The 114,365-nt window shown below is 58.0% G+C and carries 105 protein-coding genes, 2 tRNA genes and 1 pseudogene (2 of these 108 only partly in view); 63 read left to right on the forward strand and 45 right to left on the reverse strand.

The features are described 5' to 3' along the window. Positions 1-421: the 5' portion of a GNAT family N-acetyltransferase gene (locus IQ265_RS17030; protein ID WP_194055760.1), read on the reverse strand. 155 nt of this gene lie to the left of the window's left edge; only the first 421 of its 576 coding nucleotides appear in the window; its start codon is at positions 419-421; the stop codon falls past the left edge of the window. Between the two features lie 317 nt (positions 422-738). Here IQ265_RS17030 and purH point away from each other — a divergent pair, with 317 nt between their 5' ends. Continuing rightward, complete coding sequence (purH, locus tag IQ265_RS17035; protein WP_194055762.1) at positions 739-2,286, forward strand: bifunctional phosphoribosylaminoimidazolecarboxamide formyltransferase/IMP cyclohydrolase; 1,548 nt, start codon at positions 739-741, stop codon at positions 2,284-2,286. A 199-nt stretch (positions 2,287-2,485) separates the two neighbouring features. Here purH and yidD read toward each other — a convergent pair whose 3' ends face one another. From yidD to IQ265_RS17055, 4 genes are all read right to left on the reverse strand, one after another. Next, complete coding sequence (yidD, locus tag IQ265_RS17040) at positions 2,486-2,728, reverse strand: membrane protein insertion efficiency factor YidD (protein ID WP_194055764.1); 243 nt, start codon at positions 2,726-2,728, stop codon at positions 2,486-2,488. Between the two features lie 254 nt (positions 2,729-2,982). Further along, positions 2,983-3,288, reverse strand: a complete 306-nt coding sequence (locus tag IQ265_RS17045) for a hypothetical protein (RefSeq protein ID WP_194055766.1) — start codon at positions 3,286-3,288, stop codon at positions 2,983-2,985. A gap of 139 nt (positions 3,289-3,427) precedes the next feature. Beyond that, complete coding sequence (locus tag IQ265_RS17050) at positions 3,428-4,477, reverse strand: serine hydrolase domain-containing protein (protein WP_194055768.1); 1,050 nt, start codon at positions 4,475-4,477, stop codon at positions 3,428-3,430. Next, positions 4,474-5,493 (reverse strand): hypothetical protein, encoded by a 1,020-nt coding sequence (locus IQ265_RS17055; RefSeq protein WP_194055769.1) that lies wholly within the window; start codon positions 5,491-5,493, stop codon positions 4,474-4,476. Before IQ265_RS17055 ends, IQ265_RS17050 begins: the two co-directional genes overlap by 4 nt. Positions 5,494-5,865: 372 nt before the next feature. Between IQ265_RS17055 and IQ265_RS17060 the strand changes: the two genes are divergently transcribed. Next, positions 5,866-6,438, forward strand: coding sequence for a TIGR04376 family protein (locus IQ265_RS17060; RefSeq protein ID WP_194055771.1), 573 nt, complete (start codon positions 5,866-5,868; stop codon positions 6,436-6,438). A gap of 139 nt (positions 6,439-6,577) precedes the next feature. On the opposite strand, the gene IQ265_RS17065 is transcribed toward IQ265_RS17060, so the two are convergent. After that, positions 6,578-6,910: a hypothetical protein gene (locus tag IQ265_RS17065; protein WP_194055773.1), complete on the reverse strand. Its 333-nt coding sequence runs from the start codon at positions 6,908-6,910 to the stop codon at positions 6,578-6,580. A gap of 491 nt (positions 6,911-7,401) precedes the next feature. Between IQ265_RS17065 and IQ265_RS17070 the strand changes: the two genes are divergently transcribed. Beyond that, complete coding sequence (locus IQ265_RS17070; protein ID WP_194055775.1) at positions 7,402-9,483, forward strand: NAD(P)H-quinone oxidoreductase subunit 5; 2,082 nt, start codon at positions 7,402-7,404, stop codon at positions 9,481-9,483. A gap of 200 nt (positions 9,484-9,683) precedes the next feature. Then, on the forward strand, positions 9,684-11,270 hold the full coding sequence (locus tag IQ265_RS17075) for an NAD(P)H-quinone oxidoreductase subunit 4 (protein ID WP_194055777.1): 1,587 nt from the start codon (positions 9,684-9,686) through the stop codon (positions 11,268-11,270). A 392-nt stretch (positions 11,271-11,662) separates the two neighbouring features. Here the strand turns inward: IQ265_RS17075 and IQ265_RS17080 are convergent, their stop codons facing one another. Further along, positions 11,663-12,073, reverse strand: coding sequence for a hypothetical protein (locus tag IQ265_RS17080; protein WP_194055779.1), 411 nt, complete (start codon positions 12,071-12,073; stop codon positions 11,663-11,665). 678 nt (positions 12,074-12,751) lie between these two features. On the opposite strand from IQ265_RS17080, the gene IQ265_RS17085 reads away from it, so the two are divergent. The 3 genes from IQ265_RS17085 (at position 12,752) to IQ265_RS17095 (ending at position 20,143) form a co-directional block, all read left to right on the forward strand. Next, positions 12,752-15,196, forward strand: a complete 2,445-nt coding sequence (locus tag IQ265_RS17085) for a hypothetical protein (protein ID WP_194055781.1) — start codon at positions 12,752-12,754, stop codon at positions 15,194-15,196. Between the two features lie 233 nt (positions 15,197-15,429). Next, positions 15,430-18,606, forward strand: a complete 3,177-nt coding sequence (locus IQ265_RS17090) for a diguanylate cyclase (RefSeq protein ID WP_194055783.1) — start codon at positions 15,430-15,432, stop codon at positions 18,604-18,606. A 166-nt stretch (positions 18,607-18,772) separates the two neighbouring features. Then, positions 18,773-20,143 carry a trypsin-like peptidase domain-containing protein gene (locus IQ265_RS17095; RefSeq protein ID WP_228038028.1) on the forward strand — a complete coding sequence of 457 codons (1,371 nt, stop codon included), beginning with the start codon at positions 18,773-18,775 and terminating at the stop codon, positions 20,141-20,143. A gap of 131 nt (positions 20,144-20,274) precedes the next feature. Here IQ265_RS17095 and IQ265_RS17100 read toward each other — a convergent pair whose 3' ends face one another. Then, entirely contained in the window at positions 20,275-20,691 is a 417-nt protein-coding gene (locus IQ265_RS17100) for a glutamyl-tRNA amidotransferase (RefSeq protein WP_194055787.1), read from the reverse strand. 194 nt (positions 20,692-20,885) lie between these two features. Here IQ265_RS17100 and IQ265_RS17105 point away from each other — a divergent pair, with 194 nt between their 5' ends. Then, positions 20,886-21,512 carry a chorismate lyase gene (locus tag IQ265_RS17105; RefSeq protein ID WP_194055789.1) on the forward strand — a complete coding sequence of 209 codons (627 nt, stop codon included), beginning with the start codon at positions 20,886-20,888 and terminating at the stop codon, positions 21,510-21,512. A 149-nt stretch (positions 21,513-21,661) separates the two neighbouring features. Here the strand turns inward: IQ265_RS17105 and IQ265_RS17110 are convergent, their stop codons facing one another. From IQ265_RS17110 to recA, 5 genes are all read right to left on the reverse strand, one after another. Continuing rightward, positions 21,662-22,624, reverse strand: coding sequence for a cation diffusion facilitator family transporter (locus tag IQ265_RS17110; RefSeq protein ID WP_194055791.1), 963 nt, complete (start codon positions 22,622-22,624; stop codon positions 21,662-21,664). Positions 22,625-22,694: 70 nt separating this feature from the next. Then, positions 22,695-24,005 carry an exonuclease subunit SbcD gene (sbcD, locus tag IQ265_RS17115; protein ID WP_194055793.1) on the reverse strand — a complete coding sequence of 437 codons (1,311 nt, stop codon included), beginning with the start codon at positions 24,003-24,005 and terminating at the stop codon, positions 22,695-22,697. Between the two features lie 131 nt (positions 24,006-24,136). Next, positions 24,137-25,720, reverse strand: coding sequence for a type II CAAX endopeptidase family protein (locus IQ265_RS17120; protein ID WP_194055795.1), 1,584 nt, complete (start codon positions 25,718-25,720; stop codon positions 24,137-24,139). 91 nt (positions 25,721-25,811) lie between these two features. Then, a complete protein-coding gene (locus tag IQ265_RS17125; protein WP_228038030.1) occupies positions 25,812-26,600 on the reverse strand; it encodes a tryptophan-rich sensory protein in 789 nt (262 codons plus the stop codon). Positions 26,601-26,764: 164 nt separating this feature from the next. Beyond that, the gene (recA, locus tag IQ265_RS17130) at positions 26,765-27,829 is read right to left on the reverse strand and encodes a recombinase RecA (RefSeq protein ID WP_194055797.1); all 1,065 of its coding nucleotides are present in this window, start codon (positions 27,827-27,829) and stop codon (positions 26,765-26,767) included. Positions 27,830-28,273: 444 nt separating this feature from the next. Here recA and IQ265_RS17135 point away from each other — a divergent pair, with 444 nt between their 5' ends. From IQ265_RS17135 to IQ265_RS17145, 3 genes are all read left to right on the forward strand, one after another. Continuing rightward, on the forward strand, positions 28,274-28,495 hold the full coding sequence (locus IQ265_RS17135) for a hypothetical protein (RefSeq protein WP_194055799.1): 222 nt from the start codon (positions 28,274-28,276) through the stop codon (positions 28,493-28,495). Positions 28,496-28,538: 43 nt separating this feature from the next. Beyond that, entirely contained in the window at positions 28,539-29,165 is a 627-nt protein-coding gene (locus IQ265_RS17140) for a trimeric intracellular cation channel family protein (protein ID WP_194055801.1), read from the forward strand. A 300-nt stretch (positions 29,166-29,465) separates the two neighbouring features. Next, on the forward strand, positions 29,466-30,881 hold the full coding sequence (locus IQ265_RS17145) for a hypothetical protein (protein WP_194055803.1): 1,416 nt from the start codon (positions 29,466-29,468) through the stop codon (positions 30,879-30,881). Positions 30,882-30,883: 2 nt separating this feature from the next. On the opposite strand, the gene IQ265_RS17150 is transcribed toward IQ265_RS17145, so the two are convergent. Further along, on the reverse strand, positions 30,884-32,737 hold the full coding sequence (locus IQ265_RS17150) for a tetratricopeptide repeat protein (RefSeq protein ID WP_194055805.1): 1,854 nt from the start codon (positions 32,735-32,737) through the stop codon (positions 30,884-30,886). Positions 32,738-32,809: 72 nt separating this feature from the next. After that, positions 32,810-33,373, reverse strand: a complete 564-nt coding sequence (locus IQ265_RS17155; protein WP_194055807.1) for a TetR/AcrR family transcriptional regulator — start codon at positions 33,371-33,373, stop codon at positions 32,810-32,812. A gap of 82 nt (positions 33,374-33,455) precedes the next feature. On the opposite strand from IQ265_RS17155, the gene IQ265_RS17160 reads away from it, so the two are divergent. The 8 genes and pseudogenes from IQ265_RS17160 to IQ265_RS17195 all read left to right on the forward strand — a co-directional run bounded on the left by IQ265_RS17160 (position 33,456) and on the right by IQ265_RS17195 (position 39,503). Further along, the gene (locus IQ265_RS17160) at positions 33,456-33,869 is read left to right on the forward strand and encodes a DUF5367 family protein (RefSeq protein ID WP_194055809.1); all 414 of its coding nucleotides are present in this window, start codon (positions 33,456-33,458) and stop codon (positions 33,867-33,869) included. 95 nt (positions 33,870-33,964) lie between these two features. Further along, complete coding sequence (locus tag IQ265_RS17165; RefSeq protein ID WP_228038031.1) at positions 33,965-34,327, forward strand: hypothetical protein; 363 nt, start codon at positions 33,965-33,967, stop codon at positions 34,325-34,327. Positions 34,328-34,400: 73 nt separating this feature from the next. Next, positions 34,401-34,637 carry a hypothetical protein gene (locus IQ265_RS28825; RefSeq protein ID WP_278002766.1) on the forward strand — a complete coding sequence of 79 codons (237 nt, stop codon included), beginning with the start codon at positions 34,401-34,403 and terminating at the stop codon, positions 34,635-34,637. Between the two features lie 98 nt (positions 34,638-34,735). Beyond that, the gene (locus IQ265_RS17175; RefSeq protein WP_194055811.1) at positions 34,736-35,326 is read left to right on the forward strand and encodes a DUF4129 domain-containing protein; all 591 of its coding nucleotides are present in this window, start codon (positions 34,736-34,738) and stop codon (positions 35,324-35,326) included. Beyond that, positions 35,326-36,516, forward strand: coding sequence for a DUF4350 domain-containing protein (locus tag IQ265_RS17180; protein ID WP_228038049.1), 1,191 nt, complete (start codon positions 35,326-35,328; stop codon positions 36,514-36,516). Before IQ265_RS17175 ends, IQ265_RS17180 begins: the two co-directional genes overlap by 1 nt. Further along, positions 36,513-37,487, forward strand: a complete 975-nt coding sequence (locus tag IQ265_RS17185; protein ID WP_194055815.1) for a MoxR family ATPase — start codon at positions 36,513-36,515, stop codon at positions 37,485-37,487. Before IQ265_RS17180 ends, IQ265_RS17185 begins: the two co-directional genes overlap by 4 nt. Beyond that, a pseudogene (locus IQ265_RS17190) lies at positions 37,487-38,809 on the forward strand (DUF58 domain-containing protein). Before IQ265_RS17185 ends, IQ265_RS17190 begins: the two are co-directional and overlap by 1 nt. Positions 38,810-38,894: 85 nt before the next feature. Next, on the forward strand, positions 38,895-39,503 hold the full coding sequence (locus tag IQ265_RS17195; RefSeq protein ID WP_194055817.1) for a Uma2 family endonuclease: 609 nt from the start codon (positions 38,895-38,897) through the stop codon (positions 39,501-39,503). A 64-nt stretch (positions 39,504-39,567) separates the two neighbouring features. Here IQ265_RS17195 and IQ265_RS17200 read toward each other — a convergent pair whose 3' ends face one another. The 5 genes from IQ265_RS17200 to IQ265_RS17220 form a co-directional block, all read right to left on the reverse strand. Then, complete coding sequence (locus tag IQ265_RS17200; RefSeq protein ID WP_194055818.1) at positions 39,568-40,143, reverse strand: SH3 domain-containing protein; 576 nt, start codon at positions 40,141-40,143, stop codon at positions 39,568-39,570. A gap of 238 nt (positions 40,144-40,381) precedes the next feature. Then, positions 40,382-40,615 carry a metalloregulator ArsR/SmtB family transcription factor gene (locus tag IQ265_RS17205; protein WP_228038033.1) on the reverse strand — a complete coding sequence of 78 codons (234 nt, stop codon included), beginning with the start codon at positions 40,613-40,615 and terminating at the stop codon, positions 40,382-40,384. A gap of 15 nt (positions 40,616-40,630) precedes the next feature. Further along, complete coding sequence (locus IQ265_RS17210; RefSeq protein ID WP_194055819.1) at positions 40,631-41,497, reverse strand: carbohydrate ABC transporter permease; 867 nt, start codon at positions 41,495-41,497, stop codon at positions 40,631-40,633. A 93-nt stretch (positions 41,498-41,590) separates the two neighbouring features. Beyond that, positions 41,591-42,466 carry a Tab2/Atab2 family RNA-binding protein gene (locus tag IQ265_RS17215; protein ID WP_194055820.1) on the reverse strand — a complete coding sequence of 292 codons (876 nt, stop codon included), beginning with the start codon at positions 42,464-42,466 and terminating at the stop codon, positions 41,591-41,593. Positions 42,467-42,471: 5 nt separating this feature from the next. Then, positions 42,472-43,350 (reverse strand): S1 RNA-binding domain-containing protein, encoded by an 879-nt coding sequence (locus tag IQ265_RS17220; RefSeq protein WP_194055821.1) that lies wholly within the window; start codon positions 43,348-43,350, stop codon positions 42,472-42,474. A 147-nt stretch (positions 43,351-43,497) separates the two neighbouring features. On the opposite strand from IQ265_RS17220, the gene IQ265_RS17225 reads away from it, so the two are divergent. The 6 genes from IQ265_RS17225 (at position 43,498) to IQ265_RS17250 (ending at position 49,609) form a co-directional block, all read left to right on the forward strand. Further along, on the forward strand, positions 43,498-44,205 hold the full coding sequence (locus IQ265_RS17225) for a uracil-DNA glycosylase (RefSeq protein WP_194055822.1): 708 nt from the start codon (positions 43,498-43,500) through the stop codon (positions 44,203-44,205). A gap of 224 nt (positions 44,206-44,429) precedes the next feature. Next, complete coding sequence (locus IQ265_RS17230) at positions 44,430-44,753, forward strand: phasin family protein (protein ID WP_035986905.1); 324 nt, start codon at positions 44,430-44,432, stop codon at positions 44,751-44,753. Between the two features lie 140 nt (positions 44,754-44,893). After that, positions 44,894-45,781, forward strand: coding sequence for an AraC family transcriptional regulator (locus tag IQ265_RS17235; RefSeq protein WP_194055824.1), 888 nt, complete (start codon positions 44,894-44,896; stop codon positions 45,779-45,781). Between the two features lie 324 nt (positions 45,782-46,105). Continuing rightward, positions 46,106-47,005, forward strand: a complete 900-nt coding sequence (locus IQ265_RS17240) for an EamA family transporter (protein WP_194055826.1) — start codon at positions 46,106-46,108, stop codon at positions 47,003-47,005. A gap of 162 nt (positions 47,006-47,167) precedes the next feature. After that, entirely contained in the window at positions 47,168-47,875 is a 708-nt protein-coding gene (locus IQ265_RS17245; RefSeq protein WP_194055828.1) for a microbial rhodopsin family protein, read from the forward strand. A gap of 240 nt (positions 47,876-48,115) precedes the next feature. After that, positions 48,116-49,609, forward strand: coding sequence for a glycosyl hydrolase family 57 (locus IQ265_RS17250; protein WP_194055830.1), 1,494 nt, complete (start codon positions 48,116-48,118; stop codon positions 49,607-49,609). A 243-nt stretch (positions 49,610-49,852) separates the two neighbouring features. Here IQ265_RS17250 and IQ265_RS17255 read toward each other — a convergent pair whose 3' ends face one another. After that, positions 49,853-50,170 (reverse strand): hypothetical protein, encoded by a 318-nt coding sequence (locus tag IQ265_RS17255; RefSeq protein ID WP_194055832.1) that lies wholly within the window; start codon positions 50,168-50,170, stop codon positions 49,853-49,855. 309 nt (positions 50,171-50,479) lie between these two features. Here IQ265_RS17255 and IQ265_RS17260 point away from each other — a divergent pair, with 309 nt between their 5' ends. From IQ265_RS17260 to psb29, 3 genes are all read left to right on the forward strand, one after another. Beyond that, positions 50,480-51,385: a LysR family transcriptional regulator gene (locus tag IQ265_RS17260; protein ID WP_194055834.1), complete on the forward strand. Its 906-nt coding sequence runs from the start codon at positions 50,480-50,482 to the stop codon at positions 51,383-51,385. Between the two features lie 32 nt (positions 51,386-51,417). Next, positions 51,418-52,416 (forward strand): glycosyltransferase, encoded by a 999-nt coding sequence (locus tag IQ265_RS17265; protein ID WP_194055835.1) that lies wholly within the window; start codon positions 51,418-51,420, stop codon positions 52,414-52,416. 81 nt (positions 52,417-52,497) lie between these two features. Then, a complete protein-coding gene (gene psb29 / locus IQ265_RS17270) occupies positions 52,498-53,250 on the forward strand; it encodes a photosystem II biogenesis protein Psp29 (protein ID WP_194055836.1) in 753 nt (250 codons plus the stop codon). 49 nt (positions 53,251-53,299) lie between these two features. Here the strand turns inward: psb29 and IQ265_RS17275 are convergent, their stop codons facing one another. Next, positions 53,300-54,280, reverse strand: coding sequence for a putative 2-dehydropantoate 2-reductase (locus IQ265_RS17275; RefSeq protein WP_194055837.1), 981 nt, complete (start codon positions 54,278-54,280; stop codon positions 53,300-53,302). 250 nt (positions 54,281-54,530) lie between these two features. Beyond that, positions 54,531-54,716 (reverse strand): hypothetical protein, encoded by a 186-nt coding sequence (locus tag IQ265_RS17280; protein ID WP_194055838.1) that lies wholly within the window; start codon positions 54,714-54,716, stop codon positions 54,531-54,533. A 617-nt stretch (positions 54,717-55,333) separates the two neighbouring features. Between IQ265_RS17280 and IQ265_RS17285 the strand changes: the two genes are divergently transcribed. From IQ265_RS17285 to gatB, 3 genes are all read left to right on the forward strand, one after another. Continuing rightward, positions 55,334-56,299, forward strand: coding sequence for an RsmB/NOP family class I SAM-dependent RNA methyltransferase (locus IQ265_RS17285; RefSeq protein ID WP_194055839.1), 966 nt, complete (start codon positions 55,334-55,336; stop codon positions 56,297-56,299). A 100-nt stretch (positions 56,300-56,399) separates the two neighbouring features. Beyond that, entirely contained in the window at positions 56,400-57,284 is an 885-nt protein-coding gene (locus IQ265_RS17290; protein WP_194055840.1) for a 4-hydroxybenzoate solanesyltransferase, read from the forward strand. A 169-nt stretch (positions 57,285-57,453) separates the two neighbouring features. Continuing rightward, positions 57,454-58,941 (forward strand): Asp-tRNA(Asn)/Glu-tRNA(Gln) amidotransferase subunit GatB, encoded by a 1,488-nt coding sequence (gene gatB, locus IQ265_RS17295; protein WP_194055842.1) that lies wholly within the window; start codon positions 57,454-57,456, stop codon positions 58,939-58,941. 294 nt (positions 58,942-59,235) lie between these two features. Here the strand turns inward: gatB and IQ265_RS17300 are convergent, their stop codons facing one another. Then, positions 59,236-60,393 carry a DUF58 domain-containing protein gene (locus IQ265_RS17300; protein ID WP_194055844.1) on the reverse strand — a complete coding sequence of 386 codons (1,158 nt, stop codon included), beginning with the start codon at positions 60,391-60,393 and terminating at the stop codon, positions 59,236-59,238. Between the two features lie 82 nt (positions 60,394-60,475). Between IQ265_RS17300 and IQ265_RS17305 the strand changes: the two genes are divergently transcribed. Beyond that, positions 60,476-60,985, forward strand: coding sequence for a hypothetical protein (locus IQ265_RS17305; RefSeq protein ID WP_194055846.1), 510 nt, complete (start codon positions 60,476-60,478; stop codon positions 60,983-60,985). Between the two features lie 68 nt (positions 60,986-61,053). Here the strand turns inward: IQ265_RS17305 and typA are convergent, their stop codons facing one another. The 3 genes from typA to petC form a co-directional block, all read right to left on the reverse strand. Next, a complete protein-coding gene (gene typA, locus IQ265_RS17310) occupies positions 61,054-62,844 on the reverse strand; it encodes a translational GTPase TypA (protein WP_194055848.1) in 1,791 nt (596 codons plus the stop codon). Between the two features lie 272 nt (positions 62,845-63,116). Further along, the gene (gene petA, locus IQ265_RS17315; RefSeq protein ID WP_194055850.1) at positions 63,117-64,082 is read right to left on the reverse strand and encodes a cytochrome f; all 966 of its coding nucleotides are present in this window, start codon (positions 64,080-64,082) and stop codon (positions 63,117-63,119) included. 73 nt (positions 64,083-64,155) lie between these two features. Then, positions 64,156-64,698 (reverse strand): cytochrome b6-f complex iron-sulfur subunit, encoded by a 543-nt coding sequence (gene petC, locus IQ265_RS17320; RefSeq protein WP_194055852.1) that lies wholly within the window; start codon positions 64,696-64,698, stop codon positions 64,156-64,158. A gap of 451 nt (positions 64,699-65,149) precedes the next feature. On the opposite strand from petC, the gene IQ265_RS17325 reads away from it, so the two are divergent. Beyond that, positions 65,150-65,467, forward strand: coding sequence for a DUF3067 family protein (locus IQ265_RS17325; RefSeq protein WP_194055854.1), 318 nt, complete (start codon positions 65,150-65,152; stop codon positions 65,465-65,467). A 74-nt stretch (positions 65,468-65,541) separates the two neighbouring features. On the opposite strand, the gene IQ265_RS17330 is transcribed toward IQ265_RS17325, so the two are convergent. Next, positions 65,542-65,931 (reverse strand): VOC family protein, encoded by a 390-nt coding sequence (locus IQ265_RS17330; RefSeq protein WP_194055856.1) that lies wholly within the window; start codon positions 65,929-65,931, stop codon positions 65,542-65,544. A gap of 216 nt (positions 65,932-66,147) precedes the next feature. On the opposite strand from IQ265_RS17330, the gene IQ265_RS17335 reads away from it, so the two are divergent. Continuing rightward, complete coding sequence (locus tag IQ265_RS17335; RefSeq protein ID WP_194055858.1) at positions 66,148-67,119, forward strand: ribose-phosphate pyrophosphokinase; 972 nt, start codon at positions 66,148-66,150, stop codon at positions 67,117-67,119. A 56-nt stretch (positions 67,120-67,175) separates the two neighbouring features. Here the strand turns inward: IQ265_RS17335 and IQ265_RS17340 are convergent, their stop codons facing one another. Next, the gene (locus tag IQ265_RS17340; RefSeq protein WP_106870528.1) at positions 67,176-67,628 is read right to left on the reverse strand and encodes a DUF3531 family protein; all 453 of its coding nucleotides are present in this window, start codon (positions 67,626-67,628) and stop codon (positions 67,176-67,178) included. Positions 67,629-67,695: 67 nt separating this feature from the next. Further along, entirely contained in the window at positions 67,696-68,631 is a 936-nt protein-coding gene (locus tag IQ265_RS17345; protein WP_194055860.1) for a Sll0314/Alr1548 family TPR repeat-containing protein, read from the reverse strand. A gap of 288 nt (positions 68,632-68,919) precedes the next feature. Between IQ265_RS17345 and IQ265_RS17350 the strand changes: the two genes are divergently transcribed. Beyond that, positions 68,920-69,576: an energy-coupling factor ABC transporter ATP-binding protein gene (locus IQ265_RS17350; RefSeq protein WP_194055862.1), complete on the forward strand. Its 657-nt coding sequence runs from the start codon at positions 68,920-68,922 to the stop codon at positions 69,574-69,576. Positions 69,577-69,585: 9 nt separating this feature from the next. Then, positions 69,586-70,323, forward strand: coding sequence for a 16S rRNA (guanine(527)-N(7))-methyltransferase RsmG (rsmG, locus tag IQ265_RS17355; RefSeq protein WP_194055864.1), 738 nt, complete (start codon positions 69,586-69,588; stop codon positions 70,321-70,323). A gap of 177 nt (positions 70,324-70,500) precedes the next feature. On the opposite strand, the gene hisIE is transcribed toward rsmG, so the two are convergent. Continuing rightward, positions 70,501-71,151, reverse strand: coding sequence for a bifunctional phosphoribosyl-AMP cyclohydrolase/phosphoribosyl-ATP diphosphatase HisIE (gene hisIE / locus IQ265_RS17360; protein WP_194055991.1), 651 nt, complete (start codon positions 71,149-71,151; stop codon positions 70,501-70,503). A gap of 309 nt (positions 71,152-71,460) precedes the next feature. Between hisIE and IQ265_RS17365 the strand changes: the two genes are divergently transcribed. The 4 genes from IQ265_RS17365 (at position 71,461) to secG (ending at position 76,111) form a co-directional block, all read left to right on the forward strand. After that, positions 71,461-71,880: a hypothetical protein gene (locus IQ265_RS17365; protein ID WP_194055866.1), complete on the forward strand. Its 420-nt coding sequence runs from the start codon at positions 71,461-71,463 to the stop codon at positions 71,878-71,880. A 226-nt stretch (positions 71,881-72,106) separates the two neighbouring features. After that, complete coding sequence (locus IQ265_RS17370) at positions 72,107-73,816, forward strand: ATP-binding cassette domain-containing protein (protein ID WP_194055868.1); 1,710 nt, start codon at positions 72,107-72,109, stop codon at positions 73,814-73,816. Between the two features lie 279 nt (positions 73,817-74,095). Continuing rightward, positions 74,096-75,694, forward strand: coding sequence for a 2,3-bisphosphoglycerate-independent phosphoglycerate mutase (gene gpmI / locus IQ265_RS17375; RefSeq protein ID WP_194055870.1), 1,599 nt, complete (start codon positions 74,096-74,098; stop codon positions 75,692-75,694). Between the two features lie 162 nt (positions 75,695-75,856). Beyond that, on the forward strand, positions 75,857-76,111 hold the full coding sequence (gene secG, locus IQ265_RS17380; RefSeq protein ID WP_194055872.1) for a preprotein translocase subunit SecG: 255 nt from the start codon (positions 75,857-75,859) through the stop codon (positions 76,109-76,111). A 190-nt stretch (positions 76,112-76,301) separates the two neighbouring features. Here secG and IQ265_RS17385 read toward each other — a convergent pair whose 3' ends face one another. Together IQ265_RS17385 and IQ265_RS17390 are read right to left on the reverse strand one after the other, a co-directional pair. Further along, complete coding sequence (locus IQ265_RS17385; RefSeq protein WP_194055874.1) at positions 76,302-77,003, reverse strand: hypothetical protein; 702 nt, start codon at positions 77,001-77,003, stop codon at positions 76,302-76,304. A 340-nt stretch (positions 77,004-77,343) separates the two neighbouring features. Next, complete coding sequence (locus IQ265_RS17390) at positions 77,344-78,837, reverse strand: DEAD/DEAH box helicase family protein (protein ID WP_194055876.1); 1,494 nt, start codon at positions 78,835-78,837, stop codon at positions 77,344-77,346. A 98-nt stretch (positions 78,838-78,935) separates the two neighbouring features. Here IQ265_RS17390 and IQ265_RS17395 point away from each other — a divergent pair, with 98 nt between their 5' ends. Beyond that, positions 78,936-79,115 (forward strand): Uma2 family endonuclease, encoded by a 180-nt coding sequence (locus tag IQ265_RS17395; RefSeq protein WP_194055878.1) that lies wholly within the window; start codon positions 78,936-78,938, stop codon positions 79,113-79,115. 98 nt (positions 79,116-79,213) lie between these two features. Here IQ265_RS17395 and IQ265_RS17400 read toward each other — a convergent pair whose 3' ends face one another. The 3 genes from IQ265_RS17400 to IQ265_RS17410 form a co-directional block, all read right to left on the reverse strand. Beyond that, positions 79,214-80,953 (reverse strand): NAD-binding protein, encoded by a 1,740-nt coding sequence (locus IQ265_RS17400; protein WP_194055880.1) that lies wholly within the window; start codon positions 80,951-80,953, stop codon positions 79,214-79,216. Between the two features lie 161 nt (positions 80,954-81,114). Next, positions 81,115-81,327: a hypothetical protein gene (locus IQ265_RS17405; protein ID WP_194055881.1), complete on the reverse strand. Its 213-nt coding sequence runs from the start codon at positions 81,325-81,327 to the stop codon at positions 81,115-81,117. A gap of 9 nt (positions 81,328-81,336) precedes the next feature. Continuing rightward, positions 81,337-82,413 carry a RuBisCO accumulation factor 1 gene (locus tag IQ265_RS17410; protein WP_194055882.1) on the reverse strand — a complete coding sequence of 359 codons (1,077 nt, stop codon included), beginning with the start codon at positions 82,411-82,413 and terminating at the stop codon, positions 81,337-81,339. 173 nt (positions 82,414-82,586) lie between these two features. On the opposite strand from IQ265_RS17410, the gene IQ265_RS17415 reads away from it, so the two are divergent. Further along, positions 82,587-82,659 (forward strand) — tRNA-Ala (locus tag IQ265_RS17415). A gap of 95 nt (positions 82,660-82,754) precedes the next feature. Here IQ265_RS17415 and IQ265_RS17420 read toward each other — a convergent pair. Beyond that, on the reverse strand, positions 82,755-83,231 hold the full coding sequence (locus tag IQ265_RS17420) for a hypothetical protein (protein ID WP_228038034.1): 477 nt from the start codon (positions 83,229-83,231) through the stop codon (positions 82,755-82,757). Between the two features lie 1,183 nt (positions 83,232-84,414). Between IQ265_RS17420 and IQ265_RS17425 the strand changes: the two genes are divergently transcribed. Next, the gene (locus tag IQ265_RS17425) at positions 84,415-85,431 is read left to right on the forward strand and encodes a cache domain-containing protein (RefSeq protein WP_194055884.1); all 1,017 of its coding nucleotides are present in this window, start codon (positions 84,415-84,417) and stop codon (positions 85,429-85,431) included. Positions 85,432-85,467: 36 nt separating this feature from the next. Next, positions 85,468-88,011 carry an EAL domain-containing protein gene (locus IQ265_RS17430; protein WP_228038051.1) on the forward strand — a complete coding sequence of 848 codons (2,544 nt, stop codon included), beginning with the start codon at positions 85,468-85,470 and terminating at the stop codon, positions 88,009-88,011. Positions 88,012-88,131: 120 nt separating this feature from the next. Here the strand turns inward: IQ265_RS17430 and IQ265_RS17435 are convergent, their stop codons facing one another. Beyond that, positions 88,132-88,851: a thioredoxin domain-containing protein gene (locus tag IQ265_RS17435; protein ID WP_228038035.1), complete on the reverse strand. Its 720-nt coding sequence runs from the start codon at positions 88,849-88,851 to the stop codon at positions 88,132-88,134. A 70-nt stretch (positions 88,852-88,921) separates the two neighbouring features. Further along, on the reverse strand, positions 88,922-89,593 hold the full coding sequence (locus tag IQ265_RS17440; protein WP_194055888.1) for a sigma-70 family RNA polymerase sigma factor: 672 nt from the start codon (positions 89,591-89,593) through the stop codon (positions 88,922-88,924). Positions 89,594-89,937: 344 nt separating this feature from the next. Here IQ265_RS17440 and IQ265_RS17445 point away from each other — a divergent pair, with 344 nt between their 5' ends. The 6 genes from IQ265_RS17445 (at position 89,938) to IQ265_RS17470 (ending at position 95,558) form a co-directional block, all read left to right on the forward strand. Then, on the forward strand, positions 89,938-90,522 hold the full coding sequence (locus IQ265_RS17445; protein ID WP_194055890.1) for a peptidoglycan-binding domain-containing protein: 585 nt from the start codon (positions 89,938-89,940) through the stop codon (positions 90,520-90,522). Positions 90,523-90,552: 30 nt separating this feature from the next. Next, positions 90,553-91,026 (forward strand): biphenyl 2,3-dioxygenase, encoded by a 474-nt coding sequence (locus tag IQ265_RS17450; protein WP_194055892.1) that lies wholly within the window; start codon positions 90,553-90,555, stop codon positions 91,024-91,026. A gap of 190 nt (positions 91,027-91,216) precedes the next feature. Next, the gene (locus tag IQ265_RS17455; RefSeq protein WP_194055894.1) at positions 91,217-92,464 is read left to right on the forward strand and encodes an adenylate/guanylate cyclase domain-containing protein; all 1,248 of its coding nucleotides are present in this window, start codon (positions 91,217-91,219) and stop codon (positions 92,462-92,464) included. A 193-nt stretch (positions 92,465-92,657) separates the two neighbouring features. Then, positions 92,658-93,917: a hybrid sensor histidine kinase/response regulator gene (locus tag IQ265_RS17460; protein ID WP_194055896.1), complete on the forward strand. Its 1,260-nt coding sequence runs from the start codon at positions 92,658-92,660 to the stop codon at positions 93,915-93,917. A 130-nt stretch (positions 93,918-94,047) separates the two neighbouring features. Beyond that, complete coding sequence (ald, locus tag IQ265_RS17465) at positions 94,048-95,160, forward strand: alanine dehydrogenase (RefSeq protein ID WP_194055898.1); 1,113 nt, start codon at positions 94,048-94,050, stop codon at positions 95,158-95,160. An 11-nt stretch (positions 95,161-95,171) separates the two neighbouring features. Then, positions 95,172-95,558 carry a nuclear transport factor 2 family protein gene (locus IQ265_RS17470; protein WP_194055900.1) on the forward strand — a complete coding sequence of 129 codons (387 nt, stop codon included), beginning with the start codon at positions 95,172-95,174 and terminating at the stop codon, positions 95,556-95,558. 26 nt (positions 95,559-95,584) lie between these two features. Here the strand turns inward: IQ265_RS17470 and IQ265_RS17475 are convergent, their stop codons facing one another. Further along, entirely contained in the window at positions 95,585-96,166 is a 582-nt protein-coding gene (locus IQ265_RS17475; RefSeq protein ID WP_194055902.1) for a thioredoxin family protein, read from the reverse strand. Positions 96,167-96,306: 140 nt separating this feature from the next. Between IQ265_RS17475 and IQ265_RS17480 the strand changes: the two genes are divergently transcribed. The 3 genes from IQ265_RS17480 to IQ265_RS17490 all read left to right on the forward strand — a co-directional run bounded on the left by IQ265_RS17480 (position 96,307) and on the right by IQ265_RS17490 (position 99,601). Then, complete coding sequence (locus IQ265_RS17480) at positions 96,307-96,711, forward strand: NIL domain-containing protein (RefSeq protein ID WP_106920562.1); 405 nt, start codon at positions 96,307-96,309, stop codon at positions 96,709-96,711. 21 nt (positions 96,712-96,732) lie between these two features. Next, positions 96,733-97,185: a hypothetical protein gene (locus IQ265_RS17485; RefSeq protein ID WP_194055904.1), complete on the forward strand. Its 453-nt coding sequence runs from the start codon at positions 96,733-96,735 to the stop codon at positions 97,183-97,185. A 211-nt stretch (positions 97,186-97,396) separates the two neighbouring features. After that, positions 97,397-99,601, forward strand: coding sequence for a phosphoketolase (locus tag IQ265_RS17490; RefSeq protein WP_194055906.1), 2,205 nt, complete (start codon positions 97,397-97,399; stop codon positions 99,599-99,601). Between the two features lie 127 nt (positions 99,602-99,728). On the opposite strand, the gene IQ265_RS17495 is transcribed toward IQ265_RS17490, so the two are convergent. Together IQ265_RS17495 and IQ265_RS17500 are read right to left on the reverse strand one after the other, a co-directional pair. Continuing rightward, positions 99,729-100,520, reverse strand: a complete 792-nt coding sequence (locus tag IQ265_RS17495) for a Tic22 family protein (RefSeq protein ID WP_194055908.1) — start codon at positions 100,518-100,520, stop codon at positions 99,729-99,731. 106 nt (positions 100,521-100,626) lie between these two features. Then, a tRNA-Pro gene (locus tag IQ265_RS17500) sits at positions 100,627-100,700 on the reverse strand. A 94-nt stretch (positions 100,701-100,794) separates the two neighbouring features. On the opposite strand from IQ265_RS17500, the gene IQ265_RS17505 reads away from it, so the two are divergent. After that, a complete protein-coding gene (locus IQ265_RS17505; RefSeq protein ID WP_194055910.1) occupies positions 100,795-101,208 on the forward strand; it encodes a DUF4332 domain-containing protein in 414 nt (137 codons plus the stop codon). 9 nt (positions 101,209-101,217) lie between these two features. Here IQ265_RS17505 and IQ265_RS17510 read toward each other — a convergent pair whose 3' ends face one another. Next, on the reverse strand, positions 101,218-101,739 hold the full coding sequence (locus IQ265_RS17510) for a GNAT family N-acetyltransferase (RefSeq protein WP_194055912.1): 522 nt from the start codon (positions 101,737-101,739) through the stop codon (positions 101,218-101,220). 410 nt (positions 101,740-102,149) lie between these two features. Between IQ265_RS17510 and IQ265_RS17515 the strand changes: the two genes are divergently transcribed. From IQ265_RS17515 to IQ265_RS17525, 3 genes are all read left to right on the forward strand, one after another. Next, positions 102,150-102,866, forward strand: a complete 717-nt coding sequence (locus IQ265_RS17515; protein WP_194055914.1) for a hypothetical protein — start codon at positions 102,150-102,152, stop codon at positions 102,864-102,866. 33 nt (positions 102,867-102,899) lie between these two features. Beyond that, positions 102,900-103,796 (forward strand): alpha/beta hydrolase, encoded by an 897-nt coding sequence (locus IQ265_RS17520; RefSeq protein WP_194055916.1) that lies wholly within the window; start codon positions 102,900-102,902, stop codon positions 103,794-103,796. A 755-nt stretch (positions 103,797-104,551) separates the two neighbouring features. Next, the gene (locus IQ265_RS17525; RefSeq protein WP_194055919.1) at positions 104,552-105,286 is read left to right on the forward strand and encodes a Crp/Fnr family transcriptional regulator; all 735 of its coding nucleotides are present in this window, start codon (positions 104,552-104,554) and stop codon (positions 105,284-105,286) included. Here IQ265_RS17525 and IQ265_RS17530 read toward each other — a convergent pair. After that, on the reverse strand, positions 105,283-106,305 hold the full coding sequence (locus IQ265_RS17530; RefSeq protein WP_194055921.1) for a LysR family transcriptional regulator: 1,023 nt from the start codon (positions 106,303-106,305) through the stop codon (positions 105,283-105,285). The two genes, IQ265_RS17525 and IQ265_RS17530, sit on opposite strands and share 4 nt — an antisense overlap. A 264-nt stretch (positions 106,306-106,569) precedes the next feature. On the opposite strand from IQ265_RS17530, the gene IQ265_RS17535 reads away from it, so the two are divergent. The 4 genes from IQ265_RS17535 to IQ265_RS17550 all read left to right on the forward strand — a co-directional run bounded on the left by IQ265_RS17535 (position 106,570) and on the right by IQ265_RS17550 (position 109,676). Then, positions 106,570-107,331 carry a hypothetical protein gene (locus tag IQ265_RS17535; protein ID WP_194055923.1) on the forward strand — a complete coding sequence of 254 codons (762 nt, stop codon included), beginning with the start codon at positions 106,570-106,572 and terminating at the stop codon, positions 107,329-107,331. A gap of 80 nt (positions 107,332-107,411) precedes the next feature. Next, a complete protein-coding gene (locus IQ265_RS17540) occupies positions 107,412-107,897 on the forward strand; it encodes a 2Fe-2S iron-sulfur cluster-binding protein (RefSeq protein ID WP_194055925.1) in 486 nt (161 codons plus the stop codon). 80 nt (positions 107,898-107,977) lie between these two features. Further along, a complete protein-coding gene (hrcA, locus tag IQ265_RS17545; RefSeq protein ID WP_194055927.1) occupies positions 107,978-109,072 on the forward strand; it encodes a heat-inducible transcriptional repressor HrcA in 1,095 nt (364 codons plus the stop codon). A gap of 40 nt (positions 109,073-109,112) precedes the next feature. Continuing rightward, on the forward strand, positions 109,113-109,676 hold the full coding sequence (locus IQ265_RS17550; RefSeq protein ID WP_194055930.1) for a DUF4126 domain-containing protein: 564 nt from the start codon (positions 109,113-109,115) through the stop codon (positions 109,674-109,676). Positions 109,677-109,724: 48 nt separating this feature from the next. On the opposite strand, the gene hemH is transcribed toward IQ265_RS17550, so the two are convergent. Next, positions 109,725-110,888: a ferrochelatase gene (hemH, locus tag IQ265_RS17555; protein ID WP_194055932.1), complete on the reverse strand. Its 1,164-nt coding sequence runs from the start codon at positions 110,886-110,888 to the stop codon at positions 109,725-109,727. A 76-nt stretch (positions 110,889-110,964) separates the two neighbouring features. Between hemH and IQ265_RS17560 the strand changes: the two genes are divergently transcribed. Continuing rightward, complete coding sequence (locus IQ265_RS17560) at positions 110,965-112,140, forward strand: site-specific integrase (protein WP_194055934.1); 1,176 nt, start codon at positions 110,965-110,967, stop codon at positions 112,138-112,140. A 187-nt stretch (positions 112,141-112,327) separates the two neighbouring features. After that, a protein-coding gene (locus tag IQ265_RS17565; protein WP_194055936.1) for a response regulator crosses the window boundary here: on the forward strand, positions 112,328-114,365 show its 5' portion. It continues 461 nt past the right edge of the window; the window shows 2,038 of its 2,499 coding nt (coding positions 1-2,038); its start codon is at positions 112,328-112,330; its stop codon lies off the right edge, out of view.

Here is a 114,365-nt window from a genome sequence, read left to right on the forward strand (position 1 = left end):
AGTTGGCCATAATGCGGTGCAGGTTTAGCTCACCAAAGGCGTAGGTGATTAGCCGCTGGCCTGCTTCGGTCATGTAGCCCTGGCCCTGGTACTGGGCCGAGAGGCTGTACCCGAGGGTGGCTCCGTAGAGCGCGCCCCGCACGATGGTGTTGAGGTTGATGGTGCCAATCAATGGTTTGGGCTCCGCTTGCAGAAACATCAGCAGCTTGACCGCAAAGCCATTGCGAAAGTCACTCTCGCGAGAGGCCAGCACAGGTTGCCAAAATTCGTGGGTGTAGAAGTTGGCCGGGCGCTGTGGCTCGAAGGGTTCTAAATAAGCGCGGTTGAGCTGGTAGTACTCCAAAATCGCCGGAATATCGTTTGGCGTGCCCAGGCGTAGCAGCAGGCGCTCAGTCTTTAGCTCTGGCCGTCTTGTGATCATCGCTGCCCATAGTAGTGGCCCACCCAGGTTTGAATTGAGCAAAGCAGATCATCCTGTGGTGAGAAAGGCATTGCTATGGTGCCATGGGAGAGAGTGGATGGGTAGGTGGGTGGATAGGTGATGGTCCCTGAGCGAAGTCGGTCGCACTAGCGTCTCCCGTAGGGAGAAAGGGGGTGGACGGGTGATGGTCCCTGAGCGGAGTCGTTTGTCCTATGGACAGGCTTCACCAACGCGCTAGCGTCTCCCGTCGGGAGAAAGGGAGTGGACGGGTGGTTTCGGGATAGTATAGGGTCTGCAAAATCGAGGACTAGAGAGCTATGGCGCGCCTGGCACTGTTGAGCGTATCCGATAAAACCGGGCTGGTGGAGTTGGCCAAAACCCTGGTCGAAGAGTTTGGCTTTGACCTAATCAGCAGCGGTGGTACGGCAAAGGCGATCGCGGCGGCCAATCTCCCCGTCACCAAAGTATCTGACTACACCGGCTCGCCCGAAATTCTCGGCGGGCGGGTGAAGACGCTGCATCCCAAAATCCACGGCGGCATTTTAGCGCGGCAAGATCTGGCAGAAGATCAAAAAGATTTGGCCGATAACGACATTCGCCCGCTGGATTTGGTGGTGGTAAACCTCTACCCCTTTGAGCAGACGATTGCAAAAGACGGCGTGACGATGGCCGACGCGATCGAAAATATTGACATCGGCGGGCCAACGCTGCTGCGGGCGGCGGCGAAGAACCACGCCTACCTGACGGTGCTGTGCAGCGCTGAGCAGTATGGGCCTTATCTGGAGGCGCTGCGGGCTAGCGATGGTCAGGTGCCGCTGGAGTTTAGGCAGGAGTGTGCGCGGGCGGCATTTTGGCATACGGCCAGCTACGATCAGGCGATCGCCACCTACCTGACCGAAGCCACCAGCGAAGCCGATGCCCTGCCCCAGCAGTGGGCGCTAACGGGTCGCCAGCAGGCCACCCTGCGCTATGGCGAAAACCCGCACCAGACGGCGGCGTGGTACAGAACCGGATCAACCCCCACCGGCTGGGCCGGAGCCGAGCAGTTGCAGGGCAAAGAGTTGAGCTACAACAACCTGGTCGATCTAGAGGCGGCGCGGCGGATTATTGCAGAATTTCCCGCTGACCGTCCGGCGGCGGCGGTGCTCAAGCACACTAACCCCTGCGGCGTGGCGATGGGCGACACGCTTGCCACCGCCTACCGCCGCGCCTACGATGCCGACGATGTCTCAGCCTTTGGCGGCATTGTGGTGCTCAACCGCGCTATTGATGCCGACACCGCTCAGCAGCTGACGGGTACGTTTTTAGAATGTATCGTTGCGCCGGGGTGTGACGAGGCAGCGCTGGACATTCTGGCCAAAAAGCAGAACCTGCGGGTGCTGGTGTTGGAGGACCTGCTGACGGGGCCAAAGCAGGGGGTGACTGCGATCGCGGGCGGATTCCTGCTGCAAGCCCCCGATACCTACCGCGATAACCCCGCTACCTGGCAGATCGTCACCAAGGCGCAGCCCAGCGAGGCCGAGCTAGCCGAAATGCTGTTTGCCTGGCGCGTGGTCAAGCATGTGAAATCGAATGCGATCGTAGTGACTCACCAGCAGCAAACTCTCGGCATTGGTGCTGGGCAAATGAATCGGGTGGGCTCGGTCAGCATTGCTCTGACCCAGGCGGGCGCAAAAGCCCAGGGTGCGGTGCTGGCCAGCGACGGCTTCTTCCCCTTCGACGATTCTGTGCGCACCGCCGCCGCTGCGGGCATTCGCGCCGTGGTGCAGCCCGGTGGCAGTCGCCGCGATGAGGACTCGATCAAAGCCGCCAACGAGCTGGGCCTGATTATGGCGATGACCGGCGTGCGGCATTTCTTGCATTAGGAGATCCTCAAGCGGTGCATCGCTCTGCGGATGCACCCTACCTACTACCTATTGCTCAATCCACCTTGGCTAACCCCAGTCGGGCTGGGCAAACACCGTTTGCTCCTACGCAAGCCGCCTGTTGGGAATCAGGGATTTACGTAGTACCCATCCACCCGCCTACTCATCCACCCGCCTACTTGCCTACCTACCCACGCACCTACTCCCGACTTGTCTCGACCTCAGCGACTCCCTCTGGCACCGGGTCGTAGCCGCCGGGGTGAAAGGGGTGACAGCGCGTGATCCGTCGCGCCGCGAGCCAGCCGCCCTTCACCGGCCCAAACCGCTCGATCGCGGTCAGCGCGTACTGCGAGCAGGTGGGGTTGAACCGGCAGGTGGGCGGAAACAGCGGCGAAATTAGCCGTCGATAGCCATGAATGAGCAGAAGAAGAAGTCGCTTCATAGCTCTATTCTATCGAGTGACTTTTTCGACGGAGACTTGGGGCTTCGGCTCCGCGCTACCGAGTAGCTTTTTCGACGGAGACTTGGGGCTTCGGCTCCGCGCTATCGAGTAGCTTTCTCGACGGAGACCTATGGCTTTGACTTCACGCTATCGAGTAGTTTTCTTGACGGAGACCTATGGCTTCGACTCCGCTCAGCCAGCGGTTGGTGGCTGAGCGGAGTCGAAGCCAAATTCTTTAGTCGAAGCCAAACTCTTTAATAGTCCAGCATCAGGGTGTTGTAGGTGTCGGGCGCAGCTTGAGTCGTGCGTTCTGGCAGGTACACGTTGGCGGTGGGGGCAAAGTTCATTCCCTGCGGTCTAGCGGCAGGTTGAGCAGGCTGGCGCAGCACGGTCGACTTGGCGTCTAGCTCGTCGATGGCCTGGTTGATCTCGGTCAGGCGATCGCACAGCTGCTGGCGGCGCTCGTCGATGTACTCTAGCTCCTGCTGAAGGCGCGTTTTCTCGACGGTGAGCTTGTACATGTCAAGATATTGAGCTGCTGCGGTCTGTGGCCGTGGCATGGTGCTCACTTTAGGAAAAATTCTGCGGGGGGCGCGTTTGCTGGTCATAACAGTCTCCGGGGCGGACCTAGACTTTATAGGGTTAGATTGCCCGCTGGGCCGCGCAAATTCCCACCGGCTGACAAGTTGTAGCAATTGGTTATGCCTCAGCTAGGGCGCGGGCTACCGCGTAAGCCACATCTACTGCAATGTTGTCGCCTTCCTGGTTGGTGGCAGCCGCAATGGTGGTGGGGCAACCCGCCAGCGACGAGAAGTGAAAAGCCGCGATCGAATAACCTGGCCCACCTCCGCTGTGCCCTACCACCTGGCCGTGGGGGGAGTCAGTATCCATAAACAGTCCTAAACCGCAGCCCACGTTTTGTAGGGGTGGATGCGACCCCAAGCTATAAACCGGCTGCGCCATTTGCTCCACCAGCGACGAGTCGAGGATCTGCCCTGCAAATAGCGCATCTATCATAGCGGCCAGCTCTGCGGCGGTAGACACGACCACGCCGTGGGACACCCAACCAGGATGGTAGCGCTGGGCCATATTGACACGTTCATTGCCGCCCAAGGCGCGGGTGTAGCCGGGAGTCAGGTTGACGACATCTGCTAAGGAGGTGGCGACAAAGGTTTGCTTTAGCCCGAGAGGGGTAAAGAACAGCGCGTCTAAAATGTCCTGAAGCGATCGCCCCGTGATTTGCTCTAGCAGCGTTTTTAGCGCCAGATAGCCAATGTTGGAGTACGACCAGCCCGTCCCTGGGTCAAACAGCAGTTCGCGAGTGCGGGCCACATTCAGATAGTCTTGAAACGACCAGGGAAAACCAGGGGAAGCTTTCACGGCTTCGTGATAGTCCGCTACCCCGCCGTAGTCGGGCAGGCCGCTGGTGTGGCTCAAGATCTGGCGCAGGGTAATAGGTGTATCAACCGGAAAATCTGGCCAGTACTGCTGAATTGGGCTCTCCAAATCAAGCCGTCCGGTATTTGCCTGGTGCAGTACCGCCGCTGCAATTAAGGTTTTGGTGACGCTGTAGATGTAGAAGGGCGCATCGACAGGCAGCGGAACGGTGCGCTGTAAATCGCGATCGCCAATGCTGGTTTCGAGGGCAAGCTGCCCATCAATGTAGGCCGCGATCGCCGCTCCCGGCAGCACAGCGTCACGCAGTATTTGGCCAACCGCTGCCCTTAACTGTCCTAAGACGTCCTTCACATTTCTGGAAAAATAGACGGTGAGAACATCTTTAACAAGGCGTTGTAGTGAGGGTCGTAGTATTGAACATTGGTTGACCCCACGCAGGCCGATAGCTCCTGGTCGAGCAGGTTCACCATCAGCCGCACCAAGCCCCAGTTTACCTTTAGCGTGGGGTACAGCATGACGCAAAGCGGGAAGAGTTCCTGGGCGATCGCAGAGATATTATTCTCCAGCATGCAGGTCCACAAATAGATCTGAAACATCTCCACATCGCGGGTGCTGGAGGTGCGTACAGTGTCGTTGCTTAGTGGCCCAGTATAGCTGGTGTAATCAGGGCAAAGTTTGATCACCTGATTCACAATGCTCTTAGCAATGCGGCTGGTGGCCGGCAACGCCAGCCGCACGGTTTCTAGACGAGGATGGTGGTAATCGTATTTAGCGGCGGCAGTGTAGGCCCGGTGTAGGGGCATATACAGCAGATCGTCAACCACTTTAAAGTAGCTTTGCAGCGCTTGTCGCTCGGTTTCTGAGGCCTGTGCCGACAGCATTTGACCACAGTAGTGAAACTGCATGCTGACAAACCCAATCACTCTAGGGTCAACCGCCGTGTGCTTTTGGCGAATAGCCCCCAACTGCTTTGAAGCGGCTACCGAAAAACGCTGAGGCGTAACCCCCTTAGCGTAGGCGGCCAGCGCTTCTTCATAGACCAGATGCACATCTTTAGAAATGGCCCAGGGATCAACTAAATCAGGGTTGATTTGGTGACGCCTGATTTCGTGGGACAACAGTAGTTCTGTTTTGTTCCAGGCTCGGGCGCTAACCGAGCGCAAAATATCGATCAGTTTTTGGGCTACATCCAGTCTGGTTTGGGACTGGTCTAAACTCAGCAGCACCTGATCTTGACGGTGCAGATCCTTGATGTATTTCTTGGCCCAAACTTCTGAAAGCGAGAGAACTTCGGTTTTGTCTGGAGTGCTAACTTTTTCTAGAAGCCCCACTTGCGGGGTGGCCGGTATCGAGAAATTGGACACCATAGGAACACACAACGACGCTAAAGAGTGCTAGAACAACTGTTTAAAACCAGTTTAAAAGCCATAGTAAGCCCAGCGCGGTGAGCTAACTTGATAGAACTCCGAAAAAGCGTGCGTTAAATTCACTAAACTTCACTTTTCGCAACGATCCGAAAAGACAAGCAAGACTTTGTTGGAATGAGAGAAAAATTATCTGCTGGGGCAAGGGTAGCCTAATTAGCCCAGTATCGATGCTCAAGACGTCCTCAACCTATGCCTCTGTCGTTCTTGGCTCTAGCCCGCTTAGCTTGGGGGTTTAAACCTGAGCTAGAGCCGCCCGCAGGCTACTTCACAGAACCGTTATTCTGAATAAAGGCGTTGCGGCAGGAGTAAACCATGGGCCTCTTTGAAGACCTGAGCCGATTTCTCGAAACCCGGCTCGACGAATTTCTCAAGGCTAACCCTCACCTAGAGCTGTGGGGCCTAGAGGATCAGCTGCGAGGCCAGGAGCAAGATGCGATTCGCCTACTAGGCGATCTCAAGCGCCGCGAAAAGCAGCTCGAAGACAGCATTCTCGCCACGGCTCAAGATATTCAGCGCTGGCACGGCCGTATTCAGCACGCCCAGACGGCTAACCGCCCCGACCTAGTAAAAGCGGCCCAAGAGCGTGAGGCCACGCTGCTGCGCCAGGGCAACCAGTACTGGGGCCAGCTCAAGGGGGTGAAAGACCAGATCGAGCAAACCCGCACCCTGCAAAAAGAAATTCACGATCGCCGTCGCGAACTCAAAGCCAAAATTGCCGAAACCCAGGCCCAGCGCACCGCCCAGCGCACCAGCTGGGACACCGGCTGGGCCAAGACCACCTTTGACGGGTTTGGCCGCGACCCGATGGATCCGCTTGAGGAGTCGTTTCAGCGGTGGGAGACGGAGCAGGAGCTGGAGGAGATGAAGCGGGGTATGGGGAGGTAGGGGAGTGGGGAAGTGCAAAATTCAAAATCTTGAACTTTGCACTCTGAATTTTGCACTTTGAATTTATCTATCTTCAGCCTGCGACAAGTCGCTCCATGTCTACACCCCGCATTTTCCCCTACGGGAAGCCGCTTCGCGTCTACATCCCCTCATCCTTCTTCCCCTGTGGTTTCTTAATTTCAAAGGAAATCGAATCTGTGCTGCGGCTGCCCTTGGGCGGCGGGGCGGAAGCGGCAACMGGTGTACTGGGTGGCGGCGGGGCCGTTGGCAGAGGCGGAGACTCAGCTTTTTCAGCGCTTGCGCCCAGGCTGGGCCAGTGGCGGTAGTTGGAGGCGATCGCAAGGCCAATGCCGCCTGCAACTGTCAGCGGCAGCGATAGTTCAGTGCTGCCCACCCAGGGCAACTGCCCCAGCCACTGGGCGGCCTCCGCCCCAAAGAACAGAATTAGAAAGCAAACTAGCCAAAGCTTCATAGCAGCGAAACAGGTTCTTCAGGGGGGCTGGGGCCAGTTCTTGGGATTGACCTACGGCGCTGGCTGAGCGATCGCTTGGAAACAGCTCACTTCAACCACTTCAAGACTATGTGGAGCTGTTCTGGCGATCGCGGCGACAGCTATAGATTATTAAAGGCTCAGCTATTGGACTATCTATATAGATCCTAAGGCAGATTAATTATGGCTTAAGGGCTGAGTTTTGCTGCGATCAATCAATTGTTGCCAGAATTGGACATCTTTCTTAAGAAAAAGGCGTCCCTGACCGTTCGATCGCCAAAATAGCCTTACGGCAAGCCTTTTGAGGCAATCAGGTGCTGCTCTGGCTGGCTCTAGGGGGGGATATTTGACGGGCGATCGCGCTTCTCACACCCCAACTTTGCTACTACGCCGACTTTTCCTTGGGAAACGGTATGTCAGAATGTAAGCGGTTTTTTGCCAACTCACTCAAGCTCTTGGAGTAGGCAGTCAAGATGGATTCTGTAGACACGCTTTATCAATACGCCTGGCTGATACCAGTGCTGCCGCTGATTGGGGCAACCATTGTCGGTGTGGGGTTAATCTCCTACGGCGAGGCCACCAGTAAGCTCAGACAACCTTCAGCGGCGCTCATTGTCTCCCTGACCGGGGCGGCAATGGTGTTGTCATTTTTAATTTTTTGGAGCCAGTGGCAGGGGCATGCCCCCTACCAGGCCATGTTTGAGTGGGCCTCGGCGGGTGATTTTAGTATTCAGATGGGCTATACCATCGATCACCTGGTGGCGCTGATGCTGGTGGTGGTCACCACTGTAGCCTTCCTGGTGATGATCTACACCGATGGCTATATGGCCCACGATCCGGGCTACGTGCGGTTCTACGCCTACCTCAGCCTGTTTAGCTCCTCGATGCTGGGTCTGGTGATTAGCCCCAACCTGCTCCAGGTTTATGTGTTTTGGGAGCTGGTGGGCATGTGCTCGTACCTGCTAATCGGCTTCTGGTACAACCGCAAACCCGCCGCTGATGCCTGCCAAAAGGCGTTTGTCACCAACCGGGTCGGCGACTTTGGCCTGCTGCTCGGCATTTTAGGCCTGTTTTGGGCCACCGGCAGCTTTGACTTTGGCGTCATGGGCGATCGCCTCACCGAGATGGTGAATGTGGGCAGCCTGCCCGCCAGCATTGCCGCTGTGTTCGCCATTCTGGTGTTTATGGGTCCGGTGGCCAAGTCGGCCCAGTTTCCGCTCCACGTGTGGCTGCCTGACGCCATGGAAGGCCCTACCCCCATCTCGGCGCTGATTCACGCGGCGACGATGGTGGCGGCGGGGGTGTTCCTGGTGGCGCGCATGTACCCCGTTTTCGAGCACATCCCTGCGGTGATGACGGTGATTGCCTACACCGGGGCGTTTACCGCCTTTATGGGAGCGACCATCGCCATTACCCAAAACGACATCAAGAAAGGGTTGGCCTTTTCGACTATGTCGCAGCTGGGCTACATGGTGATGGCTATGGGTGTAGGGGCCTACAGCGCCGGTCTGTTTCACCTGATGACCCACGCCTACTTCAAGGCCATGCTCTTTTTGGGTTCTGGCTCTGTGATCCACGGTATGGAGGCGGTGGTGGGCCACGACCCGGCCCTGGCGCAGGATATGCGCCTGATGGGCGGCCTGCGCAAGTACATGCCCGTTACAGCCATCACCTTTTTGATTGGCACCCTGGCCATTTCGGGCATTCCACCCTTTGCGGGCTTCTGGTCGAAGGATGAAATTCTGGGGGCCACCTTTGCCGTCAACCCTGCCCTTTGGGCCGTGGGCTGGCTGACGGCGGGTATTACCGCCTTCTACATGTTCCGCATGTACTTCTCGACCTTCGAGGGCAGCTTTCGAGGCAACGACGAAGGCATTCGCCGCGACCTGAAGCGGGCGCAGCTTCAGAAGATGGGCGCATCCCTCGGCCCTGGGGCCATGAACCCCCAGGAACTTACCCTGGACGCAGACCACGACGATCACGGCGAGCATGGGCACCACGCCCACGAACCCCACGAGTCGCCCCTTTCGATGACCTTTCCGCTGCTGGCGCTGGCGGTGCCCTCAGTGCTGATTGGTCTGGTGGGTACGCCCTTTGCCAACTACTTCGAGGCCTTCATTCATCCCCCTGGGGAAGTTGTAGAAGCCCTGGAGTCGGCAGAGGCCTTTGACTGGAACGAGTTTGTGCTGATGGCGGGTAGCTCGGTTGCGATCGCTGTAGTCGGCATTATCATCTCGCTGCTGATGTACCGCACCAAGGCTATTGACCCGAAGGCGATCGCGGCCAAGATCCCCTTCCTGTACAACCTGTCGCTGAACAAGTGGTACATCGACGACATTTACGAGGTTGTCTTTGTGCAGGGCAGCCGCAAGCTGGCTAAGCAGGTGCTCGAAATCGACATCCGAATTGTCGATGGCCTGGTGAACCTGGCGGGCCTGGTTACCCTGGTCACGGGCGAAGGTCTGAAATACCTAGAGAATGGCCGCGCCCAGTTCTACGCGCTGATCGTATTTGGCGCGGTGCTGGGGCTGGTGCTGCTGTCGGGAGTGACGTAAGGGTGTGAGGGTGGATGGGTTGTGATGCCGTACTGCCTAATGCTTTGAGCTTCACCTACCCCCTTGCCCATCCACCCCCTACCCATCTACTCCTTTAGCTTTTCTTCCTTGTGTATAAAAACTCATTTAATTTTCTCTCAACCTTAGAGTCATAGCCAAGCCCCACTTTTGCCCCTTCTGATACCGCGACGAGAAGCTCTATGGACCTCGCGACTTTTCCCTGGTTGACTACCGTTACGCTGCTGCCGCTGGTGGCCTGCGCGGCGATTCCGTTTTTGCCCGACGACAACGGCAAGACGGTGCGCTGGTACGCCCTCTCGGTAGGCCTGATCGACTTCGTGTTGATTGTGACCGCTTTTTACCTCAACTACGATTTTGGTCAACCCGGCCTACAGCTGGTCGAGAGCTACACCTGGGTACCTCAGCTCGACCTCAAGTGGTCGCTGGGAGTCGACGGTCTCTCGATGCCCCTGGTGCTGCTGACCGGCTTTATCACCACCCTGGCCACCCTGGCGGCCTGGCCGGTAACGCTCAAGCCTAAGTTCTTCTACTTCCTGCTGCTGGCCATGTACAGCGGCCAAATCGGCGTGTTTGCCGTGCAGGATATGCTGCTGTTCTTCCTGTTTTGGGAGCTGGAGCTAATTCCGGTCTATCTGCTGCTGTCGATTTGGGGTGGCAAAAAGCGGCTTTACGCAGCGACCAAGTTCATTCTTTACACAGCCGGTGGGTCGCTGTTTATTCTGGTGGCGGCGCTGGCGATGGCCTTCTACGGCGACACCATTACCTTCGACATGCGGGCGCTGGCGGAGAAGGTCTATCCCCTGCGGCTGCAGCTTTTCCTTTACGCTGCCTTTCTAATTGCCTACGCGGTCAAGCTACCGATTATTCCGCTGCACACCTGGCTGCCCGATGCCCACGGCGAGGCAACGGCCCCGGTGCACATGCTGCTGGCCGGCATTCTACTCAAGATGGGGGGCTACGCCCTGATTCGCATGAACTTGGGTATGCTGCCCGATGCCCACACCTACTTTGCCCCCGTTCTGGTGATTTTGGGCTGCGTGAATATCATCTATGCGGCGCTGACCTCGTTTGCTCAGCGCAACCTGAAGCGCAAGATTGCCTATTCGTCGATTTCGCACATGGGCTTTGTGCTCATCGGGATCGCCTCGTTTACTAACCTGGGCCTGAGCGGCGCGGTGCTGCAAATGGTCTCCCACGGGTTGATTGGGGCCAGCCTGTTCTTCTTGGTGGGGGCTACCTACGATCGCACCCACACCCTGATCTTGGATGAGATGGGCGGCGTGGGCAAAAAGATGCCCAAGATCTTTGCTATGTTCACCACCTGCTCGCTGGCGTCGCTGGCGCTGCCGGGCATGAGCGGCTTTGTGGCAGAGCTAATGGTGTTTGTGGGCTTTGCCACCAGCGATGCCTACAGCTTCACCTTCCGGCTGATTGCCGTCATCTTTATGGCGATCGGGGTAATTCTCACGCCGATCTACCTGCTGTCGATGCTGCGGGAAATCTTCTACGGCCCCGAAAACAAGGAGCTGGTCGAGCACGAGGTGCTGGCCGATGCCGAACCGCGTGAGGTGTTTATCATCGCCTGCCTGCTGGTGCCGATTATCGGCTTTGGTTTTTACCCCAAAATGCTGACCCAAATCTACGACGCCACCACGCAGAAGCTCACGGCGCGCTTAAGTCAGGTATTTGTCAGCAGCGCTGGTACTGAAAGTGCTGTGCCGCTCGCCGCGCTGCCGGTGCTCAAGGCACCCTCGGTGAGCCAGTAGACCCTCCGCCTCAGTACAGCCCCTCCAATCACGACAATCCCTCCTGCTGAATCCAGCGGGAGGGATTGTTGTATAGGCTAAGCGGGTGAGGTTATAGCCATCGCTCCAGAAGCTCTGGCATGTCCTAACCGTCCTGACGATGGCTATATGCCAGTTCGCCGCCCGAGTTTTCGCCAATGGCGGTTACTGATGTCCTAAGCGAACTGGCCAACGCTATATATGGCTACAGTGTTGGCTTTATTAAGACTCCTACAGGGTTGGTAGTGTTCAGGTATTGGGCTGTTCGGCTACCGATATAGGTTTTCGGCTATAGCGATGGCTATCCCAGGCCAGTGCAGTAGGTATGGCTCAACGACGGTTGAGGGGATAACCCATGCGTTTGTGGACAGGGGCTACTTGTCGGGGGGAAGCATGGCGGGCTGACCTACGTTGGGTTCAACGGTGACGTTGGTAGGCCCAGGCGCTACGATTGTGACCGTGGATGGGCCGCCCGTAGCCCCCTCGTAGGAAATGGCGCTGCCGTTGGCAATGCCCTGGGACAGACCTGCGTTGTTGAACTCTAGCTTGGTATTAGACGCAAAGGCTTCGGTGTAAACGCCACCGTTGTTGCTGATGGCAGAGCTAAAGGTGTAGGTATCGCTTAGCGCCGTAGACAGCGTCAGGCTGCTAACCGCGCCGTTAGGAGCCAGAGTAAAGCCAACCGAGGTCGAAATTTGAGAGGGTATCTCTTGCGCCTGGATAGGGTTGGCAAAACCAGCGATCGCAAGGGTTGCAAGTACACTCAAAACTTTGATTTGAGACATTGAAAAAGCTCCTGCTGAGAACTAATAGACAAGGCGGCGTCGCAAAAGATCGACGCATCACCAAACAATTGAATAGATAAAAACCGAAACTGATGGATAGGCCCTGAGCCTATATCCAAGTTTTTGAGTTGCTAGTAGCTGCACTTCCACAGACTAACTTAAGGGCTGTAGGGCAATTTTTTCGTAAAGGAACCAAAAAACATCGGTGAGTTCCGCAAAGATTACCTTTTTGCCATGAAGATAGTGTGAACCGTTAGAATCTTGCGGATTTTTATTTTTTTGGTTTGAAAGACTAAGCGATAGGCCAATTGAATCATTGTTGAAACAACAAAGTTTGGCGTTAAAAAGCATGGTCGTGATTGAATCTTATCTATTGTTGTTCGACAGATTTCTTTTAGTCTTTCTTGTGGGTTCTTGTAGGTTTTAGCGGCAGTATTGCTGTTGTCCTATTGTCAAGATTGATGAGGAGTTTTGGCTCCTGTAGCCAATCTGGCCACAAACCAAGGTTTTTCCTGTTGGCAAAACCTCACGTCTAGCTTTGGGTCTGGTTTAAAGCGATCGCATAAATATAATTTCTTCTAAATGAAAAAGAGTTTGATTACCTCAGGTTTGGTCCCTAAACCAGTTGGGTTTACCTCCACTCCCCTGCTATTAGCACTAGAGGCAGGAGTCTATGCCGTGGGCCTGTCAACGCCAGCCTGGGGCAATGTCGTTGCCCTGCCTGTGGAGAGAAAAGTACCTATTCAAGACCCCCTCGACCAGACGCTGCCTGCGCCTGCCCCTGAAGCAGCGGTAGTGTCATCTACCGCTGCCATGCCCCCAGAACAGACGACCACGGTGGTATTTTCTCGAAGCGCGTCTAGATCCGCCGCTGACAGCAGCGCATTGGTGCTGACGGAGAGCGGGGGGCAAAGCCATGGGCAAACCCAATCGACGGTTGAGCGGGCAGATGCTGCGCAGGTAGGGGGCGAGGCTAGCCCTGAACGTTCCGCCAATCAGGCCGTCTTGGCGTCGGCGATCGCCCCAACCTGCTCCTCGGCAGACTGTGCTGAGGCCCCAATCGCCGCCCCAGAGGTAGATCGCTTGACTGAGGTGAGCACCCAGGCCAGCGATTTGGCCCAGCCCCAACCAGAGCTGGTTGCACAGCCCCGATTCTCGCGATCGCCGTCGATAGGTAGCCGCCCTGATGCTCCGGCCGCCCCCGTGGCCACGCCTGAGAATCAGCGCCAGGGAACCCCTCCTACGGCGATCGCGCCGGATGCGCTTAGCCCGGTGGTGACCAGCATTCCGGTCGATGGCGAGCTAATTGAGGCCGAGCAGACGGGCCGAGCGGCGATCGGGGTACAGCTGGGAAACGATCGCAGCACTAACCTCGGCTTCTCGGGCCGGGTTGTCTTCGATCGCACCCTGGAGAGTAGCACCACGGTGGGCAACGTATCGGTTCTGCGCCAGTCTCAACGCCTGCTGCGGGGCCAAACCGTGCTGCGCCAGCGGCAGCTCAGTATTTCTCGCCAAGATCCGGTTACGGTGCTGGGCCAGCAGATTCAAACCACACTGCTGGCTGACTGCCTAGACGGCAGCGGCGCGGTGTGTACCTTTACCCCCGGCCTGGTCACCGATCGCGATCGCATTGACCCCGACACCCTACAGCCAACCCAGATTGATCAGACCAGCAACGTTGGCGATGTGGTTAGTCCGGCCTCTTTGGCGGCCATTCAAGCGCCTGGGTTTCAGGGCGGGGCCGAAGGGCAGGCCCTGGGGCTCGATCTGTACTTTCCCAACACCACCACCCTGGCGGGCAACAGTCGCGCCGCCGCAGGCACAGCCCAGCGCTACGAGCAGTTCGATACTGTACCTGCGATCGCCTACTCTGAGATATTTCAAACGGTGGTCGCCAACGCCAACCAGGCCGCCCTGGCGAGAACCATTCGCGGCCCCGCCGTGGTTTTAGATGCCGATCAGCCCGTCATCAACCTGGCCCTGGCGGCGATCGCCCTGCTGCTGCCCGAGGTGCAGCCCTTCGTACCCGACAGCGACGCGCCTAGCAACCCTAACCTCAACCAGGGGCTCTTTTTTGCTGCCAACAATACCCGCATTCCAGCCAACAGCCTGACGCTGTACCAGGCGGGCGTGGGGCACTCGGCCACGCCCGCAGAAACCAGCCAAAACGCCCCCTGGGCAAACTTCAACGCCGTCTGGCTAGGGCTATCGCCCGTCACCGAGCGGAGCTACCAGGCCAGCCGTCGCTTTGCCAACGTTGGCCCGCCTAGAACCCTCTTCTCGGCTGGCGGTGAGGGCGGTAGCCTCAATGCGCCGCAGGTGCTCTCGGTGGTCAACGGCGAAACCTTTGCCAGCAGCAGCCTGAGCAATGCTTATACCCAAAACTATTTCACCCTGTTTGCCCAAGAGGGCGATCGCCTCGATCGCTTTGTGCAGAGCGATCGCATCAGTTACCACCCCCACCTCAGCTTGACGGGCAACGTCACGGGCGAGTCAAGCATTTTTCGCTACTACGCGGGCACCCTGGCCGGCCCCACCCTGCAGGCCTACGGCGGAGCCAATGTGCAGGGGCAAACCACCGACGGCTTTGCCTACCAGGCCGGGCTAATTGGCTACATCAACCCCAGCTACGATCGCTACAGCAACCTCTCAGCGGGCGTGAGCCAGCGCTTGCCCCTGGGCGATCGCCAAAACCTGACCCTGGGCACTGGCTTTAACTGGGCGCTCGACCAAAACACGACTCTGCAAGACATCGAGCAGCAGGGTCAGGGCAGCGACGTAACCCTCCAGGCCCGTCTGGAGCTGGGCGATTTTACCCTGGGCGCTACCCAGGTGGTTGGTGACCTGCTGCCTAACTCCCAGGCCAGCCGCACCGTCCTCGACGCGGCCTTTAACCTCGGTCCCGACCTGAGGCTGGCCGGATTTTGGACTCCGTTTAACAACGCCGCCAGCGCTCCCCAGTACGGTCTGGCGGCGGATATTGCCCTGCAAATGGGTAGCCTCAGCCCACACCTGGTGGTGTCCTGGCAAAACACCCTCTACCGCTACGGCGCAGATCTGTTGGGCAATGCCCTATCTACCCGCAGCAACACGGTTGAGGTGCAGCTCAAGCTTGACTGGTAATGGGTTTACCACCGTTCTGGGCGAGCCCTATACCTGTCTAGGCATCACAGACAATCTCGCTAAACCGTTTTTTAGTACCGCATCACCCAGGGTCGTTGTTGGCTCACCTAGTTAGTCAGGAACTGTTGACTGTCGCTGGAGAATTTTTAAGAATTTTTCGCTGAAATAACCTTAGGCTCCGAGGTTGGGAATACAAACAGATAGGCAATAGGGTTTAGAGGTGCGTCTACACTATGGCTGAGGTAGATGATCTAAGGCGGTTGGTGCAGCAGCTACAGGCTGAGAATGCTGATTTGCAAAATCAGGTAGCGACCCTGCGCCAGGCGAGTCACCATCAGATCCAGATGCCACTGCAAAGGGGTGAGAATGGCTCATCGCATCAACCGCAGCCCCTTGCCGCCAAGTTGCCCACAGCAACCGACCCGTTTCAGGCTCAGTTTGAAGCGTTTGTAGCCCATGCGCCGAGTTTGTTCTGGATTACCGATGCCCAGGGCAAGATGACCTATGCCAATTCGGCCTGGCTAGCGGTGGTAAACCTGAGTGAGCAGGAAGCCATCGGTCAATCGATCGAGACCCTGTTTCCTGACGCTTTGGCCCAGGCCTATCTCCAAAACAACCGGTGGGTGCTTGACCACCAGGCGGTTTTAGAAACCATAGAACAGGCTCCATTGCCCGATGGCACCACTCATACCTATCTGGTGCGCAAGTTTCCGGTGCGCTCTTCGGGAGTGGCGATCGCCTCGGTAGGTGGCATCGCCATAGATATCACCGAGCTAAAACAAACTGAGGCGGCCCTGCGGGACAGCGAGGCTCGCTGGCAGTTTGCCATCGAAGGCGCAGGCGATGGCCTGTGGGACTGGAACGCCCAAACCAATGAGGTGTTTTTCTCTCACCAGTGGAAGGCCATGCTGGGCTATGAAGACCACGAAATTGGCACCAGCCTGGATGAGTGGGACAGCCGCGTTCACCCTGGCGATAAAACCGAATGCTACGCCGATTTGCAGCGACACTTTAGCGGCGAGACCGCAATCTACCAAAACGAGCACCGGATGCGCTGTAAAGACGGTAGCTATAAGTGGATTCTCGATCGCGGCAAGGTGGTTCAGTGGGATGAACACGGCAAACCCCTGCGGGTGATTGGCACCCACAAAGACATCAGCGATCGCAAGCAGACCGAAATCCGTCAGCAGCAGATGCAGATCATTCTGCGCCAGAGCGAGGTGACCAACCGGGCCATTCTCAACGCTATACCTGACTTGCTGCTGCGGGTGGGGCGCGATGGCACCTGCCTGAGCTTTTTGCCCCCCGTCGATGCAGCAGCAGGCACCTTTTTGCCGGTTTACAATCATCTGTCAGAGGTCTTGCCCCCCGATTTACTCCATCACCAGCTCCAGCGCATTGAGTGTGCTATGGAAACTGGCGAGCTTCAGGTTTGGGAGCACCAGATCGAAAAGCACGGTCAACTCTGCCACGAAGAAGTTCGTCTGGCTCCCTGTGGCGACCAGGAGTGTCTGGTGATTGTGCGCGATGTGAGCGATCGCAAACATCGCGAAGCCGAACACATGCAGGCTGTACTGGAGCTGCAAAATACTAAAGACCAGCTCGATCTGGTGCTCCAGGCCTCCTCCGAAGGCTACTGGGACTGGAACTTGGAGACAGGTGACATCTACTTTTCGTCTCAGTGGAAAGCGATGCTGGGCTACGCCGACCACGAGCTTGAAAACAGCCTTGCCATGTGGGAATCCGTCATTTTTGCCGAAGATAGAGACGCTGCCCTACGCCTCATTGATGATTACAACAGCGGCAGGGTGAGGGAATTCTCAATTACGCAGCGACTTCACCACAAGAATGGTTCTACTGTCCACGTCCTCTGCCGAGCTATTCACCAAAAAAATGTCGTTGGGAAGGTGATACGTATGGTGGGCAGTCACCTGAACATCACGGCTATGGTGACTGTTCAGGCTGCTCTAGAAACTTCAAAAATGCAGCTCGCCAGCGTACTAAATAGCTCCCTAGACGGCATCATGGCCTTTAGATCAGTGCGGGATAAAACAGGTGCGATTGTAGATTTTGAGTGGCTGCTCAGTAACCCCTCGGCCTGCACCACAGTGGGGCGCACCGCAGATTATTTAATAGGTAAGCGCCTGCTAGATGAAATGCCTGGAAACAAAACCGACGGGCTGTTTGACCTCTATATGCAAGTGGTTGAAACCGGAGAAGCCGTGCAGCGTCAGTTTCACTACAGCCACGACGGCATCGACACCTGGTTTGAAAATATTGCCGTCAAACTGGGGGATGGCTTTGCGGTAACGTTTAGCAATATCACGCCTCTAAAGCAATCTGAGCAAGCGCTACAGCAGGTCAACGAACAGCTAGAAAGTCGCCTGAATGAGCTAAAGCAGCGCAATGAAGACATGCGGCTTTTGGGAAAAATGAGCGATTTTCTCCAGACCTGTCTGTCGGTAGAGGCGGCTCACCAGGCTCTGGCGGCCCTGGTAGCACCGTTGTTTCCGGGCAGCAGTGGCGGAATTTTTATATTCAGCGATGCCCGTTACCGAGTTGAACGAGTTGCCGTGTGGGGCACAGCGCCATCTTCCACGGCAGAGTTCATTCCTTTAGACTGTTGCGCTCTGGGCGAGCGGAACCTGCACCAGGTTGACCTCGGCTGTTTGGGCCTGCAATGCAGCCATGCCGAAAGCAGCCAGGCGATCGCGACCCTGTGCCTGCCCCTGCTGGCTCAAAACGAACCGCTGGGCCTGTTTTACCTCAGCGCCCCCCACATTTCTGAGTCGGTGCGGTATTTGGCCCACACTGTGGCCGAGCAGCTATCGCTGGCGCTGGCCAACCTGCACCTGCGCGAAACCTTAAAGCAGCAGAGCATTCGCGATCCGCTGACCAGGTTGTTCAATCGGCGCTACCTGGAAGAATCCCTGGCGCAAGCCATCCAGGAGGCACAGCGACACCACCACCCGATTGGGGTGATTATGCTCGATATTGACCACTTCAAGTGGTTTAACGACACCTATGGCCACGCGGCAGGCGATCGCGTGCTGCAAGCGGTGGGGCAGCTTTTGCTCGACAGCGTCCGTGGCTCAGACATAGCCTGTCGCTACGGCGGTGAAGAAATGCTTCTGGTGCTGCCCAGGTCGTCCCTTGAGGTAACAGTGGTGCGAGCTGAGGAAATTCGCCAGGCAATTAGCCAACTTCAGATGAGCTACGAGGGGCTCGCTCTGGGGGCGCTAACCACATCCCTGGGCGTCGCCAGCTACCCCGTCCACGGCCTTACCGAGGGAGAGGTCATTCGGGCTGCGGATGCCGCCCTCTACCAGGCCAAAGCTCAGGGCCGCAACCGGGTCGTCGCGGCAACGGTGCCTGCGGCAAAAGTGGCCCCTAGCTCCGGTGCATCCTGAGCTAGAGATATATCCTGACAGTAGGGGAAGGCAAGGTAGATAGTAGGTATCAGGTACTACCTCCCCCCAGCTCGGTAGTGGGTTTTTACAAGAATTATTTAGGGCTTATATGGTACAGGCAACAGTGAAGCGATTGGCATCGGGTTCGTTGGCTCTAGGGGCTCTAATGGCAAGCATTGCGGCGATCGCTCCGCCCAGTAGCCTCAACCCAGGTCTACCCCCAGCCCTGGCTCAGTCGACGGTCGACGAGGCCACCACCATTCGAGTGTACGAGCAGGCTAGCCCGGCTGTGGTAGCCATCAACACCCGCACTGGTGGCGGCAGCGGCAGCATTATTGATGCCAGCGGCCTGATTCTCACCAATGCCCACGTGGTAGGCCGCGATCGCGTCGTTACCGTGCGCCTGTCCGATGGACGCACCTTCGAGGGCGACGTGGTGGGCTACGGCCAAGATCGTCTCGACTTGGCGGCGGTGCGGCTGCGGGGCAACCCCACTGGGCTGCCCACCGTGCCCATTGCGCCGCTCAACTCAGTGCGGGTGGGCCAGAGCGCCTTTGCTATTGGCAGCCCCTTTGGGCTTCAGGGCACCCTCACGGTGGGCATCATCAGCCGCATCGATACCGAGCGCAACGTGATTCAAACCGATGCAGCCATCAACCCCGGTAACTCGGGCGGGCCACTGCTGAACAGCAGCGGCCAGCTAATCGGCGTCAACACCTCAATCTTTACCACCGGCAACAGCGGCGGCAACGTGGGCATTGGCTTTGCCATTCCAACCGATGTGGTGCAGACATTTTTGGCTTCGGTGCGATCGGGTACGGCCACGGCTACGGCTCCCACTAGCCGCACCAACCGCGAGCCCGCCGCGATCGCAGCAGGCGCGGTGGTGCAGGGCCGGCTCGATGACAGCAGCAACGTGCTGCCCGACGGCAGCTTCTATAACCCCTACCGCTTTGAGGGGCAGGCGGGGCAAACCATCACCATCGACATGAGCAGCCAGGATGTAGACTCTTATCTGATTTTGCTGGCCCCCGATCGCGACGACTTTTCCATTCAGGACGACGACAGCGGCGGTAGCCTCAACGCCCGCATTTCCACGCAGTTGCCCTACACCGGGTCATACCTGATTTTGGCCAACACAGTCTCCCAGGGGGAAGCGGGCAGTTACCAGCTGCGTCTGAGCCAGGGCGGCGGTAATGGACAGGCCCCCGCTCGACCCAGCGGTGTGGGCCTCAGGCAGCAGGGGGCTCTAGGACCGGGCGATCGCACCCTGCAGGATGGCTCCTATTACCAAGAATTCACCTTCCAGGGTCGGGCCGGGCAAACGGTGCTGATTCGCCTCGAAAGCCCCGACTTTGACACCTACCTGATTGTGGTAGACGACGCCCGCAACCGCCTGGGCGAAAACGACGACGCCAGCCCCGACACCACCAACTCGCAGCTTGCCGTTCAACTGCCTCGTAACGGCACCTATAGCGTGCTGGTAAACAGCTTTCAGCCGGGCGAGCGCGGGCGCTACCTGCTGACCGTTGAGTAATATCGCATCCCAGTTGGGTGCATTCGACCGCTAGGGGCATTGCACTGTGCAATGCCCCTACAGAATCCGCAGTTTGAATCAGGGTTGCTCAGTGCAGATTTCGTTCGGATAAAAGGCTCAAAACAAGACGTTTACAATCGCTGCGGCTGTGGTTTAGTCTCTCGCTCCAGCGCGGCAGAGTACGATCGCCAGCCGCCATAGGCCGAGATCTCCCGCTGGCCTTCGCACAGCACGGGTTCGCCCAGCACCCCCAGCACCGTTTCGCCCGTGGCCAGGGTTACTTTGCCAATGCTCAGCCCTGGTGGCTCCTGCAGCAGCACCTGCACCAGCCCCGCTGGGGGCACCTGCCACACCTCCAGGGCTACGGCGACCCCGCCATCGCTCACTCGCACCATAGCAGGGTGAATGTCGTCGATCGACCACAGGCGGTAGTCGGGGGTGGTCGCCGTCTCGTAGAGAAACTCAGCCCCTACCGCCAGCAGGTTGATGTTCAGCGCCAGCCCCCGCATCAGGGTGCCGTTGACCGCTAGCTTGATTTTCTCCGCCATGGCGGCGCACTCCCCTAGGTGATAACCTGCCCGAGAACTTATCCGAAAACCAAGTTTCTGAGGCCACAGTTCAAAGGTTACAGGGCGTTGTCGGATAGGTTCTAATGTAGCCCAGGCCGATTCTTTAGATTCGGCTGGAAAGGGTAATGCCGTCGCGATAGCATAGGGGTAAGACGTGAATTTTTGTAACACCCTTGGCCTCTGCCCTACAGCCCCTTATCGATCCAGCGGTGCCCTGCGGTTGGCACGCCCTTCGCCCGCGTTGGCAGGCCGGACAGCCCACCGTGCAAAAAGGGCTGCCCCACGATCAGCTAGCCCCCGCCTGGCAAATACTGCTGCTGGGGGATGGCTCGCCCACCCGCCATCTACAGCTGCTAACGCGCGATCGCACCGAAGTTGACGTGATCGATATGTCGCTGGTGGGTATGGATCTCGACGGTGCCCCCGATATTATTCGGGTGGTGCCTGGCCCCCGGCTGCGTCGTCAGGTATGGCTGCGCACCGCCTCAGGTCAGCGCCTCGCCTACGCCTCCTCCTGGTGGGAGGCCAGCCATGTCGATGAGTACCTGCAAAATAAGTCGCTGCCGATTTGGGCCAGCCTGGCCCGCCTGCGCACCGAGCTGTACCGCGATATTCAGGGCATCTACTACGGCGATTCTGAGGCACTAGAAGAGGCCTTTGGCCTACCTGGGCCGTTTTGGGGCCGCCACTACCTGTTTTGGCACCGGGGCAAACCCCTGACGCTGATTTACGAAGTCTTTTCGCCCTACTTAACCCGCTACCTGGGGCCAATGCAGAGTGGGCCGACGGTGGGTGAGTAGGTGTATAAGTGAGTGGATGGGTAGGTGAGGGAGATGAGGGGGTAGGGTGCATAACGCTAAAGCGAGGCTCCGCCAGCGCGCTAGCAATGCACCACATAGGACTTACTCGTAAAGTCAGTCGTGTCAGCAATGCACCTCAAGAAAATTTGTTAGGCCCAATCCTCGCCGCCGTTGGAGGAGGGCGGCAGGTAATTCGGCATCCCCGGTTCAAAATAGGCGTCTCGGCTGGTGCGGGCGGGCTCGACCCAAACCTGGGTGCGCAGGGGGCCGTAGCGCTGGCGCAGCAGGGCGTCGATCTGTTCGCCGATCGCCTCGGCCGATTCTACAAGCTCAGGGTGCAGCACCAGGTGAATTTCAATCCACACCTGGCGGCCCACCATGCCCCGCGATCGAATGCGGGTGCAGCGAGTAACGCCTTCTACCTGGGTGGCAATGTGGGCGATCGCCTCGGGGGCGATCGCGGTCGGGCGCAGCAGCATAGGCAACTGGTCGTTGAGCACCCGCCACAGGCTGCGGCCCACCAGGGGTAGCAGCACCAGGGCAAAGGCCGGGTCGAGCCAGCGCTGGTTCTGCCAGATCGCCAGCAGCACCCCCACCATCACAATGCTCAGCCAGGCGTCAGCTAAAAAGTGCCGTGAATTCAGCTTGAGGGCCTGACTGCTGAGGCCGCGAGCCTGGTAGCTGGCGTAAATACCCAGGGCCACGTTGAGAATGACCATCGCCGCCGTAAACCGCAGCACCTGAGAGTCAATCGCCACCGGAAACGGGTTCTCGGCCCCTGTCAGGGCGCTAACTATTTGCCCTAGAGCAATAAACAGCAGGCTAACCCCGGTAAACCCTAAGAAGGCGCAGAGCATGAGGGTGCCCGCCACTTCGGCCCGTCCGTGGCCCCACACCTCGCGGCCCATCTGCCGCTGGGGCGATGTCACCGCCACCAGGCTGAGCACGGTGCTAAAGCCATCGACCAGGGTGTGCAACGACTCGGCCAGCAGAGTCAGCGACTGGTTGGCCCATCCTCCAATGGCCTGCACGGCCAGCAGCAGCAGGGTAGCCCACAGGGTTGTCAGCAGCAGGCGATAGCTAATGCGGCGTTGATACTCGCCCTCGTTCATGGGCAGTCAGGGTTCCACTGGGCTCAAGGTCTGGGCTCAATGGTACTGCACGGGGTGATTCTGCAGGCAGTTACAGCAAACGTAGCTGCTGAGCCGTTTCTTCGAGGGCGAGGCTATCGAGATCGTCGAGGGATAGATCGACGTCTTCGAAGGGTAGCTCGGCGTCGCCCTCGTCGGCCATCAGAGCGGCAGCGGCGGTCAGCATGCCCTCGGCAATATCGCCGAGGTCGTCGCGGTTGGCTAGGTAGGCACTCAGGGCGGTTAGGGGGTCGAGGGTGCTGTCGGTGCCCAGCTCAGGCAGGCGGCTGCGGCTGGTTTGAGCCTTGATCTCGGGCTGAAGGCTGTAGGTGTGGGCGGCGGCCAGGGTGGTTTCGAGGGCGGTTTGGTCGATCTGGTCGACCTGGTCAGTGCGCAGGGTGTAGAGGCAGCGCACCACGGCATCGGCAATGTCGGCCCTGGCAATGGCCTGCTCTAGGCGAGGCTGGGGGGTGTCGGTGTTGGTGAGGTCAACCTCAATGGTTTTGAAGGGTCGCACCGGCAGGGGGCAAAAGTCGGCCTGGGCCTGGCCTCTCGCCACCTGCACCAGCAGGTAGCCCTTGGCCTCGGTCTCTTCGCTAAAATCGACCCGCTCGATGCTGCCGGGGTAAATCATCAGGGGGTGCTCGCAGAGCACCTGGTAACGGTGGACATGCCCCAGGGCAACGTAGTCAAAGCAGGGCCGGGCCAGCATGGCCATGGGAATGGTGAACCCGCGCCCGGTGGCCAAAAACCGCTCGGCTCCATAGCTGGCGGTGTCGACCATGGCGTGGGCCAACAGAATGGCAGGAATCTCGGGGTCGAGGCGGCGAATTTCGCCCTCCAGGGCTACCCGCAGGCGATCGAGCAGCAGCTCATTCACCTGGGTCATCGACAGACCCTCGGTTTCGGGCCGGGTGAGCAGGGTCGATTTGGTCAGCCAGGGCAGGGTAACCACCTGTACTGGGCCGCTGACCGTGTCGATGCGGTGGGTTTCGAGGCGATCGCCCACCACCACATCCGGCACGCCCAGCGTTCTATAGATAGACAGGCTGGCACCCCCCAATCCCTGGGCGTGTTGGTCGTGGTTGCCCACCAGCAGCACGGCAGGAATGCCCGCCGCCGACAGCCGACAAAACTGACTAGCCAGGGCCTGCTGCACCAGGGGCGGCGGCGTGGCATCCGGGAAGGCATCGCCGCCAAACAGCACCAGATCGACCGACTCGGCCAGGGCGCGATCGATGCAGCGGGTGAGGGCGGCAATGAAGTCTTCTAAGCGGGTGTTGAGGCCGGTTTCGGGGTTGAGGCGACCGTGGGCAAACCCGCTGCCCATGTGGATGTCGGACAGGTGGAGAAGGGTGATCATGGGGCTATGATAGCGGCTAGAAAGGGCTCACGGTTCAAGGTTCAGGGTTTCAGGTTTGAGAATGGCCTCAACTCTAAACCTCATACCTTGTTCTACAGTCCTTAAACCCTGAACCCTATACCCTGAACCCTCTAGCCGCCCAAGATAAATAGGCCCAGCATGGTGGCGCTGTTCCAGGCGCTGTGCAGCACCATGGGCGAGAGCAGGTTGCGCGATCGCTGGTACACAAACCCCAGTATGGCCCCCAGCACGGTCAGCGGCAGCACCTCTGACAAACTCAGGTGGGCGGCGGCAAAAATAAAGGCGCTCAGGGCGATCGCCCAGCCTGCCGACAGGTAGCGGGTTAGCGAGGGCAGCAAAAAGCCGCGAAATAGCGCTTCTTCAAACAGGGGAGCCGCGATCGCCGCCGTCACGAAGAACACCAGCAGAGCCACCCCGTCCTGCTCTTCCAGCACCGTTTGCAGCAGCGGGTTGCTGCCCCCCTGCCCCTGCCAAATCTTTTGGTTGAGCAGGGCGACGCCAAACATCAGCGGCAGGGCCACAAAATAGCCGCCCAGACCCCACAGCAGCCCCGACCTTGAAGCCTTGATGCGAAACATATCTTTGGGAATTGGTTTGTAGGAGCGAATCGACCACCACAGCACCCCCAACGACCCCGCCGCCATCAGCAGGTAATACACCAGCGAAAAAATGGCCTTGCCCCGACTGCTGAGCCCCGCTCCGCCCAGACCCAGGCCCCCCAGCACCAGGGGCAGCAAAATTTGCCCCACAAAGAAAAATCCGGCAATTAAAACCTGCCAGATGGTTTCAGCCGTCCAGGGCACCTCCCAGCCGCGCCCGGCGTTGTGTTGCAGCACCGACTGGCTGCCCCGCAGCACCCGCTGAGCCCCCAGCCAAATCAGTAGCCCCAGGCCAATCACGGCCCCCAAAGCCGGTACCGTGCTCAGCAGCACCAGCTTGACCAGTTGGTTCTCAGCGGTCGCCTGCTCCTGGGCCTGAAGCTGAGCAAGACGATCAGGGCCGCCCTCAGTCTGCGCCTGAATCTCGTAGACCTTTTCGAGGGCGCGGTACTCGAACCAGCCGTCTAGCGACTCTTGCAGCCAGGCATCATCCCCCGGGGCGGCCTGGTCGTCTTGCCACAGCCGAATTAGCGTGTCGGCGGTGCGCAGGGCTGAGGCCGTCGCGGTTTCGCTGTCGCGCACCTGCTGCCAGCGGGCGATCGCGGCCTCGGGCTTACCCTGGTAAGCTTCCATCAAGCCTAGGCGAACATCCAGCCGATTTATCAGCAGCTCTTGCTGGGTGAGCGCGGTTTGCAGCCGCCGAGTTAGGGGCTTGCCCGCATTGGCTTCGTCGGCTAAGGAATTGCTAGATGGCGCAGCGGCTTCGGCCTTGAGCGATCGCCCTTCGGCCAGCCCTTCAGCGGCCTGCTGGCGCACCTCTTCGTACTGTTTTTGGGCGGTGGCAACGGGGTCTTTGCCCACCAGCCCCTCCCGCAGCCTGGGCCACTGGTCGGTGGGCAATCCCTCCCCCTGCCAGGTGCTGCCCTCCAGCAGCAGGTCAGTTTGATACAGCTGCAGGCGACTGGCTACCTGGGGCTCTTTCCAACTGCTCAGCAGCGATTGCACCACTACCAGCCCCACCAGGGCTGTCAAAATAATTAAAATCAGGCGTTTGATAGACAGCCAGGGTCGGGTCGATTCGGGTTCAGGGGTCATGGGCAGGTGATTAAAGGTCAGCAGCGAAAAACACTTCCTCCCATTATTCCACTGGGTTTACCGGAGGGTGAACGGCGGGCGATCGCCCTGGCTAGGAATGGGCAGGCTTGGGCAGGGCGTATTTGGCTAAGGCCAGCCCAGTTAGCAACACCCCGGCCATAATCAGCGCCGTCCACCGCACCGCAGGAATATCGCTCTGGCGCACCGCGATCGCCACAAAGGCCCACACAAACACCAGCGTAAACGCCACATCACGGCGCGTATAGATCATCGCTGCACCGATCAGCGCAGCCACCACAATCATCGCCACCGTCCAGGTCACCGACGAAATCCCCCAGCCGTTCCAGGCCGAAACGTAGAGGGCAGAGGCAACGTTGACAATCGTGGCGACCGAGATCCAGCCCAGGTAAAGGCTAAAGGGAATGTGAGCCATCCAGCGCCGCTGCCGGGACACACGCTCGCGGCCAATATTCAGCGTCGTATAAATGCCGATTAGCGCCAGCAGCAGCGCCAGCATGGCCAAAATTGACCAGCCAAACTGCTGTAGGGTAAACAGCAAAATCCAGATGGTCTGTACAACACAGGCCGCGATCAGCAGCCCGTTGACCCGCTGAATGAAGGGCTCTCGCCGCCGTTCGGGGTGAAACTGATAGATTGCGTAAGCAAACAGGCCCAGGTAGATAATGCCCCAAATCGCAAAGGCATAGCTGGCGGGGGTAATCAGCACCTCGCTCAAGAGCGTGTTGGAAATTTCGCCCACACTCCGTCCCCCAGGGGGAAAGCGGTTGAAGAGGGTATTGAAGACTACGGCAGCCACAACGGCGATCGCGGTGGCGATCGCCAAACCAGTGCCAGAGTTAGCGCGTTGGGGAGAATCCATAGGCCTGCGGTAGGTAGCGTCGCTCTATCCTCCCCTGAGTGGGGCTTTAGCGCCACTACCCCCGGTCAGAGTCTAACTACCGGAGGCAAAGGTAGAGACGCTGCTGAACACAGGTATGAATCAGGGAATCAACGTCTCTCCTAGGGGCAAAAGGCCGTTTGCCCTTACTCGTCCTCAAGCAGGTCGTCGGCCTCGTCATCTGGCTCTTCGACGATGACTGGCGCACCGTTGATTGAGAGCTTTTCGCGCACCTGAGCTTCAACTTTGGTGGCAAAGGCGGCATCTTCGATCAGACGCTGCACAGTGTTGTCGCGACCCTGGCCAATGTTGTCGCCCTCGTAGCTGTACCAAGCCCCCTTGCGGGTAATGACCTCGGTTTGCTCAGCCAAGTCGACCAGACAGCCCATGGTCGAAATGCCCTGGCCAAAGAGAATATCGAACTCGGCAATGCGAAAGGGCGGGGCCACTTTGTTTTTGGCCACCTTGACCTTGGCCCGAATGCCGTACTCTTCGGTGCCCTTTTTGAGGGTTTGAATGCGGCGAATATCGAGCCGCACCGAGGCGTAGAACTTGAGGGCGTTACCGCCGGTCGTGACCTCCGGGTTGCCGTAGGAAATACCGATTTTTTGCCGCAGCTGGTTCAAGAAAATGACCGTACACTGCGACTTGCCGATGCTGCCGGTAATTTTTCGCAGCGCCTGGCTCATCAGGCGGGCCTGCAGACCCACGTGGGCATCGCCCATTTCGCCTTCGATTTCAGCGCGAGGTACTAGGGCCGCCACCGAGTCAACCACCACCACGTCAACAGCCGCCGATCGCACCAGCTGGTCGACCACCTCCAAACCCATTTCGCCCGTATCGGGCTGCGACACCAGCAGCTCGTCGATATTGACCCCCAGGGCCTTGGCGTAGACCGGATCGAGGGCGTGTTCGGCATCTACAAAGGCGGCAACCCCGCCTGCCCGCTGCACCTCGGCCAGCGCGTGGAGGGCAACGGTGGTTTTGCCCGAGCTTTCGGGGCCGTAGATCTCAATCACGCGGCCCTTGGGTAGACCGCCCCCCAGGGCGAGGTCGAGGGTGAGGGCTCCGGTGGGGATAGTTTCGACCGTCATGCGGCTGGCTTCGCCCAGGCGCATGATCGAGCCTTTGCCAAAGTTGCGCTCAATCTGGCTGAGCACCATGGTGAGAGCTTTTTGCTTTTCGGTAACGTCGTTATTTTTAGATGCCATAGCTGCCTGGGGATAAAACGGACTTGCGATCGTGGGCGAATTGGTAGCGGGGCGGGCGAATGCAGAGGATGGGTTTGGCCTGGGGCCGTGGTTCAAACGATGCCCCTAGTAAACCCCACTTCGGCTGAGAAGTGTAGTCGTCCTGGGGCTAAAAGGTCTACTCAGGTCTGTCTACTTAAGGGAGGTAGGCCTGACGTGTTGAAGCGGTGAAAAGGCGTTGTTGACTGGGCGTTGTCTTTGCTTGATTAGTATAGTACTCTTGAACCAAATTAGGTAGTCCTAGAGGCGCAAACCAGCAAACGCGTTTGGCGAGGTTGGGGTGCGGCCTACTGTAAATGCGGAGCCAGGTCAGATTGACCAGAGACCGAATAGCACCGATGAGCTTCAGATGGCGTTAACCCTATCAGGCACGGATTGAGTCACAGGCTAAAGGGGCCAATACCGATGGATACAGGTCGTTTAATTCATGTTTCGGTATTCCCTGGCTGGGTGGCTGGGGTAACGTACCACCAGGGGTTGGGGTACCGCTGCTGGGTGATTAACCCCGAACTGGCCGTGCTCAACGACGGCGAAGTCTACCCCAGCAGCGAAGCGGCGATCGCCGCTGGTCGTCTGTTCATTCACCACTCTACCGGGGCAGAGCCGGATCGCGGCAATAGGGGATAATTGGCGGGTATTTTGGTGCGCCTTACCCGGCAGCGTTAACCCAATGGAATACGTTCTTGCCCAAGTGGGGGTTGTCGTTTTTGCGATGTCTGGCGTGCTTTCTGCGGCCCGTCAGCGCCTCGATATTTTTAGCATTGTGGTTGTGGGACTGCTCACCGCTGTTGGCGGCGGCACCCTGCGGGACGTGATTTTAGATGTGCCCGTATTTTGGCTGGTAGATTTAACGACCTTTTGGGTGGCAATAGCGGCCTCGTTCATCACGTTTATTGGTATCCGCTTCATTCTCAAGCTGCCGCCTCGCCTGCTGTCGTATTTGGATGCCATGGGCGTAGCCCTGTTTGCGGTACAGGCAATCGATAAAACCCTGGTCTTTGGCTACCCTGCTGCTGTCGCAGTCGTAATGGGGCTGATCACCAGCATTGCTGGTGGCATTATTCGCGATGTGGTGACCAATCGCCCGACGCTGCTGCTGTCGCGGGAGTTGTACGCAACGCCGATCATGCTGGGGAGCATTCTCTATGTGGTGCTGCTACAGGAGATGGCGTCGCCGCTGTGTCGGCTGATGGCCATGGGAGTAATTTTTGGCATGCGGGCGATCGCCATTCGCTGGCAGCTGTTTTTGCCCCTGCGACTGACCCTCAAAATCGATCTCAGCGAGGACAACCCTTAGTTTTCAATGCTGGCATTTTGCAAAACTTTAGCTAATCAGTTTAGCTGATCAGTATTGTTAGCTGTTAGCTTAGAACCTAGTCACCTAGGAATGTTCGACAGATATTCTCAGCCCTGAGAATTGGGGATCATGAGGGTGTGCTGGGCTAGCGAGTGGTTCTGACGGCTTTCGGCAGGCGGCAATTTGTCAGGCTCAGCTTCTTTAGATAGTGTTAATTTCATCGCCGCTGCGATCGCCTAGATCGCTGCGGGCCTGTATGTTTGAAACATCGTCATATGGGCTTGGGGTGCATCGCGATCTATGAACAAGAAACGGTTGTCCTGCATTTTTTCAGCGTTTGTCCTGGCTCCCGCAACGCTATTGCTGAGTAGTTCAGTGGTTGGTCAGGAGACTGGGGTCAAAATTGTTAATCAAACCCCAAAGCCGCTGGTTGGACTGTACGCAGTACCTTCTGGTCAGACTAATTTTGGCCCCAATCGGTTGGGGAGAGAGGCGGTTGAGCCCAGGGGCTCCCTGCTATTTCAGCGATCGCCAGGCAACTGCGACTACGACTTTTTAAGCGTGTTTAGCGATGGCGAATCTGTCGCTGATTACAGCGTCAATGTCTGCGCGATCGACGGCGGTACCTACACCCTGTTTTCACCTGAGAGCGAGGGCGGCAAACTGGTGGTGTTTAACGGCACCACCAGTGCCCTTCAAGAAATTCTGATCGAGGGCGCTAGCCTGAATCAGCAAACCCCTGCCGCCGAGCAAAGCCCAGCGGAGGAGGGGCAAGAACCCGATCCTGAGGCCGAGCAAAATTCTGACAGCGGCGATGCACAGGCGGCCCTGTGTGAACAATTTAGCTCACCGACCGTGCGCGAGGTTTGCTACGAAGCCCTGTACGAACTGGCGCAAATGGATGGTGAGGTTGACCTTGAACCATCGGATAATGGCAGCCTGAGCGAAGGCAGGAGCACCCGCGTTGAATCGTCGAGAAACTGTACCGATGGCACCTGTGACGAGCGATTTCTCAGGGAAGTGGGCCTGCTGGGTAGCTATGCCGTTCGGCCCCAAACAGAAGCCTGGATTTTGACGGATACAGCCGATTTGAGCTGTGCCACCATTCAGCGGTATGACATCACCGCGACCTTTGCCAATGGCCAGCAGGAGAAGAAGCTGGGCGTCAATCTGTGCGATCGCGACAAGATTACATTTGGCCAGCCCCAGCGGGGTGAACCCCGCCGCCTTACCATTGTCAATGCCACTGACCAAAGCACCACAGACAAAAATTTGGTGCTTCAAGAAATTTACATTACCCCGCCCCAAAGCACCTCCTGGGGCTATAACCTGCTGGAGTCTCGCGCCATTGCCCCCGGCAGCGCCGATCAGGTTGCCTTTGTGGACACCACTGACCAGTGCATCCACGATGTGCGCGCCGTGTTTATCAACCCGAACCGGGTGGAGCACCTGGAACCCGTTCTGTGGCCCGGCACTAATCTCTGTGATCTCGACAACAATACGCTGGTGTATGGCCTCGAAAATCAGGCCAGCGGCGGCGCTGATCGACCTGCGATCGCGGCCCCAGCCCAGGTCTTGGGCGCTGTCAAACAGCTGTCGCGGAGCAAGTCAGAGGTGTGCCTATCGTCGGCCAATAGTCGAGTGTGTCAACCCGCGCGCCGTCGCAGTGACCCGCCTCGACGGCCCTGGTGGCGAACCTGGCGACGGCCAGCTTGATGCTATTCGACAGCTGGAAATAGGGGTTCTGGAACGCTCAGAAGTTCACTCATCAATGATTTTTCGTGGATACTGAGGGTATAGAGGTCGAGCCGATTGAGGGGCGGAGCAGAGGTAGGCGAAGCCAGTGTCACTGATTGTGTAGCAACTTCGGTACTGCCGCATTCGCGATCGCTAAACTGCCGCCGCGATCGCAGCAGGTCAAGTCGGCGAGCCTTATCTTTGGCCCCCGTCGCCAAATAGTCATCAATGGCAAAATCAATCAAAAAAATGATGGCGATATAGCATCTCGGCTTGCCCAGATCTAGGGCCAGATTTTCTTTCAGCCTTTTTTGGTGATCGGCAGGCAGGTTGCCCACAAATCTATCGATCAAATACGTTCGTTCCTGGTAAGAAAATGTTTCTAAAAGCTGAGCGAGTTCGGCCAACTCTGGGCTAAAACTGAGTTCTTCAGACACTTGATCAACGGCACGGCTCAGCAGTCTTTCCTCATCCTGAGACAGGTGAGGAGCAATCTGAAATGTTCTGAGGTCGTGTACCCATCGAGAACGCTGTAGGGCTAGCTCTAAAAGATGTTGGGTGTCTTCTGGCCGCTGAGTGGCCAGGGTGAGCGACTCTTCCCAATGGGCTATTTGAAAATGAGTGAGCGCCTGTCTGAGGTGGGTTTGAGTTTTGCGAATCGATCGCTTTTGCTCTTCCGTTAGGCTATTGGTAGAAGGGGCAGAGCGAATGCTTTGAAAGTCTATTTTAGCTAGCTCCAGTAATCCATAGTGAGTCTGCTGATCGATGACGACATCGACCACTTCTACAGGGTTGCCAGCCTTGTCAAAACCCAAATTAAATTGAGAGGCTAGCTCCAGAAAGAATTCAACTTCGCGAACTTTTTGATTGTCCATGGGTGCTGTCCAGCCGCTTTCCTTGAGAGTAGTAAGCAGCACCAATCGAGCCATTCCTAACGCGGAAGCTGGATCTGACAGGGCTAGACCTTGTTCGTAGTAGGTGGCAGCCTCGTCTAGGCGACCCATTTTTTCGGCAACCTGGCCTAGCGCAGAGTAGGCCTCTTTTTTGTTGGGGGCAAAGTCTAAAACTGTTTGAAAGGTGCGAAATGCTGAGATATTATCGCCGCGATCGCGTTCTCCCTGGCCCCAGACGTAGTACAGGTTGCCGAGTCGGTACAGGTTTGAGTAACCCAAGAACGACACGGTTAGCAAACTGGCCGACAGCAAACAGGTTGCCTCAGCATGGTGATGGCTAGGAATATTGACGCTTCGCAGGGCATTTTGCACCACCCGCTGCCCTTTTTCAGTAAAGGCTCCGCCAGCGACGACGGCTAAGCCTGCCCCTTGAATAAAACTGCTAAATAGCCCTAATACATCAAAACCCTGAATTGAAAAGGCTTTGGCGGTGCTGGTCGCAAAGCTGGTCGCGGTAACTAAAAAGACCACGGTAAGGCCATTCCAAACCCAGTCAAAACGATCTTGTTCATGCTGTTTGGCAGCTTTAGGAACAGGGGCTAAAAACCACCACCAGGCTTGAGCACTGGGGTTAATACTCTGGCGAGAATTCTCTAAATCGCCGTGGGCTACAATCAGATCGGTTTTTCTTTTAAGCCGCTGATCGAGCTTGATTAACCGAGCATAAACTCCCGTGGGCAGAGGGCTGGCGGCAGATTGTTCACTGTCTTGACGAACTTTTTCTACTGCATCTCTCGCCAGCAGGGCATCCATCACCAGCTGATGTGATACCTCGGTGGTTGCCTCGTCAGTAGCCATACCTTCTAGCAGGGTGATGGCAGACTCGTAAGCATCAATCAGCGGGTCTAACGACGGCAGAGGGCGAGGCAGAGGAGAGTTCATTGCAGATAAGCTACTTTGCACCCTAAAGAGTATCTTATCTGGCTAATTAGCGAAGTTGAGCGTTTGACGGAGCTAGGAAGTGTTTACCGATCGCATGCCTTCCACAAACGCCCTAATGCTCTGCTCGCCGCGCTGGGCGTTGCCGGTAGTGAGAAAGTCGAGGATAGCCCCCTGAAATAGATGAAACAGCGATCGCGCTACCGCTTCATCCCCCGTCAGCGCCGTCAGTGACTCAACCCACTGCTGGGTTTCGCGCTCCAGGAATCGCTGAGTTTCGGTATCGCCCTGCATCGCCCGCAGGTTGAGATCCATTGTTAGCTTCAGCCAGCCCTGCATCTCTGGGGTGGTAAAGTGCTGCCACATCGCCAGCAGAGATTCGGCAACGGTGTCGGCATCGGCTACGGCTGTGTTTTGCAGCGACTGTAGCTGTTCGCGCAGACGCACCTCTAACCGGGCGAGCACCTGGCGCTCTAGCTCTTGCTTTGAGCCAAAGTGGTAGACCAGCATGCGCCCGCTGGTGCCGATGCGCTTGGCGATCGCGTTAATGCTAGCGTCCAGCGCGCCTGCCTCAATGGCCACCTCCAGGCACTTTTCTACCAGCTCTGCTTTCTTTTGGGGTTCGGTGGGACGACTCATGATTGACAGTTAACGTAATAGCTATTACATTAATCATTAATGTAATAGCTATTACGTTAACATCGTTCTTGCAGGTAATCCTATGAACACAAAAGATCGCTTGAGCCTCGTGTTAGTTGGGTTTGGCATTTGGGCGGCAGCTACTGCGGCCTATCGGCAGGTGGGCTCCGTTTTCTTTGAACGCTCGATTGTGGAGTACTGGCTGAACGTTGCGAGCACTGGTGGGCTATACACGCTGGTCTTTGTCGGGCTGATGCGGTGGCGGCGCGTTGAGGCCAAAGACTGGTTGCAAGGGGCGGTCTGCATCGCACTACCTGGAATGATCGGCGAAATCCCCGTTCTGGCGGGCTTTGCCGGGTTGATGAGCAATATGCAGCCCGAAACCGCTGGCCGCTACGCAGCATTCCTATTTTCTGGGTACTCGATTTTATTGAGCTTTGCCTGGTTCACGGCAACTAGAGAAGTGCGAGCGACTGGGTCTCAGCGACTGCTCTAGCTCGACCTACGAAAGCCGTAATTTTTGATTTTGACGCTGCCCTAAGGGCGATCGCCGCGATCGCCCTTAGGGCAAACCTTCTGCACTTTCGGAGAGTGCCACCACCATTCCAAAGCCCCCATCCTGCCGCTCGACTTCCTGGCTACACTGAGTACCCCCACCGCCCTAGGCCATACAAAACACCGCTCTGGCCCCCCTGGTCGAACACACTACCAGCAGCTTGGCACCTCTCAGAAGCGGAGCTGCGCACTATCCAAGACTTTGTCGATTGTTTGATCTGGAAGCACTATGGCGAGGCTGGGCAGTCCCTAGTCAAGCGATCCGCCGAAGCGCGGGCGATCGATCGCATCCCAGCCCTCGACGACCCTACCCAATGGGTGACGGTAATTGAAGAGGGCGAAGAGGTGGATGAAGACGCGCTCAACCCATGGCTGGAAGCCCGTGGCTACCAAGATTAGGTACAGGATTCAGCTGCATCAGGGAGTGACGTAGCTGGATTTTCTCGATCTGCCTGCGCTGCTTCGAGATGATTTGCCTCGCTATCAACAGGTTCTTGCCCTGGACCCTCATAAAACTCGCAGAGTGCCCAGTCATCATGGCTTAAAGGGAGAACTAGCGGGTTACCGGGTGTTAGGGATTACCTGGAATGGAATAGCCTGTCGCCTGGTCTATCGCATCTATGACACTCCAGCCCCCAAGCGCTTACTGGTGCTGGGTTTTGCCGAGCACGACCCAGCCTACGAGAGAGCGATCGCGCGTAAACCGTAGGGCTGGCAATGCACCCTAGCTTGAATCCTCCTGGATGCTGGGGTTAGATCGAGCGATCCGTGGGCCATAATGGGGCCAGATTTGGCAGATTTTCATTCATGGCTGACCTCCCCCATCGCACCAACTCCCTGGCCTGGCAGGTTCGTCAGGGGTGGCAAAACCTGGGGGAGTGGTTGGAGTACCAGTTTGCGCAAGTCGATATCGATGCGCCCCCGCTACCTCGCTGGCCCTGGCTCGAGCCCCTGGCTCGAGGTTTGTTTTGGGTAATGGTCGCGGCCCTGGCCCTTTGGATTGGCTGGTTGGTCTACCGGGGCTTTACCGCCTATCTGAACCAGCGCCAGCCCAGAGGAACAGGTGTAACGCCAAAAACCGCCGCCTCAGAAGCCGCCCTCAAGCAGGCAACTTATTGGTGGCGGGAGGCTCAGCGGCTGGCCCAGCAGGGTGACTATGCTGCCGCCTGCACAGCCCTCTATATGGCGGGTTTGGCCCGGCTTAACGATACCGAAACCGTGCTCTACCGCGCCAGCCGTACCGATGGTGAGTATCTTACCTGCATCCCTGCCCCCCCCAGCCGCCCCTACGAGCTGCTGATTCGCACCCACGAGCGCATTGTCTACGGTAAGGCCCTGGCGACCGAAGAAACCTACCAGCGCTGCCGCCGCGCTTACCAGGAGATCGCCCAGCCGTGATGCGATCGCTGCCCTTCAAACGTCGCCCCCTACTCTTAGGCCTGCTGGGACTGGCTCTGCTGCTGGGGCTGCTGGTTTTGGGCAGACCCACCGCCAGCCCGCTCGAAAGCGGCTCGACCTGGCACCGTGGTCCAGCGGGCTACAGCGCCTGGTACGAATCGCTGGAGCAGCAGGGTATTGCCGTGCAGCGGTGGCAGCGCCCGGTGAAAGACTTGCTCGAACAGCTGGGTGGGGCAGAAGACGCAACCGTTACCCTGGTGCAAAACCCTGCGGCTGGCCCAGAGACTCTGGTAGCGGTGCTGCCTCAGGTTACTGACGAGTCGGAGCTGCCCGCTCTATTGCCCTGGTTGCCTGACTGGGTCGAGGCGGGCCACCAGCTGGTAATCCTGGGCGTCAAAGCCCCAGCGACGGCCGCCCCCTTTTCCCAAACCCTATCTAGCGAAGCTGGCCCGGTGCAGATCGATACCCGCCGCCGCTACACCGCAGGCCCAAGGCTGGGCACTGAGCTCGACGACGAGTATGGCGCAGTGGTTTGGCAGCAGGCGATCGCTTCAGGGCCAGTGACGATCGCCGCAACGCCCTTCCTGGGGGCCAATGCCTACCTCGATCAGCCCGGCAATTTTGCGCTGCTGACGGCGCTCGTGGCGGGGAGTGGCCAGCGGGTGTGGATTGACGAATACCTGCACGGCTACCGGGACGAGGAGGCGATCGCGGCGGAAGTCGGCGGCGATAGCTGGCTCGACTACCTGTCCCGCACGCCCCTGCTCATTCTCGCGGCCCAAATTTTGGCTGTTACCCTGGTGGTGCTGCTGGCCTTTAACCATCGGCTGGGGCGGCGGCGATCGCTGCCAACCCCCAGGATAGACAACAGCTGGGCTTACATTCAGGCGCTAGCCGGGGTGCTGCACAAGGCCGGCAGCTACGACTTTGTGGTGCAAACCATTAGCCAGACTGAGCGCATTCAGCTGCAAAAAAACCTGGGCTTGGGCGACCTGCCGCTGCCTCTAGAGCAGCTGCAACTGGCCTGGAATGAGCAGCCTGGCCGACCTGAGGTCGATCTGGCGGCGATTCTAAATCCTGCCGTGGCCAAGAACGAAAGCCAGCTGCGCGACTGGCTCAAGCGGGTACAATCCCTTCATTACCCCAGAACTGCCCCAGAGACACCCCCAGGAGACCCCCACCGGCCATGAGTGAGCGCCCCAGTAATCAACAGAGTGACCTACAGGCGGCGATCGCCCGCATTGGCCAAACCCTTAGCGGCGTAGTTGTGGGCCAAGAACCCCTCGTGCAGGAGCTTTTGGTCGCCCTGCTGGCGGGGGGGCACGTCATTCTCGAAGGGGTGCCCGGTACCGGCAAAACCCTGCTGGTGCGCGCCCTGTCGCGACTCATTCAGGCCGACTTTGGCCGCATTCAGCTCACCCCCGATATTCTGCCGTCGGACATTTCGGGCACCAACGTCTTTGACCTCACCAGCCGCACCTTTACCCTCAAAAAAGGCCCGGTGTTCACCCAGGTTCTCTTGGCGGATGAAATCAACCGCACCCCACCTAAAACCCAGTCAGCCCTGCTCGAAGCCATGGAAGAGCAGCAGGTGACGCTCGACGGCACCAGCCACCCTTTGCCTGACCTATTTTGGGTGGTGGCCACCCAGAACCCGCTCGAGTTTGAGGGCACCTACCCCCTGCCCGAGGCCCAGCTCGATCGCTTTTTGTTCAAGCTGGTGGTGGGCTACCCCGCAGCAGCAGCCGAAAAACAAATGCTGCTCAATGCCCAGGCGGGGTTTGAGGCCAAACGCCTGGATGTCAGTCAGCTCAAGCCCGTGGTTGCCGCCAACCATATTCTTGCCGCCCGCCGGGCTGTTAAAGGCCTAGCCGTGCAAGAACCCATTCTCGACTACCTGCTGGCCCTGGCCCACAAAACTCGTCAGCACTCCGATCTAGACCTGGGCACCTCCCCGCGCGCGACGGTGCAGTGGCTGGCGGCCAGCAAGGCCCACGCCTGGATTAACGGACAAGAGTTTGTCACTCCCGACAACGTCAAGGCCGTGGCCATGCCCCTGCTGCGCCACCGGCTTATGTTAGGAGCTGAGGCGCAGCTGGACGGGCTGACCTGCGATCGCGTCATTACCGGCGTGCTCGACAGCGTGGCGGTACCTCGCTAATGGCGATTATCCCCACCGGGCGCACCTACGGACTGCTGCTGGGGGGCGGGCTTGTTGTCACCCTGCTTACCAACTTTTTCGACCATCCCAACCGGCTCACCGTAGCCCTCCTGGCCCTGCTGTTGTTTGACGGTGCAGTGCTGGCGGTCATGTTTTGGGATGGCTTGCGAGTCAAGAGCCGCCGCGCCACGATCAAGCGAGACCCACTGCACCGCCTATCCATTGGGCGCGACAACCCAATCTCGCTGCATGGAGAATCCTCCACCCCCGTGCGCCTGCGCCTGTTCGACAACTATCCCACCACCTTTGACGGCACTCCCATGCCCCTGGCGATTGCCCTCAGCGGCAAGGAACCCGAAACCATTACCTTTACCGTTAACCCCAAGCAGCGGGGCGAATATCCCTGGGGCGATCTGCAAATTCAGCAGCGCAGTCCCCTAGGGCTGGCCTGGGCCGATTGGGCCATACCCGCCGCCGAAACCGTTGCTGTGTACCCCGATCTGATTGGCCTGAATCAACTTTCTGTCAAACTGGCCCTGCAAGCTACCGGCACCCTCAAGCAAAAGCGGCGCATGGGCGTGGGCACCGAGTTTGCCGAGCTGCGCGAGTACGGCACCGGCGACGACCCCCGCTTTATCGACTGGAAGGCCACCGCCCGCCTCAGCCAGCCCCTGGTGCGAGTGTTGGAACCGGAGCGCGAGCAAACCCTATTGATTCTTCTCGATCGCGGTCGGCTGATGACCGCCCAAGTGCAGGGGCTAAATCGCTTCGACTGGGGCATGAATGCGGCCCTGGCCCTGGCGCTGGCGGGGGTAAGCCGGGGCGATCGCGTTGGCCTAGGCCTGTTCGATCGCACTTTGCACACCTGGATACCCCCCAAAGGCGGGCGGGCCAACTTNCWGYMKMTKATNRARCRYCTSACNSCYRYCGASSMMGYSMNNGAAGAATCCGACTACCTGGCCGCCGCCACCCACGCCGCCCAGCAGCAGCACCGCCGCTCGCTGGTGGTGATCATTACCGACATTGTGGATGAAACCGCCAGCGCTGAACTGCTCTCGGCCCTGGCCCGCCTGCGTCCCCGCCACCTGCCCTTCTGCATCACGCTGCGGGATCCGGCGATCGATCGCCAGGCCCATGCCCCTACCACCCAGGTCGATACCGCCTACCAGCGAGCCGTGGCGCTAGATTTGCTCAGCCAGCGCGAGGCCGCCTTCGCCCGGCTTAAAAAGCGCGGCGTGCTGGTGCTCGATGCCCCCGCCCATCAAATCTCAGACCCGCTGGTCGAGAGCTACCTCCGCATCAAGAGCCAGGGCAGATTGTAGGGCGTCTATGGACAATGACTTACCATCAGAAGAGTAGCTGTAGTCAGCTTGATTCAGGCATTTTGCAACTGCTCAGAGAAGTTCTATGATTGCCCAGCCCCAGGTCTCCCGCACCTACTCCCCTGAGGAATACCTCGACCTAGAGGTAGCCTCTGAGATCCGCTATGAATACATTGCTGGAGATATCGTGCCCATGACTGGCGGTACGCCGAACCACAATCGCATTATCCGCAATCTCTGCACAGCGCTAACAATCGGTTTGCAAGGCCGAGATTTGGAGGTATTTGTGGCCGATCAACGCCTCTGGATTCCCCAGGCCCAAATTTATACCTATCCAGATGTGATGGCGATCGCAGGAGAGTTGACCTACCAAACGGGCCGCCGCGATACCCTCACCAACCCCACGTTAATCATCGAGGTGTTGTCAGCATCAACCCGCAACTATGACCGGGGCGACAAGTTTGCCGCCTATCGCACCATTGCCACATTCCAGGAATATGCCCTAGTCGATCAGTACTCTGCCCATGTGGAACACTATGTAAAAACCGGCTCAAAACAGTGGATGCTGCAGGAATACGACGGGCTAGATACCGTCCTTAACCTCGTATCTCTAGGGCTTGAAATCTCTCTACGCGATATCTACAACAAGGTTCAGTTTGAGCCCGCCGCGCAAGGGGAAGAAGCCCAGATTTAAAGCATGGTGAGTAAAAGCATGGTGAGTAGCGCCCGGCCTCAAAACCGGGCGAGAATTGGAAAAGTTAGGGCTGCTCTATTTCGGTTACCACACCGGTTTCTAAGGGGCGATTGCTGCTTTGAATTGAGCAGTTAGCTGGTGAGCTTTGGCTCTGCAGCACCCGCGTGGTTTGCTCACCGTTGATGTTGACGTAGCTTGTTGCCCCAGCTCCGGTCTCCATGCGGGCGGGGGTGTCCAGCCAGGTCAGGTTGTCGAGGCGATCGTGCACCCGCAGCTTCAGGTCGCCGTTTTGGCGATACACGCGGGCTATGGTGCGGTTGGTGCCGTTGCAGACCATAACGGTAGTGACCGGAGCCTCAACCCCAGGCCCTGGCTGGTCTAAAACGGTGACATAGGGGGAATAGACCCAGCCCTCAATGGGGCCAGTGACAATGTACAGCCAGAGACCCTGGGTTTGAATAATTTTGGCCTGCGTTCCCTGGGGTATGGTGCCGCGCACGGCGAAGTTTGTGCCCGGTCCCGATCGCACGTTGAGGAGATCGATACTTACCTCTGCGACCTGGGCAAAGACGGCTGACATCGACAGGCCAATCGCAGTACCGGCAGCAAAGACAGCAAGGGCAAGGGATTTGAGTTTCATAGCTGGTTAAGACTCACAAAAATAAACCACGCCGTAGCTATGGGCTACGGCCTGGCTGAAGCGTTGGTTAAATGTTTACCAGCACTAACCTAGAGGATTAATCTAAGGAACTGATAAAGCTGGGGCTATGGCTAACCTGGAGAAATGGCGAGAATCGCAGTGGTTGCGGGAAACTTTTGGCTGCGATCGCCCAGCGGTTGCCCTAAACCTGTCGAAAGGCTTCTAAGTGAGCGTTTTCTCAGGCTGCAGCTGAATTTGGACCGATAGCGAGTCGCACTTCACACAACTCAAATACAAAGTCGTTGGCGATCTGGTCATACACGCACACGCCCTGCCGCTGACGGCTGACAATACCCGCCTGGGCCAGTATCTTGAGATGCTTAGACGCATTGGCCTGACTCAGCCCCGTAGCCTCAGTGATTTCGGTCGCGTTTTTTGCCCCGTCTTGAGGCGCACACAATTTGCAGTTCAAGCTGCGCCCTGCCACCTACCCCTTCACCCCGCTCCCCGTTTCGGTGGGCACAATGTAGCGCTGCAGCAGAATGAATACCGCGATCGCAGGCAGCACCGACAAAATCGACCCCGCCGCAATCAGCCGCCAGTCCAGTGAAAAGCTGCCCGCCAGCCGGGCTACTCCCAGGGGCAGGGTGTAGCGCTCGGGGCGATCGAGCAAAATCAGCGGCCACAAAAACTCGCCCCAGGTGCCAATAAACACAAAAATCCCCAGCGTGACCAGGGCCGGGCGGGTGGCGGGCAGCATCACGTTCCACCAGATGCCCAGGTCAGAGCAGCCATCCATGCGGGCGGCCTCTTCTAGCTCCTTAGGCACCCCCTGAAAGGCCTGGCGCATGAGAAAAATGCCAAAGGCCGAGGCCAGGTAGGGCAGCACCAGCCCCAGGTAGGTGTTCCGCAGGCCCAAATTCACCGCCAGAATGTACAGCGGTATCATCACCACCTGAAATGGAATCATGATCGTCGCCACGATCAGCGCCAGCAGGGTGTCGCGGCCCAAAAACGACAGCCGCGCCAGGGGATAGGCCGCCAGCGAACACAGCAGCAGGTTGGCCGCCACCGTGATCACCGCCACAATGGTGCTGTTGAGAAAGTACTGGCCAAAGGGGTTGGTCTGCCACACCTGGCGGTAGTTAGCCAGGGTGGGCTGCTGGGGCAATAGCTGGGGCGGAGTCGCCAGCAGGTTTTCTGTTGCCCCTTTGAAAGAAGTGCTGAGCAGCCAAAGGAGAGGAAATACCATCACCAGGGCGATCGCCAGCAGCAGCGCGTAGATCCCCAGGTTGCGCCAGTGAGGCCACTTCCTAAGGTTCTGAAAGAATGCCGGTTGCTTAGAATCTTGCATCACCAGTCCCTCCAGGGAGGAAGGACTAGATCTCCGGGTTCTTCAAGAACCCGGAGATCTGAGAATCGAGCAACCTCTCTTGCGGCCATCGTCTTACCCCAGCGGCAGCTCTTGCAGCAGCCAGAACCCGGCGAAGGATTCGCTCTCAGGGCTGGCCTGAACGCCAATGAAGTGCACCTGGTTGGCCTTGGCCTTAACGGCTTCAAAGGCCTGGGCCTCGGAGAGTAGTTTAGGGTTGGGTAAGCCGGCCAAAATCCAGCTGTCGGCGGCCCCAGTTTCGAGCACGATCGCAGGGTTTTTGCCCGCCTCGATGCGCCAGTAGGCCAGCTCCAGGCCCGACATCCAGGCGGCTAGAGCCGTGGCGCGGGGGGAGAAAATCAGCAGGCCCGGAATGGGGGTATCGGGGGCCAGCTCAGCCAGCGCCAGGGGAAAGGTTTCGCCAAAGCCAATGTCCCACTCGGGCAGGTCGGCAAAGGCGGCGGCCTCCAGGCTGACAAAGGCCCACTTCTGGCCCAGCAGGGCATCGGGTAGCGGCTGGGGGCTGGGGGGCGGGGCGGCCACCGAAGGCGAGGGGGCGGTGGTGTAGCCCTCCATCTGGGGGTACACGGTTTGGTTGCGATCGCGCAGCCACCCCTGCAGCGCCAGCGTGCGGCGGCTGGGCCGGGCCGGAAGGCCGGCGTCTTCGCAGGCTCGCAAAATCATGTTTTGCATCTGGTAGCGAAAAAAGCGAATGCGGCTGGGGGGCGCAATGCCCTGGCCGGTAGCCTCGGCGATCGCCTCCTCAATTGCCCCCTTGAGCGTAATTGAGTTAACCTCGCTGCTGGGCAAAAACTTGCTGTAGCGAAAGGTTTCGGCACTGTCGGTCTGGCTGTCGACTAAGCCCTCGCAGAGCAGCACCTCCCACAGCTTTTTCTGGTTCTCATCCAGCACGGGCCGGGAGTAAAAGTCGAGTTCCCACACGGTGCCCATAGGGGTTAGGCCTCACTGTCGCCGAGCATGCGGCTGATGTCGCTCAGGCGGTTTTCGGCGTCTTCAAACACGGCCTCAGATTCTTTGAGCAGCTCACCGGGATACTTTTCGAGCACCTTGGTCGAGAGAGAAATGCGGTTGCGATCGGGATCGAGACCGACGACCACCGCTTTAATCGGCTGACCCACCTTCAGCACCGCAGGTAGCGACTCAACGTAGTTTTTGCTGATTTGCTTAATGTGCAGCAGCCCGCTGATGCCGTCGAACTCCACAAAAGCCCCAAAGGGTTTGAGGCTGGCCACGGTGCCCTCAATCAGCTGACCCAGCTCCAGGGTGCTCATCACCTGGCTGCGGGCGGCAATGCGAGCCGACATCACCAGTTTGTTAGCGCCGGGGTTGACTTCTAAAAAGCCTACGGTGAGGCGCTGGCCCACGGCATCTTCTAGATTTTCGTAGGTGCGGCCCAGGTGCGATCGCGGCACAAACCCCCGCAGCCCCTCCACATCGACCGTCACCCCGCCCTTGTTGTAGCCGGTCACCTTGACTTCTAGCACCGCGCCCTCTTCGGCCTGCTGGGCCAGCTTATCCCACAGCCGCTTGAGCTGCAGCTTGCGAATCGACAGCAGCACCTGGCCGTCGGCATCCTGGTCACGGATTACCTGAAATGAGTATTCAGTACCGGGTTCGAGCACGCCTTCAAAGGAGCTGATGGCCCGCACCGCTGCTTCTCGAATGGGCAAAAAGGCCGCTGACTTGCCGCCAATATCTACCGTGGCCCCATCGGGGGCAAAGGAAATGACGGTACCCCGCACGGTGCTGCCCACCTGAAAGTCGTAGTCGTGGGCTTCAAGGGCTTTGGCAAAATCTTCGGCGGAAAAAGTCAAGGCTGAGGCTCCTGGACAATAGACAAAATTTAACTAGCTTTCTACTATACAACGCCAGCCTAGGGTACCGTTGGCCTCAGACCACAGCCGGGCAAGGCCGAGACCCTTTACAATAAAAACTCAAAAGGATGTAGCCCCCCACAACCGATGGCCGACGAGCAATTTACCCTGTTTAATGCCGGTGAAAGCGCTCCACCTGGAGCCACGACAACCCCCAGCGGCACCGATTTTGACGCCATTCCCACCAGTGCGTCGGTGCCCATTCCCCCCGGCATCTATCCCGACCTGGAGACCTTGGGCACGCACTGTCGGGGCTGTCTGCGCTGCGACCTGGCCGAAACGCGTACCCATGTGGTGGTTAGCCGGGGCAGCTCTACCGCTCCGGTGTTAATTATTGGGGAAGGCCCAGGCCAGCAGGAGGATGAGCAGGGAGTGCCCTTTGTGGGCAAGTCGGGCCAGCTTTTAGAAAAAATTCTGGCCTCGGTGCGGTTTGACACCGATAAGGATGTTTACATTTGCAACATCGTCAAATGTCGACCGCCCGAAAATCGCGTACCCACCACGGCAGAAATCGCCGCCTGCAAGGGCTATCTGCTGGAGCAAATTCGCATGGTTGATCCCAAAATTATTCTGCTAACTGGTGCCACGGCGGTAAAAGGTTTGCTGGGCATCAAGTCGGGCATCAGCAAAATTCGCGGTGAATGGATGGAGTGGGAGGGCCGTTTGTGTATGCCGATCTTTCACCCCGCCTACCTGCTGCGCAACCCGTCGCGCGACAAGGGCAGCCCCAAATGGCTAATGTGGCAAGACATTCAGGCAGTGCGGGCCAAGGTCGACGAGCTAACGAGTGGTTGAGGGCCGCCGGCTGCAGGTATCTGATCGAGGGCATCCGGCAGGTGGGGGTACGGCTTTCAATACCCAGGGGCTAGGGAAATCTTTGACAGAATAAATGGGTGGTCAACTGGGTTTAAGGTCAAGGGTTTGAGGTACGGCTCTAAATGCCATAACCTCAGGGCAAACCCCAGATCGCTTGCCTGCCGCCTGCCCGATCGCGCCCCGCAAATAGCAAGGAGACTTTAATGGATACCAACAACCTTTTACGCCAGCTGCTGATGATTGGGGTGGGCACTACTTCCCTGGTGGCTGAGCGGGTTAAGCAGGTGAGCGAGGAGTGGGTGCGCGAGGGCAAGTTCAACCCCGAGCAGGCGCGGACGCTCATGGATGAGGTGATGGCCCAGCTCAACGAGGGCAACGGAGCGCTCGAAGATCAGTTTCAGCGGCTGTTTCGCAATACCCTGCAAGACCTGGGCGTGCCCCGCCAGGCCGAAATGGATGAGCTGCGCGGTCGCCTCGATCGCCTGGAGCGGCAGGTGCGCGACCTGGAAAATCGCGCTTGGAAGTAGCTAGTTGCGCGCTGGGTGATCGGCTTTAGGTTGGCTGGCTTGTATTGCGGCAATCCTCTTTAGAACGGCCATTGGCGGTACCGTTGAGCTTATGAGATAGTTCGATCGCTAGGCCAGATTTTCTTAGCGAGCGAAAGGGCATGCCCGTTGATCCATTAGACCTGTTTGCCAAAAAGCCTGCGATCGCCCATCATTCCATCCCCATCGACTCTGGGCTAATGGTGCACTATCGCCACGACCTGCCGGGCGAGCTACATGCGCCCCAGGGGCTGAGCCATCATATGCTGACGTTCTTTTTGTCAAAAAATGAGCGACAGGTTACCCAGGTTGACGAGGGTGGCGAGTATGACGGCGTGATGGAACCGGGCGATTTTTACCTCTGCCCGGCGGGGCAGTCTGCCTTTACGCGCTGGCAGTCGGTCGACAAAACGTTACACATCGTCTTGGAACCTGACTTTCTCGATCGGGTGGCCTTTAGTGTTGACGGTGTGAACTCTGGAAACGTTGAGCTGCTGCCCGTGGTCAAGACCCGCGATCGCAAGCTTGAGAGTTTGGTGCAGCTATTTCTTACCGAAACTGAGCAGAGTGGCTTTGGTGACATCTATGGCGACAAACTCTACCTAGAGTCCTTGAGCTCTCTTGTGGGTGTTCACCTGCTGCGCCATTACTGCAACATTGCCTCAGCGATTCGCCCCTACACCGCTGGCTTAGCGCCCTATCAAGTGAAGCGGGTGCTGGAGTACATTCAGGCCCACCTGAGTCAGGAGCTCAGCCTGGATGCGATGGCGGCTCAGGTAGGGCTTAGCCGCAGCCACTTTGCCCATCAGTTTAAGCAGGCGATGGGGGTTGCGCCCCACCAGTACGTCAGCCAGCAGCGGGTAGAAAAGGCCCAGCGGTTGCTGCGATCGCGGCAAATCCCGATCACCGATATTGCTCTAGAGTGTGGATTTGCGAACCAGAGCCACCTAACGAAGGTATTCAAAAAGCACACGGGCACGACCCCCAAAGCCTACCGCCAGCAGCTGTAATCCTAAATATGTTTGGCTACCCCCGATTGGTAGGGACATTGCACTGCAATGCCTCTACGGGAAACCTATTTTGAATCAGGGCTTCTCATGTCGGATTTCGTACAATAGCTAATCTGAATTCAACAACACCGATTCAAACAGGCAACCCCGTAGGGGCAAACGGCGTTTGCCCCTACGGGGAGGAGCCAAACAGGATTCAGAACCAACCAGGCAACCTCTCACATTGGCCGCAAGAATTGACAAGCGACCAGAGGTTTGGGAAAGATTTCCACCAACCACCAGCGGTAGTCTAGCGCTGTTCACTTCGCCAGTGCGAGTTATCTCATGGTTTTACCCCGCGCCGAGGCGATCGCTCCCTCGGCCCCGGTTCCGACCGGCTCTTTCTCCGACGTGTTGCTCACCGCCCTGGCCCCTATCTCCTGGGGCACGACCTACGCGGTGGCGACTGAGTTTTTACCCCCCGGTCATCCGCTGCTGGTGGCCTCGCTGCGATCGCTGCCCATCGGCGTTTTGCTAATTGTTGGCCTGCGAAAGCTGCCCAGAGGCATTTGGTGGTGGCGCATGCTGGTGCTGGGTGGCCTCAACATTGGTGTATTTCAGGCGCTGCTGTTTGTGGCAGCCTACCGACTGCCGGGGGGTGTGGCTGCCACCGCAGGGGCCATTCAGCCCCTGCTGGTGGTGCTGTTTTCGTGGCTGCTCTTAAGCGACAGGCCGGGGCGGCGATCGATCTTTGCCGCGATCGCAGGCTTTGCTGGTGTGGGTCTGCTGGTGCTTGGCCCCGACGCTCGGCTAGATGCGGTGGGGCTGGTGGCGGCGATCGCTGGAGCCTTCGCCATGGGACTGGGCACGGTGTTGACCAAGCGCTGGCAGCCGCCCGTCTCGCTGATTGTGTTTACCGCCTGGCAACTCGCGATCGGCGGCCTCATGCTGCTACCCGTGGCCCTCATTGTCGAAGGCCCAATCACTGAAATGTCTAGAACTAACCTCTGGGGCTTTATCTACCTGGGGGTAATCGGCACGGCCTTGGCCTATGCCCTCTGGTTTCGCGGCATTCAACGGCTTAAAACTTCATCTGTCGCTGCCCTTGGGTTGATGAGCCCAGTGGTGGCGACCCTGATTGGCTACTTTTTTCTGCAGCAAACCTTAACCCCTGTGCAGCTGTTAGGTGTGGTCGTGGTGCTGGTCAGCGTTCTGCTGGGGCAACAGGCTCGTCCCTTGCACTAGTGTTTTCCTGTTCTCAAACACCGCATTGATGTCCTTAATCATGGGGTTCAAACGGCTTGTGCGTTTACGTCCTTAGCTGATTAAATCTATCCGCAGAATAATACTAATGTGGCGGTGAATTAAATACAGTGTTAGCGACCTATTAGGGGCAACTGCAACCAGATGGCTCAGATTTGGCTTTGGATTGGCGTAGTTTCTATGGCCTTAGGCGCTGTTTTCTTTGGCTTCGGTGCCCACAGCGCTAAAACTGAAGGCTGGAAAAAGCTCTACACGCTCAGCTTTTTTATCTGTTTAATTGCCAGTGCTTTGTACCTGGCTATGGCGCTAGGCCAAGGCCAAACCGTAGTCAACGATCGCCCCACCGTTTGGGTGCGCTACGTTACCTGGTCGCTGTCTACGCCGCTGCTGCTGCTAATTTTTGCCTTCTTGGGCCACACTAGCCTGACGCTGACCAGCAGTTTACTGGGCACAAATGCGTTCATGATTGCGACGGGGTTGGCGGCAGCGCTTTCCCCCAACCCGATTAACTATATTTGGTACGTCGTTAGCTGTGCGGCCTATTTGGCAGCGGTCTATCTACTGGTGGTGCCCTTCAGGCGCGAGGCCGAGCACAACCGCCCCCGCACCCAAAAGGCATTTGGTCGCCTTGTCGCTATTCACCTGATTCTGTGGACGGCCTATCCAATTGTTTGGATTTTGGCTCCTACGGGCATTGACGCGATTGGCCAAGGTTCTGAAACGATGTTTTACACCATTTTAGATATAGCGTCTAAAGTTGGCTTTGGTTTTCTCTCGCTCAATACCTACAGCAAGGTCGAGCAAATTGGTGCTACCGCAAACGACTTAAAACCAACCGCGGCGCTGCGATAAATGACGAATCTGAGAATCAAGACCTCGCTCTATTAAGCCGTTAACCATTTAATAATGGGTTAATAGCTATGGCGCTACCATAGCGCCGCAAGTGGGGTCATTTCTTGTACTTAGAGGCGTGACTTGCCAGACCACGAAATGTTACCAGCTGTAGGTAAACACTCTCGTCGGTGCAACACTAAGGAGAGACCACAGGCTTCCCGCTGATAAACGGGGGATGCCGATCCCTGGAGATTGTTTATGACTGGTGCTGTACTCTCCCCCATCGACTGGCCTGCCTTAGAAGATGGGCTACCGCCGCTGTCGGGTCGCGAGGCGGATGTAGCCGCCGTGATGGCCAGCGACGAGCCAGTATTTTTGCCGCGCACCAATCTGTCGCTGGCCGATATTTCGGCAGGCTTTGCGATCGCTCTACACATGCACCAGCCCACCATTCCGGCTGGGGCCACAGGGGAGCTGATCAACCACCTCCAGTACATGTTTGAGCACCCCTACGACGGCGACAACCACAACGCGGGTACCTTCGCCTACTGCTACGCCCGCCTGGGTGACTTTATTCCGGAGCTGGTGAACCAGGGCTGCAATCCCCGCGTCATGCTCGATTACTCGGGCACCCTGCTGTGGGGCCTGCAGCAGATGGACCGCCAGGATATTTTGGCCAAGCTGCGCCGTCTGGCCTGCGACCCTACCTACCAGCCCTATGTCGAGTGGTTGGGCACCTGCTGGGGTCACGCAGTGGTGCCCTCGACCCCCGTGCCCGATCTCAGGCTGCACATCCGGGCCTGGCAGCACCACTTTGCTGCCCTATTTGGGGCTGAGGCCCTGGCCCGGGTGCGGGGCTTTTCGCCGCCGGAGATGCACCTGCCCAACCATCCCGACGTGCTCTACGCCTTCGTCAAAACCCTCAAAGACTGCGGCTATCGCTGGATGCTGGTGCAGGAGCACACGGTAGAAAGTCTGGAAGGACACGGCCTTTCGCAGCCCCACTTGCCTCACCGCCTGGTGGCTCGCAACTCTCACGGCGAGGTCGAAGAGATCGTGGTGCTGATCAAAACCCAGGGGTCTGACACCAAGCTGGTGGGTCAAATGCAGCCCTACTGGGAAGCCAAAACTTTGGGAAAAGTGGCTCTAGGCAACGCCACCGTGCCGCAGCTGGTCAGCCAGATCAGCGACGGCGAAAACGGCGGCGTGATGATGAACGAGTTCCCCAGCGCCTTCATGCGATCGTGGTACGAAATGCGCGACAACGGCGGCGGTCGTCGGGGCGTAGTGGGCTTTAACGGTACCGAATACCTGGAGCTGCTGGCGGCGGCGGGGTGCAGCCCGGAGACCTTCCCGACCTGTCAGGCGGTGGGGCAGGCCCGACTGTGGCAGGCCGTGGGCGACGCGACCGGAACCGAGGCGGTGACAAACGCGATTGCCGCTATCCACGCCGAAGACCAGGGCTTTTCGATGGAGGGTGGCTCCTGGACGGGCGATCGCAGCTGGGTGCAGGGCTACGACAACGTGCTCGACCCCATGCAGCGCCTGTCTGCCCAGTTTCACCAAACCATGCAGCGCCAGAGCGAGCAGGGCGATACGCTGGAGCGGCAGTATCGCTACCGCAACGCCCTGATTCACAACCTGCTGCTGCAAACCAGCTGCTTTCGCTACTGGGGCCAGGGCACCTGGACGGGCTACGCCGAAGAACTCTACCGCCGTGGCCAGGCCATTCTCTCTCACGATTTTTCCTAGGGCACTTGAGTCAGCACCGATGACCCAGCTTGGTTAATTAACCCCCAATGGATAGGGCAAACAACCGTTTGCCCCTACGAAATGCCTGTTTTGACGCAGTTTTTTGAATTTGGATTCAGAATCAGCTCCAAAAACAAGCAACCACCAATTTTTGTAGGGGCGCAGCATGCTGCGCCCCTACCGGGTTCCTGACTATAAATCGGGGTTTACCAATCGGATGTTGTATGAGGTCGTCAGCGCAGATTAGTCGTAGTAGCGCTGATCGAGCCAGGTGCGCACGTCTTGCTCAGAGTAGAACGAGCGGGTGCGGTTGGTGACCGGGTCGTGGGCAAACCAGCGCGGTTGACCGTTGCGGGTGCGCTGCCAAATGCGCAGTTCGTTTTGGCCGGTAAAGAATCTCATGGTTCGATCTCCTAACTGTTTGAGGGCCTGCCCTAAGTCGTGAAGGGGGCTGTGAGTGGGGCTGTTGTCAATACGAGTGCCTAGGGCGGGTTGCACCAGGGCCTCTAGGCGCTGACGCTGCTGCTGCAGGTCACGGTTGGGTCTGCGGGTAGTGTCCATGGTTTTGCCTCCCTAGAATTAAAATGGGGCTCCAGAATTGGAGCAGACGACGCTCAGGCAGCAGGCTCTGTGACCCGCCAGGGGTCATACTGAGCTGTAAAGGTTACAGTGCTAAGGCTAGAAGCTAGGGGTTGAACCCGAGCTGGGAGCGCAGTGGTAACTGGGCTGCCGTCGTCGATATACCTAATCTATGCGGGTGGCCAGAATGTAACAAAGCATGACGTGAATAGGTTCTATGCAAAAAATCGATAGGCTGGTTTAGCGCCAGCCCTTAGCCTTAGAGTCAGCGTTTAGGGGTTTCAACCAGCCATGAACCTCAACAAAGTCAAGCTTTCCCAGCTGCGTGCCCTGGTTGCGATCGCAGACTGCGGCAACTTCAGCGAAGCCGCCCTGCAGCTCGATATCACCCAGTCAACCGTCAGCCACGCCATTTCTACCCTAGAAGACGAGCTGGGCATTACCCTCCTGCAGCGTGGTCGCCACGGGGCGCGGCTGACCCCGGTGGGCGATCGCATTACCGCCCACGCCCGCGCCATGCTGGGCCTGCTCGACACCATTGCCAGCGAGGCCAACCAGGCTCGCGGAGTGCAGGGCGGCACCCTGCGGATTGCCTCGTTTCGCAGTGTGGCTACCCACGTGCTGCCGGGGGCGATCGCGCGGCTGCACCGGAGGTACCCTGCGATCGCCATTAGCGTCCACGAAATGGATGAGCTGCACCAGCTCAAGCAGGCGCTGGTCAAAGGCGAAGTTGACATTTGCGTCGCCGAAACCATCGATGGCGACGATGTGGAAACCCTGCCGATTTTTGACGACGACTACGTGGCCCTGCTGCCCCCTGGCTATCGCTCGATCACCGGCACCCTGAGCGTCGATGAAATGCGCAAAATGCCCATCATCGGCTCTAGCCACAGCAGCTGCGGCCTGCGCATTCGCACTGTGCTAGGTGCCCAGGAGCATCCGTTAGAGATTGCCTACTGCATTCGCCACGACTCATCCATGGTGGCGATGGTGCAGCAGGGGTTGGGCCTCGCCATTCTGCCCCGTCTGGCGGCTCAGCCCGTGCCGCCCGAGGTGCAGATCTGCCCCCTGCCGTTTCCGATCTCCCGTCCGATCGGGGCCACCATTCTCAAAGATGCCCTGCACACCCCAGCCCTCTACGCCTTTTTAGACGCCCTGCGGGAGGTGGGCGAGTTTAGCTGCGCCAAAGCCGTCTAAAATTGCAGGGCGTTTGATCCAGGGTTACACCTATGCGCCACCTTTATTTTCTTGTCCCTGGCACTGGCAAGCGCTTCCACTGCGGCGGACTGTTTGCCGAACTCAAAACCCTGAAGCTGGCCCAGCAGGTCTGCTCTGCCGAGGTGGTCACCTACGACCAGCGCGAGGCAGATACCCTTTTTTTAGATGACCTGCTCCAGCAGCCGAACCTAAGCGACAGCATTTTTGTGGTCAGCTGGGGTTTTCATGTGCCCCGACTGGTAAAGCGGCTGCGGGGCTATCCCGTGGTCTACCACGCCCACAGCAGCGGCTACGGGTTTAACCTGCCGGGCGATATTCCGATCATTACCGTCAGCCGCAACTCGATGGGCTACTGGGGGCAAAAGCGGCCCAACGGGCTGATTTTTCACCTGCCAAACCACATTTCGCCCGAGTTTACCAATCGGCAGCAGCTTAGAGACATCGACGTGCTGGTGCAGACGCGTAAGTCGTCGAGCTACCTGCTCAACCAGCTTGTCCCGACTCTAGAACCCCACTGCAATCTGGTCAAGCTGGAGGGCTTTGTCGATGATCTATCGATTTTGTTCAACCGCAGCAAAATTTTTCTCTACGACTCGGCGGAATACTGGGCGCTGAGCCGCGTGAGCGAAGGGTTTGGCCTGCCGCCCATGGAGGCAATGGCCTGCGGCTGTCAGGTATTTACCAGCGTCAACGGGGCGCTGGCCGACTATTTAGATCCGGGGTTTAACTGCTACAAAATTGGGGTGTATTCAGCGGGGTACGACTGCGATCGCATTCTCGCCGCCCTGCAAACCGCCAACCCCCTAGCGATGACCCCAGAGGAGCTAATCCCCTACCGCGCCGATGCCCTGCTGCCCCGGCTGCGGGTGATCTTGGCTGAAATCAACCACTTCTTCGACTACCGGGCCAAGCACAGCACCGACATTCCCAATCTCACCAAGCCTCGCCTGACTCGTCTTTGGCTGCAGCGTACGGCCGCTAAAGTGCGCAAAAAGCTCAAAGGCCGTTGATCCCCACCTTGGGTGGGTAGGTTGGCAAAGGCACAATCACGCGAGACAATATAAGAACTGTAATATTTTGAACCCTAGGCTGTGAACAACGCTCCTGTACGCACGGTATCTGACGCCAAGCGCGACTTTTATACCCACCACACCCGCCCTATCAACTCCATCTACCGGCGCGTGGTAGACGAGCTGATGGTAGAAATGCATCTGCTCTCGGTCAACGTAGACTTTGCCTACGACCCGATCTACGCCCTGGGCATCGTTACCACCTTCGATCGCTTCATGGTTGGCTACGAGCCCGAAAACGACAAAGGCTCCATCTTTAACGCCCTCTGCCGCTCCATCAACAGTACCCCCGAGCACTATCGCGGCGACGCCGAAGCACTCAAAGCCTCGGTCGGCGGTATGTCTCTAGACGACTTGAAGGGGCAGTTTGAAAACTTATCTGAGGGCGGCGATGGCCTGCGTGGCACTCTAGCGGCCGTGGCCAACAAAGAAAAATTTAAGTACAGCCGCCCCTTTGGCGTTGGGCTTTACACCTTAGTTGAAACCGCCGCCGCTGAGGATGCCCTTAAAGAAAAAGACACCGTTGAGGCTCTGTTCAAAGATCTGGCCAGCAAGCTCAATATCTCTACCGACAAGCTGCAAAAAGATGTCGAACTCTACCGCAGCAACCTGGAAAAATTTGCCCAGGCGCAAGAAGTGATGAAAGACATGCTGGCTGCCGATCGCAAAAAACGCGAAGAGCGCCAGAAAGCCGCCGAAGCCGCCGCTGAAGCCATCAGTGAGTCGGTCGTCACTGCCCCTAAAGCCGCTGAATCGGGTGAAGCAGCGGAATAGCTGTCGCCATACTGTGCTCAACACGGCGCGGCTGCCTGAGGAATTTGGGTCAGTGTGGTGTCTGGCTCTGGCGGCGATCGATCGCCTTGAGCTGGTGGTACAGCATTTCAATTTTGGGTACTGCCGCCCCGGCGGCTTGCGCGGCCCGCATGGGGTTGCCGTAGATAGCTTCTACCTCCAGGGGTCGCCCTTCGTCAAAGTCAATCTTCATGCTGGTGCGGTAGGGGGCCATGTGCTCGGTGTGGGCCAGCATATGCGCTACTAGCTCTCCGGGCAGCTGCCGATCCTGACCGGGAGAAAGCGATTCTCCATCCCGCCGCGCCGCCGCCAGCACTTCGACCATCAGCTGCTCAGCCAATTGGCGAATATTCGGGTCAGCCATCATAGCCGTAGTAGTGGCATTCATCACCACCGAGAGGCCGTTAAACGGAATATTCCACACCAGTTTGCGCCAGCGGGCCAGGCGCAGGTCGTTTACCAGCTCTACGGCTACCTGCCCCGCTCGAAAATCTTGCTCAATGGCTTCGAGCTGCGGCGAAACTCCGGCGGGCTGACGATCGCGGCCATACTGCCCCAGCAGCACGCTGCCGTAGTCAATGTGGCGAATGGTGCCGGGGCCGACTTTGTTAGCGCAGATAATGCACAACCCACCAAAAATAGCGCGATCGGCTCCAGCCGCACCCATCCATGCGGCCAGTTCATCTTCAATGCCAAAGCCGTTTTGCAACGTCAAAATCGCTGTTTTTGGCCCCAAAATGGGCGCCAACAGCTCAGGTAACAGCCCGTTTTGGGTTGTTTTGAGGGCAATAATGGCCACATCAATGGGAGGCATGGTGGCAGCGCTGTGGTGGGCCTGCACCTGGGGAAGCGCAAAATCACCGGCCACTGATTCGATTACCAAGCCGTGCTGTGCCACATGGTCGTAGTCGCTGCGCAGCAGGAAATACACCTCGGCTCCGCCTCGTTGCAGACAAGCGCCGTAGTAGCCCCCAACGGCCCCAGTGCCAACAATGGCGTAACGCCGCGTCATCGGGCCGTCATAACTCGAAAGCTGTCTAACGAACTAGGCTGAACCACCAAAACAGGCCGACAAATCATTGATACTTGAGTTTAACCTGCGCGCCCTAGAACGTGTCATCAGTTCTGGCTAAAGTCCTGATGTCATTAGCATTGCCACGTCCGGCCCAAACGGTGGGCTAGGGGCTGTACCCTCTGATTTTTAGACCACCAGCGGCTATCGATAACAGGCCTTGGCATCTTACTGCTTCATGCTGATTTCTTCAGCGTCGTATACGAGCAGGGACTGGGGTTGGATAGGCGGTTTTCGTTTGACGTACAGGTACCGATGGTGCATCTAGCGCTGCCTCTAGCAACGCCGTCTCCAGCAGACCGTCGGGAAAAGTCAGCTCCATTGGCTGGGGCAAAAAGTCGAGGGGTTTCATCTCTACCAGCGGAGTTGAGAACATTGGTACAGCCAAAGAACAAGGTGCCCAGCGGCTCTCTACGGGCACTCCAAGCTGGCTACATTGCCCTCCCCGACGGCCCTCTGGGGAATAAAAACGGCAGCGGCTACAAGATGACACCCGGCACTGCACTGATTTCATAGTGGCTTCCTAAAGCTGCACATAACCCCTACATTTTCACTCTTGAAAAAATGGGGATCATCTGCCCTAAGGCTCAAACACCTGAGTATTAAAAGGCTTCAGCCGCCAAAAAATAATAGCGGCATTCACGATTTCTTTATATTTGCTTTAATCCCATTCACAATTTTAGATGTGACTCGGTCTAAAAACTTTAATGATCGTAAACTTGTCAGGGATCAGCTCAAACAAGGGTAGTATCCCTCTTGACTGATGAAGAATTTATTGATCTTTTGGGGCTTCTTCTCGACAAGATATGGCTGCTGATAGCTTTATAAGTAGTATATTGCTTCCGGAGTGATCGTTTTAAACCACATCCTTCTTTAGTTATAGCTTGAGTCGATGGATCGATTGACTGAAACCAGGAATACTGAGAATAGGGCTTGAGGCTCAGGACTTACATCTACGCTACAGAGCCGCACGCTGTGGCATAATCCTGCCCTATGGGTCAACCGTCTAAGCTGCTATTAAAACTGAGTCATCGGCTGTTCACTGAGGAGCGCGATCGCGATGCCTTTGTCGAGGCGTTAACCAATCCTCAGCCCTTTCCCTCGGCCATTGTGTGGGTGCAACCGCGCCCGGAGCCGCTTCCCTTTGCGATCGCCCCTGCTCTGGCCTGGCAGCCTGCCTGGGTCGATCGCCTCACCCCCGATCAGCGCCCCGGCCAGCACCTGCTCCACCAGTCTGGAGCTTACTATTGTCTGGACATGGCGTCGGTGTTCTCTGCTGCTGTTTTTAGCGCCATCCCTACACCTGTTGAAGCCGTGCTCGATCTCTGCGCTGCCCCTGGTGGCAAAAGCCTGCTGGCGCGGCAGGCTCTCAGCCCCAACCATCTCTGGTGCAACGAGGTGATTCGCAAGCGGGTCAAGATTTTAATCTCTAACCTCAAGCGCTGCGGGGCTACAGAAGCTCTGGTATTTAACCTTGATCCCCAGATTTTTGCAGAACAGCTTCGCCATGCTGCCTCGGTAGTCGTTGTCGACGCCCCCTGCAGCGGGCAGTCGCTGCTGGCCAAAGGCGACGACGCCCTGGGCTGTTTTCACCCCGTCAACATCAAGAAAAATGCCAGCCGCCAAAAGCGCATTCTGGCCCACGCGGCTCAAACTGTGGCTGCCGGGGGCTACTTGGCCTACATGACCTGCACCTTTTCGCCTGAAGAAAACGAGCAGGTAGCCGCCTGGCTGATGAAAAAATTTCCTCAATTTGAAGCGGTGGAGGTGCCAGCCCTGAGAGATCATGCTTCACCTTTGACCTCCTTTCCCTGCTATCGCCTTTGGCCCCAGTCGAGTTTGGGTGCCGGAGGCTTTACGGTTCTACTGCGCAACCGGGACGAGAGCGTTGCCCCCCTTAACCTCGATTTCCTCACAACTCACGGCATGAAGATCTATGGTGCAGAGGCATCGCCCTAATGAGTCTTTCAACTAACCCAGTGCCCTGGGTGCAGCGCTTTTGGCCAGAGCCTAGGGCCGCTATGCTAAAGACTGTACCTATGAGCGATCGCTGGCGACCATGGCCAATCCTTCTACCCGTCCTCAACCCTCTACGCTGGATGCCATTGTTCGCCTGCTGCGCTGGGATAAGCCCACTGGACGGCTAATTCTAATGATCCCGGCCCTGTGGTCGGTGGTGCTAGCGGCCCAGGGACGACCTCCGCTGCCCCTGGTGGGCGTCATCGTGCTGGGTACCTTGGCCACCAGCGCCGCTGGCTGCGTCGTCAACGACCTGTGGGATCGCAACATTGATCCCCACGTGGCCCGCACCCGCACGCGCCCTCTGGCCGCCCGCGATCTCTCCGTGCAGGTCGGCATTGGGGTGCTGCTGGTGTCGCTGCTCTGCGCCTACGGGCTTTCGCTCTACCTCAACGCGCTAAGCTTTTGGCTGTGTGTGCTGGCGGTGCCGTTTATTCTGTTCTATCCCTTGGCCAAGCGGGTGTTTCCCGTGCCTCAGCTGGTGCTGTCGCTGGCCTGGGGGTTTGCGGTGCTGATCCCCTGGGCCGCCGTGGCTAACAATTTGGATCTGCCCGTATGGATTTTGTGGCTAGCCGTCGTGCTGTGGACCCTGGGCTTTGATACGGTCTACGCCATCCCCGATCGCGACGACGACAGCCGCCTCGGCATTAACTCGTCAGCCCTTTTCTTTGGCGACTATGCCCCCCAGTTCATCAGCTTTTGCTTCTTGGGCACATGGCTGCTCTTGATTTGGCTGGGCCTGCTGCTTTTTCTGGCCTTTCCCTACTGGTTAGGGTTAGGTGCCGCGCTGCTGGTTTGGTCGCGCCAGTCGTACCTGCTCAACCGCTACAAACCTCCCCTTCAGCTCTACGGGCAAATCTTCAGGCAAAACGTCCAGCTAGGCTTTGTGCTCCTCATCGGCATGATTTTAGGTCTCCTGGTGTAGCCCTCTCTCTCGCACCCTCAATTCCTTGCCCTCCCCTACCCCTCCCCTCTCATTCCACTCACCCACCTACCCATCCACCCGCCTACCCGCCTACCCATCCACCCACCTCATCCCCCCTCCCCCGCAAAGCTACAATAGGAGGCAATGCAATTCCCCGTTGGAGCGGTTTATGACCACTGCGGCCCCCGCCAGAACCAAGTACGAAGCCATCATCGGTCTTGAAACTCACTGTCAGCTGTGCACCGAAACCAAGATTTTCTCCCCGGCCTCTACAGCCTTTGGCGCAGACCCTAATACCTACATCGACCCGATTGTGGTGGGTATGCCGGGGGTGCTGCCGGTGCTCAACCAGCGGGTGCTGGAGTATGCCGTCAAGGCGGGGCTCGCCCTCAACTGCCAAATTGCTCCCTACTCTAAGTTCGATCGCAAGCAGTACTTTTACCCTGACCTGCCCAAAAACTACCAAATCTCTCAGTACGACCTGCCCATCGCCGAGCACGGCTGGCTAGAGATTGAGCTGATCGACAAGAAAACCAAAGAGGCCACCCGCAAGCGCATCGGCATTACCCGCCTGCACATGGAGGAAGACGCTGGCAAGCTGGTGCATGCGGGCAGCGATCGCCTGGCCGGATCCACCTATTCCCTGGTGGATTACAACCGAGCCGGGGTGCCCCTGATCGAAATTGTCTCCGAACCCGACATTCGCACTGGCCAAGAGGCCGCTGAGTACGCTCAAGAGCTGCGCCGCATTGTGCGCTACCTGGGCATTAGCGACGGCAATATGCAGGAGGGCTCCCTGCGCTGTGATGTCAATATCTCCGTGCGCCCGGTGGGCCAGGAGGAATTTGGCACCAAGGTGGAGATTAAAAACATGAACTCCTTCAGCGCCATTCAAAAGGCGATCGAGTACGAAATTGATCGCCAGATTAAGGCCAACGAGTCGGGCGAAAGAATCGTTCAAGAGACACGCCTTTGGGATGAGAGCAGCCAGCGCACCAAGAGCATGCGCTCTAAGGAAGGCTCCAGCGACTATCGCTACTTCCCAGAACCTGACCTGCCTCCTATTGTGGTGTCGGTTGAGCAGAAAGAAGGCTGGCTAGCCGAACTGCCTGAACTGCCAGCTCAAAAGCGCACCCGCTACGAGACCGAGTTTGGCCTCTCGCCCTACGATGCCCGCGTGCTCAGTGACGAGCGCGCCATTACCGAATACTTTGAGGCCACCGTAGCCGCCGGGGCCGACCCCAAACTCACCTCTAACTGGATCACCCAGGATATTGCCGCCTACCTCAACAACGAGAAACTCTCCATTGATGCCCTGCCCTTAACGCCTGCCGGGCTGGCTGAGCTGGTGCAGCTGATTGAGGCCGGCACCATCAGCAACAAAATCGGCAAAGATCTGCTCCCGGAGCTGCTGACCCAGGGCGGTTCACCCAAGGCTCTCGTAGAAGCACGGGGGTTGAGCCAAATCTCTGATCCCGCTCAAATTGAAGCCATGATCGACGAAGTACTGGCTGCTCATCCAGAGGAGCTAGAGGCCTATCGCGGCGGCAAGAAAAAGCTCCAAGGGTTCTTTGTGGGCCAGCTCATGAAGCGCAGTGGCGGTCGGGTAGATCCAAAACTGAGCAATCAGCTTCTTAGCCAAAAGCTGAATGCATGATGCCTGCTAGAACGATTGACGAAAATCAATAAGGGGTCTCACCCCCCATGTAATTTTTGGGCTATTATGGTATCAGATGCACCCTGATGGTAGGGAGAGCTATTTTGGGCTCTCCTTTTTTTTGTCTTTTTTTGGCTCCACGCTTTGCTTGAGATGTCTCAGGGTATCGCTAGGTGAGGGGTTGCCAAGTTTAAGTGTCTTTAGCAATGGAACCCTTGTGAGAATCCTTGTGTGCCTGTTGGCGTTGCGTAAGGCGCTTTTAGGTGTCTGCTCGTGTCCCTGGGGAGCAGGCTACTAAGTAATATTGACCTGCAGTTGAGTCTCTAATGGCTCATTGGGGTCAACCCGCAGTGTGCTTAAGCCGCTGCCCGAAGCCGCTGTCGCAGAGCCATTGCCCCAAACGATCTGACGACTGCCAGCGGGCAAAAGCCCTGCCTCGGTTCCCGCCGATGTGAGCCAGATTGTTGCTTGTTGGGGCAGCGGCGTAGCGTTCTGAGCTGGGGCTAGTTCTACCCCAGCCAGGGCGTACATCACCTGATTGCGCTCTCGCAGCAGGTTATTTTGCCCGGCTAAGGCAGGCAGCCACAGGACAGCGGTGAAGCCTTGCTGAAGGGCGTAGGTATAGAGCGAAGCGGCGGCGACTACTGCCTGCTCAAAACTGGTTTCATCCCAGCGGGCGGTTGTGTCGAGGGCAATAACGACTTCGCGGCTAGCGGTCATGGTTTCGAGTTCACGCACTCGCAGTTCGCCGTAGCGGGCGCTAGTCCGCCAGTGAATGAGTCGAGTCGGGTCGCCCCAGCGGTAGGGGCGCAGCGATCGCGTTACCCCCTGGGTATCGGCTTGGGCTAGCGGGTTGTAGCGCCAGTGCTGGCCGTTGCGGAGGCCAACGGTATCGATCAGGGGGCAGCGCTTGAGAGGCAACACCTGAGGGTAGATCACTGCCGTTGCGGGCGCTTCCATCGAACGTCGGCACCAGAACAGCCCCAGGGGTGCTGCCGTTCGCAGATCGGTCCTGGGCCACTGATGTATGCCCCGACGCTGGGTGGAAATCTGATAGCGCCAGGTGTAAGTCTGACCAGGGAGAAGGTTGCCGATCGCTGTAACCTGGACTGCCCCCAGCCTTGTGGGCAGGGGATCGATAACTTGAAAGAGCCCCTTCGCCGAGCGCTGTGGATTGCGAACCTGCAGCTCGATCGCCAGGGGAACGTCGGCGGTGACGGGCTGAATGGGCGATCGCGTCACCACCAACCCATTCAAGTTGCGAGGCGGCAGCAGGGCCGCTATCACCAGTAGCGCCAGCATTACTCCGCTAATCACGTAGAGCCAGCCCGCTAGAGTGTTTGTCGCCGCCGCAAAAAAGAACAGCGCCAGCCCCAGCAGCACCCAGCCCACGTAGGCGGGGTTAACCCAGCGATGTTCTAACCAGTTGGTGAAGCGTGCCGCAAATTTCATTCAGTTGCCTTACCCTAACTAGCAGAGCATACCCAAACACTGCGGTATCAGGAATCAGTTCACAGAGGTTGAGCGTGAGCGCATGGAAACGCTGAGTCCACTGCTGCCGCTAATCGGCTCGTTAGTCGGGGTGCTGCTGACCGGCGCAATTGGGGTGGCAACGTATTCATGGCAGGAGAGGGCCAAACGACAAACGGAACTCACCGAGCGCAGACAGAGGCTCTACGAAGACCTGAACGGAGCCCTATTTGGCTTGATTTTGGCTAAAACCAGCCAGGATCGGCGCAGAATTTTAGCCGATATTGAGAAAGGTTGGCTGTTTGCGTCAGACGACGTTTTAGCAGCTCTTTTTGACTATATGGATATCTACGATCGCCACTGGGTCGATGCCAAAGGCGACATTCAAAGCCTTATTCAAGCCGATGAAACAGCCCGCCGCCAGATCGAAATGGCTATGGCCGACATTTTCTTAGCCATGCGCCGCGACCTGCGCTCCACCCAAATTTCAGAGAGTTTGGCCAAAGACTACATGCACTTTTACCAGTGCGGCATGCTGGCCGGCGACCCCATCGAGATCACCAGTCCCGACTAGACCTATCGGCTCTCGCAAAAATAGGGCGACTGGAGCCCAGCCACCCTATCAGCTCAGAACTCTGCTGGTTAGCGCTTGACTAGCTTCTTAGAGAGCTTGCGCAGACGAATCGACTCCGGAGTAATTTCCACCAGCTCATCGGGGCCAATGTACTCTAGGGCCCGCTCCAGGCTCATATCGACAGGGCTCTGTAGCTGCACCAGCTCGTCGCCGCTAGCGGCCCGGTGGTTGGTCAGCTGCTTGGTCTTGCAGATATTGAGTTCGAGATCCTGGTTGCGGTTGTGCTCGCCCACGATCATGCCCTTGTAGACCTTAGTACCGGGGGTAATGAAGAACACGCCGCGATCCTCAGCATTTTTGAGGGCGTAGAAGGTAGCCACCCCTTCCTCAAAGGCAATCAGCACCCCGTTGCGGCGAGCCTCAATATCGCCACCCAGGGGGCGATAGTCTAAGAAGCTGTGGTTCATGATGCCTTCCCCTCGGGTCAGGCGCATGAACTCACCGCGAAAGCCGACCAGTCCACGGGCCGGAATCACAAACTCCAGGGTGGCGCGACCATCGCCCATAATGCGCATGTCTTGCAGCTCGCCCCGGCGCTGGCCAATGCGCTCCATAGAACCGCCTACGCCCTCTTCGGGTACATCGAGCACCAGCAGCTCATAGGGTTCGCAGGGCTGACCGCTGACCTCGCGATAAATGACCTGAGGTTGGGAGACCTGAAACTCGTAGCCCTCTCGGCGCATGGTTTCAATCAAAATTCCCAGGTGCAGCTCGCCCCGGCCCGACACCGAGAAGCGATCGGGGGAATCGGTGGGTTCGACCCGCAGCGCTACGTTGGTCTCAAGCTCGCGCATGAGGCGATCGCGCAGCTGCCGCGAGGTGACAAAGCTGCCTTCCTGCCCCGCAAAGGGTGAATCGTTGACCACAAAGGTCATTTGCAGGGTCGGCTCATCTACCTTAATCAGCGGCAGTGCTTGGGGGTTGGTGGGGCAGGTGATGGTTTCGCCAATGTTGGCATCGGCAAAGCCTGCCACCGCCACAATGTTGCCCGCCGAAGCCGACTCAATCTCAATGCGGCGCAGGCCCTCAAAGCCCAGCAGCTTAGAGATCTTTGACTTCACCATGCTACCGTCTTCTTTTACCAGGGCGGCTTGCTGCCCCGCATTGATGGTGCCGTTGTGAATTTTGCCAATCACAATGCGGCCTAGGTACTCGGAGTAGTCGAGGGTAGTGACCTGAATTTGCAACGGCTTTTCAGGATCGCCCACCGGGGGCGGTACGTGGTCAAGAATGGACTCGAACATCGGCTTCATGTCGATGCCTTCGTCTTCGAGCTTGGTTTTGGCGTAGCCTGCTAGGCCCGAGGCAAACAGGTAGGGGAAGTCGCACTGATCGTCGTCAGCCCCAAGCTCAATGAAGAGATCGAGCACCTTGTCCACGGCCCCGTGGGGCTCGGCTTGGGGGCGATCGATCTTGTTAACCACCACAATCGGACGCAGGCCCTTCTCCAGTGCCTTCTTAAGTACAAAGCGAGTCTGGGGCATGGGGCCTTCGTTGGCATCCACGATTAATATACAGCCGTCAACCATGCCCAGCACCCGCTCCACCTCACCACCAAAGTCGGCGTGACCAGGGGTGTCGATGATATTGATCAGGGTCTCGCCGTAGCGGACGGCGGTATTTTTCGACAAAATGGTGATGCCACGCTCTCGCTCTAGGTCATTGGAGTCCATGACGCAGTCAGGTACATCTTCCCCTTCGCGAAAAATGCCGGACTGCTTTAGCAGGGCGTCTACCAGAGTGGTTTTGCCGTGGTCAACGTGAGCAATGATTGCAACGTTGCGAATGGGAAGCGTCATAACTGTGTAAAACCTAGGCGACAGTAAGCGGGCGACGAAACTACCCCCGAGCGCCAAACGTTAGGAAGCTCAAGACAAGTTCCGAATATGCAAAAAGACTTAACAATTGTAGCTCACCAAACAGACCGCTGACGAAAGTGGCGTTGCTAATTTGGATCATAAAAAATGACGCAGAAAAGGACGCCCGTCAACGGACGTCCTTTTTTACCTAAGTGCTTTAATCACTCGGATTGATGCGCCTAACGGAGCGGCTTTAGCTAGGCGCTGATAGCCTACATAGTCATGCCAGCAGCCTGTACTCGCTCCACCTGCTTCTTCTTGAGCACCAGCATGATCTGGGTCAGCATGACGGCGGCCAAGAAGGCAACTAGACCCTTGATGCGGTTGGGGCTCTGCAGCACGATCTCGGTGTCCATTTGACCAAAGCCGCCCACGTTGGGGTTGCTGGTCAGGGGCTTACCGGCTTCTACCACGTCTCCTGCGGCAACCAGCAGTTCTGGGCCAGCCGGAATGGTTTCGGTGACTTCGTTGCCGTCCTCAGACTGAATAGTGATGAGGTAGCCACCCGCCGCCTGGGGTTCAACATCGGTTACAGTGCCGCTCGCGGTGGCGTTGTAGGCAGTGTTGTTGCTGGCCTGACCAGTTGGGTAAACCTGTCCGCGCCCACGGTTGCCGCCGACGTGGATCTGGTATTTACCAAAGGAAACCGACTTGTTTTGGTTGGGGTCGGGAGACAGCACGGGGAAAATGATTTCCTGGTACTGCTCGCCCGGCAGAGGGCCAACCAGCACGATGTTTTCCTGGGTGTCGCTGTAGGGCATGAAGTAGGTGCTGCCGACTTCTTCCTTCAGCTCTTCGGAAATGCGATCGGGGGGCGCAATCTTGAAGCCTTCGGGCAGCACCACTACCGCGCCTACGTTCAGGCCGCCACGGCTGCCGTCGCCTAGCACCTGCTGAGTACCCAGATCGTAGGGAATTTCGACCTTGAGCTTAAAAACGGAGTCGGGCAGTACGGCCTGGGGCACCTCTACCTTGGTGGGCTTGGCGGCCAGGTGGCAGTTGGCACATACAATGCGCCCGGTTGCTTCGCGAGGGACAGCGTAGTTTTCTTGGGCCCAGAAGGGGTAAGCCTCGGCAGTTTGAGGAACCGCTAGCCAGCCTGCCAACACGGTCAGAAAGGCAACGCAGGTGATGGCAAAGGGGCGCAAGCCGTTGATAAATGACGTCAATCTATTCATGCGTTCAGAACTTATGTCAACTGGAGTATGTCGTCGCAGGTTGCCAAAATTTAGGCCAAGCCTGGGGAAAACCCTAGGCCCACCAGGGAGATTCACCGGTGCGGAAGTCAGTTTCGGTCCAATTGGTCAAAGAGACTTTGTCATCTTCGGTGACATCAGCATGGGCCAGAGCCAGAGATAGGGGAGCCGGGCCGCGCACCACTTTGCCAGTGGCGTCGTACTGGGAGCCGTGGCAGGGGCACATGAACTTGTTCTCGCTGGCGTTCCAGGGCACCACGCAGCCCAGGTGGGTGCAAATGGAGCTAATGCCGTAGCTCTCGAGGGAGCCGCTTTCCTCAATCACCAGGTAGGTGGGGTCGCCCTTGAGCCCCTGCACCAGAACGCGATCGCCGGGGTTGTGAGCAGCTACAAACTCGCTGGCAATGACATCGTTGCCCAACTCGTTTTTCGCGGTTACCCCGCCCCCGCCGGTGCCGCTAGAAGGGGGAATAAAGTACTTGATAACGGGATAGAGCATGCCCCCGACGGCCCCGGTCGCGGCCCCCAGAGTCAGCAAATTCATAAATTGACGTCGCCCCAAATCAGGGACATCGGAGGTTCCAGAAACTTGAGTCATAATCCAGACTGGTATACCTGTTTCAAATGAATAACAGCTATCAACGGCGGTAGCTGAGCCTAGATTAGCAGTAGGCCTGTCGCCTTTACCGCAATTAGGCAAACCCTTAACGGGGCACCAATTGGAGCAGTCCCGATGTCGCTGACCACGCCTTTAGCTTTACCAATCGTATTATTGCACCTTGCTGTTCTCAGAAAATCCTTGCTAGAGGTAAAAGGAGTGAGTCGATCGCAGGTTTTTTTGCTTTAGTTACCAGAAAACCCAGCTAACTAGGGCTATCCAGGGACCAAAACGGCAACGAAACCAGATCTAACGCAGGAACGCCTTTATCTGCTTGATTACCGAAAAATTTGGCGAATTTTGGCAGGTGTGGCAGGGGTTCAACCGGGGCTGACCACCAGGGCGTATCGTAAAGAAATGTATCGAGTGTGGCGATGGTAGGGCTAGGGCAATGACAGGGGCAGACTTGCAGACCCTTTTGATCGAAAAGTGGGGCTATTCTTTTGATATTCAGTTTCGGCGCACCCAGGGCAAAATTTTTCTCCAGGTAATGTGGCGTTACCTGGAGCAGGCGTCGTTTCCGCTGAGCGAGGAGGAGTACTTGGCTCACCTGAGTCAGGTGATGCTGTACCTGCATGAGTGGGGCCAGGTAGATTACGTGCAGCAGTGGATTGCCCAGACCCGCGATCGCCCCCGTTTGGGCAAGGCTGTTAGCATTCCCCTGCCCCTGGGTGAGCGGGCGCTAGAGTGGTTGACCGACGAGTTTTAGGGTGTGTCATCGGGTCTGGCCGCAGTCCTTAGCCCATCAGCATTGCCATGCCCGACACAAAAAACAGGCTAGCCTTAGCGCTCGTACAGCTCGATGGGCAGATGGTCGGGATCTTGAAAGAAAACAAAGCGTTTGCCGGTCAGCTCATCCAAGCGAACAGCCTCGGTGACAACCTGATGACTGTGGAGATGCTGCAGGGCTACCTCTAGATCGTCTACCACTAGGGCCAGGTGCCTGAGCCCTCGCGCCTCTGGTTGTGAAGGACGCAGCGGTGGGTCAGGAAAGGAAAATAGCTCAATCTGGGCGTGATCCCCCAGGCGCAGGTCGAGCTTATAGGACTGCCGCTCAGACCGATAGGTTTCTCGGATCACCTCAAACCCCAGCACCTGGGTATAAAACTGCTTCGATCGCGGGTAGTTGCCGCAGATAATCGCTATGTGATGGATACCTTGAAAAAACGACATAGTTAAACTATCCAAATAGCTTTATTAGGCAATATCTGGAGTTGAGTGACAGCTACCCGCTGGCGTGGGAACGCTAGGGTTAGGTGTAGCGCAGCTGCCCCAGCGATCGCAGCATTTTAAGGATAATTGCTCAAAAGCTTTTTAGGTTGAAATGCTAGGATTTCCTAGGTGAACATGCTCAGAGGGCCTGATGTGATCCGTTCTGCCACTTTGCCGATGCAAACTCCGTCGTTACCCCACTTCGGAGAGAACAACCGCCTCAAACTATTTTCGGGCTCAGCCAACGTTGACTTGGCGCGCGAAGTGGCTCGTTATCTAGGGCTAGATCTTGGCCCTATGGTGCGCAAGCGCTTTGCCGATGGCGAACTCTATATTCAAATTCAGGAGTCGATTCGCGGTTGCGATGTCTATCTCATTCAGCCCACCTGCCAACCGGTGAACGATCACCTGATGGAGCTGTTGATTATGATCGATGCCTGCAGGCGCGCCTCGGCTCGGCAGATTACCGCCGTAATTCCCTACTATGGCTATGCTAGAGCCGATCGCAAGACCGCCGGGCGTGAGTCAATCACCGCCAAGCTGGTGGCCAACCTGATGACGAAAGCTGGTGCCAGTCGGGTGCTGGCCATTGATCTGCACTCGGCGCAAATCCAGGGCTACTTTGACATTCCCTGTGATCATGTCTACGGCACCCCGGTGCTAATTGACTATATCGCCAGCAAAAATCTAGAAGACTTAGTCGTGGTTTCTCCCGACGTAGGCGGTGTGGCCCGCGCTCGTGCCTTTGCCAAAAAGCTCAACGACGCGCCTTTAGCAATTATTGACAAGCGTCGTCAGGCCCACAACGTCGCTGAGGTGATGAATGTGGTGGGCGATGTGCGCGGCAAAACCGCTGTGCTGGTTGACGACATGATCGACACCGCTGGCACCATCTGTGAAGGAGCACGTCTGCTCAAGCAGGAGGGCGCTCGCCAGGTTTATGCCTGCGCCACCCACCCAGTCTTCTCGCCGCCGGCGGTAGAGCGCCTGTCGGCAGGTCTGTTTGAGGAAGTGATTGTCACCAACACGATTCCGATGACCGCCGCCCGTCAGTTTGATCAGCTAACCGTGCTGTCGATGGCTAACCTGCTGGGTGAAGCCATCTGGCGCATCCATGAGGAAAGCTCGGTCAGCAGCATGTTTCGTTAACAGGCTGAGCGCAGAACACTTGGGTTCTGCGCTCAGCCTGTCCTAGATGGAGGGTGTTAGGCGTCTTCGTCGACGAACTCAGGCCGCCCGCTACCCGGAATTGGCCAGTCGGGGTTTTCGCCGCCGATGTAGCAGGTTTCAACCACTACATATTCACGACTGAACTGCTCCAAGGTGTTGATCAACACATCGAGGGCCAGGGCATCGCTGGTGCCCAGGTCGAACCAGCAGCGGGCCCAGAGCCCCTGATATTCGACCTCGCCCATGTTGTGCATGACCGAGAGCATGCTGTTGCCCAGCTGATTCTCGTCGTAGGGCAGGTAGCTGATATCCAGTCCGGTGTCCTGCACCTGAAGGTTTTCGGCGTTAAACCCGCCCAGCTTGCCCAAAAAGAACCACGACGAAAAGACTTCGTCGATGTACTGCTGCTCCATGTTTGAGGGCACGGTCTCAAACTTTAGCCAGATCCAAAGGTTAAAGAAGTCGCACTCGCGAAATTCAACCTGCATAACAAAGCCCTACGCTGCACTCTCAGCATAGGGCTTACTCGCACGAACTCGCGCTACCTTGCGATCGCTATCGTTCGTTGATTTGCGCTCGCTCGGCGCACACCTCGCCAGCTACGCCCTCAGCCTGGCAGGCCTCAAAGGCAATTTGCCGCGCTGTCGCCGTCGGCAGTTGGTCGGCATAGGCCAGGGCCGAGCGGTAAAACGGCAGGCTGGCCGCATACTGCTGCTGCAAAAATAGAATTTGAGCCTTCAAATAGAGCAAGTCGGGGTTTTCGGGGGCAGCGGCCAGGGCCTTATCGACTTCTGCCAAGGCCTCGCCGTAGCGCCCCATGTCGCGCATGCCAATGGCGATACCCCGGTGGGTCAGGTAGGCAGGATGGCCGTTCTGCAGACGGGCGATCGCCTGGTCTGGGTTGGCAAAAGGCAAATTAACTGCCAGCAGCAAATCCATGAAGCCCTTCAGCAGGCTGAGTTCGGGGTCGTTGGGGTCGATCTTCTCGGCGGCATCTAGTTCGCTAAAGACCCGCTGCAGCAGGCGCAGAGCGGTGGGGGTGCCGCGGGCAATGCCCTGGGTTTGCAAAGCGTGGGCTCCTTCCATAAAAATGCCGACGGCGGTATAGAGGTGGCCCCGAAGGGGATCGGTCGCCTTTAGGGCGGTGGCGGTTTGCTGGGTGAGACGAGCCTGATCGGCTAGCTCATTGAGGTCTTTGTTGAGGTAGCCCAGAGCTGCCGCAATGGCGTAGTTCATGGGTTCGTCGGGTTCTGCGGCGATCGCCTGCCCCACCAAAGATTCAGCGGCTGTGTAGTTGCCCTCGTAAAATAGCGCGTTAAAAACAGCTTCGGTCTTGTCGCCAATCTCGTGGGGATCAGTGGTGCGAAATGGATCTCCGGCTTGTACCGCTGTGGGCGCTAGAGCCAAAAAAGCGACGGTAAGAGTTCCGGCTGACAGTGCTTTAAAGCGCGACCCCAGGCGAAGTGAGGCAAGGCGAGCGTGAAGAACCATAGTAAGTTTGTCCGTTACGACCTAAACATGAGGAAGAAAACAGTATGCCCCGCAGGGAGAAATGTGTGTTGAATAGGTGATGGCGTACCTGATGGCCTAATTGTGGCGAATTCTAAGGGCGTTTGCGGTAGTAATGTTACAGAAGCTACACTGGCCTAGTTTTCAGTGAACATGGCCTCAGCCACTACCAAGGGCAACTCCGTAGGGCACACTGGAAAGAGGATTGCATCGTATCTGCGGTGCTCGCTTAGCTTAGCTGTATCGCTTACTGTTTTACTGTCGGGTAGAATGCTCTATCTTCGCCAGCTTACCTATCATCCGCCAGCCAGCCCAAGGGCTATTCTGAGAGATATTTCTTTAGAGCTGGCCCCCCAGCAGCTAGGGCTAATCTACGGACCCAGCGGGTCGGGCAAGAGCACGCTGCTGGAGATTATGGCGGGCTTTGCCCAGCCCACGGTGGGGGCGATTCAGTGGCGGCAGCAAGATTTGGACCCCGAAGCCCTGCGGCAGCTAGCGGGGCTGGTGTTTCAGTTTCCGGAGCGCCACTTTTGCGGGCATACGCTGCTCGAAGAACTGCGCCTGGGGCACCCAGAACTGGCTCGTAACGAGATTGAGCAGGCGCTACAGGCCGTAGGTCTAGAGCAGCTTTCCCTCAAAACCTCGCCCCAAGACTTAAGCGGTGGCCAGCAGCGGCGATTGGCCCTGGCGGTACAGCTGATTCGCAAACCCTACCTGCTGCTGCTCGATGAACCCACGGCGGGCCTAGACTGGTCGATGCGGCGGCAAATTATTGGGTTGCTCAAGCAGCTCAAGCAGCACTGGACGCTGCTGGTGGTCTCGCACGATGCCGAGGAACTGGCTGAGCTGGCCGATCGCTGCTGGCAGCTTGACCACGGCAATCTTACCCCGGTGCCCCAGACCTCTCTTTCTTCGGCCGCAGGCTAGGGCAACGCTATGGATCGGCTACCCTTCAATGGCGATCGCTGGCAGAGTAGCCTGCAGTGGCAGCCTACTGACCCACAGCAGCAGCGTTTTCAGCAGCTCTACGAGGCTATTTTGGCCGCCAACCAGCAGGTCAACCTGACCCGCATCACCACCCCTGAGGATTTTTGGGAAAAGCACCTGTGGGACTCACTCCAGGGCGTGGCTCCCTGGCTGAGCGATCCCCAGGCCAGTGCCACAGGGCTTAAGGTGGTTGACATCGGCACGGGCGGTGGGTTTCCGGGGCTGCCGGTAGCGCTGGTGTTCCCCCACTGGGCGATCGCCCTGATGGATGCCACCCGCAAAAAACTTACCGCCCTAGAGTCTGTCTGCGAGAGCCTGGGGATCGCCAACGTCAGCTTTTTACCCCAGCGGGCCGAGCAGGTGGCCCACCAGCCCACCCACCGAGAAGCCTACGACCTGGCCCTGCTGCGAGCCGTTGGCCCGGTCAACACCTGTGCCGAGTACGCGCTGCCGCTGCTCAAGCCAGAGGGCCAGGCTATCCTCTACCGAGGCCAGTGGTCGTCAGAAGAAGAGGCTGGACTGAAGGCCATTCTGCCGCGCTTGGGCGGCAAACTGCGGTCGGTGCGATCGCAGACCACGCCCCTCACCCAGGGCGTTCGTCATAACGTCGTGCTCACTAAAGTTGAGCGCACACCTGACAAATTTCCGCGTCTACCAGGGATTCCGGCGAAGACGCCGCTGGTGTAGGGGTAGATGAGTGGGAGAGTAGGAGTGTGGATGGGTGGGTGGGTAAAAAAAGGTTTTGCCTGATATTCGGTACAATTGCCCCTCCTGCCTGCCATCCCGAGAGGAGTCCGATTAGCAACGCCAACCAAATAACCTCTTCACCCCCTTACCCATCCACCCATCTACTCATCCACCCCCTCACCTTCTCCGTTCCTGCAGCTTGCGGTACACGTCTTTGATATCGACCCCGTGGTGGGCCAGGGCTACCAGGGTATGATACATCAAATCGGCGGCTTCTCCGGCGATCGCGTCAGCATCGTCGTCTTTGCAGGCCATCACCACTTCGGCGGCTTCTTCGCCAATTTTTTTGAGAATTTTGTTGTCGCCTCCGGCCAGCAGCTTGCAGGTGTAGGAGTCGGGGTTGGGGTGGTCGCGGCGATCGCAGATTACCTCAAACACCTGAGAAAGGGTGTCGGCGGGAGGCGCAGCTCTGTGGTCATCGACTTGGTGAAAGCAGCTGCGCTCGCCGGTGTGGCAGGCAATGTTGCCCAACTGTTCTACCGTAACCAGTAGGGCATCGCTGTCGCAGTCGTAGCGAATGGCCTTGACTTGCTGAATATGACCGGAAGTTGCCCCCTTGTGCCAAAACTCCTGGCGCGATCGGCTCCAGAACCAAGTTTCGCCGCTATCTAGAGTGCGCTGAAGCGATTCGGCGTTCATCCAGGCCATCATCAGCACGGTGCCGTCGAGGTGGTCTTGCACAATGGCAGGCACCAGCCCCTGGTCGTTGTAGCGAATGCGATCGACGGGCACAGCGGTAGCAAAGGGCGAAGACGATGAGGTGACCATGGTATCGGGCGGCAAAACATCCTTACCCACTCTAGTCTTTCTTGGCCTGTGCCCTGCGCCCATGCTGCAAAAACGGCTAGCCACTACGCCTCAACTCAGAAATTACTTGGGGACTACTCTCATAAACGCCCAACCTGATGAAAAACAAGGATTAGGCCAAGTTTGCTCCAACTTTTCCGCCAACAAAAGTTAACATAGTAGTTAACAAACCTTCAGCTAAGTCCAGTCTGGCTATCTGCCCCACACAGGGCGCTTTGCCCGCAGGCTTGGCTCATTCGACCCTACTATCTACAGACGCAGGAGAGCTTCATGACTGGATTTATTCGCGGGCTGTTTGGCGGCAAGGCTAAGAACCCTGGGGAAGCAGACCGCCCGGTGCGACAAAAGCCCGCGCCTCAGCAGCCCACCATCAAGCAGGTTGGCGGGGCTTATTTCTTGAGCGAGGACGATGCTAAGAGCTATGGCAACATAGAGTACATGCGATCGTCTAAGACCGTACGGCGCACCTACGCCAAAAAGCGGGGCGAGACCGGAGAGAAAGAGAGCATTCGGCAGATTTCTGCGCTAGAGGCCAAAAGGCTGCAAGAGCAGGGCTTATCTGTGGAAAAGTTGTCCCCTTCTGAAGTGTCTGTTCAACCCGTCGTCAAGAAAGATGCCAGTGCCGAGCGCCGCAAGGTCGATACCAACCTCGACATGTTCCGCAAGATGGCGAAGGATATCAAGAAGTAGTCGACGCCATTTCCTGGGCGTAAGCCCTGCCAATGAATAACAAAGGACGCAGCCTAGCTGCGTCCTTTTTATTGGTGAAAGCTGGTGAAAGCCTAAGGATAAATTTTTCTCTCAAAGATGAATTAGTCAGATGGCGCAGAAGTAGACAACCTGGCCCCATTTTTCGTTACCTTTGGTAAAGATTCGTTTACTTCCCGTCCGTTGAAGTCTGCCTTTGGAGCCGCCCATGCTGCGTTTAGAGCACATCAGCAAGATTTACCCCACCGGGGAGGTTCTCAAGGACGTGAACTGGGAGGTGAAGCCGGGCGATCGCATCGGTCTCGTCGGCGTCAACGGCGCGGGTAAATCGACCCAGCTCAAAATCATCACCGGCAAAATTGAACCCACCACGGGCACCATCATTCGCCCCGCCGACCTCAAGATTGCCTACCTGTCGCAGGAGTTTGAGGTTGACCCCAGCCACACCGTGCGCGACGAATTTTGGACGGTATTTAAAGAGGCTAACGAGGTGCAGTCAAAGCTGCACCATATTCCCACGCTGATGGAGACCGCCGATCCCGATGAACTCGATCGCCTGATCCACGAGCTAGACAAACTCCAGCGGCGCTTTGATGCCCTAGGCGGCTACGGCCTAGAGGCACAGATTGAGAAGATTTTGCCTGAGATGGGGTTTGAGGCTGTCGACGGCGATCGCTACGTCAGCGAGTTTAGCGGCGGTTGGCAGATGCGCATGGGCCTGGGCAAAATTTTGCTGCAGGCCCCCGACGTGCTGCTGCTCGACGAGCCCACCAACCACCTCGACCTCGACACCATTGAGTGGCTGGAGGGCTACCTCAAGAAGCTCACCACCCCCATGGTGATCGTCTCCCACGACCGCGAGTTTCTCGATCGCCTCTGCACCCAGATCGTCGAAACCGAGCGCGGTGTCTCTACAACCTATCTGGGCAACTACACCGCCTACCTGACCCAAAAAGAAGAAGCCCTGGCCGCCCAGCTCAGCACCTTTGAGCGCCAGCAAAAAGAACTGGCCAAGCAGCAGGCCTTTGTCGATCGATTTCGGGCCAGCGCCACCCGCAGCACCCAAGCCAAAAGCCGCGAGAAACAGCTCGATAAGGTAGAACGCATTGAGGCCCCCACCGGCAGCGTGCGCACCCTACACTTCCGCTTTCCCCCCGCCCCCCGCAGCGGCCGTGAGGTGGTTACGGTTAACGATCTCACCCATAGCTACGACGACAAGATCTTGTTTTTGGGGGCCAACCTGCTGATTGAGCGGGGCGATCGCATTGCCTTTCTGGGCCACAACGGCTCAGGCAAATCAACCCTGCTGCGCCTGATCGCCGGGCTCGAAACCCCCACCGACGGCCAGGTCGAAGTGGGCAACCACAACGTGATCCCCAGCTATTTTGAGCAGAACCAGGCCGAAGCCCTCGACCTAGAGAAAACCGTGATCGCCACCATCCATGACGAAGTGCCCGACTGGACCAACGAAGAGGTGCGCACTTTGCTGGGGCGATTCCTCTTTACGGGAGATATGGCCTTCAAGCAGGTCAAGGCCCTCAGCGGCGGCGAAAAAGCCCGCCTGGCCCTGGCTAAAATGCTGCTGCGCCCCGCCAACCTGATGATGCTCGACGAGCCCACCAACCACCTCGACATCCCCGCCAAGGAGATGCTGGAAGAGGCCCTGCAGCACTACGACGGCACCGTGCTGCTGGTCTCCCACGATCGCTACTTTATCTCCCGAGTGGCCACCAAAATAGTAGAAATCCGCGATGGCGAACTGCGGCTGTACCGGGGTGACTACCATTACTACCTTGACAAGGTGGCTGAAGAAGCCGAAGCTAAAAAGCAAGCCGCTCTAGCCGCCGAAAAACAGGCCAAGGCTGAAGCCAAACGCAAACAGCAGCAGGCCAAACGCAAAACTGGCGCTACAAAATGACGCCTTTGTAGAGTAATATGCCTTTTATAAAAAAACTTTCTTAAGTTCGTTCCCCATTCAACCGTAGAGTTGATGGCTGAGTTTAGATTGTGAGAGTCAGGCTCTCAGGTGAGGCTAATCCCTCACTGGTAAGGTTTTAAACTATTCCTCCAGCGCGGTTTTTGATCTGCGCAATCTTTCTATTTGCCATTCCAACTCTGCCCTGGCTCAGAATCGGGGCTAATTTTCTGGATGGTATGATTGCTGAGACGTTAGTCCAAATCCCAAGGATTTTTACCCATGAGTCAAGCGTCAATCCCGCCGATGGTGTTAGTTATTCTCGACGGTTGGGGATATCGGGAAAGTACTGACGGCAATGCTGTCGCTGCCGCAAAGACTCCGGTAATGGATAGCCTGTGGGCCGCCTATCCCCACACGTTAATTCGCACGTCGGGTAAGGATGTGGGGCTACCCGACGGTCAAATGGGCAACTCTGAAGTGGGCCATCTAAACATTGGAGCCGGGCGCATTGTGCCCCAAGAATTAGTGCGAATTTCAGATGCGGTAGAAGATGGCACTCTGCAGGAAAATGAGGCCTTTTTAGAAGTTTGTCAGTCGGTACGCTACCGCAGCAGCAAGCTCCATTTAATTGGCCTTTGCTCTGAAGGTGGGGTGCATTCTCATCTGTCTCATCTGTTTGGGCTATTGGAGATGGCCAAAGCCCAAGATATTGAAGATGTTTGTATTCACGTCATCACCGATGGCCGCGATACTAAGCCCACCGAGGGCAAAATAGCGGTGCAAAAAATTCAGGACTATGTCGATCAACTGGGGTTGGGTCGCCTGGTGACCCTCAGCGGGCGTTACTACGCCATGGACCGCGACAACCGCTGGGATCGCGTTGAAAAGGCCTATCGAGTCATCACTGACCCCGGTGAAGGCACTGGTCAAACCGCCATAGAAGCGCTGCTGGCCTCCTATGATCAAGATGTTAACGACGAGTTTGTAGAGCCGGTGCGGCTGGCCCCTGGCGCGATCGCCCCCGAGGATGGCGTGATCTTTTTCAACTTTCGCCCCGATCGCGCTCGCCAGCTGACTCAGGCTTTGGTAGACCCCAACTTTAAGGGCTTTGAGCGCGAGGTGATTGCTCCCCTAAGCTTTGTCACCATGACCCAGTACGACCCCGAGATGCCGGTCAAGGTGGCGTTTCAGCCCCAAAACCTGAGCAACATTTTGGGGGAAGTGGTAGCCAACCACGGTCTCAAGCAGTTTCGCACCGCTGAAACCGAAAAGTATGCCCACGTCACCTACTTCTTTAATGGTGGTTTAGAGGAACCCCTGCAGGGGGAGGACCGCGAACTGGTGTCTAGCCCTATGGTGGCTACCTACGACAAAGCTCCAGCGATGTCGGCAGAAGCTGTGACTAATACCGCCCTAGCTGCTATTAAAAAAGGGATTTACTCCTTGGTGGTGATCAACTATGCCAATCCCGACATGGTCGGTCACACCGGCAAGATGGAGTCTACGATCACGGCTCTCCAGGCCGTTGACCACGAGCTGGGCCGCTTAATTGATGGTATTGGTCAGGCTGGAGGCACCGCCATCATCATTGCCGACCACGGCAACGCCGAGCTGATGTGGGACGAAAACCACAAGCCCTGGACGGCCCACACCACTAACCCAGTGCCGTTTATTTTAGTGGAAGGGGAGCGGCTCAAGGTGCCCGCCTACGGTGGCGATGTCAACCTCAGGGAAGACGGGCGACTGTCTGACATTGCCCCTACCATTCTGCAAATTCTGGGATTGCCCCAGCCCCAAGAAATGACCGGGCGATCGATGTTTCTCGCCGCCGATGTGGAAATTCGCAACAACCGTACGCCGGTAAAGCTCTCTCGCTAGGCTTTTGGCTGCCCTGGCGGCGGCTACCCCACGCGTGCCCTAGCCCTTAGGGTATAGTGGAGACTGGGCTAGAGTTTGTGCTGACCCAGCTCAGCGATCGCCCGCTGGTTTTCTATACCACCGCCCACCCCGTTTTTTTGAGCAGGTTAGTCTGAGAACGCGATGCTAGTTACCACAATTTTGAAGGTTATTTGGATGGTTTCTGCCGTTGGTCTAACGGCTTTGGTTTTGCTGCACAGCCCCAAGGGCGATGGCCTGGGGGGCTTAGGAGGTCAGGCCCAGCTGTTTACCAGCACCAAAAGCGCTGAAACGACCCTCAACCGCGTAACTTGGACGCTGACCGTGCTCTTTATGGGACTGACTGTGGTGCTGAGCGCTGGCTGGCTTGACGTAGCGGCAGCTTCTGCGGCCCTTTAGTCGATCCCTTGGGTTCTGAGGTGGTGCTAAGGATTTTATGAAATCTGTATTGCGTCGATAGTCACCTCACCTGATGGTAGACAGCCGAGAAGGCTATCCAACGGGCCGAAATTCTTGAGCTTCTGCTTAAACAAAGCCCCTGGTTGCATGAACCAGGGGCTTTGTTGTAGAGCCAATGCTGATGTTCGCCCTACCAATCGCCAGACATGACCGCTAAAACCTGACCGGTGGTTGTGACGATATTGAGGGGCAATCCCTGGCTGCTTTCTCGACGGGGAAACTGCACCAGCTGAAGCCCGGTATCGGTGGGTTCGACGGTAGCGAGGTATTGGTCATCCTGCCATACCAGGCCCACTAGGCGATGGTGCAGCAGCCACATTTCCGCTAGTTCACCCTGGTTAATCTGCTCGGGTTGGTCGCCGCTGTAGCAGTCCCAGATGTCGTCTATGGCCGTCCAAACCCCAGACAGGTAGAGGGGATCGGTGCGGGCGCTGAGACCGTAGGTGGTGAACGAAAAAATGTCGTGGCTCCACCAGGTTTTGGCCAGCTCCGCCAGGGGATCGCTCTGGATTGCCGCACCATAGGTGGGCATGGCCTCCAGCTGTTTGATTTGAGCTAGGTCTGAGGGACGCTGCCAGTCGGGTAGGTTGACGCAGATATTTGCCGCAATGGGTTCGCCTGCCTGGGTCTGGAGCGTTGAATCTGAGGGCGACTCGGCCTGAGCCAGGTAACTGGCCAGGGCAGACTCGGCTGCAGCCGAGCTGACAAGGCCCGCTCGCATCGGGCTGGCGCTAGAGGAACTGGCTAGGGTGGGCTGGTGAGACGCCAAAAGGAGCCCCACAGAGCCAGCGCCAAGGGTAAGTAGCAGGGTCGTGGCAAACAGGTGATCCATGAAAGAAGACGAAGGGCGTAAACACTGGGAAGAGCAGGCGAGGGGCGATCGCCAGAGGCATAGCTTAAATCAAGCGCGATCGCTGGGGGTTAGCCAACCATCGGCTTGACCTATTAGCAATTACCAGTCAGAAGGTAGAGCGTTGGCGAACTGTGGGGGGAAGTTCGCGATCGATCGGCTACCGGGCGGCAGATTGAGCGCCTAATTTTGGTGCGGGCACCAGCGCCGCTAACCTTGTTCTGGCAAGACTTTAGCCTATTACTAAGATAGCGGTTGAGGACATTTCTGAACGGAAAAACACCCACTTCTTTGGGATCACCGCAACTGTCCTAAGGGCTAACTAGGCGTGCGGCTCGCCATCGGAGGGCGGTGCTTCGGCAGCTCGCGGTACGGCGGGCAGCGAATCAGCACTGTACACCGGCTTGACCGGCACCAGCTCTAGCTGGTGGGGCCGATCAGATGCAGGCTGCACCCCCTGACGACGGCGGTTGGAAATGGCTTCTTCGGTGGTTTCTTCGGCTACGACTTCGTAGAGTAGGGCCTGCTTGTTGCCGCTGCCCTTGCGCAAAATGCGCCCTAGCCGCTGCACGTACTCTCGAATTGAACCGCTGCCCGAGAGCAAAATCGCTACCCTGGCTTCGGGCACATCGACCCCTTCGTTGAGCACGTGGCTAACCACCAGAGTGGGGTACTCGCCACTGCGGAACCCCTGGAGCACCGCGTGGCGCTCTTTGACCGGCGTTTGATGGGTAATGGCGGGGATCAAAAACGTCTCAGAGATTTGGTAGACCGTAGCGTTGTCATTGGTAAAGACAATGGTGCGATCGGGGTAGTGCTGGGCCAGCAGATCGGCCAGCACCCGCAGTTTACCCTCGGTGCCCAGGGCGATCGCCCGCGCTTCTCGGTGAGCCAGCATGGCCCGTCGCCCCCCGGCCGACTGAGCACTGGCCCGCACAAACCGCTGCCACCCCTGAGCCGAGCTGAGCCAAATGTTAGCCTCCTGCAAAAAACGGTTGCGCTGGGCGATCAGCTGGTTGTAGCGCGATCGCTCCTGGGCCGAGAGCTTGACCTTAATTGGCACAATCTGAAACGGTGCCAGCGCATTCCCCGACAGATCCGCCGCCGACTTTTGGTAAACCACTGGCCCCAGCAGGTGGGTGAGATCGTCGTGGCGACCATCGGCGCGATCGGGGGTAGCGGTGAGCCCTAGCCGGTAGGGCGCGATTGAGTATTCGGCAATCACCCGGTTGAAGTCGCTGGGTAGGTGATGGCACTCGTCGCAGATCAGCAGGGCGTACTGGTTGCCCAGGCTCTCGGCATGGATGGCCGCGCTGTCGTAGGTGGCGACCAAAATAGGGGTGCGATCCTTCGAGCCACCGCCCAACAGCCCCACCTCTACATCGGGGAAGGCCGCCTCTAAATGGGCGTACCACTGGTGCATTAAATCCAGCGTCGGCACGGTGATCAGTGTGGGCCGAGGCGTGGCCTGCATCGCCATTTGGGCCAGGAAGGTTTTGCCGCTAGCGGTGGGCAGCACCACTACACCGCGCCAGCGCCGGTCGATCCAGGCCTGTAGGGCTTCGGTTTGGTGGGGGTAAGGGTCTAGGCTTAGCCGGGGATCAAGCTCTAGTGGCTGAAAGGTGTGGGCCTGGTCGTTGAAGGGCACTTGCTCGGCCCGCAGAGTTTCGACCAGTGCGCGGTACTGCTGGGCCGGAATGCGAAATTTTTCAATGCGATCGTCCCAGTGGGCAAAGTCAACCCAGCATTTGCCTCGCGGGGGCGGGTGGAGGATGAGCGTGCCGCGATCGTAGGTTAGCGTTGGCGTGCGCCCCATAGTGGTCAATAGTTACTGGGGGTATTGTAGCGAGCGGCTAACTCGAAAGATTCCAGAAGGCTAAAATTAGGCGTTAGCGGTTAGCGAGGGCCGTCGCCATGACTGTCGCCTTACCTCAACGGTTGACCCTGGAGCAGTTTCTAACACTGCCTTATATCGAAGAGTCACCGGCCTGGGAATTTGTGCAGGGAGAGGTCAGCCAAAAACCGATGCCCGGTGGAAAGCACAGTCGAATTCAGTCGCTGTTGGTAGGCGTTATCAATGGCGCTGACCGTTGAGCAAGTTTTTGGCTGGCTTCAGATCAGCCGTAGTTGAGGAAATTTGGGAGCGATGGTCAAAGACCGGCCCTTGAGGGCGATCGCCGCTTCAGCCTGCCTCATGATCTCATTTCTTCTGGTACCGAGGCAGGGTGGTACTGAAGGCAGTCGAGCCGACTGGCGGGCATGGTGAGGTAGAGCACGTCGCCATCGGTCAGGGTGACGTTGAGCAGGTCGTAGCCGTGCAGCGTGCGGCGTTGGCTTTCAATGTAGAGCGGCACGAGCTGGGCAGTTTGGGCTACGGTCTGGATGGGCTGGTTGTAGAACGGATGGTGAGGGGTGATTAGCGTGGCGATCGCCACCCACAGCAGATCCCCAGACATGCCGTTGCCGAGAATGCGCCCCCCCAGAGCGGCGGCGGCAAAGGTGGGGGCTGCCAAATCCATCGGGCTGAGCACCTGGTCAAACTCGAAGACCTGCTGCACCTGCTGGGCAAACTCGGCGTCATAAATGCGCACCACCGCGGGCACCTGCGGGCTGATACTGCGGGCCGTGAGGGCAATTTCTAGGTTTACGGTGTCATCGCTGGTGACCACCAGCAGCGCCTGGGCCAAGGCCAGGTTTACGGTTTCGAGGGTAGAAGCTAGGTTAGCATCGGCAAGCATGACCGGAATTTTGAGCGCCTTGACCGCAGGCAAAAAGCGATTGTTGACATCCTGCTCAATGACCGCGACCTTGTGCCCGGTGCTGTGCAGATGGATGGCCGTGCGATAGCCCACGCCCCCCAGTCCGCAGACAATGTAGTGGTGCTGCCGAGGCATGCGGGCCACACTCCACAGACTCTGGAAGTGGGATCCTAAAATAAAATCGTTGAGCAGGGCGTAGCAAATGCCAATCACCCCCGCTCCTACCAGCATCATCACGGCGGTAAACACTTTGATCGCGGAAGAGGCGTTTTCAGCCACCTGTTCTTGGCCGCCAGCCCCGGTGATCATGCCCACCGAGAAGTAGAGGGCATCGACCCAGCTGGTGTTGAGGTTGTGCCAGAGGTAGGTAAAGGTGGCCAGGCCGATGGTAATCAGCAGCGCCAAAATCACCAGTAGGGTAGCGCGGGCGCGGCGGCGACCGTGGTCGAGGGTGACCAGCAGCCGCTGCCAAAATTGAGCCACGTGGCGAGACTTGAGCATGGGCTGCTGAGGCTGGGTGGCAATGACCAGGCGATCGCCCACCTGCAAGACCTCGCCCGTTACCACCGCCGTCACCAGATCGATCGGTCGGCGGGCCGAATGGTAGTAAATCAACAGCTGCGATCGGTTGTCCCACAGGGCTTTGATCGGCTTGCCGTACCAGGGGTGGGCGGCATCGATCACCTCTTCGTACATGGGCCAGGTCAGCTCAAACAGGCGCAGCTGCCCGATCGCGCGGTTGCCCCGCGCCGCAAAGGCAAACAGCGGTGCCGCCAGCGCCGCCGAGCTGAGGCTGACGTGGTGGGGCAGGGTGTGGTCGAGGCGCTCGCCTAGGCTGATGTTAAACAGCCGATTAATAATGCGAATGTTGGGGTTGAGAATGCGTGCCTGGGTCAGAATGGCCAGGTTAAGGGCGTCGTCGGAGGTAGCCAGCACCAGGGTTTGGGCCTGGTAAATGCCAGCCTGGATCAGCGTAGCGGGCGATCGCAGCTCCCCCACGACCACATCACCGCCCACCTCGGGCATGGGGTGATAGCTGATGCCTACCACCCTCGCCCCCTGCTGCCGCAGCAGGCTAAAAATGCGCAACCCTGTGCGGCCCAGGCCACAGACAATAATTTGGGGCTGCTGGGGCGAGGGCAGTTCCCGAGGCGTTAAGGATGTTACGGCCATAGCCAGCCACCACAGATACTATGCTCTGTTGTCGAGGCTGTGGCCTGGAAACGCTGTAGCCTAAGGCACGTTGTCGTAAAAGTTTGAGCGGTAAGGAAATGAATTCAAAGTTCAAAATGCAAAATTTGAATTTTGCATTTTGAACTTCCCACCTTTCTCACTCACTCCCCCGGCGGATCCCCAATTTCCTCACTCTTACCGCGTACCGGGGGGAGCTTTTCAACCAGACCCATTTCAAAGGCGGTGTCGGGTAGATCGCCCGCGATGTACTTACCGGGCTCAAACATACGACCGGGGGTGAAGCACATCTGCCGCAGCTCCACGATTTCGGTATTCAAGAACATATCGCGCGATAAACGTCGTTCTAAGCCCATGGCGGTCTCCTATTCGTCTAGCTGCCAGAGTTCACGGTTGTAGTTTTCATCGAGAATGCGTTTGGGTCGCAAGATTAGGATGACTTTGCCCAAGATAGGAGTTTCAATCGGGCTGGGCGACCAGATCAGGGTGAGCTGATCGTTCTCGACGGTGAGAAAGTAGCCGTCGTCGTCCCAGATGCGATCGCCGCGATCGACCACCACTAGCACTGACTCATCGGCGGCATCGGCAGGGTAGTTGGGTAGCGATCGCGCCTGGGCCAGCAGGCCCACCGGGTCTTCGGCCCGAAAAATAACCTGCCAGCCGGGCACCGCAATCCAGGCGCTGGCACCGTTGGCGCTGACCATGCTGAAGGGTTCTTCGGGCACCACCACTGGCACGGCCTTGAGGTCATCTACCGTCAAAGGCATTTGCCCCACCACGGGGATCACGCGCGGCAGCTCGCTTTCGGTTTCGAGCCGGTAGAGAGGCAGCCGGGGGGCGGGGCGATCTTTAACTACGGTAAAGTCGGTCAGCAGCTTTTCGATGTGCTGGCGGGCGGTGGGGCTTTCGGCGAAGCGTAGCCCCTGGGCAATCAGCCGAGAGCGGTCCTGCAGGTCGTCTTTTTGGCGGGCCAGCTTCCAGAAGTGATAGGCGATCGCATCCCCCGGCTCATCCCCAAAGCCCGGTGGTTTTTCCTTACGGTAGGAATATTCTTTAACGGGCTTCACCAGATCGCGCACCTCGTCAGAGTCGAGCCCATGCTGTACCGCAAAATCGGCCATACTGGCGCGATCGCTTTGGGAGAGCACCCGCAGTTCGTAGAGCGAATCGCTGCCCTGCCGGATGAAGTGAGCCTGGGTAGCTTCGCTTACCCCTGCCTTGATCGCCGACTGGTAGACCTGCTCGGCCACCACAATCTGGTTTTGCTGAATGGGCTCAAACCCCGTTTCTTCAAAAATTTGCTGCGGGTTAAAGCCCGCCTTCTGCAGCGCCTGGCAGCCCTGGGCCCAGTCAACCCAGGTGCCCTCTTTGCGCCGCAGCGACTGCAGTATGTCCTGCACGGCAGCGGCATCGGGGGGAGAAGAAGAACCAGGGAAAACCATTGCGATCGCCACGTCAACACTACATTCTCCCTGACTCTATCGCGGATGACCGCCCTTCACCGCTACCCTGAGACAAAACTTGGGTCGAAACCTGTGGCGAAATTGGGGGTTGACGATGGTACCCCCCTTAGGTCACTATTGTTGATGCGCTCAACGCAAGGGTTGACGCACTCGGGGCTATAGCTCAGCTGGTAGAGCACTTGCATGGCATGCAAGGGGTCAGCGGTTCGAACCCGCTTAGCTCCATACAACGTCTATACGTAGAGAAAAGGGATCGGTGGACATGCCGCCGATCCCTCAATGGCTGGTTTATAACGGTTGGTCTACAGGAGGTCTAGGGCCTAGAAGGTGTAGCCCAGACCAACGGAACCATTGACCTTGGTGTTGTTATAGAACGACACGTTGACAGCACCATTGGCGACGATGCGATCGGTGATGCGGTAGTCAACCCCACCGGTCAGCATGGGGCCAACGGAGGTCGAGCCTTCGGTAGAAACCGACAGGCCGCCGCCTAGGTAGGGCAGCAGACGACCGTTGTCGGTGACGGCGTTGAAGTCGTAGGTCACGGGCAGCAGAAAGACGGTCTCACCACTGTCGCTGAAGTCGAGGTCGCTGATGACGCCGGGGCGTACCGAAACGTTGTCGGCGACAGTTACCTTGCTGTTGATCGAGAGGCCAACGTCGTCGCCGATGCCGACGCCTGCGCCGACGTAGTTGTAGTCGGTGCTAGCGTCTTGGGCGTTAGCGGCCATAGGCAGAGCGGCCAGAGAAGCGGCGGTGATACCCAGTGCGATCGCGGTGATAGAACGGATTTTCATGGTCATTCTCCAATGCAAACTGTGTGTTGTTGACTGTGTTGTGGAACGGCCCATCCAAGCGGCCAACGCGATGTAAGAGTCAATCCATTCGGTCAGGATGGGGATGGCGGTGAAGCAGTTGTCTTCGCTTTCGCCATGACACTGTTGTAGCGCTGGGGCCTAGGCACCCTTGAGCGGGGCCATGACACTTTGTGTAGTGGGTGGTACGGGCTAAACAGTTGCAAAAACGCTACAAGTTTCTCAAGCGTTTACCCAGCAAGGGTTTGCGGGTTCAAAGCAGGAGGTAAGACTGCGATCGCCGCCGTTTCAGAAGTTGGCAACAGGGCGGTTTTGAACAGGCAGCACCCTCAACTGGCACATTCAACTGGCATAGGTTTGGGTTCAGGCTGCTGCCTGCTGTTTGGGCGACTGGGCGATGAGGCGAATAGGAAGTTGGGCGAATAGAGTAACCGGTATCGAAACTACGCGCCAGGTCTGATGGTCGCGCCCTTCGCCCTCAGCTCGCTCGCCGTTAGCAAGCGCAAACAAAACGGTTGGATCGTGGCCCGTTAGTGGTCTGCGCGGGTGAGGGGCTTAACGGTGTTGCTCTTACCCAGTAACTTGATAAGACGGCAGTAAACTTCAGGTTTGCTTCCAATTTGCGCCTATTTGTCGCTGCATGAAGGGCTCATAAAGTGGGAATAATCACATCAGACAGCGCTATGTTGTCAAATCTTTAAGAAACGGTACTTGGCTGTGCACTTAAACCAAATTCAAGTCTAGACGTAACGTGTTATCGGCAGGCAAACCCCAGATCTCGCTCTAGGCTTGGTACTGTAGGTCGCAAACTGCGATCGCAAACCTGAGTAAGTTCACGGTTTTGCCTCAGCAATAGCTCTACTACAGCTCCAAAAAGCAAGATCGCTCACCGCTAGCTCTCTAGCTAAAACCCTTCAATTCTAACCATTACGTGTATTTATCGGCCTGCCCGTCTCACGCTTGTTGATAGAGCCTGGGCCACGGTCCTTACTCTTTTGCCTTCCTCATCCCAAAGCTGAATGTTATGCGGCGATTTTTTCCATCCTGGGTCAACATCAGCTTGGGGATACGTTTAGGAATTGCCTTCAGCAGTATTACGCTTTTCTTCTCCCTTGTTTTGGGCGCGGTAACCGGCGGTATCGCACAAAAACAAATAGAACACGACATGGGCCAACGCCTGGCGCTGGTGGCCAATCAACTAATTAACGAGGTAGATCGCAGCCTGTTTGAGCGCTACCGCGAGATTCAAATCATTGCCGAATTTGAGCTAGTGCACAGGTTTGCCCAAGCCCGCACTAACCACCGACCTTTGCTAGAAAGCCTTCAAAATACGTACTCTGCCTATACCTGGATTGGCTTTGCCGACCAGCAAGGCGTGGTTCAGGTCAGCACCCGGGGGTTGCTCGAAGGGGTGAGCGTAGCCGAGCGAGACTGGTTTGTGCAAGCACAAGACCAACCCTTTGTGGGCGATGTGCACGAGGCGCTGCTGCTGAGTAAGGTTCTGCCCCGCAGAGCCGATCAGCCCCCGCTGCGACTGCTAGACATAGCGGCCCCTGTTTACAGTGACCAGGGCGATCGCCTGGGTGTCCTGGGTGCTCACATCACCTGGGACTGGGTAGAAGACATGGCGGCTTCGCTGCTCGATCGCTCTACCACCGGCAGCCGCGAAATCTTTATTGTGGATGCCTTAGGGCAAGTGCTGCTGGGGCCGGGGGCTTGGCAGGGTCAGCACTTAGACCTAGGCAGCCTGCGCCAGGCCCAAACCCAGGCGCAGGGCTACACGATTGAGCGCTGGCCCGATGGTCAGCGCTACCTGGTTGGCTTTGTCAGCAGCCAGGGGTACAACAGCTACCCCGGTTTGGGCTGGACCATCTTAGTCAGCGAGCCCGTTGCCACTGCCTTTCGCCCTGCCCAAGCCCTATTTTGGAAAATTTTGCTGGGTGGCCTGGGCCTGGGGAGCGGGTTTGTCGCCATTGGCTGGATTGCGGCCCAGCGAATTACCAAGCCGTTGCTGCAAATCTCAGCGGCCGCCGACCAAATTCGGGAGGGCAACCGTAGCGTAGTGCTGCCCTCGCCCAAAGGTCATAACGAGGTGACCAGGCTAACAGAGGCGTTTTCGCAGCTCATGGCCAACCTGTTTGCTCAGGAGACCCAGCTGCGCCAAAGCAACGCCGAGCTGTAGTGTCAGCTAGAGGAGCGACGGCGCATAGGGCAGTCGCTGCGGCGCAGTGAAGAACAGCTGCGCCAAATTGTAGACGGGATTGAAGACTCGCTGCTGCTGCGAGAAATTAGCACCGGTGAGCTGATTTACTCCAACCATCGCTTTGCCGAGCTCTACCAAGATGTGGTGGCCAACAACCAGCTGCCAGGGGCCTGGTTGCAGTACGTTCACCCCGACGATCGCAGTTGGGTGGCCGACAAATTTGAGGCGGAGCTGCAGGGCAAAGCCTTTTTTAATGATGAATATCGCTTCGTAGGGGCCGATGGTCACACCCGCTGGATCTGGAACCGCTCGTTTCCGATTCGCGATGAGCGTGGAGACATCTATCGCTACGTTGTCATTGAGCGAGATATTACTGAGTTTAAGCAGGCTACGGCTGCCCTACAGCAGCTTATGGCGGGTACGGCTGCTGTGATTGGGGAGGCATTTTTTCAGCAGCTGGTCGGGCATCTGGCCTCTGCCCTAGATGCCGACTGTGTCTACGTGGCCGAACGCAATGCTGAGGCGATGCATACTCTGGCGATCTGGTGCGAGGGGGAGCTACAGCCCAACATGACCATTGCCGCTACGGAGATGCCCTGTGCGCTGGCGCTTGAGCGGGGTGTTCACCGCTGTTCCGACCGGGTGGCCCAGTCATTTCCCTGCAATCCCTTCCTGCAGCGGCTGGGGCTAGAGGGCTACGTCGGGGTGACGATGACGAATGGTGAGGGCCACGTGCTGGGGCTGCTCTGCGTGATGAGTAAGCGGCCCCTGCGCGATCGCATTGACTACATCACAATCCTGCAAATTTTTGCCAACCGGGCCGCCGCCGAGCTAGAGCGCCAGCGGGCTGAATTGGCGCTCCAGAAGAGTGAGTCTCGCTTTCGGCTGCTGGCCGAGAATGTCAAAGATCTGGTCTGTCTGCACGACCTAACCGGCCGGTTTCTCTACCTCAGTCCGTCTTGCCAGGCGCTGCTGGGCTTTGACCCGGAGGAGCTAGTTGGCAGTAACCCCTACCGCCAGTGCCACCCAGAGGATCGACCTCTGATTCGGCCTCAGTTTCAGCAGGCGGTTGAGCATCCGTCCTCCGGCCCGATTACCTACCGGGCGCGGCGCAAAGGGGGAGGCTATGTCTGGCTCGAAAGTTTGGTCAAAGTCGTTTATGAGGAGGGGGTGGCCACCTACCTGCAAGTCAGCTCCAGGGATATCACCGACCAAATGCGGGTGCAGCAGCAGCTCGAGTACGATGCCACCCACGACGGTCTCACCGGGCTGCCCAACCGCAGCCTGCTCTTAGAGCGCCTCAACCTGGCTATCAAGCGGGTGCAGCGGGATGATGAGGTCAGCTTTGCGGTGCTGCTCATTGACCTCGATCGCTTTAAGGTAATCAACGACAGCCTGGGCCATGAGGCGGGCGATCGCCTGCTCAAGCTAATTACCCACCGACTGGGGACGGCGATACGCGGCATTGACCTGGCGGCGCGGCTGGGCGGCGACGAGTTTGTGCTGCTGCTGGAAGATACCGAGGGCCTGGCCTCAGCGGTGCGGGTAGCCGAGCGCATTTTGGCAAATTTTCAGACGGCGTTTGCTCTGGGGGCTGAAGCGGTGGTGGTGGGGGCTAGCATTGGCATTGTGCTGGGCGATCGCAGCTACAGCGACGGCATGGATATTCTGCGTGACGCCGAGATCGCCATGTATTCGGCCAAGCAAAACCACCAGTTGGGCTACGTCGTTTTCAATCAGGCTATGCACCAGCAAGCCTTTCAGCGCCTAACGCTAGAAAACGCCCTGCGCGTCGCTCTAGAACAGCAGGAGTTGGCCCTGCGCTACCAGCCCATTGTCGATCTGGCCACCGGTCGCCTGGTGGGGTTTGAGGCCCTGGTGCGCTGGCTACACCCCGAGAAAGGCATGATCTCTCCGGCCGATTTCATCCCCATCGCTGAGGATACAGGGCTGGTGGTGCCCCTGGGGGCGTGGGTGCTCAGAACCGCCTGTCAGCAGTTGGCTGACTGGCAGCGTCGCTTTTCCGACGCGGCGGCCCTCAAAATGAGCGTCAACCTATCGGTTCAACAGCTTCAAGAGGCCAACCTGGTGACCCAGGTTCAGCAAGTCCTTGCCGATACGGGGTTAGCGGGGCACTGCCTGGCACTCGAAATTACCGAGAGCATGTTCATGGCCGACATCGAAGCCATCAACGGTCGGCTGCAGCAGCTCAACGCCCTAGATGTGCAGATCAGCATTGACGACTTTGGCACCGGCTTTTCGTCCCTCAGCTACCTGCATCGCCTGTCGGTCAACAACCTCAAGATCGATCGCTCCTTTGTTAGCAACTTGTTTGAGAGCCAGCGCAATCTCAACGTCGCCAGAACCATTGTCAACCTGTCTCAGCACCTGGGGCTAACCACCATTGCTGAGGGCATCGAAACGCCAGAACAACTGCAGCAGCTGCAGGCGCTAGGCTGCCAGCTGGGCCAGGGATACCTGTTTAATGCCCCGGTGACTCAGGCGGTGGCAGAAAGCCTGTTGGCTGAGCTAGCCGTGATTCAAGTGGCCGAAGCCTAGAACTTGCCGTGCTTGTAGGTTAGGTGAAACGAAGTGGAACCCAACGGTAGTCAGCCTGGTTGGGTGGCGCGATAGCGGAACCCAACCTTGTATATAAGCGGTACTACAGACTACCGACCCCTAAGGCCTGCCCTGGCTGTTGATGGCGGCGTTGATCTGGGTAAAAATTTCCTCAAACAGCTGAGGTGGTGCGCCGCCCGGAATCAGCAGGTCATTCATGATGAAGGAGGGCGTACCCTGTAGCTGGAGCTGTTCGGCTAAAGCCAGATCTTGCTGAATTGCGGCTTCGGCCTCGGCACTGGCGCGATCGCGGTTAAACTGCTCCAGATCTAGCCCCATAGCGGTGGCCAGCTCAACGTAGAGATCTTCGCCCAGGCGGTTTTGGTTCACAAACAGGCCGTCGTGGTAGAGCCAAAACTGACCCTGCTGCTGTGCCGCCCAGGCTGCCTTAGCCGAGGGCATCGCCTCGGGGTGAATCTGGGTGAGCGGAAAATGCTTGTAAACGTAAAGAATGTCGTCTTCGTGGTTGCCCACAAACTCCTTCATATGGCCCGCCGCCACCGTACAGTAGGGGCACTGAAAATCAGAAAACTTAAACAGCACAATGGGCGCGTTGGGGTTGCCCCTGGTGGCCGAAGACCCAATCAGGCTGGCCCGATCCTTCGACATAATGACGTCGGTGACGATGGCCTGGTGGGCCTCAGGGCTGTCGGGGGGGCTGGCCTGGTTGCGCCGGGGCAGCAGCAGCAGTAGCGGAATCAGCATGCCGACCACCAGGGCACCGACAATACCCCACATCAGCAGCTTGGAGTTACGCATCCGCGTCAAAAGGTTGTCCATGGCTATGTTCCCTGTTAGCGCCACCCCCATCATGCCGTTCTGGGGGGCACCTGGCCACCGCTGAGCGCCACTAACAGCGGCGACGGTTCGCCAGCGGGGATGGTGGACTCGGGAGGGGCACCGCCTGGCTGTGCCAAAAAATATCCCGCAGGCGGCGTCTTGCCCGCGAAGCCCGCTGGCGCAGAGCGGCTTCTGTGGCGGCGGCGTGCCCTTCGGCAATCAGCCACTGACTGATTTGGCTCCACGACCAGTCGCGCACGGTGCGCAGGTAGAGCAGGCAGGTGGCTTCGGGGTCTTCCTGATTGAGCAGCTGCAGCGCCTGATAGAGCAGGTCAAGCTCTTCGATCACAATCTGCTGCTGCATCAGGTTCAGGCGCGGGTCGGGCAGGGCCGCCTCCATCACCTGGGGGTCGGTGGCGCTAGCCCGGTGCTTGCGCTTGCGTTCGTAGATGACGTTAAAAGCGGTTGCCTTTAGCCAGGCGTAGGGATTGTGAATTATCTCCCCCGCCTGGAGCTTTTTTTTGCCCCGCAGATAGGCTTCGTGAAGAATTTCGTAGACTTCGTATTGGGTGTTGAGGTGATACTGGTTGAGGGTTCTCTGAATCGCGCTTAGGATGGGGTAGGCGTGGGGGTTGTCTTTGCCGAGAATGTCACTCAGCGCCTGATCGAAAACGTCTTGGGCTGGAGCATCGGCCGGCAAGCGGAACTCATTAAAACCACTAGTATCGTCGGATTGGCTCATATTCCCTTTGGCGTTAGGTGAGGCATCACTCACTTAACAAGTGATATGGGCTGCTCCAGTGTGACAACTCAAATTGCGGAAACTGTCGCCAAAAAAGATCTTAAGAAACGTAACACTTCTCTGTCACAACCCCAAACTCCAGGTCACTAATACACTAGTGCGGCGATCGCCAGGCCTGTTTGCTAAGCCGGCTTGGCTGGCTGGCGCTGGGGGCATCCCAACGGGTTTGACTCGGCTGGGGGCTCGGTTGGTCTGTGCTTTGAACTGGTTAGATGACTGGTTTGATTCAAGAGACACGGGTTCGAGTGACGACCTGCTTTCCCTACAAAGGCACGCGAGGAGTAATGAACACAGAACGCGCAACGGCACTCTCAAAGACACCCCTAGACGATCCGCTCACGGTGGCAGATTCCGGTCCACCGGGTTCTCCGCTGGCGGCTTTGCTGCAGGCCGAGGAAGAGTTTCCCTGCGACGGGCTGGGACAGGCGTTGCGACAGCACCGTTCTACCCTAATCGACTACTGCACCCTGGCGCTGCAGCCTACCCTCTCCACCGACGATGAAACCCGTTTGGGCCAAATTTTGGCCCAGGCGGTAGACGACCCCCTGCTCAGCTTTTGGCTCGACGAGGCCGACGGCTGGGTGGGCGAGCAACTCCAGCTGCTACCTGAGGACTTGTTTAAGCAGCAGCAGGGCAAGCTGCGGCGAATTATTGGTCAAACCTGGGTCGATACGCTCTGGCACGATTTACAGCACCGAACGAAGGCGCTTCAGGCTTACCTGAAGCGGGTAGGCGTTTACAGTGGGGCCATCGACGGCATTCTGGGACCCAGAACCCAGCACGCGATAGAATCCCTCAAGATGGAATCTTTCACAACAGAATCCCTCAAGGCGGTATACCCCGACGATTTGCCGCTGGGCTACCTCTAGGCCAGGGCGGTTGGCAGCAACAGGAGCAGTATGAATCAGTTAGCGGTGGAGCCAGGCAGCCTGCGGCAGACCCTGATGGGGCTAGTGTTGGCTGTGGTCACGGTCTTGACTCTCACCCTGGGCGACGGGGCGATCGCTGCCACCGCCCCAGCCGCCTCCCTCACCATTCACCTGGGTACCGCTGACGGCGAGCTGCGCTTTGAGCCCGACCAAATGCAGTTTGTCGTCGGCCAGCGCTACAAACTGGTGCTCGACAACCCCAGCTCTGAGAAGCACTACTTTACCGCTAAAGACTTTGCCGACGGCATCTGGACGCAGAAGGTGCAGGCCGCTGGGGTAGAGGTCAAAGGCGCAATCCACGAGCTAGAGCTGAAGCCGGGGGCGATCGCCGAGTGGGTGTTTGTACCCCAGCGCCCCGGTCTATATGAGCTGCACTGCGCGATCGCAGGCCACGCCGCCGCCGGTATGGTGGGTCAGCTCGAAATTGTCGCCTCCGGCTCTTAACAACGCTCGACCCGACCGCTCAACTCCAGGCAGCGTTTCGGGGTGGACTTCAGATCTGGGTTGGGCAGCGGTGCAGCCCTGGGGGTCGTGTTTTAATAAAGGCAGGCCTTGGGCGGTGGTTGACAACCCCCGCCGCCAATAATCAGGGATATCGCATCGCTACTGTGTGGCCCCTCACCCCTGCCTGGAGATGACCTTTCAAAGCCCCTCTGGCGCTCCTTTGATCAATGCTTCCGCCCGCCGCGTCACCCTTCAAGCGGCGCTCAACCAGGTGGTATCCAAGGAGGCGCACCGCAACGAGCTACTGCTGGCTTATGTGCGGGCCGGGGTGCTGTTTATTTCGCTGCTGCTGGATGTGGCGGTGTTTTTGTTTCCCCAGGTGCTGCTGGGCAAAGACTACGTGCCCCCCACAGTGGTCATCATCAGCGTCTGTGCCAACCTCTTTGCCCTGGGGCTGGTGGTCATTCTGCGCCAGGGCCTCTCCATGGAAGCCCTGCAGCGCTGGCAGGTGATTATTCCTGTTTTTGACAACCTGCTGCTGTGGGCATTTATTACCAACATTTGGCGGGTAATGGGGGCGACCCAGCCGCTGATTGTGACCAACGTGGTGGCCTTTTGTAGTCTGGTAGCCGTATCGGGGGGGCTGCGGCTGAGCCGTCGCGCCGCCTTGCTCACCTCGCTATTGGCCCTGGTTAACTTTGGCTATGCGGCGGTGCTGTTCCGGCTCAATCTGGCGCTGGCGCTGTTTGCCGGTATTACTGTTTTTGGCACTGGCTTTTTGGGCATGCGGATAGCGGTCATCGTGCGCCGTCACGTCAAAAATGAGTCGGGGCGGGTGTTAATGGCCCAGTTTTTGCCCAAAGCTGTGGTAGAGGCCGCCTTTGAGTCACCCCTAGATTTGCTACAGCAGCCCCAGAAATGCAGTGTGACGGTAGTGGTAACCGACCTGCGCGAGTTTACCCACTTCGCTGAAGCCCTAGAACCCCAGGCGGCGCTCGATTTTCTCAATCGCTACCAGGGGGTGCTGGCTACCATCGTCGAACGCCACGGTGGCTGGGTCGACAAGTTTATGGGTGACGGCATGCTGGCGGTGTTTGGTGCCCCCGATCCATTGGAGAACCATGCCCGCAGCGCTCTCACCGCCGCCACGGCTATGGTGCGGGAGGTGAAGCAAATCTCACCGCTGGCGATGGGGGTAGGGGTCCATTCTGGCCCGGTAGTGGCTGGCTGTTTGGGGACTGTCGGGCGGCTGGAGTTTACGGTAATTGGCGATACGGTCAACGTGGCGGCCCGGTTGGAGGCGCTAACTAAAACCCTGGGCCATGCTCTATTGGTGAGCGAAACGACTCAGCAGCAGGCGGGCTCGTTTCCGTTGCAGTCGGTGGGGCGGCATGCCCTCCGCGGTCGAGCCCAGGCCCTAGAGCTATTTACGATATAATGGTACAAGTGTGCTATGTTGTAGGGCTAAAGCTATTCCTTCAGATAGAGGTTAGTGGTCGGCTGCTGTGGCATTTCTAAGGTTAGGTTATTGCTTTCTTAAACCTTTTACTCCCTCTGTACCACTAGGTCTCGGTATTCGGAGTTCTCGGTACTATAGCGACAGAGCACCGCACCGATAGTTTGATCAAATAATGCCTCCGGATCCTTCCCATGAACCCTATGCCATTCTGGCTGTAGACGACTCTTCAGACAACTTGTTTCTGATCGAGTCTATTTTGGATGACCCTGAGTATCACATCACCTGTGTAGAGAGTGGTCAGGCGGCTCTAGAGGTAGTGAGACAGACGCCACCCGACGTGATTTTGCTCGATGTCATGATGCCGGGGCTCGACGGCTACGCGGTCACCCAGCGCATTCGCGACAATTCTAGCCTGCCCTACATTCCTATTTTGCTGATTACGGCCCACGACCAGTCGAGCCTGGTGCAGGGGCTAGACGCCGGAGCCGACGATTTTATCCGCAAGCCGGTGGATGTTAATGAGCTGCGGGCGCGGGTGCGATCGCTGCTTCGCCTCAAGCGCAGCATAGATGCCCAGGCCACCATGATTCGCCAGCGCGACGACTTTGTGGCTCGCCTCACCCACGATCTGCGCACGCCGCTGGTTGCCGCCAACCGCATGCTAAAGCTGTGCGAGGGCGACGCCTTTGGCCCCATGCCCGAGGACGGCAAGCATGCGATCGCCACCGTGGTTGACAGCAACCGCCACCTGCTCAGCATGGTGAACACACTGCTGGAGGTGTACCGCCACGAGGCAGGGCACAAAGCGCTAACGCTGTCGCCGGTTGACCTATTTAAGCTCACCGAAACGGTGGTCATGGAGCTGGCCCCAATGGCGGCCGAAAAAGGGCTGACCTGCCTGCTCTGTCGCTCCGACCGGATCGATGCTGTGCCGTCCATCGCCCACGACAGCGATCTGCGATCGCCCGGTGCTGCCTCTGGGGTGACATCTGGGGCGACATCCTTAGACAGTGCCGTAGGGACTGCGACGCTAGAAAACGACGCCTTTGTGGTGTTGGGCGACCACTTAGAACTGCGCCGAGTGATTACCAACCTGATTGGCAACGCGATTAAATTTACCGACTCCGGCGGCGTGACCACCACCATTGGCACCACGTCAACCCCCCCCGCTGGGGTAGACCTGTCTGATTCTGTTGGTGCGGCCTGGGTGTGGGTCAGCGTCACCGATACCGGCATTGGCGTGCCTGAGGCCGAGCAGCAGGCGGTGTTTGAGTGGTTTCGCCAGGGCAACCAGGCCCGCTCGGGTCACGGCCTGGGCCTGCACCTGTCGCAGCGAATTGCTCGGCTCCACGGCGGCACCATTACCCTCGCTTCTGAGGTTGACCACGGCAGCTGCTTTACCCTGTATCTGCCAAAGCAGGCGGAGAATTGAGCCCTGGGGGTAACTCCAGGGAGCAGCCTCGAGATGGCAGGTACAGGGTCAGGCCTAGAAGGTAGGCCCACTACGCGCTCAGTCCAGGTTTAGTAGGATGGGGAAGACCCCGTCATTGCAGAGCAACACTATGCGCATTGGGCTGCCCAAGGAAATCAAAGATCAGGAGTTTCGCGTTGGCTTGACCCCGGCGGCGGTGCAGAGCCTGGCTCAGCAGGGGCATCAGGTGGTGGTGCAGGCGGGGGCCGGGGCTGGGTCTGGCTTTAGCGATGACGACTATCAGCAGGCGGGGGCCAAGCTAGTCGCCGATGCCGATGCCGCTTGGGCACAGGAGATGGTGGTTAAGGTCAAAGAGCCTCAGCCCTCAGAGTACGGGTTCTTTCGCCCCCATCTAATCTTGTTTACCTACCTGCACCTGGCGGCAGAGCGATCGCTGACCGAGGCGCTGATGCAGAGCGGTATCGAGGCGATCGCCTACGAAACCGTGGTTGCCCCCGACGGCAGACTGCCCCTGCTCACGCCCATGAGCATTATTGCCGGTCGCCTCTCGGTACAGTTTGGGGCTCGCTACCTGGAGCGTCAGCAGGGCGGGCGGGGCGTGCTGCTCGGCGGTATTCCCGGCGTTGCCCCCGGTACCGTGGTGATTTTAGGCGGCGGCGTGGTGGGCACCGAAGCCGCCAAAATGGCCGTCGGATTGGGGGCCAGGGTGCAGATTATCGACCTTAACGTCGAGCGACTGGCCTATCTCGAAACGCTGTTTGGCTCCCGCGTGGAGCTGCTCTACAGCAGTTCTGCCCAAATTGCCGCCAGCGTTCCCCAAGCCGATCTGCTGATTGGGGCGGTGCTGGTACCCGGCCGCAAAGCCCCCACCCTAGTTTCTAAAGAGCTGGTGGCGGCCATGCGCCCCGGCTCCGTAATCATTGACGTTGCTGTGGATCAGGGTGGCTGTATCGAAACCCTGCGCCCCACCTCCCACAGCCAGCCCACCTACCTTGAGCAGGGGGTTGTACACTTTGGGGTGCCCAACATGCCCGGTGCCGTGCCCTGGACGGCTACCCAGGCGCTTAACAACGCCACGCTGCCCTACGTGCTCAAGCTGGCGCGCCAGGGGATGGATGCTCTGGCTACCGACAGCGGTTTGGGCGGTGGGCTCAACGTATCGGCGGGGAAACTCATTCACCCGGCTGTGCGCGATGTCTTCCCGGATCTAGCGGCCCGGTCTGCTGAGATGGCTGCCCTTTAGAGATCACCTGTATGAACACCGTTGATGTGATTCGAGAACTCTATAGGGCCTTTCGCGATCGCGACTACGACGCCTTTCTCAGCATCACCACGCCGGATCTGGAGTGGATTCAAAACGAGGGCTTCCCAGGAGGAGCAACGTACCGAGGTGCCGCTGAGGTCATTGAGGGCGTCTTCAAAGCCAACAGCAACAGCTGGGCAGGCTTTGCCTACCAGATCGAAGAATTTTTGGAGGCTGGCGATTTTATCATCGTGGTGGGCAGATATACCGGGAAAAACACTGTTTCCGGAAAACCCCTAAATGCAGCGGCAGCCCATATCTACGATCTGCGCGATGGCAAAGTCTGCCGCTTTCGCATGTTCGCTGATACCAAGACCATTTGGGACTCGATGACCTAATTTGGAGTCTGAGGCCGCACGTAGGCTCAGTTCACTACCGCGCTGCCGTGGGCGCGAGGATCATCATTGACTGCACTCTGCCTAGAGACAGCATCGCCCTCGATCGCCGATAGACGGCCAAAGTTTTGCTGGTGGGGCAGCGGGGCCTGGGCAATCAGGGCGTCGAGATTTTCGCTGAGAATTTGTCGGGGCTGCTCACCGATAGCCACCGCGATCGGACTGCCGTCAGCCCCCGAGTAGACGAAGTGGGGAATGCCCTCGACCCGATAGGTCAGCATTTCGGGCAGCCACTTGTTGTTGTCGATGTTGAGCATGACAAAATTGACGCGATCGCCGTAGCTTTCGCGCAGTTCGGCCATGTCTGCGGCCATCGCCTGGCAGCTGGTGCACCAGTTGGCGTAGAACTCTAGCAGCGTCGGTTTGCCGTTGGTCTGGGCCTCCTCAAAGGGCACGGCGCTGGCCGCTAGCTCGCTGAGTGAAGGCACCGCCGACTGGGTGCGAATGCCCAAAAACATAGCAGCGGCCAGCACCACGGCCGCCACAGCCACCACCAAGTTGCGGGCACGGCTGGGAGCAACATCTGACGTTACGGGCAGGTTGTCTGACATAGGACGAGAATTGAATGTTTCTAAACTGGAATTCGGGGCTCAAATTGGGCTTCAAAACGGCATGGGTAACCAAACTCTCCGGTTAGGATAGGAATAGCCCACTGGTTTTAGTGTAGAAGAATCGCGGTGTTGAGTCGGCTATGAAAAAAAGAGTCAAGCTGATCTTCCCCAAGCGATCGGTGCACATGCCGATTACTTACCGACTGGCCAAAGACTTCAACATCGCCGCCAATATCATTCGGGCCCAGGTGGCCCCCAACCAGGTGGGCACCCTGGTAGTCGAGCTGTCGGGCGATATCGATCAGCTCAACGACGCCGTTGACTGGCTCGAGGTGCAGGGCATTGAGGTGTCTGGGGCCAGCGGTGAAATTGTGGTCGACGAAGACCTCTGCGTGCACTGCGGTTTGTGTACGGGGGTGTGTCCAACCAGGGCCCTCACCCTCGATAGTGAAACCTACCGACTCACGTTCTCGCGATCGCGCTGTATTGTCTGCGAGCAGTGCGTGCCCACCTGCCCCGTGCAGGCTATTTCCACCAATCTGTAGCGCGGCTGAGGCGCGATCGCTATGCACCAAGACCGCTCACTTCGCACGCTGATCAGGGTTCACTGGCTCTCCTGGGCGCTGATGGTCTTGGCCCACGTCACCTACGGCGGTTTTTTACACGATCGAAACGCTGGCCCAACGGCCTGGCTCGTCAGCGTGGTACTGGCAATCTGTGGCGCGGGGGCAATTACCCTGTTTTGGCCGCTGATTCGCCGCGTCATTCTGCTGGGGTTTCAGTCAGATATGGGCTACTTCGTCATGGCCCTGAGTGTGGCCTCCCTGGCGGTGGTGGCGGTGACGCAGTTCCAGCTCTTTGCCTATTTTTCCATGATGGTGGCCGTATCGCTGCTGGCCCGAGTCGACAACCTCATTTTGGGTGTCAAAGACACCGCTGCTTTTTTCCTGCTGGCGGGGCTGGCTCTGCTAGGGCTGGCCCTGAGCTGGCTGCCCCAGCTGTTGTGGGTGGGCAACTAGAGCCAAACCCGCTGAAATTGGTCCAGTCCTATTGCCGCCCTCTAGAATCGCAATGATGTGCTCCGTTGCCCTGCCCCCGTCCCTGTGTAGGATGGTTAACAGGTCTTGTCTTTGTATACAGCGCTAAAGCAAGAGAGCTAAGCCAGGGCTTGGTGCACAGACTGATTTAGGGCTAAGACCGTTTTATTTACGCTAGTTAAGGGGTTTACGCATGACGGCTGCCAGTACGCAATCGATTCCGGCCTTTTGTGAGGGCATTCAACACTTTGGGGACTTGCCCCCCGAGTTTGCCGCCTATGGTCAAGCGGCGGCGATCGCGCCAGAGCAGACCGCCATTACCTCCCCCAGCGACCCCGCCGCTGTCTACCAAACCCTGCTGGCCGCCGATGCCCTGCGCTATCTCACCCTGCAGGTGACCGCCAGCAAAGAGTCGGGCCACCCCGGCGGGTTTGCCAGTATTGCCGATGCGATCGCCTCGCTCGTTATGCTGGGCCACAAAAACATCGTCACCGAAGTCGGTCACCACGCCCCCGGCTTCTACAGCAACGTGTTCCTAGACCGCTCCCTCGAAGCTATGGGCATTGAGACCGTGCAGCAGCTGTGCGATCGCTTTCGCGAGACCCACGGCCTGCTGGGCCACCTGTCGGGGCAAATCCCTGGCCTGCTGGCCCCCGCTGGTCCCCTGGGGCAGGGCCAGCACTTCGCCATGGCCGGGGCCAAGCTGCACCCCGGCGTGCTGTTTCCCGTCACCATTGGCGATGGCGGCCTGGGCGAACCCTACATCATGAGCAGCTTTGGCCACTTCAACACCGCCTACCCCAACGTCACCAACTTCCTGCCCATCCTGGTTTGGAATGGCTTCTCCCAGGAGCACCACAGCATGGTGTCGACCAAATCAAACCAGGCCATGATCGACTACTGGCGCGGCAACGGCTTCCAGGAGATTGTGCTGGTCGATGCCAAAGACTACGACGACAACCACCAGCCCGGCGACTACGTCGATAGCACCGCCTTTTCGTTTCCCCAGCGGTTTGCCTTCACCCAGGCGGTGCTAGAGGCCACCGACAAAGCCGCCAAGCTGGCCCTGGGCGGCACCCTCACCGTGCTCATCGTGAAGCAGCTCAAGGGCGCGGGGGTTCACAAGCGGGGGGCCCAGTCCCACAACCTCTACCCTGGCGACTCGCTGCAGCGCGACTACATTATCAGTGCCCTGACCAGCCGCGCCCTGCACCCCGACGCCTGGCACCTGGTGCGCACTAACTACGAGCGCTCTGCGGGTGGTCCTGGAGCCAAAACAGCGGTTACAGAATCAGTCTTACCCCTAGCCGACCTAGGCACCCTGCCCCTCAACGAGTTTCCGGTTGGGGGCGATAAGCAGGTCGCCACCACCGCTATGGGCGCTCTGGTGGGCTACGTGGGCCAAAAAGACGCCCAGTTTGTGGTGACCAACGCTGACGGCAATGCCGCCTCTGGCATCAACAACATCAACCAGGCGCTCAAAATTATTCACCCCACCGCTGACGACACCTACTTTCAGCAGCCCCACGGTCAAGTCTACGAGCCCCTCAGCGAAGACGCCTGCGCTGGTTTAGCGGCTGCCCAGGCTCTCTTCGGTGGCCGCACCCTGTGGTGCTCCTACGAATCGTTTGCCGTCAACGGTCTACCCATTTGGCAAACCGTCACTCAGGCGATGGCCGAACTGCGCCGCTCCACCCCATCGACCATCACCCTGTTTACCGCTGGTGCCCTCGAGCAAGGCCGCAACGGCTGGACCCACCAACGCCCCGAAATCGAAAACTACTTTGCCGGCATGATGCGCAACGGCAATGTGTATCCCCTGTTTCCCACCGACGCTAACAGCATTCAGGTCTGCTACGACTGGGCGCTGGGCACCCGCAACAAAGGGGTTACCATTACCGCCAGCAAGTCGCCCCTGCCGGTACGCACCACGTTTGAGCAAACTCGTCAGGCTCTGGCGGAGGGGGCCATTGAGCTTGCCACCTGGCCCGGTGACAAAACCGTGGTGTTTGCTGTCGTCGGTGATATGACCCTGCTGCCGGTGTTTGAAGCCGCTGAGCAGCTCGCCGCCAGCGGCATCGGCAGCCGCATTGTGTCGGTTGTTAACCCTCGTCAGCTCTACCGCCCTACCGATGTCGCCTGGGATTTCTGTGCCGAGCCCGACGATGCATTTCTGTCCGATGCCGGGTTTGCGCGCCTGTTTGGTGGTGACGCGCTAATTGGGGTAACGGGTGGTTCTAGTGCCGTGCTAGAACCCATCATGTTGCGCAGCACCACCCCCCGCGACACCTTTGCCTGGAAGCGGGGCGAAACCACCGCCAGTGCCGGGCAAATTATGGCACTCAACGGGCTAACGGCCGCCAATTTTGTCGCCAGGGCTAAGGTGCTGCTGTCCTAAGCCGCTGTCCTAAGCCAATCAGAAAGCGGGGAGGTGTACACCTCCCCGCTTTCTGATTGATGTATCTGAAGTAATGCCCCAAAGCAATGTCTGACCGCTGACAAAAAACTTCGGGTAAAACCTGGCCCTAAGGAGTTGCTTCAGCTTCCTGAGCGCGAATGTAGTTCAAAACCTCTGTGGAAGGAAACAGCCGCACCTGCTCTAGCTGGGCATCGAGGGCGGGGTCGCTGTTGCTGGTCATGGTGGCCAGCAGCCACTCCAGGGAGAGCACCTGAATTACGACATTGTCGGCGGCCTCAGCATTGGTCTCTTCATAGCGATCGAGCAGGGTCTGCAAATCGTTGCGGGAAAAGAACATGGGCAGCGAGGCTTCACCATCTTGATTGATGGTGAGATAGGGACCATCGGCACCCTGGCGGGCGATAAAGAGTGGCACCCCCTGAAAGTCAGATTGAAGCTGGGTTGCCGTCTCTAGCTCACCACCGATGGGCAGATACAGCAGGGGAACCTCTGCCTCATCGCTGAGTACGGTTTCCTGGTAGAGCGTGCCCAGGTCAACCAAAGCCACTTCGGCACTGGGGTCTTCTTCCTGAGCGCGGGCTAAAAATTCCTCCGCGGCTGCCCCGTCGATAAACACCACGGGCACTTTCACTTCTTGGTCATTGACCTCAGCGGCGGCCGTCAGGGGTTGGCCGTCAGAGTTCAAAATGATAAAGACCGGCACCTGCTCTAGCTTATCGACAATGGCCTCCTCACCTAGGGCAACGGCGGGCAGGGGCATCACCAGGCCACCCCCTAGTAGGCTGCCGCTAACCAGGGCGGTAATTAGGGGGAGAGGCCGCAAAAGAGAGGAAAATAGCTGCTGCATAGGAATTTTGTCGTAGTTAACGATAACGGGGGTCGGGCGAATGACCGTCAATATTACTGCTGAATTACTGACTATAGATACTACAGACTAAAGGCTGTTTGCATAGCGCTCTGTGCCAGTCGTGTTAACCGCCCAGCCAAAGCCCTTACATTTAAAATCGGGATGACAGGATTTGAACCTGCGACATCCTGCTCCCAAAGCAGGCGCGCTACCAAGCTGCGCTACATCCCGTAGTTCACGCCACCAGTATAGCCTGCTTTTTTGCCCAACCGTCACTGTCGGCTGCCCTTCTCCTTGTCTTTACCCTGTTTGTTACGATGGGCCTATGGCTATTTCCGCTTACCGCTTAGATCAACTGCCCGGCCTGAGTCCTACTCAGGCCCATAACATGGCACAGCTGGGCCTGACCAGCACCGACCAACTCCGTCGCTACGGAGCCTCTGCGGCGCGTCGCCAAAACCTGGCTCAAAAAATGCAGGTGCCGCTGCGCTACGTCACGAAATGGGTGATTTTAGCCGATTTAGCCCAGGTGCCAGGGGTGGGCTGCCAGTTCAATGGGCTGCTGCTGCATGCCGGTATTATGTCTGTGGCGCAGCTAGCAGAATGTACAGCTCAGGGCCTCTACACACGGCTGCGGCGACTGCATGTGGCTACCCTGCAGCGCAACGACCTTTGCCCTAGTGCTGACCAGGTCAACCTGTGGATTCAGCAGGCTAAGGCTATTGTGAGAGAGGCCTGAGTGCTGGGGCTAGTCTGGATACCAAAACATGCCTTTGATCCCTTCGGGATCGGGCATAAAGCCGAGCCCTTTGTAAAACTCGACGACCTGAGGGTCGGCAAACAGCGTTACATTGCTGATGTCTTCGCTGCGCAATTTTTTGATTAGCTGGCGCATGAGCTCTTTGCCCAGGCCGCGCCCCTGAAAATCAGGGTGCACTACGACATCCCAAATGGTGGCGTTGAAGGCGTGGTCGGAGGTGGCGCGGGAAAAGCCTACCAGACGACGGCGTGAGCCCCGCTGCTCCCACATGGTAACGACGAGATAGCTGTGCTGGATCGCTTTTTTGACCTTGCGGATAGGACGCCGGGCCCAGCCTACGGCATTGCACAGCTCTTCAAGCTCGTAAAGGTCGAGGTCGCGATCGGTGCTAAATACAATAGTTGACCCTTCCCCTTGCTCAGGTAGGGCCTCTAAGACGGTGCTCGCCGACCTTGTCTCCCCAGACGAAGTGTCGTCAGATCCGACAAAAAGACTTTTCCAAAAACCCATGCAGGCCCTTTCTGATAGTGAAATGGGACAGCGTTCGTTGGCACCAGCTTAAGCCTCTAAACAACGCCGCACAATAGCTATAGCTAAGGCTAAACTTAGGGCTGAACACCGTTTCTCATAGTATATCTCCATAAAAACCCGATGCCTCTGGCAAGATCGAGATTTATGCTGACTGGCCTGGGAAAGTGTACCTCTGCTCACGCTAAGGCGCGATCGCCCCAAGGGCTGATGGGGTAGGGGTAGGCCCTAGAAACCCCTGAGGGCAAAGCCAGGACTGCCAGCAACCGAGCGTTTTCTCTGTCGACAACGGCTGCTAAAAGCGTTAGGACGGGGGTATGTTATTGCTTGGCTAGGGTTTCCTGATGCGGCAGATGCTAACGTTACCTCCATGGAGTTCCGTCCTTCCGACCATGGCCGCTGGCTTAAACCCCTCTACGGTTGAGCTATTAAAGCGCTTCAACCGCGCCTTTCCGCAATTTTACGAGCAGTTTGTCAGCAGTGAGATTCAGCTGCAAAATCTGCGTTTGGCCTATCAGCTCTACAAGCAGCGCAAGGCTGTTCTCGATATCAAGCCTGAGGGCAGCAAGAGTGCGCTGCACTTTGTGTACCGCAACCAGTCATTTTTGCTCAGCGATATCTTTGGCGTGCTGGCCGCCTACGGCCTGACGATTCACAACCTCAGTCTCTACGGCCAAATTTACCCGCCCATGCTGGTGTTTATCAAGCTGGTGGTGTCGCGGGGGGGGCAGGCGCTAACTCCTAAAACGACTGAAAATGTCTGTCGGGCAATTCAGGAAACCCTGGCGGGGCATTTTGAAGTCGAAGAGATGCTAACTGTAGAATTTAACCTGGATGCGGGCCTGGAGCGGGTAGAAACCGAGTTTTACGTAGATCCGGTCTTCCATTTGCCAGCCCTGCTGATTGAGGCCGATAACCAACCGGGCCTTTTTTACAAGGTTATGTACGCCATTTGGCAGGAAGACTTGCTGGTGGTTAACGCCAACCTGCTGGTGTGGCGGGGGCGTACCCGCCTGATTCTGTATCTGCTTGGCCCCAACGAGAGTCTAATTCCTGACTACTTAGGCCAGAAAATTGCTGAGGGCATGCGCTACCGCCTTATGAGCTAGGGTACGATGGTTAAAGACCGGCCTAAGAGGCCCATGGCTACCACCACAGTCTTTGGCGTACCCCACTATTATCAACTCACTGCGGCCAGGGAAGCCCCACCCCTGGTCTTCATTCATGGCTGGTTGCTGAGCCATCGATACTGGCAACCCGTCATTGATCGGCTAGCGCCTGCCCACACCTGTTTGGCCTACGACCTGCGCGGGTTTGGCGAGTCACGCTACGGGCTCGACCAGTACAGGCCTGGGGTACCCGCCGAGGCCGCCGCTTTGGGAGCTTCGACATCGCCCTACGGGCTGGGGGCCTATGCTCGCGATTTGGCAGCGCTGCTGGAGCAGCTCAATCTTGGGCCGGTGTGGCTGGTGGGCCATTCGCTGGGGGGCAGCATTGCCCTCTGGATGGCCTACTGCTATCCGCAGCAGGTGCAGGGGGTGGTCTGCCTCAATGCTGGCGGCGGTATTTACCTGGAGCGCGAGTTTCAGCAGTTTCGCCAGGCGGGGCAGTACATTGTCGGCTGGCGGCGTTCCTGGTTGCGCTACACGCTGCTGCCGCTGCTGCTGACCCGGATGATGGTGCATCGGCCTTTGGACTACGGCTGGGGCCGCGATCGCTGCCTTGATATGCTGCAGGCTGATGCCGCTGCGGCTCTGGGTACCCTGCTAGAGTCAACCACCGAGGCCGAGGTTCACCTACTACCCAGGCTTGTCGCGGCTCTGCAGTCGCCAGTGTATTTTGTGGCTGGTCGTCAAGACCAGGTGATGAATTTGCGCTACGTGCAGCACCTGGCAGGCTATCTGCCGGTCAGGCCGGGACACAGCCCAGTGATTGAAATCGAGGATTGTGGCCACCTGGCGATGGTAGAACAGCCTCAGGTCGTGGCCAAGGTGCTGCAAGATCTGCTGCACGCCGCTTCGGTACTGTCCCTGGCCTAAGCTCTAACCCCAGCCGGAACCCGATCGCGTTTTCCAAGCTTGCAATGCCTGAGCTGAAGGGGTAGCTCAGCCTGTAATGCTGTGGAGCAAGAGGACCGTTGGGCTGCGATTGAGCCTACCTGGAGCGAGCCACTAACACCTAGGAATACTCTAAAACTTAACCACAAAACAAAAGAGATGCCGACGACTGGCCGTGTTTCGTCTCGGCATCTCTTCTGGTTCGCTCCTCACACAATTGAATTATATGATCAGGGGAAGGAAATGTCACCCCTAAAAACCACTTTGAATGAACAGTATTTCTTATGAGAGACGGGTTCCGATTGGGGCTAGGGCTACACTGGTCTGAACATAGCGCGTGGCTAAGGCCTTCGCATCCGCTTTGGCAATTATCGAAGCCAATTATTATTAGGTTTAAGGATCCAAAAATGTCTTTGGCTCCTTAGAAGCGCTCCGAGAAAATACGGGATCTCTGTATTAGTATTGGATGGTTTACGTAGCCTTCACGATGACAAAAGTCTGAAGACCTAGTAAGCAGGTTTTCTTGAGTCGCTGGGGGTGTCTAATTTGAGGCTGAACCTCCAGCCTCAAGGATGAGTCGATTACGGCTGCAGGTTCGTCTTTGACTGGACGAGGGGTATGTCTACCTGGTCTGCACGGCTGATTTGGTTTATGATGCTGCGATTCTGTGCGATCGCGCCTTCCCCCTAGCGTTTACCCCATGGTCATGGTCTGTACCGTCTAACCCAGCTATTGCTATGCAATCATCCCAACGCCCCGATCATGCCCGACCGTTCTTGACCTGGCAACGCATAACCGACTGGGCCCATGCCCACTACCGCGCCAGAACCTTTAATAAGGACGAGCGGATTCCCACTCGGTCTGGGCTGTTATACCTGGTAGAACGCGGTGCTGTGCGCCTGGTCGGTACTGCCCAGGGGGCCGCTCCCGATTTGGCCAGTCCCGATCTCGACGATGCTGCCGATGAGGAGGGGGCTACTTCCCTGGCTCTGGGGTTGAGCGAAGAAGCCTTTTTGGGATTTGTAGGGGCAGGGCAGCCCTTCGAGATTGTGGCTCAGTCGCCCTTCCTGCTGCAAAGCTTTGCCCACGTCGATCAAACTACGGTGCTCTGGCTCTACTGGAGTGATCTCGACAACTGGCCTCACTTTCGGCGCGAGGTGCTCGATGCCTTTCGCTACCAGCACCAGCGCAAGTTGCTGTGGCTCAGCACCCTAGGCCAGCGCCGCACCATCGATCGCCTGCTGGGGTTTTTAACCCTATTAATTGAAGAATTTGGCGAGCCTTGCGAGTCGGGCTACTACCTGCCCTGGTCGCTCACCCACGCTCAGATTGGCAGCGCCATCGGGTCTACTCGGGTCACCGTAACGCGCCTGATGGGCAAACTCCGCCAGCGCAAACTCATTCATATCTACAAAGATGGGCTGATCGCCATTCCCAGCGATCAAAGCGTGGCCCGTGAGGCTTTGGGCTAGGGGTTGGGGTATAACGGCTCTGGAGGCAGAGAAGTAGACTTTGCCCCGTTCTTTTCGGCCCCATTCTTGTCAGCGCCAATGGGTTTAAAGTTAAGGGGCAGGTTGGTAAACTGCGGCAAAATTTCGGCGGTGAAGGCGGCGGCGGCTTTAGAGCGGTAGCGGTTGGGGTTAAAAATGACCGAGAGGGTGCGGTTGACCACCACCGAATCAATTTTAGCCCGGTGCAGTACACCCATCTGCAGCTCTTTTTCGATCGCAGAGTTAGACACAAAGGCTACCCCCAGCCCCGACTGCACCGCCGTTTTGATCGCCTCAATGGAGTTCAGCTCCATCTCAATTTTGAGGCGACGGGTTTCGATACCGCAGCGGGTGAGCACCTGGTCAATCACTTTGCGAATGGTCGACTGTGAGTCTAAGGCAATGAAATGAAGCTTGTAGAGGTCTTCGCGCTGAATCACGGCCTGGCTGGCCAGCGGATGAAACATTGGCATAATCAGTGCGAGTTCATCCTCGGCGTAGGGCACTCTCTCTAAAGAGTCCTGTAGTTCGGGAGGAAGCTCACCACCAATAATGGCCAGGTCAACCTGACCATTGGCTACGCTCCAGGCCGTGCGCCGAGTGGAGTGTACATGTAGCTGCACCGCTACGTCAGCGTACTTTTGCCGAAATAGGCCAATCATGCGGGGCAGAAGGTAGGTGCCCGTGGTCTGACTAGCGCCAATAATTAGGGTGCCACCCTGCAGGTTTTGGAGGTCTTCGATGGCCCGGCAGGTCTCCTGGCACAAGCTGAGAATGCGATCGCCGTAGCTCAGCAGCAAATGCCCCGCTTCGGTGAGCTGCGCCCGTCGCCCGCCCCGGTCAAACAGCGGTACATCCAGCTGGCGCTCCAGGTTTTGCACCTGCAGGCTAACCGCTGGCTGAGAGACATACAAACTGTCTGCCGCTCGTTTGAAACTGCCCTCCGCTGCAATGGCCTTGAGAATGCGCAGTTGGTCGAGGGTAAAAGGAAGGTCAGACATGGGCATTAACCCTAACGTACGATAATCCTGGGATGCCAACAAACCATGATAGTAATGCAGGCCAGCCCCTGGCTGTCATCGCAACTGATGTCGCCGTAACAACCCTAGATAGACTCATGGCCTCAAGCCTAGTGTCGAATTAAGTCTGCCATCCCTAGATTACTTGGTTCAGGACATTCGACAACAAAAATTAGAGCGAGACCCAAAGGATTTATGAAACGTCAGGTGATCCAGAATGTCCTAAACTTACCCGGCATCTCTGGGATGGCGCTCATTGATGGGCGTAATCGCCCCTTCTTTTTTGGGCCAGACATCAGCCTCAACTCCCACCAGCAAGATGCTCTCGCCCAGGGTATTCAGCAGGTGGTCGACACGACTCCCGCCAATTTCGATACTTTTTCGTTTCGGTTTGCCAATCAGCTCACCCATATCTACAAGCTTGATCAGGGGCTGATTCTGCTGGTGCTGGTCACCGACCAAATGCCCCTTACCGACTACCGCACCGCTATTGGTCAGCTCAAGGCCACCCTGATCGAAGCTCCCCACAACGCCGTGCCTACCTTTCGGCTGCTGGCCGGCTGCGTTACCCTGGGCAGTGGCAGTGCTGCCCCCGCCGCGTCCCCCGCTGGAGGGGCTCAGCCTGAGGCAGCAGCCTCCAAACAGGGTACCCTAGCTCCAGGCTATCAGGAGGTGATAGCGGCCCTCAATCACCTCAGCGATGGTGCTACCCAGTACTTGGGCAAAACCATCGTCATCAACACCTGGAAGCAGTCTCGCCCGGCTCATCCTTGGCTAGAGCAGTTTGACGTTCAGCGCGATGGTCACTTTACCGCTGCCACTGCTGTAACAGAGAGCCAAATACCGCTGACAGCGGAACAGCGCCAGTGGGTTAAAGACTGGGTTGCGGCCTTTATGGGGCGCGGTGGCAGAACCATCCGCAACTTCCAGGCCCTGGCGAGCAGTCGGCTGACTCCCCAAGAACAGGCCCTTTTGCTCGTTCCGTCTCCCCAGGACTGCCAGACCTAGGGTGAATCAGTGGTTCCAAGATCGTTCCACCGCAGTCTGCTCCAGGCGTTTTGTCTATTCCCTTACCCCCGTTCTACCCCATGGCTAAAACCGTTCGCTTAGAGCCCATTGCCCAAGAAACGTCGGTTGAGACTAACGGCAACCTGCTGTCGGTCTTGCTTAACAAAGATCTAGATGTTTTGAAAGAGTGCGGTGGTCGGGGCATGTGCGCTACCTGTCACATCTATGTGCAGTCGGGTATGGAGGCGTTGACCCCAATCAATCGTCGCGAGCAGCGGACGTTGGAAGTGATTACCTCCTGCAAGCCCAACTCGCGGCTGGCCTGCCAGGCTCGGGTGGTCTCCAATGGGGTGGTGGTAGAACTGCCGCCGGGTATGTACGTTAACTCGCTGCAAGACATTGAGGCACTGATTGGTCGCCGGGCTGAGCAAGACCTGCTGCACCCAATTACAGGCGAGGTGCTGGTTGAGCAGGGCAAGCTGATTACGCGATCGGTGATTAGTCAGCTCGAGAAAACGGCTAGCTTTAAAGTGGGTGAGTTCTTTAGCCAGAGCAAAGATCTATAGGCCATGAGTAGATGGCCGAACCCCCTAGAACATCTGTTATGGTAGGGCAATGCCGTAGTTGAGTTTTATACCAACCCCCTATGGACTCTGCCCTTCCCCTGAGTGCTCGCCACGAGCAGGTGCTACAGGCAACGATTCGTCACTACATTGCCACAGCAGAGCCGGTAGGGTCGCGGGCCTTAGCCCAGGAGTACGACCTGAAGGTGAGCCCAGCGACGGTGCGCAACACCATGGGCCTGCTGGAAAAATATGGCCTCCTTTACCAGCCTCACACGTCGGCGGGGCGGGTGCCTTCAGATTTTGGCTATCGGCTTTACGTCGATCGGTTGATGTCGCCCTCGACGCGGGTGGGGCGGCGGGTGGATGCAGCCCTGTCGGAGGAGCTGGACTGGGTGGGGCGCAGCCTGGAGTCGTTGCTGCGATCGGCTACCCAAATTTTGGCTCAAATCAGCGGCTATTTGGCTCTGATTACGGTGCCCCAGTCTAGCAGCGCGATTATTCGCCACATACAGCTCGTGGCGGTAGATGGGGAGCAGGTGCTCATGGTGGTGCTGCTCGACTCGCTGGCGACCCAGTCGGTGGTGGTGCAGCTACCGGCGGTGCTGGGGGGCTCAGCTCAGGCGTCGGAGGAACTGGGCCGCCGCCATTTAGAGATTTTGTCAAATTTTTTGACTCACCATCTGCGGGGACGGCCTCTAGCTGATGTAGCGACTCTAAACTGGGGCGATCTCGATGCCGAATTCCAGCATTACGGAGCGCTACTCTGTCAGGCGCTGGGCGATCTGGGGCAGCGATCGCGGGCTCCAGAGACACCTCAGCTCGTGATTAGCGGCCTGTCGGAAGTGCTGCGCCAGCCCGAGTTTTCCGACGCCCAGCGGATTCAGTCGATTGTGCGGCTGCTGGAAGAGGACCAGTCGCAGCTGTGGCCCCTATTTTTTGATACCCCACCGGTGGCCAGCCAAAGGCTGAACGGTGTGGATGTGAAGGTTTGGATTGGGGCTGAAAATCCGCTAGAGCCGATGCAGGGCTGTGCGCTAGTGGTGTCGAATTACACCCGCTGCGACGCCTCTGTGGGCAGTGTAGGGGTCTTGGGGCCAACCCGCATGGTCTACGAAAACGCTGTTGCCGTGGTCAAGGCGGCAGCCGATTACCTATCGGCTGCCCTCAGCGCCTAAGGGGTATCCCCAATATGGCTCCAGTTGGGTAGGGAATGCCGTGATTATCACTGAACTGCTGGCAATCTTATCGATCGCAGCGGCAACGGGGCTACGACTGGCGCTGCCCCTGCTGCTGATTGGGTTGATGTCTGGCCCGCAGCTCTGGTCCAACGTGCCGCTGCTGTCGCGCCTGCCTCCGGCCCTGGTGCTGGGGGTGCTGGCTACCTGGTCTATGGCTGAGCTAATGCTGTCGAAGGATCGCTATAGTCAGCGATTTTTTCAGATTCTGGAGCTGTTTCTGAGTCCTGGGGTGGGTGCTCTGGCCGGTCTGGCTGTCGCCCGCACCTTTGGCCTAGACGGCTGGATTAACCCGCTGATCGGCTTGATTAGCGCTCTGCTGGCCCTGGTCATTCAGCTGTTGCAGGTGGGCTGGTTTTATCGCCCCCGCCGCCCGCCGCTGTGGCTTTTCTTTATAGTCGATGGGCTTTGTATTGCGCTGGCGGTGCTGGCTTTTGATGCTCCTAACCAGGGCGGCATCATTGCGCTGCTGCTGCTGTGGCTCGTGATTCGGACGTCATACTTGTGGCAGCACTGGCCGCGACGCTCAAAGCCGAAGCCGTAAGTCTGTTAGACATAACGGCCTGAGGTATAACGGGCTGAGATGCAAAGCCTAGAGAATGCCCACGAAATGCAGGGGGCCATGACCGCTGACTAGCTCTAGCAGCAGGGCGAGGAAGCCTACCATGGCCAGACGACCGTTCCACACTTCGGCGACGGGGGTTAGGCCCCAGGCTGATCGATCCTGAGGATAGATCTTGATCTTTTTATCAGGGTGCACCACATCAGAGAAGAGCTGACGGGGAGCGGCCAGGGCTTCGGTGACCATATCGGCCATATCGGTAATAAAGCGGGGGTGGGTGTTGAGGGCCGGTACCCGGTGGAAGCCTGGAATCCCGGCTTCGTGAGCAATCTCCCGGTACTCCATGTCAATTTCTTGTAGGGTCTCAATGTGCTCAGAGACAAAGCTGATCGGCACTACGACCAGGTCTTTAACGCCCTGCTGGGCTAGCTGCTCGATCGCATCTTCGGTGTAGGGCTGTAGCCATTCCACTGGCCCAACCCTGCTTTGATAGGCCAGAGTGTGGGGGTTAGGGCGATCGAGCGCCTGCATGATCAGCTCGGTGCAGTGCTCAATTTCGCGCTGGTAAGGGTCGCCTACCTCTTCGACGTAGCTCACGGGGACGCCGTGGGCGCTAAAGAAAATGTGGGCTTGGTCGGGGTTTTCGAGTTGGTTCAATTCCTGAGTGATTAGGTCGGCCATGGCGGCGGTGTAGCCGGGGCGATCGTACCAGGAGGGTACGGCGGTGTAGACAATGCGCTGCAGGGCCGGATCTTCAAGCCAGAGCCGCTCTAGCAGGCGGAAGCTGGAGCCACTGGTGCTAATCGAAAACTGAGGATAGAGGGGCAGCACCACCAGCTGTTCGATGCCGTCGCGCTTGATCTGGGCAACGGCCTCTTCGGTGAAGGGGTACCAGTAGCGCATACCGATGTAGATATTGGCCTCGGTACCCTTTTCGGCGAGCACCTGTTTGAGAGCTTCGGCCTGTTCTTCAGTAATGCGGCGCAGGGGGGAGCCACCCCCAATCTGCTGATAATTTTCTTGAGACTGCTTGGCGCGCGAGCTAGAAATTAACCAGGCCAGGGGGCGCTGTAACCACGGGAAGGGTAGGCGAATAATTTCTGGATCGGAAAATAGGTTAAACAAAAAGGGACGAACATCGTCGAGTTGTTCTGGCCCCCCTAGATTTAGCAATAAGACCCCGACACGACCCATAGCACTGTTGTGGTTCTAAAGTAGGTACTCATATCTGACAATATTCTACAAGCTGGATGAACGGTTTCCGACCCCGATGGCTGTCTCTGCCTCTCTCGATCGCGCGATCGCAGCGCTAAATACCCGTTTCAAGGCGGCTCGTCTGGGGCTGCAGGTGGAGTGCCGGGGCGATCGCCTCAGCCTGAGGGGCACCCTACCGCCCCGCCCCGACAGCACCAAGACCCGCCCCCACCAGCAGCGCATTCCCCTCAAGCTGCCCGCCACCGCTGCCGGGCTGAAGCAGATTGAACGCGAGGCCAAAGTTATTGCCGCCCAGCTGATCGAACGGCGGTTTAGCTGGGCTGATTACCTGTCTCAGGCCGAGGCCCTCCAGCCCGAAGGTGTGCCCCTGGTCGAGCGGGTGGCCCAGTTTGAGGCCGATGTGCTGGCCCAGGCCGGCCCCGGTGCTGCCGCCCTGGCCTCGCGCAAAACCACCTGGGAAAAGGCCTATGCCCCCTACCTCAAAAAACTACTGGTCCAGGTCGAGCAGCAGCCTCGACAGGCCTTAGACGCCGCGATCGTTGCTACTCTCGAAGCACTACCGCCCCACTCGCGCAGCCGCCAAGTCGCCTGTACGGCCTTAAAAGCCTTTGCCGACTTTCAAGGGGTGGCGCTGCCTGAGGATATTGATAAGCTGGGCGGCCAGTACGGCAGCAGCAAGGCCCAGCGACGGCTGCTGCCCTCCGACGAGGTGATTGTTGAGTGGTGCGATCGCATTCCTAACCCGGCCTGGCGCTACGTGTATGGCGTAATGGCCACCTACGGCCTGCGCAACCACGAAGTGTTTTTCTGCGACTACCAGGCACTGCACCGGGGCGACCTTGAGGGCCGTATTACCGTGCTCGAAACCACCAAAACGGGCCTCCACGATGTCTGGCCCTTTTACCCCGAATGGGTCGATCGCTTTGGGCTGCGCCAGGGCCAGCTGCCGCCCATCAATACCGACCTGACCACCACAACGCTCCAGCGGGTGGGCCAGCAGGTGGCGATTCAGTTTAAGCGCTACGGGGTGCCTTTTTCGCCCTACGACCTGCGCCACGCCTGGGCAGTACGCACTATTCATTTTGGTCTGCCCGATACAGTCGCGGCCCGCATGATGGGCCACTCGGTGGCGATTCACAACCGCACCTACCACCGCTGGATTACCCACCGTGACCAACGCCAGGCGGTGCAGACAGCTCTACAGAATCACCCCTGGCAGGCCCCCACCTAGCATTTCTGGCTACAAATGCAAGCCGCTTTGGGTGGAGAAGATTGAATCTTAACGATATGCTAAGAAACATCACAAGGTGGTTTGCCCCTGGAACCCGGCCCAGGGAGGCAGGCGGTTTGGTTCTGCCCAAAAATTTGAGCCACTCTAAACCCCCGACGCCATCTACACCATAGGGATGTGCCTCATCATGAAAATTTTGCTTGTTGAGGATGACCTGGCCACCCGAGATCTGCTGGTGTTTCACTTGACGGCGGCCCGCTACACCGTCGAACAGGCGGCCGATGGCATTACCGCCCAGGAACTAGCGGCGCTGTGGAACTACGACCTAATTTTGCTCGATGTCAAAATTCCCCGTTTAGACGGCATTGGTCTATGTCGCCAACTGCGGCAGCAGGGGGTAACGACGCCCATTTTGATGCTCACGGCGCAGGCCGGGGATGAGGACATTGTTACCGGGTTAGATGCTGGTGCTGATGACTACGTGACCAAGCCCTTTGAGGTGTCGCAGGTGCTGGCGCGCATTCGCGCTCTGCTGCGGCGGGGGGCACGGGCAGTGATGATTCCATCGCTGGTGTGGGGGCAGCTGTGCCTTGACCCTACCCTGGCCCAGGTGACCTACGACGGTCAGGTGGTACCCCTCACCCCCAAAGAGTACAGTCTGCTAGAGCTGTTTTTGCGCCATCCCCAGCGGGTGTTTAGCCGTAGCACCATTCTCGACCACCTGTGGACCATTGACGACTCGCCCACCGAGGGGGCGGTGACCAATTTGGTAAAAGACCTGCGCAACCGCCTCAAGCGCAGCGGCGTGGTTGAGAACGTAATTCAGACGGTGTATGGCCTAGGCTATCGCCTGCGCGACTTACCCCCTACGCTGGTGGCGGCAGCCCCACCGGCCGGAGACAACAACGCCAGGGGGCTGAACGGGGCCAATGCATCTGACGGAGCCTCTGCGTCTGCTCAGCTGGAACAGGCGCAGGGGACATCGGTGGCGGTAGCGGCCCGGAGGGCTGCGGAACCCCAGGCGTTAGAGGCGATCGCGGCTCGGTTTCAGGCCTCGCTGCAGGCGCGGCTGGCGCTGGTGGAAGCGGCGGTGCGATCGCTGCAGGCCGGCAACTTACCCCCCCAGCAGCGGGTTATTGCTCAAGACGAGGCCCACCGCCTGGCCGGTGGGCTAGGCACCTTTGGCTACGAGGATGGCTCGACCCATGCTCGCCAGATTGAGCACCTGTTGAGCGATCGCAATCCGCTCCCGCAGCAGATTGACCAGCTCTCGCGATCGCTGCTGGCCCTGAAGCAAACCCTGGCCCTGCCTCCTAAGCCCCCCGAGCGATCGTCTGATCTAGCAGCAAATGGCACAGCTAATAGTCCCCCAGCGGCTCGCCGTCGGGGGGTAGCGCTGTCGGTGGAGCCCGAGCTGCTCAACCGGCTGCAGGCCGATGCCGCCGATTGGGGCTGGTACCTCGATCGCGCCACTAGCCTGGCCGAACTCATGCAGGTGTTGGCCCAGGGCGAGGCCGAGGCGGTGGTTATCTCCCTCGACCAGGGGGCGACCCTGGCCGAAAAGCTGGCTCCCCTGCGGGAGGTGAAGCATCGCTACCCCCGGCTGCCGGTGCTGGTGTTAACCTGCCACGAAAGCCTGGAGGAGCGCGTTCAGGTGGCACGACTACAGGGCGATCGCTACCTAGTGGCCCCAGCCTCCCCGCGTCAGGTGTTCGACAGTCTCGATCAGCTCCTGCCCGATGTCCAAACCCCCGAATCGCGGGTGATGGTTGTCGACAACGATTCGGTAACCTGCGCGGTCATCACCGAACTCCTTACTCCCTGGGGGTTGCAGGTCACCGAGCTAGACGACCCCAGCCAGTTTTGGGAAGTGCTGCGGCAAACCCAGCCCGACCTGCTGCTGCTGGCCTTAGACATGCCCACCTTTAGCGGCAACGACCTGTGCCAGGTGGTGCGCCAAGACTCGCGCTTTGGCAACCTGCCGATTTTGATGGTGGCAGCCCATCCCGATACGGTTAGCGTGCATCAGGTATTTGAGGCGGGGGGCGATGACCTAATCGGTAAACCGATTGTGGGGCCAGAGCTGGTAACGCGGGTGCTGAGCCGAATTGAGCGATCGCGCCTGCGCCAGCAGATTGAGCAAATGCGTCACCGCCAGGCCCTCTACTGGGATCAGCAAAACACCACCGATCCCCTCACACAGGTGGCCAACAGTCCCCATTTCG

This window comes from Nodosilinea sp. LEGE 06152 (genome assembly GCF_015207525.1).
Taxonomy (GTDB): domain Bacteria; phylum Cyanobacteriota; class Cyanobacteriia; order Phormidesmidales; family Phormidesmidaceae; genus Nodosilinea.

Coding starts and splice junctions, on each gene's coding strand:
- purH (WP_194055762.1), top strand. CDS start 739: ATGGCGCGCCTGGCACTGTTGAGCGTATCCGATAAAACCGGGCTGGTG.
- yidD (WP_194055764.1), bottom strand. CDS start 2,728: ATGAAGCGACTTCTTCTTCTGCTCATTCATGGCTATCGACGGCTAATT.
- IQ265_RS17045 (WP_194055766.1), bottom strand. CDS start 3,288: ATGCCACGGCCACAGACCGCAGCAGCTCAATATCTTGACATGTACAAG.
- IQ265_RS17055 (WP_194055769.1), bottom strand. CDS start 5,493: ATGGTGTCCAATTTCTCGATACCGGCCACCCCGCAAGTGGGGCTTCTA.
- IQ265_RS17060 (WP_194055771.1), top strand. CDS start 5,866: ATGGGCCTCTTTGAAGACCTGAGCCGATTTCTCGAAACCCGGCTCGAC.
- IQ265_RS17070 (WP_194055775.1), top strand. CDS start 7,402: ATGGATTCTGTAGACACGCTTTATCAATACGCCTGGCTGATACCAGTG.
- IQ265_RS17075 (WP_194055777.1), top strand. CDS start 9,684: ATGGACCTCGCGACTTTTCCCTGGTTGACTACCGTTACGCTGCTGCCG.
- IQ265_RS17080 (WP_194055779.1), bottom strand. CDS start 12,073: ATGTCTCAAATCAAAGTTTTGAGTGTACTTGCAACCCTTGCGATCGCT.
- IQ265_RS17090 (WP_194055783.1), top strand. CDS start 15,430: ATGGCTGAGGTAGATGATCTAAGGCGGTTGGTGCAGCAGCTACAGGCT.
- IQ265_RS17095 (WP_228038028.1), top strand. CDS start 18,773: ATGGCAAGCATTGCGGCGATCGCTCCGCCCAGTAGCCTCAACCCAGGT.
- IQ265_RS17100 (WP_194055787.1), bottom strand. CDS start 20,691: ATGGCGGAGAAAATCAAGCTAGCGGTCAACGGCACCCTGATGCGGGGG.
- IQ265_RS17110 (WP_194055791.1), bottom strand. CDS start 22,624: ATGAACGAGGGCGAGTATCAACGCCGCATTAGCTATCGCCTGCTGCTG.
- sbcD (WP_194055793.1), bottom strand. CDS start 24,005: ATGATCACCCTTCTCCACCTGTCCGACATCCACATGGGCAGCGGGTTT.
- IQ265_RS17120 (WP_194055795.1), bottom strand. CDS start 25,720: ATGACCCCTGAACCCGAATCGACCCGACCCTGGCTGTCTATCAAACGC.
- IQ265_RS17125 (WP_228038030.1), bottom strand. CDS start 26,600: ATGGATTCTCCCCAACGCGCTAACTCTGGCACTGGTTTGGCGATCGCC.
- recA (WP_194055797.1), bottom strand. CDS start 27,829: ATGGCATCTAAAAATAACGACGTTACCGAAAAGCAAAAAGCTCTCACC.
- IQ265_RS17135 (WP_194055799.1), top strand. CDS start 28,274: ATGGATACAGGTCGTTTAATTCATGTTTCGGTATTCCCTGGCTGGGTG.
- IQ265_RS17140 (WP_194055801.1), top strand. CDS start 28,539: ATGGAATACGTTCTTGCCCAAGTGGGGGTTGTCGTTTTTGCGATGTCT.
- IQ265_RS17145 (WP_194055803.1), top strand. CDS start 29,466: ATGAACAAGAAACGGTTGTCCTGCATTTTTTCAGCGTTTGTCCTGGCT.
- IQ265_RS17150 (WP_194055805.1), bottom strand. CDS start 32,737: ATGAACTCTCCTCTGCCTCGCCCTCTGCCGTCGTTAGACCCGCTGATT.
- IQ265_RS17155 (WP_194055807.1), bottom strand. CDS start 33,373: ATGAGTCGTCCCACCGAACCCCAAAAGAAAGCAGAGCTGGTAGAAAAG.
- IQ265_RS17160 (WP_194055809.1), top strand. CDS start 33,456: ATGAACACAAAAGATCGCTTGAGCCTCGTGTTAGTTGGGTTTGGCATT.
- IQ265_RS17175 (WP_194055811.1), top strand. CDS start 34,736: ATGGCTGACCTCCCCCATCGCACCAACTCCCTGGCCTGGCAGGTTCGT.
- IQ265_RS17180 (WP_228038049.1), top strand. CDS start 35,326: ATGCGATCGCTGCCCTTCAAACGTCGCCCCCTACTCTTAGGCCTGCTG.
- IQ265_RS17185 (WP_194055815.1), top strand. CDS start 36,513: ATGAGTGAGCGCCCCAGTAATCAACAGAGTGACCTACAGGCGGCGATC.
- IQ265_RS17195 (WP_194055817.1), top strand. CDS start 38,895: ATGATTGCCCAGCCCCAGGTCTCCCGCACCTACTCCCCTGAGGAATAC.
- IQ265_RS17200 (WP_194055818.1), bottom strand. CDS start 40,143: ATGAAACTCAAATCCCTTGCCCTTGCTGTCTTTGCTGCCGGTACTGCG.
- IQ265_RS17210 (WP_194055819.1), bottom strand. CDS start 41,497: ATGCAAGATTCTAAGCAACCGGCATTCTTTCAGAACCTTAGGAAGTGG.
- IQ265_RS17215 (WP_194055820.1), bottom strand. CDS start 42,466: ATGGGCACCGTGTGGGAACTCGACTTTTACTCCCGGCCCGTGCTGGAT.
- IQ265_RS17225 (WP_194055822.1), top strand. CDS start 43,498: ATGGCCGACGAGCAATTTACCCTGTTTAATGCCGGTGAAAGCGCTCCA.
- IQ265_RS17230 (WP_035986905.1), top strand. CDS start 44,430: ATGGATACCAACAACCTTTTACGCCAGCTGCTGATGATTGGGGTGGGC.
- IQ265_RS17235 (WP_194055824.1), top strand. CDS start 44,894: ATGCCCGTTGATCCATTAGACCTGTTTGCCAAAAAGCCTGCGATCGCC.
- IQ265_RS17240 (WP_194055826.1), top strand. CDS start 46,106: ATGGTTTTACCCCGCGCCGAGGCGATCGCTCCCTCGGCCCCGGTTCCG.
- IQ265_RS17245 (WP_194055828.1), top strand. CDS start 47,168: ATGGCTCAGATTTGGCTTTGGATTGGCGTAGTTTCTATGGCCTTAGGC.
- IQ265_RS17250 (WP_194055830.1), top strand. CDS start 48,116: ATGACTGGTGCTGTACTCTCCCCCATCGACTGGCCTGCCTTAGAAGAT.
- IQ265_RS17255 (WP_194055832.1), bottom strand. CDS start 50,170: ATGGACACTACCCGCAGACCCAACCGTGACCTGCAGCAGCAGCGTCAG.
- IQ265_RS17260 (WP_194055834.1), top strand. CDS start 50,480: ATGAACCTCAACAAAGTCAAGCTTTCCCAGCTGCGTGCCCTGGTTGCG.
- IQ265_RS17265 (WP_194055835.1), top strand. CDS start 51,418: ATGCGCCACCTTTATTTTCTTGTCCCTGGCACTGGCAAGCGCTTCCAC.
- IQ265_RS17275 (WP_194055837.1), bottom strand. CDS start 54,280: ATGACGCGGCGTTACGCCATTGTTGGCACTGGGGCCGTTGGGGGCTAC.
- IQ265_RS17280 (WP_194055838.1), bottom strand. CDS start 54,716: ATGTTCTCAACTCCGCTGGTAGAGATGAAACCCCTCGACTTTTTGCCC.
- IQ265_RS17285 (WP_194055839.1), top strand. CDS start 55,334: ATGGGTCAACCGTCTAAGCTGCTATTAAAACTGAGTCATCGGCTGTTC.
- IQ265_RS17290 (WP_194055840.1), top strand. CDS start 56,400: ATGGCCAATCCTTCTACCCGTCCTCAACCCTCTACGCTGGATGCCATT.
- gatB (WP_194055842.1), top strand. CDS start 57,454: ATGACCACTGCGGCCCCCGCCAGAACCAAGTACGAAGCCATCATCGGT.
- IQ265_RS17300 (WP_194055844.1), bottom strand. CDS start 60,393: ATGAAATTTGCGGCACGCTTCACCAACTGGTTAGAACATCGCTGGGTT.
- IQ265_RS17305 (WP_194055846.1), top strand. CDS start 60,476: ATGGAAACGCTGAGTCCACTGCTGCCGCTAATCGGCTCGTTAGTCGGG.
- typA (WP_194055848.1), bottom strand. CDS start 62,844: ATGACGCTTCCCATTCGCAACGTTGCAATCATTGCTCACGTTGACCAC.
- petA (WP_194055850.1), bottom strand. CDS start 64,082: ATGAATAGATTGACGTCATTTATCAACGGCTTGCGCCCCTTTGCCATC.
- petC (WP_194055852.1), bottom strand. CDS start 64,698: ATGACTCAAGTTTCTGGAACCTCCGATGTCCCTGATTTGGGGCGACGT.
- IQ265_RS17325 (WP_194055854.1), top strand. CDS start 65,150: ATGACAGGGGCAGACTTGCAGACCCTTTTGATCGAAAAGTGGGGCTAT.
- IQ265_RS17330 (WP_194055856.1), bottom strand. CDS start 65,931: ATGTCGTTTTTTCAAGGTATCCATCACATAGCGATTATCTGCGGCAAC.
- IQ265_RS17335 (WP_194055858.1), top strand. CDS start 66,148: ATGCAAACTCCGTCGTTACCCCACTTCGGAGAGAACAACCGCCTCAAA.
- IQ265_RS17340 (WP_106870528.1), bottom strand. CDS start 67,628: ATGCAGGTTGAATTTCGCGAGTGCGACTTCTTTAACCTTTGGATCTGG.
- IQ265_RS17345 (WP_194055860.1), bottom strand. CDS start 68,631: ATGGTTCTTCACGCTCGCCTTGCCTCACTTCGCCTGGGGTCGCGCTTT.
- IQ265_RS17350 (WP_194055862.1), top strand. CDS start 68,920: ATGCTCTATCTTCGCCAGCTTACCTATCATCCGCCAGCCAGCCCAAGG.
- rsmG (WP_194055864.1), top strand. CDS start 69,586: ATGGATCGGCTACCCTTCAATGGCGATCGCTGGCAGAGTAGCCTGCAG.
- hisIE (WP_194055991.1), bottom strand. CDS start 71,151: ATGGTCACCTCATCGTCTTCGCCCTTTGCTACCGCTGTGCCCGTCGAT.
- IQ265_RS17365 (WP_194055866.1), top strand. CDS start 71,461: ATGACTGGATTTATTCGCGGGCTGTTTGGCGGCAAGGCTAAGAACCCT.
- IQ265_RS17370 (WP_194055868.1), top strand. CDS start 72,107: ATGCTGCGTTTAGAGCACATCAGCAAGATTTACCCCACCGGGGAGGTT.
- gpmI (WP_194055870.1), top strand. CDS start 74,096: ATGAGTCAAGCGTCAATCCCGCCGATGGTGTTAGTTATTCTCGACGGT.
- secG (WP_194055872.1), top strand. CDS start 75,857: ATGCTAGTTACCACAATTTTGAAGGTTATTTGGATGGTTTCTGCCGTT.
- IQ265_RS17385 (WP_194055874.1), bottom strand. CDS start 77,003: ATGGATCACCTGTTTGCCACGACCCTGCTACTTACCCTTGGCGCTGGC.
- IQ265_RS17390 (WP_194055876.1), bottom strand. CDS start 78,837: ATGGGGCGCACGCCAACGCTAACCTACGATCGCGGCACGCTCATCCTC.
- IQ265_RS17395 (WP_194055878.1), top strand. CDS start 78,936: ATGACTGTCGCCTTACCTCAACGGTTGACCCTGGAGCAGTTTCTAACA.
- IQ265_RS17400 (WP_194055880.1), bottom strand. CDS start 80,953: ATGGCCGTAACATCCTTAACGCCTCGGGAACTGCCCTCGCCCCAGCAG.
- IQ265_RS17405 (WP_194055881.1), bottom strand. CDS start 81,327: ATGGGCTTAGAACGACGTTTATCGCGCGATATGTTCTTGAATACCGAA.
- IQ265_RS17410 (WP_194055882.1), bottom strand. CDS start 82,413: ATGGTTTTCCCTGGTTCTTCTTCTCCCCCCGATGCCGCTGCCGTGCAG.
- IQ265_RS17420 (WP_228038034.1), bottom strand. CDS start 83,231: ATGAAAATCCGTTCTATCACCGCGATCGCACTGGGTATCACCGCCGCT.
- IQ265_RS17425 (WP_194055884.1), top strand. CDS start 84,415: ATGGGCCAACGCCTGGCGCTGGTGGCCAATCAACTAATTAACGAGGTA.
- IQ265_RS17435 (WP_228038035.1), bottom strand. CDS start 88,851: ATGGACAACCTTTTGACGCGGATGCGTAACTCCAAGCTGCTGATGTGG.
- IQ265_RS17440 (WP_194055888.1), bottom strand. CDS start 89,593: ATGAGCCAATCCGACGATACTAGTGGTTTTAATGAGTTCCGCTTGCCG.
- IQ265_RS17445 (WP_194055890.1), top strand. CDS start 89,938: ATGAACACAGAACGCGCAACGGCACTCTCAAAGACACCCCTAGACGAT.
- IQ265_RS17450 (WP_194055892.1), top strand. CDS start 90,553: ATGAATCAGTTAGCGGTGGAGCCAGGCAGCCTGCGGCAGACCCTGATG.
- IQ265_RS17455 (WP_194055894.1), top strand. CDS start 91,217: ATGACCTTTCAAAGCCCCTCTGGCGCTCCTTTGATCAATGCTTCCGCC.
- IQ265_RS17460 (WP_194055896.1), top strand. CDS start 92,658: ATGCCTCCGGATCCTTCCCATGAACCCTATGCCATTCTGGCTGTAGAC.
- ald (WP_194055898.1), top strand. CDS start 94,048: ATGCGCATTGGGCTGCCCAAGGAAATCAAAGATCAGGAGTTTCGCGTT.
- IQ265_RS17470 (WP_194055900.1), top strand. CDS start 95,172: ATGAACACCGTTGATGTGATTCGAGAACTCTATAGGGCCTTTCGCGAT.
- IQ265_RS17475 (WP_194055902.1), bottom strand. CDS start 96,166: ATGTCAGACAACCTGCCCGTAACGTCAGATGTTGCTCCCAGCCGTGCC.
- IQ265_RS17480 (WP_106920562.1), top strand. CDS start 96,307: ATGAAAAAAAGAGTCAAGCTGATCTTCCCCAAGCGATCGGTGCACATG.
- IQ265_RS17485 (WP_194055904.1), top strand. CDS start 96,733: ATGCACCAAGACCGCTCACTTCGCACGCTGATCAGGGTTCACTGGCTC.
- IQ265_RS17490 (WP_194055906.1), top strand. CDS start 97,397: ATGACGGCTGCCAGTACGCAATCGATTCCGGCCTTTTGTGAGGGCATT.
- IQ265_RS17505 (WP_194055910.1), top strand. CDS start 100,795: ATGGCTATTTCCGCTTACCGCTTAGATCAACTGCCCGGCCTGAGTCCT.
- IQ265_RS17510 (WP_194055912.1), bottom strand. CDS start 101,739: ATGGGTTTTTGGAAAAGTCTTTTTGTCGGATCTGACGACACTTCGTCT.
- IQ265_RS17515 (WP_194055914.1), top strand. CDS start 102,150: ATGGCCGCTGGCTTAAACCCCTCTACGGTTGAGCTATTAAAGCGCTTC.
- IQ265_RS17520 (WP_194055916.1), top strand. CDS start 102,900: ATGGCTACCACCACAGTCTTTGGCGTACCCCACTATTATCAACTCACT.
- IQ265_RS17525 (WP_194055919.1), top strand. CDS start 104,552: ATGCAATCATCCCAACGCCCCGATCATGCCCGACCGTTCTTGACCTGG.
- IQ265_RS17530 (WP_194055921.1), bottom strand. CDS start 106,305: ATGTCTGACCTTCCTTTTACCCTCGACCAACTGCGCATTCTCAAGGCC.
- IQ265_RS17535 (WP_194055923.1), top strand. CDS start 106,570: ATGGCGCTCATTGATGGGCGTAATCGCCCCTTCTTTTTTGGGCCAGAC.
- IQ265_RS17540 (WP_194055925.1), top strand. CDS start 107,412: ATGGCTAAAACCGTTCGCTTAGAGCCCATTGCCCAAGAAACGTCGGTT.
- hrcA (WP_194055927.1), top strand. CDS start 107,978: ATGGACTCTGCCCTTCCCCTGAGTGCTCGCCACGAGCAGGTGCTACAG.
- hemH (WP_194055932.1), bottom strand. CDS start 110,888: ATGGGTCGTGTCGGGGTCTTATTGCTAAATCTAGGGGGGCCAGAACAA.
- IQ265_RS17560 (WP_194055934.1), top strand. CDS start 110,965: ATGGCTGTCTCTGCCTCTCTCGATCGCGCGATCGCAGCGCTAAATACC.